The organism is Gordonia sp. w5E2 (assembly GCF_036540975.1).
GTDB classification, from domain to species: Bacteria; Actinomycetota; Actinomycetes; order Mycobacteriales; family Mycobacteriaceae; genus Gordonia; species Gordonia jacobaea.
The window spans coordinates 2417464-2532806 of record NZ_CP144213.1; the positions used below are offsets into that span (position 1 = coordinate 2417464).

The window sequence follows — 115343 nt, forward strand, 5'->3', positions numbered from 1 at the left end:
ACCAGAACGGTGTCGAACCCGGAGTTCTCCGCTTCGACGGCCTGCGCGGCGATGGTGGGGAAGAGCTGGTCGGGTGCTGTGTCGGGGTAGGTGAAGTTCGGGATCTGGTAGCCGAGTGTCGTCACCTCGTCGACGCTACGCCGAACCGCCGATCTGGCGGGCGAGCGAGGCGATCGTCTCGATGAGGTGATCGAACACGGCGTCGACGTCGGTTGCTGTTGCGATACGGGCATTCGGGGTTCCGCCCCACATGCCACGCTCGTCGGCGACGGTCATCCCACGGGTCAGGGCTCCGGTGAGCTCGACACCGACCTGGGCGGGCAGGGTGTCGGCGATCGCGGGGTCGAGTGCGACCATCGCGGCGAACGGATCATGCAGATGAGCCAGGTAGCCCTCGTCGTGAGCGTCGTGAAACTCCAGGTAGAAACGCATTGCGTCGACGAGGTGACGCACGATCGGATTGTCGGCAACCGATCGGATGCCGGCTTCGTCTGTCGGATCGGGATACTCGACAGGAGTGCTGCCCGCCGCGGCCGCGAGTCGAACCAGGTGGTCGGGGAGAAGTGCGACGGTCTCCGTGAGATCGAGCGGGCAGACGATCGGGGCAGGTGCGCCGTCGACGCCGAACGCGGCGAAGACCTCGGCTGCGGCCTCCGGGTCGACGGCGATATTCCACTCGGCGACGGGCGTGGTGTTGCCGTGGACATGGAAGGCGCCACCCATGATGACCAACCGCCGAAGTCGTCGTGGCAGGCTCGGGTCGCGTCGTATCGCGGTGGCAAGCGACGTGAGTGGCCCGGTGACCAGCCCGACCAATTCCCCGTCGTGCGCCTGCGCGGCGTCGAGCCAGGCGTCTGGTGCGTCGGTGTCGGCGACGACGAGATCAGATGTGGGCAACTCCGCGTATCCGACGCCCAGCGGTCCGTGTGTGTCCTCGGTGGTCATCAGTGGTGCGACGAGCGGACCGTCGGGTCCGCGATGTACCGGAATCTCGCCTCGCTCGCACAGCGACAGCCAGGCGAGGTTGTTGGCGGCGACGACGTCGACCGGCACGTTCCCTGCGGTACTCGCGATCCCCACGATGTCGACGTCGGTGCGGGCAAGCAGGTACAGCAGTGCGACCGAATCGTCGATACCGGTGTCGCAGTCGAAGAACAGTCGCTGGGTCACGACACAATTCTGATGGATTCGCAACGAATACGTACGGTCGGGTTCATGGCAACGTACACAACGGCTTTCGAATGGACGGAGACAAATCGGGAATGGCTGATCGAGAACCCGATCAGGATCGTCGGGTATGTGATCGTCGCGCTGGTGGCCCGGTTCGTGTGCAGCCGGCTCATCGACCGCGTCACACGACGTCGACCCGGAGAGGGTTCGATGCCGCTGCTCCTACGCCACCTGCGTGACCGCGCACCGTCTGGCGCCAGCAGGGCAGTGATCAACCAGAGGCGCTCGCAACGTGCCCGCACCATCGGATCGGTGCTGAAGTCCGTTGTGTCGATCGTGCTGCTCACCTGGGTGGTGCTGGCGATCCTGTCCGTACTCGGTGTCAATATCGCGCCGTTCATCGCCTCAGCCGGTGTGATCGGTCTGGCAATCGGATTCGGTGCTCAGAATCTCGTGCGCGACTTCGTGACGGGAATCTTCATGCTGCTCGAGGACCAGTACGGGGTCGGCGACATCGTCGATCTCGGCGAGGCAGTCGGGGAGGTCGAATCGGTCGGTCTTCGGATCACCACGGTGCGCGACGTCGACGGCACGCTCTGGTACGTCCGCAACGGCGAGATCGCGCGCGTCGGCAACATGAGCCAGGAGTACGCGGTAGCCCGCGTCGAATTGCCCGTCGCGCTCACGGCGGATGTCGACAGGGCGCAGGAAGTGGCACTCGCCGCTGCGCACGCGGCCGTGGAGTCGGATGCGCTTTCCGAGCACGTGACCGGCGAACCCGACATGCTCGGCGTGCAGGAACTCTCTGCCGATCAACTGATCCTGAGGATGACTGTCACCACAAAGCCCAACTCGCAGTGGAAGGTTCAGCGGACACTGCGCCGCGAGATCCTCCGTGCCTACGACGAACATGGCATCGAACTGCCGTATCCGCGGGGCCAACTCCTCGCCGCGTCGCCGAACTAGCGGCAGCAGGGGCGTGGCGTGCGAGGCTGGGCGACCGACCGAGCAACCACGCCTGCCCCGCCACCGGCGTGTGGTGGCGGGGTGTGGACGGGTTGCGGCACAACCGGATTCGACGGTTCGCCCAGGCTAGGGGTTGGCGCGTCGGTCAGGTGACCGTTGGTCAGGCTGCGTCGGCCAGCGGTGGGTCGGCGCCGCCGAGCCGGTTGGGGTCGCCTGGTGGAGCCGGACCGGTTGGCGCGTCCGGGTCTGTGGGCGGGTTGGGGTCTGTGGGCGGCTCGGGGTCGAGTTCGAGTGGCCTGGGGAGGTTCCATCGGATGTCGACCCGCCTGCTGAGGGGCGGGGTATCGCCGACAGGCATCCTGCCGACCAGCGCGCGCTCGATGCCGGTCAACGTCTGCTCATTCACGCTCGGCGCACCTGGCATCGACGGCGGCGACTCCATCCAGGCGCCCACTGCGTCCGCGACGATCTCGGCGTCCGCTGTACCCGGGCCCCGCGCGCCGATCTCGGTAACTGTCGCGTCGGTGCCCGTCCCGGTTGCGCGTGCCGCGGTTGCGGCTTGATTGCTGGAGTGTTCGGCGGTGAGGTAGTCGTGGAAGTCGGCTTTGACGTCGGCGATGCGGTTGATGCGTTCGGGATTCTCCGGCATACCGGGCTTGGCGTTGAGTCGCCACGAAACGCGTCCGGTGTCGGGGCCTTCGGTGATCATGCGGGTGGTGAATTGGCCGGGTTTCGAGCCGACCCGCCGGTTGTGTACATCGCAGGCGGGAACCAACTGGTCGATGTCGGTGAGTCCGCCGTCGGCCCAGTCTTTGGCTGCGTGATGCATCTGCACCCGTGAAGCGGGCTGGTTGCAGCCGGGGGCGGAACACATTTTCCCGCCGGGTGAAGCAAAGGAGGCGAGTCGTTGTCCCAGCGACGCGATTCGCTTCGACCGCCCCAGGTAGAGCGGCACGCTGGTGTGCTCACCGAACACCGCCAAATACTGGCTGGCACCGGCAGAGGCGGCCATCTCGATCACGTCTTGGATGGGCAGCAGTGTTCCAGACGTGGTTTGTGCGATCCCTGCCTGTGCTTCGAGTTCGTGCAGGCTGGTGGTGACGATCACCTGGATCGGTAACCCGCGGTGAGTGTTGCCCAACATCCCTGATTCGAGTACTTGCTGCAGGAGTGCGGAGAAGGCGTCGTGGTTGCGTTGCGCGGGTGAGCGTTCATCACGCAGGGCAGCTGCCGCGACCTGCTCGGCGTTAGCGGTGGTGATCGGACCGACAGGCGACTCCGGATCATCCGGGTTGTTCATGCCGGGTTTGGCCCACGAGTCGAGCACCGTATCGAGTCGGGCGCGGGCGATCGGATCGAGGTCGGCAGTCAACCGTGACATGAGTTGCGCGTTCTGTCGGTTCACCCACAGGCGACGTCGACGTTTGCGGTCCTTCGCGGTGGTCAGCGTGCCATCAGGATCGAGATGCGCCAACAATCGTGAACCCAAATTGGTGATTTCGGCGGGCGTGAACTGGACCGCGTAGCCGGCCATCTGTGCTTCGGCGGCAGCTTTCGTCTCGGCCGACACCTCACTAGGGATCGCCTCCAACACCTCCAACACCGCACGCACGTGCGCGCCCGCGACCCGACCCTCTACGACATAGCCGGCCAGGGTGGGACACGACGGTGGCAGTCGGTCGCCGCAGATCGTGGTGAACGACCCGGTCGCAGCGATCACCCGATGCCGCGCAGCCGGATCACCAATATGCAGACCATGCCCCATGAAATTGCGAACATCGCGGAAACCCAACGCGCGGGGCAGGTCCCGGTCGGAGGCCTCCACAATCAACCGATCGGTGACAGCGCCCGCAGTCCGCAACGCCAGGCGTTCGGCCTCCACGGTGGCTTCCACCAGCGCCGCGTCCGACACCAACGACACATCGACGGCAGCCAACTCATCCAGCACCGCGGCAAGACGTGACAGCTTCTCCGCCACCACCGCATCCGCCGACCCCACCGCAGCGGTAGCCAAAGCCGAAGGCGCACCACCGGCCCCAACGCCATTGCTGTTGCTGTTCACGTGCCGCCACCCCCGCCCCACGTCGCGTCGAATATGTGTTCTACATTACCCGACAATACCGACAGCGTCGAGGAATTCTCGAACAATTTTTCGACCTTGTGGACACGCGTCTCGCCGAGTCCCGACCACCCATTTTTCGGTCCAGCGTTGCGGCGTTGAACAACTCGAGGTGCCAAGGATGCTCGTGATCGCCGATAACGCGACGGCGGCACGGTTCTCCGTGGCGATAGTTGCCAAACATTTAGCGCCACAGCGTGGTAGTTCGTCGTCGGCGGCGGGACGTGATCGTTACAGCAAGCCGGCCCGGTCGACCTCGGCGAGATCGACCGTGTCGGCGCCCACGGGGCCCTCCGCCAGCCGGGCGCGTGCTCGTCGGAGACTGGTTACCGCCCCGCTCGAGCACTCGAGCAGGACCGAGACCTCCTTGGCAGTCCAGCCCAAGACGTCGCGCAAGATCACCGTCGCTCGCTGCATCGGCGTCAACCGTTGCAGAGCGGCCACGAACGCCAGTCGCAGCGATTTCGCGCTGCAGATGGACCGACAGTGGGTCGTTGTCATCATGCAGCACATGGCGATCGGCGATCGGCAGCACCCAATGGTCCTCAGGCAGTGCCGAGCCGATGTCGGGACCCGGCTCACGCGGCCCGCTCAGGTCCATCGAGCGGGTCCGTCGACGAAAGCCGCGCAGAGCGTCCAAACACACGTTGGTGGCGATCTTGTACAACCATGACTGGTTAGAGCCTTTGGCGGGGTCGAATCGATCGGCGTGCTGCCACGCCCGCATCATCGTCTCCTGCGCCGCGTTCTCAGCATCAAACGGAGACGCCAACATGCGATAGCAGTACCCGGTCAGCTCTCGGCGATACTGCTCGGACGCCTCACTCACCGCATCGGCCTGCACATCGCCACCCCATGGCAGTCGCCGCTCGCTGCCCCTTCCACAAAGACACCCGACATTTGGTAACTAGTCAGTTACCATTTATGAGTGTCCGTCTTCGTCGCAATCGCCGACCCGGTGCGTCGCGGGATCCTGCGGATCCTCGTCGACGGCCCGCAACGAGTCGTCGACATCCAACGGTTGCTCGCCGCCCGTCACCCGATCTCGCGGCCCGCGGTGAGTCGACACTTACGGGTGCTCGCCGAGGCCGGCCTGGTCGAGGCCGCCACGACGGGCCGGGAACGTCACTACCGACTCGACCCGACACCACTGCTCGAGGTGAGGAAGTTGTTGTCCGACCTCGGATCCGGGGACGCCGCGGACGCCTCCCGCGTGCCGATCGCGGAGTCGGCACTCGACGCCCTGAACACCGAGGTGTACCGAACCCGACGCGAAAGACGCAGGGCCGCAAGCCCAGACAGGTCCAGCCGACACACTGCCGAACCCGACGTCACATCCCACCAGATACAGGAGTCAGGATGACGAATGCACCCATACCCAGCGGCCGGCACCGCGTCCGCCGAGATGGCGACGTGGTCGAGTTCACCCGTACCTACCGCGCCGCCGTCGACGACGTGTGGGCCGCCGTGACCGAGTCCGATCGACTCGCCCGCTGGATCGGTTTCTTCGACGGCGACCCCGACGAGGGTCACGTCGCCTTCACGATGAACGCCGAGGGGGAGGAGAACATGACCCCGGTGCGCTACGACATTCGACGCTGCGAGCCGCCACATGTCCTTCAGGTGCACACGACCGACGATGCCGGTACGTGGGATCTGATCCTTGAGCTGGACGAGAACAGTGGCATCACGACGCTGAGGCTCAGTCAGATCGTCCACGACCCGGAGATCATCGAAAGCACCGGACCGGGGTGGGAGTACTACCTGGATCGTCTCTCAGCGGTAGTGACCGGAACGGACCCGGCCGACATCGACTTCGATGACTACTACCCGGCGCAACGGGAGTACTACCTCACGGTGCGGGACCGGGTGAACGCGAGCGCGAACCGGTCACCGGACTCCGGCTACTGACGTCGGCGGTGTCGACCCCCGCCGGTTGAGTAATGACCGGCGGTGCGGCGGGAAGCGGGCGCGAGTCTCTTGTCTGCGCCACAGCAATGCGCGACGGCGCCGACACGGAAAACATTCAGTCGCAGGCACTTGGACCGACCGTGCAGATCTTGTCGCCGGTCCTCCACGCTGGAGACTGGCTTGAGCATCTGTACTCGCGATCTCCCGACACGACCCAGCACGGCTCGATTGCCCCAGCCCGGCCGCCCAACGAAAAAAATCCCGGAGAGCAATGCTCTCCGGGATTCTCGCGGTGTCCGAGGGGGGACTTGAACCCCCACGCCCGTTAATAGGGCACTAGCACCTCAAGCTAGCGCGTCTGCCATTCCGCCACTCGGACTCGGTGCTTCGGTGTCTCGCGGATTTCTCCGTTCCGCACCGGGCCGGATAACACTAACCGAGGTTGCCCCCGTATCCCAAATCCCGTAGGAGTGAGGGGTGACTTCGGAGCCTGAGAACACCGCCGGGACCATCAAAGCCGTCGACGAAGTGGTCGATATCGTCAGCAAACTGATCCGCTTCGACACCTCCAATACGGGAGAGCCCGAGACGACGAAGGGCGAGGAGGACTGCGCCAAGTGGGTAGCGGGGATGCTCGAAGAGGTGGGGTACACCACTCAGTACGTCGAGTCGGGGCGACCGGGACGCGGAAACGTGTTCGCGCGGCTCGCCGGTCCGCCTGATTCCGACCGTGGTGCGCTCCTGGTGCACGCGCATCTCGACGTCGTGCCCGCAGAGCCTGCCGACTGGAGTGTCCACCCGTTTTCGGGGTCGGTGTCCGACGGCTACATCTGGGGCCGCGGCGCCGTCGACATGAAGGACATGGCGGGGATGGCGCTGGCACTGGCCCGCCAGTTCAAACGCGACGGCACCGTGCCGCCGCGTGAACTGGTCTTCGCCTTTCTTGCCGACGAAGAAGCCGGCGGGACGTGGGGTTCTCACTGGCTGGTGGAGCATCGGCCGGACCTGTTCGAGGGCATCACCGAGGCAGTCGGCGAGGTCGGCGGCTACTCACTGACCGTCGACCGCCCGGACGGCACGCAGCGTCGTCTCTATTTGGTGGAGACGGCCGAGAAGGGGCTCTCGTGGATGCGGCTCACCGCCGAAGCCACTGCGGGCCACGGCTCGTTCCTGCACTCCGACAATGCTGTCACCGAGATCGCCTCCGCGGTCGCGCGAATCGGAAACCACGAATTCCCTCTCGTGATCAGCGATTCGGTGGCCGAGTTCCTGCAGGCGGTGTCCGAGGAGACCGGTTGGGATCTCGGTCCCGACACACCCGACCTCGAGACCGCCCTGTTCAAACTGGGCAGCCTCGCCCGGATCCTCGGTGCCACACTGCGCGACACCGCCAATCCGACCATGCTCAAGGCCGGCTACAAGGCCAACGTCATCCCGCAGAAGGCCGAGGCCGTCGTCGATTGCCGCGTTCTTCCCGGGCGCCAGAAGGCATTCGAGGCTGAGATCGACGAGTTGATCGGCCCCAACGTCCGACGGGAATGGATCACCCACCTTGACTCCTACGAGACGACATTCGACGGTAACCTCGTCGACGCGATGAATGACGCGATCCTCGCCTACGACGAGGACGGTCGGACCGTCCCTTACATGATGTCGGGCGGCACCGACGCCAAGGCGTTCGCCAAGCTCGGAATCAGGTGCTTCGGCTTCGCGCCGCTGCGCCTGCCACCCGAGCTCGACTTCGCCGCGCTCTTCCACGGCGTCGACGAGCGTGTCCCGGTGGATTCGGTCCTGTTCGGCACGCAGGTGTTCGAGCACTTCCTGCATCACAGCTGAGCGGTCCCCCGACCTACGGTTCAGCTGCGACGCGTCAGCGCGATCAGTCGCCGAGCACTCGCCGCAGGTAGTCGTTGCCGAAGACGCGCGAGGGGTCGTACTTGTCCCGAACCGCGAGGAAATCGTCGAATTGCGGGTACACAGCGCGGAAGTACTCCGCGTCGCGAGTGTGTAGCTTGCCCCAGTGTGGCCTGCCGTGGTGGGCAACCATGATCTCCTCGACGTCGGCGAAGAACGCCGAGATGTCTGCGGGATCGTCACGGTGGTAGCGGTGGACCGCTATGTAGCCGGTGGTACGTCCCGACGCTGTCGAGAGCATCAGATCGTCGGCGGCGGCCGCGCGCACCTCCACCGGGAAGCTGACGCGGTATCCCTTGCGTGGGATGAGCTTCTCGATGTCGTTGAGTACCTCCGCCACAGCGGGCAGTTCGACCGCGTACTCCATCTCGCGGAAGCGCACATCGCGGATCGACGCGAAGACCTCTGCCGACGGTGCGACGTACGTGCGCTCCGAAAGCGCATGACTCGCAACCCGATTGAGCGTCGGAACAACTGCGGGAACCCGCCGTCCGAGTTCGCAGACAACCCCGTAGACCTTGTTGCTGATCAGGTCGTCGTCGATGTATCTACGCACCGAGCCCGGCCCACTTGGCGTCGCATCTGCGGGAAGCCTTGTATTGGTCTTGGCCAGCGCGCGACGAGTGTGCGGGAACCAGTAGAACTCGTGGTGGTCGAAGGATTCGACGCGGTCGAGAAAGCCGCCGACCGCATCGTCGAGGTCGAGAGGCTCGTCGTGAGCGCGGAGACTGAATGCGTCGACGCATTCGATGGTCAGCTCGACGATGACCCCAAGCGCACCCAATCCCAAAGCGACAGCGCGCAATTCGTCATCGTCGGCGGTGAGAGTGACGACGTCGCCGGTACCGGTGACGATCTTCGCGCCGACGATCTGCGTCGAGATCCCGCCGAAGTGCAGACCGGTTCCGTGTGTACCCGTCGACGTTGCCCCGGTGATCGTCTGGCGATCGATGTCGCCGAGATTGCGCATTCCGAGCCCGTAAGGGGCGAGCAGAGCAGGGATCTCGTGCAGCCGGGTGCCCGCACGCAACGTCACCCGTTTCCCGTCGACGCCGACCACCCCGCGCAGCGCGGACATGTCGAGCTGAATGCCCTCTGGCACGCCGATGGCGGTGAAGCTGTGCCCGGAGCCGATCGGCTTGATGCGTGTCCCGTCGGCCGCTGCTGTCGCGACGAGCTGCGCGACGGCGTCGACGCTGTCGGGTGTCGCGACTGCCGTTGTGGCCGACTGGTTTCCACTCCAATTGCGCCACTGCGTGCGCGTCTGTGTTGTCACAGGTAGCACTTTTCTTCCCCTCGGTAGGTCGGAACGAGATCGTCGACGCGTGCCTGTCCGTTCTGGTCACGTCCGATCAGAGCAACTGTCCTGGCGCGCTCGCACACCTCGCCGGACTTGGTGTGGCGGAACCACACTCGATCACCCGGCACCAGCGTCGACGCGGCGTCGCCGGTCAGCGGCGTCTGCACCTCGCCTGCGGCCTCGGTACCGACGTAGGACAAACCCGCGGGCCACACCGGACGCGGGAGCCTGTCGGGCGCGGGTGGGCCGGAGGCGATCCATCCGCCACCCGCGCACGTGATGATCTTCGGCGCGGGTCTGCGCGTCACGTCGAGACCGAACATCAACGCGGGAGCGGGCTGAAAGCGTCGGTATCCGTCGAACAGATGACCGCCGAAAAGTCCACTGCCCGCGGCGATGTCGGTGACTGACCCGTCGCGCGCGGTCTCTTCGAGCGAGCCGGTTCCGCCCGCGTTGACGATCTCGATGTCGGCGAGCTCGCGCAGCGAGGAGATGATCGCGCCCCGTCGTCGTCGCAATTCGAGCATCGACACGCGCTGCATCGCCCGGGTCGCCCTGTTCATCAACGGTTTGCCGTCGACGTCGTCGGCGACTCCCGCAACCTGAGCCTCGTACGACATCACGCCGACGAGCGCGAACCCCGGACGTGCGACGATCGCACGGGCCAGCGTCAGGGCGGCGTCTGCATCGTGCACAGGGGAGCGTCGGACACCGAGGTGGACGCGACCGCCGAACAGTCGCAACGAGGCGTCGAGGTCGATGGCCACGCGAACCGCCGAACGGTGTGCTGGCGAGACGACGGAGTCGATGACGTCGAGTTGCGCGACGTCGTCGACGAGAAGCGTGACGCGCGTCAGTGCGACGTCGTCGGCGAGGAGGTCGGCGAGAGCGGCACGTCGAACCGACGGATACCCGAGGAGCACGTCGTCGATGTTCGACTCGGTGGCCAACCACTGCGCCTCGGCGACATCGTAGGCAAGGAGTCCCGCAAACCCATCGCGCGCGACGACGTCGTCGATGATCGATCGGACTCGAAGCGACTTGCTGGCCAACCGAATCGGCACACCAGCCGCTCGGGCGGTCAGGTCGGCGATGTTGTGTTCGAGCGCGGCGAGATCCAGTGCGAGGGTCGGCGCGTCGAGTCCCGCATCACGCACCGCCGCGTCGATTCCCGCGTAATACCCGTCGGGGTCGGTCGACCACGGCTGTGACGACGCGACTGCGCCCGAGTGGGTTGTCGCGGCCTCGAGACGGCCCATATGTGCTGCTCCCAGAGGTGTTGTGGGGAGATCGGAGTGCCCGGCTCCCAAAGTTGACCAAGTGGTCAACTGAAAGTTACTACACAACTTCCGACGGCGGGACGTGAAAGTGCATCTCGGGCTCCGAGCGCTGCGGATTAGACTCGCGAACGAGTCCAAGCACGCTCGGCCATACCGGCCGTACTCGCGAGAGAAAGGTGTTCGATGACCTCGTACGACCCCTACGCAGACCTGCCGAACCTGCCGACGTTCACGCTGACGTCGGAGAGCGTGGCCGACGGCGCACCGCTGGCAACTCCGCAGGTCAGCGGAATCATGGGCGCGGGCGGCGCCGACGCCTCACCACAGCTCTCGTGGTCTGGATTTCCCTCGGAGACAAAGAGTTTCGCTGTGACGGTCTACGACCCCGACGCTCCGACTGCCGCAGGTTTTTGGCACTGGGCCGTCGCCGACATCCCTGCATCGGTGACGAGTCTCGCCGAGGATGCAGGCGATGAGAACGGGAGTGGTCTTCCCGCGGGAGCGGTCACCCTGGCCAACGACGCCTCGCTCAAGCGGTTCGTCGGAGCTGCGCCGCCGCCCGGACACGGCCCGCACCGGTACATGATCGTCGTGCACGCCGTCGACGTCGAGTCGCTCGAATTGCCCGAGAACGCGACGCCGGCGTACCTCGGATTCAACCTGTTCTCGCACGCGATCGGACGCGCGCGCATCATCGGGACGTACGAACAGCCCGCCGAGAACGTCTGACTCGACGATCAGCCGCGTGCCGCGCTGCCGACCGCCTCGGAGATGTTGTTCCATCCGGCGGCGCGCACGCGGGCTGCGAGTCCCTCATGGATCTCGCGTAGTCGCACCGGCCCCCCGTAGATGAAGCCGGTGTAGGTCTGCAACAGATCGGCGCCCGCGCAGATGCGCTCCCATGCCTGATCGGGCGTCTCGATACCGCCGACGCTGATCAGGGCGAGCTTGCCGCCGACGCGAGAGTACAAGCGGCGCAACACCTCCAGCGACCGATCGGCGAGCGGTGCGCCGGAAAGTCCGCCCGCACCCATCGCCTCGACCTCGTCTGCCGGAGTGGTGAGTCCGTCACGCGAGATCGTCGTATTCGTCGCGACGATGCCCGCCAGTCCGAGTTCGACGGCCAGATCGGCAACCGCGTCGATGTCGGCGTCGGCGAGGTCGGGGGCGATCTTGACGAGTACCGGTACCGACACCTCGTCGAGTACCGCGGCGAGGATCGGCCGCAGTGAGTCGACGGCCTGGAGGTCGCGAAGCCCCGGGGTGTTCGGCGAACTCACGTTGACCACCACGAAATCGGCGTGTGGGCCCAGTAGTCGAGCCGAGACCCGGTAGTTGTCCACGGCGCCGTCGAGCGGCACCACCTTGGTCTTGCCGATGTTGGCACCGATCGGACCGGGGATACCCCGCCCCTTGGCCGCCAGGAGATTGTCAGCCGCTGCCACCGCGCCGGGATTGTTGAATCCCATGCGGTTGATCAGCGCACGGTCGGCGGGGAGCCGGAACAGCCGCGGTGGCGGATTGCCCGGCTGGGCCTGGCCGGTGACGGTGCCGACCTCGGCGTACCCGAAGCCGAGAAGCCCCCACGCGTCGGCCGCTGCGGCCGACTTGTCGAAACCTGCTGCCAGTCCCAGGGGCGCCGGGAAGGTGACACCGAAGACCTCTTGGCGCAGCACCGGGTCGGGAACGGTGAATAGTCGCGCGAGGAGGGTCCGCGCGATGCCCAGCCTGCTGGTGGTGCGTATCGACGCCATGATGATCGAGTGGATGCGCTCGGGGGCGAGAAGGAACATCGCCTTGAGCGCGACCGGGTACAGGACCCGGTTGACGCGGGTCAGCATGCCTCGGCACTTCCGCCGAACTGCTCGCCACTTCGGCCCCGTGGCGGTTTTTTGCGTCGTAGCAACACTTTTCGGGTGCCATCGGTATACAGCCGAACTCGCGACAGTTCCCAGCCCCCGAACTCGGCTTCGAGTGACAGACGCATCGACGCCGTCACCCTGGTGATGTCCGGTGGAAGCTTGATCAACATCGTCTCGTAGTCCTCGGACGTCACTTCCCATCCGCGGGGATAGCGCGCACCGATACGTGCGCTGGTGCGGTGATGCTGGGGGAGCCGGTGATGACCGGGCGTCGACATCAGCGTCCCGCCTCGCCCGGCGCGGCAGTGGGGCTGCTCACAGGTGCCCCTTGGGTATACGGCGGACTGACGACCTGCACGCCGCCGTCGCGGGCCGACAGCACGTAAACGGTGCCGGACGCATCGTCGACGGTGAGGGCGTCGGGCTGGGCGACCGCGGCGAAGCGATGCTTCTCGACGGGTTCACCACCGGCAAGGTCATACGCCACCACCTCGTTGTTCGCCGTCGTCGACACCCAAAGGAGATTGCGGGTGTCGTCGTAGTCTACGGCGTACGGTCCGTTCGGCACGGGATAGCGGAATCGCATCACCAGCGGTGCTCCATAGAATCCGACGATCTCGTCGTCGCGTGTGTTTGCCACCAGGATTCGCCCGTAGTGGTCGACGGTCGCCTCGGTGGCGCCGTTGCCCGCGCGTAGCGCCGCACCGAACTCGCCGGTGGAGATGTTGACCGGGGTGACAGACGACTGCGCTTTGTCGAGCACGACGACCTGCTCGTCAGGGAGGTCGGCGCCGACGGGGGAGACGGTGATCTGATCCACACCGACGAATCCGCCGATATCGCGGCTCTGCTTGAATGCGGCGTCGAAGACCACGAGGTGACCGTTGGCCGTGCCCACCAGGATCTGTCCGGCCGTCGTGCGAGCCAGCGCGGTGGGCTCCGACACCGAGGTTCGCGCTGACGTCACGGCTCCGTCGGGAGCGATGCGCACCAGGGTTTCCGGCCCCGCACCGACGAATGCGCCGTCGCCGACCCCGATCAATCGTGTGAGCCGGGGTACCGCGACGGTGCTCGGCGGAGTGGTGATCGCCTCCGTCGACAATCGGAGCACTGAAGTCCCGTCTTTGCTCAGAACACCCAGCGAGTTGCCCGAATGAGCCAGCTGCGTGCTTCCCGGCGGCGTCGGCACAACCGTGCCCGCAGGCGTGGCGGCAGGTCCGGCGGGGGCGGCACTTGCGGTCGCGGGCGCCACCGTTTCCTTCTTGCCGCCGCCATCGTCCGACGATCCGCAGCCCGCCAGCACCATCGTCGCGACCACGATCGTTGCGATACCCCAGACCGGCGCCGAACGTCGGCGAGCAGAGTGAGCGGTATCGACAAGCCGGGGTGAGCGCATGCAACCATCTTGCGCGACGCACATCGGTCGCCCGCCGACAGGTCAGCGTGACCGTTCGCCGGATCACATCCGGTGTGCCGCTCGCGCGTCGCATACGACCGGTAGCATCGTCGCCCGTGACCGAGACCATGACCTGGGCCCAGGCGATCGTGCTGGGAATCATCCAGGGCCTCACCGAGTTTCTTCCGATCTCATCGTCGGCCCACCTGCGCATCGCCTCGGAACTGATGTTCGGTGGCGACGCCGGAGCGTCGTTCACCGCTGTGATCCAACTCGGAACCGAGGCTGCGGTTCTCGTGTTCTTCGCCCGCGACATCGGCCGCATCATCACCGCCTGGTTCCGCGGACTGTTCAACAAACACGAGCGCAACCTCGACTACCGGATCGGTTGGTACGTGATCTTCGCGACCATTCCGATCGGCATCATCGGCTTCTTGCTGAAGGACGAGATCCGCACCGCTGCGCGCAACCTGTGGATCACCGCGATCGTCCTGATCGTGTTCTCGGGAGTGTTCTGGCTCGCCGAACGCGTCGCAACACAGTCGCGGTCGATCGAGCAGCTCACCCTGCGCGACGGCCTCGTCATGGGTCTCGCGCAGTGCCTCGCCCTGGTGCCCGGCGTGTCACGCTCGGGTGCGACGGCAAGCGCAGGTCTGTTCCTCGGGCTCGAGCGCGAGGCCGCCTTCCGCTTCTCGTTTCTGCTCGCGATCCCCGCGGTACTCGCTTCCGGGCTGTTCAGTCTCCCCGACGCCTTCCACCCCTCGGGCGACGGTATGGAGGCCACGGGCGCACAACTCGCGGTGGCCACACTGATCTCCTTCGTCGTCGGCTACATCTCCATCGCCTGGCTGTTGCGCTTCGTCAGCGGACACTCGCTCAACTGGTTCGGCGTGTACCGCGTGGCCCTCGGCCTCGTCGTGATCGGTCTGCTTTCCGCCGGGGTCATCAGCGCGACCTGACCTGCGCCGTGTCGGCCGTCTGTGCCGCAGCGGGCGCGAGTGCCTATGGTTGAGGGATGACCGTGATCCTGGTTCGCCATGGCCGGTCGGTTGCCAATACCTCGGGCGTACTGGCCGGCCGCACGCCGGGCGTCGCCCTCGACGACAAGGGACGCTCGCAGGCGGCGGAACTGGTGAATCGACTCGGCTCGTGCGTCGAGCAGATCACCGCGGTGGCTCGCTCACCATTGCAACGGTGTGGTGAGACCGTTGCACCGTTGCTCGCAGCCATCACCGAGCAGACCGGTCGTCAGGTTCCCGAGGTGGTCGTCGACGATCTCGCAGAGGTCGACTACGGCAGTTGGACCAACCGACCGATCAAAGACCTCCTCGCCGAGCCCCTCTGGAAGGTGGTGCAGCAGCACCCGTCGGCTGCCGTCTTCCCTGAGGGTGAGGGCCTGTCTCAGGTTCAGGCCCGTGCCGTTGCCGCGATACGCAGGCTCGACCGCGAACTCGGGGGGCCGGACGGCTCCGGAGTCTGGGTCGCGTGCTCACACGGCGACGTGATCAAATCGGTGATCTCCGACGCGATGGGTGCCCACCTCGACACCTTCCAACGGATCGTCATCGAACCGGCGTCGATCAGCATCGTCCGCTACGGCGCGACACGCCCGTACGTGCAGACGGTCAACAACACCGCAGTGATCTCGATACCGTCGCCCCCGCCGAAGAAGAGCCACGACGCCCCCTCCCACGACGCCGGAGCCGAGGACGACGCGACCATCGGAGGCGAGACCGGCGTCGACGACAACCCCCTGCGACCGGCAACTTCTGCACAGGCTCCCGCCGGACGCGGATAATGAACACACGAGAAAAGGAGGTGTGATGTCTCGAGCGATCCATGTCTTCCGCAGCCCGGACCGGTTTGTCGCCGGTACCGTCGGACAACCGGGCGACCGGACGTTCTACCTCCAGGCTGTCCACGAGGCGCGCATCATCAGCGTGATGCTCGAAAAGCAACAGGTGCAGATCCTCGCCGATCGGATCGGCGCTCTGCTCGACGAGATCCATCGCAGGTTCGGCACCCCGATTCCACCGCCGTCCGACCGCGTCGGAGATCTCAGCCCCCTGGTGATGCCGGTCGACGCCGAGTTCCGGGTCGGAACCATGGGCCTCGGCTGGGATGCCGAGTCCGAGGCCGTCGTCGTGGAGCTGCTCGCCATCACCGAGGGTGAATTCGACGAGAGCGTCGTCCTCGACGACACCGACGAGGGTCCCGATGCCGTCCGCGTGTTCCTCACCACGCAGGCCGCGCGCGAGTTCGCCGCGCGATCGTCGCGGGTCATCTCCGCCGGGCGGCCGCCGTGCCCGCTGTGCGCCGAGCCTCTCGATCCCGCCGGTCACCTCTGTGTCCGCACAAACGGCTTCAAACGCGACGCAGAGCTGAGCAAATCGATCGAATTCGTCGACCCGGAGGTGTTCCGCGATCTGTCGCTCGGCGATGACTCGGGTCTCTACGACACAGACGACGAAGGTGACGAGTCAGGAGAAGGACCCGACGCCGACAGCCCGGGGCGGGATTGACACCGATGCAACCGGGGGAGGCCGCAGGCGAGCCCGGTACGGGCGGCATCACCTCAGATGATGCGCTCCGCGAGGGAGAACTGGTCATCGTCGGCCGAATCCCGACGGCGAGCAACGCGACCCTCGTCTGCGACGCAACACCGTCCACCGGCGGCAGCGTTCGGTGTGTCTACAAACCGATTCGTGGCGAAGTGCCGCTGTGGGACTTTCCCGACGGCACACTGGCCGGGCGCGAGGTGGCGTCGTACCTGATCTCCGAGGCACTCGGCTGGCACACGATCCCGACGACGGTGATGCGCGACGGTCCGCTCGGCCCCGGAATGGTCCAGCGCTGGATCGACACCCCCGATCCCGACTCCGGCGACCTCCCGGCGGCTCGCGTCGACCTCGTGGACCTGTGCCCGCCCGACACCGTCCCGGACAACTATCGGCCGATCCTGCGGGCGCTCGATCCACTTGGTGAGCAGGTCGTTCTCGTCCACGCCGACGATCCGCGCCTGCTGCGGATGGCGGTGCTCGACGTCATCCTCAACAACGCCGACCGCAAGGGCGGACACGTACTCGAAGGTCTCGACGGCAACGTCTACGGCGTCGACCACGGCATCTGCCTGCACACCGACGACAAACTGCGCACGGTGCTGTGGGGCTGGGCGGGTGATCAGATCCCCGGCCACCTGATCGCCGATATCGCGACGCTCGCCGAGGCCCTGGAGTCCGACGACTCGCAGCTGCGCGCGGCACTGGCCCCACACATCACCGACGACGAGATCGACGCACTCGCCCTGCGCGCCATCATCCTCGCCGAATCCGGCAGGCTTCCCATGCCGCCGCCTCACCGGCCCATTCCCTGGCCACCGTTCTGACGACCTATTCAGACAGCCCGTTCTGACAGCCCTGTTCGGACCCGTCTGAGAGCGGCCAATACAGTGGGACATATGCAATCGTGGCCCCAACCGGCTGTGCCCACCGTCGGCGGATCCGGACCCGCGCTCCGCCTGTACGACACCTCGAGCCGCACCGTCCGACCCGTCTCGCCCGGCGCGACCGCGACCATGTACGTCTGTGGCATCACGCCCTACGACGCAACGCATCTCGGTCACGCGGCCACCTACCTCACTTTCGACATCGTCAACCGGGTGCTGCGCGATCAGGGGCATGAGGTGCACTACGTGCAGAACATCACCGACGTCGACGACCCGCTGTTCGAGCGTGCGGCCCGCGACGGCGTCGACTGGCGTGCGCTGGGCTCCGAGCAGATTCAGCTCTTCCGCGACGACATGACCGCGCTGAGCGTCCTACCGCCGCGCGACTACATCGGTGCGATGGAATCCGTCGACGAGGTCATCGAGATGGTGGGCAAGCTCCTCGCCTCCGGCGCGGCGTACGTCGTCGACGATCCCGAGTTCCCCGACGTGTACTACCGCGCGGATGCCACCGAGCAGTTCGGCTACGAATCCGGGTACGACCGGGCGACGATGGAGCGGTTCTTCGCCGAACGGGGCGGCGACCCCGACCGTCAGGGCAAACGTGACCGCCTCGATCCCATCCTGTGGCGGGCGCGTCGCCCCGACGAGCCGTCGTGGGATTCGCCGTTCGGACCGGGACGTCCCGGCTGGCACGTCGAGTGTTCGGCGATCGCGCTGAACCGGCTCGGCGTCGAATTCGACATTCAGGGTGGCGGAAACGACCTGATCTTCCCTCATCACGAGTTCTCCGCAGCGCATGGCGAGGCGTATACGGGCGCTAGGCGCTTTGCGCGCCACTACGTGCACACCGGCATGGTCGGACTCGACGGCGAGAAGATGTCGAAGAGCCGTGGAAACCTCGTGTTCGTGTCGGTGCTGCGCCGTGCGGGTGAGGATCCCGCGGCGATTCGGCTGGCGCTGCTCGCCGAGCACTACCGCGCCGACCGCATGTGGAGCGATGCCGTTCTCGACGAGGGCCGCGCACGTCTTCACCGGTGGCAAACTGCCACGTCGGCACCGACCGGCCCGGACGCCGCACCCGTCATCGCCCGCGTTCGGGAGCATCTCGCCGACGACCTCGATACACCGAAGGCCCTTGCCGCCATCGACGGGTGGTGCCGAGATGTCGAGCAGGGAATCGGACAGTCGACGACCGCTCCCGGCGATGTCGCCACCGCCGTCCAAGCACTGCTCGGCGTCGAATTAGGCCACGCGACACGATGATCCGACGCGATTCGTACGCCGGCGGCGTAGCTTAGTAGAGTTCTCCGGGTGGCCCGCGTTCAGGAGATCCGACCCAACACCGAATCCGGCGTGTACACCGTGATCACACGGACCTCGACGTATCTGCTCGACTTCAACGACATGACTCTGCTGCGGGCTCCGGGAGTGGGAGGCACCGACAGCGAGGAGTGGGCGGTCAGCAGGCTGCGTCGCGACTCCGAAGACATCCCGCTCCTCGGTGTGAAGTCATGCCGAGTGGGCGAATCCGCACAGTTCTGGGTTCGCGCCGCCGACGACCCGGACGTACGCACCTGGCGTATCACGACGCCGGTCGTCTCCATCGAACGCATCGACTGACCGGCGAGCGAGCAGCCCGTCGGACAGCGACCCAGTCGCTGAAACTCAGCCTCCGAAAGGACCGGGTCGACGCCGCTTGAGGTACCGCTCGAATTCGGCGGCCAACGCGTCACCGTCGATCTTGGCCATCGCCTCGTCGGTATCGAGTTCCGCGTCACCGCGCTCCTCGAGGCCTCGGACGTAGTCGGCGATCTCCTCGTCGTCCTCGGTCATCTCGGTGACCGCCTGCTCCCACTCTTCGGCCTGCTCGGGCAGCGTGCCGAGCGGTACCTCGATGTCGAGGACCTCTTCGACCCTGTTGAGCAGCGCGACGGTCGCCTTGGGGTTCGGGGGCGTCGACACATAGTGCGGGACCGCAGCCCAGAACGACACCGCGGGCAGCCCCGCTTGCACGAACAGATCCTGCAGCACCCCGGTGATCCCCGTCGGGCCCTCGTAGCGGTTCTCGGCGAGGTTATAGCGCTCGGCCGCTTCGCTGCTGTAGGCGCTTCCGGTCACCGGGACCGGACGGGTATGGGGAGTGTCGGCGAGCAACGCACCGAGCATCACTGTCGTCTCCACACCCAGCTCGTGCGCGAGGTCGACGATCTCGGCGCAGAACGCGCGCCAGCGCATGTTGGGTTCGATTCCGCGCACCAGTACGATGTCACGGTCGGCTCCCTCGGGGCTGCAGTAGGAGATGGATGTCGTCGGCCAGTCGATTCGGCGGGTGACTCCGTCGATTTGCTTCACCGTGGGCCGATTGACCTGGAAGTCGTAATAGTCGTCGGCATCGATGTCGACGAGGGGGCGCGCGTCCCAGGTCAGCGCGAGATGCTCGACGGCACTGCTGGCCGCGTCTCCGGCGTCGTTCCAGCCCTCGAAGGCAGCCAGCAGGATCGGCCGGCGCAACCGGGGAAGGTTCGACAACTGCTCTGCGTTCACTGAACCAGCCTACGACCTGATCACAAGAGAGAGCGAACTACGCTGAGAACCATGTCCAACCCCTCCCGTACCGCCACCGACTTCGACACGACGTTCCTCACGGACATGTCGCGTCGAGTATTGATCGGCGATGGGGCGATGGGCACCATGTTGCAGGCCGCGGATTTGACGCTCGACGATTTCAACAACCTCGAGGGTTGCAACGAAATCCTCAACGACACCCGCCCCGACGTTCTCGCAGATATCCACCGCGCCTACTTCGAGGCGGGCGCCGACGCTGTCGAGACCAACACGTTCGGCTGCAACCTCTCGAATCTCGGCGACTACGACATCGCCGACCGCATCCGCGAACTCTCTTTCAAGGGCACCTCCATCGCCCGTGGCGTCGCCGACGAGATGGGGCCGTCGAGTGACGGCACCGGACGTTATGTTCTCGGATCGATCGGCCCCGGCACCAAGCTGCCGAGCCTCGGCCACACCACGTTCGAGGCCATCCGCGACGCCTACTTCGAATGTGTCGCAGGCATGCTCGACGGCGGCGCCGACGCAATCCTCGTGGAGACCTCGCAGGATCTGCTGCAGGTGAAGGCTGCCGTGCTGGCCGCCAAGCGGGCGATGGCCCAGCTTGGGCGTCGCATTCCGATCATCTCCCACGTCACGGTCGAGACCACGGGCACCATGCTGCTCGGTTCCGAGATCGGCGCGGCGCTCACCGCCATCGAGCCGCTGGGCGTCGACATGATCGGACTCAACTGCGCCACCGGGCCGGCCGAGATGAGTGAGCATCTGCGGTACCTGTCGCGGCACGCCACCATCCCGGTCTCCGTCATGCCCAACGCAGGACTCCCCGAACTCGGCCCCAACGGCGCCGTCTACCCGTTGCAGCCCGACGCGCTCGCGGAATCATTGGCGACGTTCGTCGGTGAATTCGGGCTCTCCTTCGTCGGCGGTTGCTGCGGCACCACGCCCGATCACATCCGTGAGGTCGCGGCCGCGGTCGGCGGCGTGACCAAAGCGAAGCGGACCCCGCAGCACGAGTCGGAGACGTCGTCGCTGTACACCGCGGTGCCCTTCGACCAGGACGCCAGCTTCCTGGTGATCGGCGAGCGCACCAACTCCAACGGTTCCAAGGCTTTCCGCGAGGCGATGCTCGCCGAGGACTATCAAAAGTGTCTCGACATCGCCAAGGATCAGACCCGCGACGGCGCGCACATGCTCGACCTCAACGTCGACTACGTCGGCCGCGACGGCGCAGCGGACATGACAGCGCTCGCCAGCCGTTTCGCGACGTCGTCGACGCTGCCGATCATGCTCGACTCCACCGAGCCGGAGGTGATCCGCGCAGGACTCGAGACGCTTGGCGGTCGGTGTGCGGTCAACTCCGTCAACTACGAGGACGGCGACGGACCCGATTCGCGATTCGCACGCATCATGCGGCTCGCCGTCGAACATGGTGCCGCTGTGGTGGCACTGACGATCGACGAAGAAGGTCAGGCGCGTACCGCGGACTGGAAAGTCCGTGTCGCAGAGCGGCTCATCGCCGATATCACCGACAACTGGGGCCTCGCCGAAGAGGACATCATCCTCGACACGCTGACGTTCCCGATCTCGACGGGTCAGGAGGAGGTCCGCAAGGACGGCATCGAGACCATCGAGGCCATCCGTCGGCTGCACGAGGCACATCCGGACGTGCACTTCACCCTGGGCATCTCCAACATCTCCTTCGGGCTGAATCCCGCTGCGCGCCAGGTGCTCAACTCGGTCTTCCTGCACGAATGCGTGCAGGCGGGTCTCGACACCGCGATCGTGCACGCGTCGAAGATCCTGCCGATGGCTCGCATCCCCGACGAGCAGCGCGACGTGGCGCTCGACCTGATCTACGACCGTCGACGCGACGGATACGATCCGCTGCAAAAGCTCATGGAGCTCTTCGAGGGCGTCTCGGCGGCGTCGGCCCGCGAAACCCGTGCGGCAGAACTGAACCGGCTTCCGCTGTTCGAGCGACTCGAGCGTCGCATCGTCGACGGGGAGCGCAACGGACTCGAGGCAGACCTCGACGAGGCGATGACGCAGAAGCCGCCGCTGGAGATCATCAACGAGACGCTCCTATCCGGCATGAAGACCGTCGGCGAGCTGTTCGGATCCGGCCAGATGCAGCTGCCATTCGTGTTGCAGTCTGCCGAGGTCATGAAAACCGCTGTGGCACATCTCGAGCCGCACATGGAGGCCACCGGCGAGGACGGCAAGGGACGCATCGTGCTCGCCACCGTGAAGGGCGACGTCCACGACATCGGCAAGAACCTCGTCGACATCATCCTGAGCAACAACGGCTACGAGGTCGTGAACATCGGTATCAAGCAACCGATTTCGACGATCCTCGAGGTGGCCGAGGACAAGCGTGCCGACGTGATCGGCATGTCGGGGCTGCTGGTGAAGTCGACCGTCGTCATGAAGGAGAACCTCGAGGAGATCAACGCTCGAGGGCTGGCGGACAACTATCCCGTCCTCCTCGGCGGAGCGGCGCTGACACGGTCGTACGTCGAGAACGATCTGTCGGAAGCCTACGAGGGCGACGTGCACTACGCGCGTGATGCCTTCGAGGGTCTGCGCCTGATGGACGACATCATGGCGCTCAAACGTGGTGGGGGATCGGTGCCCGAGAGCGCCGACTCGATCGCCGCAGCCCAGAAGGCCGCCGAGCGCAAGGCACGGCACGAACGATCGAAGCGCATCGCTGCCAAGCGCAAGGCCGCGGAGACTCCGATCGAGGTGCCCGCACGCTCGGATGTGGCCGCCGACAACGACGTTCCGACGCCACCGTTCTGGGGGACTCGGATCATCAAGGGCGTACCTGTCGCCGAGTACCGCCAACTGCTCGACGAGCGCGCTCTTTTCCTCGGCCAATGGGGTCTGCGCGGAGCGCGCGGCGGCGACGGGCCGTCGTACGAAGAGCTTGTCGAAACAGAAGGTCGTCCGCGGCTTCGCTACTGGATCGATCGGTTGTCGACCGAGGGCATCCTGCAGCACGCGGCCGTGGTGTACGGGTATTTCCCGGCGGTCAGCGAGGGCGACACCGTGCATGTGCTCACCGAGCCCCGCCCGGATGCCCCTGTGCGGTACAGCTTCTCGTTCCCACGCCAGCAGCGGCCGAAGTTCCTGTGCATCGCCGACTTCATCCGCTCGCGCGACGACGCCATCGCCACCGGACAAGTCGACGTGCTGCCGTTCCAACTCGTCACGATGGGCCAGCCGATCGCCGACTTCGCCAACAAGCTCTTCGCCGACGACGCGTACCGCGACTACCTCGAGGTCCACGGCATCGGAGTGCAGTTGACGGAGGCGTTGGCCGAGTACTGGCACCAGCGGGTGCGCAGCGAACTGACGGTGGGGGACAAGTCATTCGGGTCCGAGGATCCCGACGCGGCCCAGGGCTTCTTCGACCTTGAGTATCGCGGTGCGCGCTTCTCGTTCGGCTATGGCGCGTGCCCGAACCTCGAAGACCGCATCACGATGATGAAGTTGCTCGAACCGGAACGCATCGGCGTCGAACTGTCGGAGGAGTTGCAGCTTCATCCCGAGCAGTCGACGGACGCCTTTGTTCTGCACCACCCGGAGGCCAAGTACTTCAACGTCTGAGCATGCGCGTCACGTGGCGCGCAGTACCTCGGTCAGCTGCGGGACGATCTGCTTCTTCCTGGAGACGATCCCGGGCGCTTTGGCGTGGCCGTCGCGGACGGTGACGCCAAGCGCCTTCTCGACAGCCTCGACAGGCGAGCCCACGACGAGTAGGTCGGAGTCGACCTTCAGCACGTCGGTGAGCAACAGGAGGAACAGGTCGTATCCCTGTTGTCGCGCTTCGGCATCCATCGCGGCGAGGAACTCGTCGCGGCGTGCGAGCAGACTGTCGACGTCGACGGTGTTGATCTGTGCGACGCGGACTGTCGTCGACCCCATGGTGTAGCTCTTGGCGTCGCGGTCGATGAGTTCGGCCGCCGACGCGTCGCCGACGTCGGAGCCCGCGCGGAGTAGCTCGGTGCCATAGTCGTCGAGGTCGATTCCGGCGCGCTCGGCGAGTTCGGTTGCCGCAGCTCGATCGAGGTCGGTGGTCGTCGGCGAGTGCAGCAGAAGTGTGTCGGAGATGATCGCCGACACCATCAGTCCGGCGACGTCTCGTGGCGGTGTGAGGTCGTTCTCGCCGAACATCCGGTGCAGGATCGTGCACGTGCAGCCGACGGGCTCGGCGCGAAACCAGAGCGGAGCAGCGGTCTCGAAGTTGGCGATCCGGTGATGATCGACGACCTTGTGGATGGTCACGTCGGCGAGATCGGCGACACTCTGCTGACGTTCGTTGTGGTCGACGAGCATCACACCGTCTGCCTCGGGTCGTGCACGCTCGATCGCTCGCGGCGCCTCAACCCCGAAATGATCCAGCGCATAGCGGGTTTCGGGCCCCGGCGAACCGAGAGCCACCGCCTCGACGTCGAGTGTCGGATCGAGCGAGCGCTCGAGATGCGCCATCGCGATCGCCGACGCGATGGCATCGGTGTCGGGGTTGCGGTGTCCGAAGACGAAGACCTTCGACATGACTCCTCCGGGGCTGCTCGGTGATGTCGGTGCTCTCTGCCGACATTACGGTCACTCCGTCCCGAGCGAGCTCATCCGGGGTGAATCCACTGGCGTGAACCAGACAGTCTCTTTCCACCGACCTCCCAGCTTCGCCGGTCACAGTGGGGACCATGTCGTCGACTCTCACTTCCGCAAGCCCTCCCGCACGTCCACAGACACCTGTCTCCGGCGGAACCGTCGCACAGCCCGACCCGACCCCGCGCGACGCGGTGCCACGGTGGGTGCGATGGGGTGTGCTGTGGGCTGTGCTGGCGGTGGGTCTTGGTGTGCGGTGGTACTTCCTCGACCGCCAGACGATGGACTACCAGAACTTCTTGAGCCGCTGGTACGACACTCTCGACGAGCAGGGGTTCAGCGCGTTCCGTGAGCAGTTCGCCGACTACAACTATCCCTACCTCTATCTGATCTGGCTCCTCACCGTGCTGCACGTGCCGTCACTGATCGGCATCAAGGCGCTGTCGATCATCTTCGACGTCGCGCTGGCGAGCTTGGCGTACCGGATCGTCGCCCTGCGGACGGATCGATTCTGGTTGCCCGCGTTGGCGTTTGGTGTCGTGTTCCTCCTGCCGTCGGTGATCATGAACAGCGCCTGGTGGGGGCAGGCCGACGCCATCTACACCGCGTGCGTGGTGGCGGGGATCTACTTCCTGCTGCGCGCTCAAGGCAGCGATACTCGTCGGGGCGATACTTCCGGAGTCGATTCTGAGCGACAGGCGCACGTCGGGAATCGGCCTGCGTGGGATGTGCGTGCGTGGAATCCGTACGTGTCGAACTCCGTGGTCGCGTGTGTGTTCTTCGGCCTGGCGATCAGCTTCAAACTGCAGGCGATCTTCGTGTTGCCGGTGGTGTTGTGGTTGCTCGTTCGCCGTCGCATCCCCTGGTATGCCCTGCTGGCGATACCGGCCGTCTACGTGCTGCTCGACATTCCCGCGGTGGTGGCGGGCGCGTCGTGGTCGACAGCGCTCTCGGTGTACCTGAACCAGACCGACTCGTACAAGCAGCTCACGCTCGGCGCCGCGAACCTGTATCAGCTCATTCCGATCTCGGGAGACGCCACCTGGCTGGCACATCTCGGTATCGGGCTGGCCGCGCTGGTGATCGTGGTGTTCCTGGCCTGGTCGTTGTGGAAGAAGCCGGCCGTCACACCTGCCTCGATCCTCGTGATGGCAACGGCGAGTGCTGCCATCGTGCCGTTCCTCTTGCCCGCGATGCACGACCGATACTTCTACACCGTCGAGATTCTCAGCGTGATCGCCGCGTTCTACCTGCCGCTCTGGTTCATCGCGGTGCCGTTCCTGATCCAGGCGTCGGCGATCGGCGTCTACCACTCGTCACTGTCCGGCGATCAGGGCCACGGCATGACCAGGCAGTTCCACGGCAACAGCGGTGGTGCCGGACAGCCCTCCGGACAACCTGGGGGACAGCCGTCCGGACAACCCGCCGGGCAGTCACCTACCGGCCAACAAGCCGGTCCGGGCGGACCGGGCCGACCGGGCCGACCGGGTGGACGCGGCGAACAAAGCGGGCCAGGTCGACCGGATGGACATGGCGGAAGCGGTGGCTACACATCGGGCCGGGGTGATACCGCGCTGACGGTCTACGCCTCCCTGATGGCCGCGGCTGTGCTGGGACTGGTGATCAGCGTCGTCGACACCGTCAGACGCCCGGCCCCTCGCCCCGTGCACGACGACGCCGCCACGTGAGCCGAATCACCGGATTAGCTGCGCGTTGTCCGCATCGGCGATGATTCTCGGGTGACGACCTCGACAGAACCAGCCCGTCCGGCCGCGGTCCTCTGGGACATGGACGGCACGCTGCTCGACTCCGAGAAGCTGTGGGACATCGCCGTCGCCGAACTCTCCGAACGTCACGGCTACGCGATGACGCCGGAGCTACGGGAGTCGACGCTCGGCAACTCCATGACCGACGCGCTGACCAAGGTCTTCGACGCTTCCGGCGTGCCCGTCGACGAGCGTGACCATGCAGCCGACGAGCGATGGCTGCTCGATCGGGTGGCGCAACTGTTCGCAGTCGATCTGCCGTGGCGACCGGGCGCGTTCGAGGCGCTGACGACCATCGCCGCCGCCGGTATCCCCATGGCGCTGGTCACCAACACCGTGCGCGAGCTGACCGATCAGGCGCTCGACACGATCGGTCCGCACTTCTTCACGGTCACCGTGTGCGGCGATGAAGTGGAGCACGGCAAGCCGGCGCCGGATCCCTATCTGCGGGCGGCGGCACTACTCGGCGTCGAAGCCAGCCAGTGTGTCGCCGTAGAAGATTCGCCGACCGGAACGCAGTCGGCGGTCGCCGCCGGGTGCACGACGATCGTCGTGCCGTCGGCCGCCGACGTCCCGCAGGGTCCTCGACGCCGCTTTCGACGCAGCCTCGACGGTCTGACGATCCTCGATCTCGCACGGCACGACTAGTCGTTCGGCGATCCCGTGAGTCGATCCCATGTGCGCGCATGGGACAATCGACACCCGTGAAGACCTTCGATGAGTTGTTCGCGGAGCTGACCGACAAGGCGACCACGCGTCCCGCGGGCAGTGGCACCGTCGCCGCACTCGACTCCGGCGTGCACACACTGGGCAAGAAGATCATCGAAGAGGCCGGCGAGGTGTGGTTGGCCGCCGAATACGAATCCGACGAGTCGCTCGGCGAGGAGATCTCGCAGCTTCTCTACTGGTTGCAGGTGATGATGATCAAACGGGGCCTCTCACTCGAGGATGTCTACCGCCATCTGTAGGCCGTGACCGATTCGGTCCCGGCCCGCCCGACCTACAGACCACAGACGATTCATCGACATCCCCTGGAGTGACCATGCTGCGCGTTGCAGTCCCCAACAAAGGTGCCCTTTCCGAGTCCGCGGCCGCCGTGCTGGCCGAGGCCGGCTACCGAAAGCGATCCGACTCGAAGGATCTCACCGTCCTCGACATCAACAACGACGTCGAGTTCTTCTTTCTCCGACCCAAAGACGTCGCCATCTACGTCGGCGCGGGCACACTTGATCTCGGCATCACCGGGCGTGATCTCGCTCGTGACTCGGGTGCCCAGGTCGACGAAGAGCTCGCGATGGGCTTCGGGTCCTCGACCTTCCGCTATGCGGCTCCCGCAGGCCAGAAGTGGAGCGTCGACGATCTGGCAGGCAAGCGTATCGCGACGTCGTATCCGAACCTGGTGCGCGACGACCTCGCGTCGCGGGGGATGACGGCCGAGATCATCCGCCTCGACGGTGCGGTCGAGATCTCCATCCAGCTCGGGGTCGCCGACGCGATCGCCGACGTCGTCGGATCCGGACGGACTCTGCGACAGCACGGCCTCGAGGCGTTCGGCGAATCGCTCTGCGACTCCGAAGGTGTCCTGATCAGCCGTGCCGGCGTCGACCCCGACAAGCGCGCCACGCAGTTCATCAAGCGAGTGCAGGGCGTGGTGTTCGGACAGCAGTACGTGATGATCGATTACGACTGCCCTCGATCGCTGTTGGAGCAGGCGACCGCCATCACTCCCGGCCTCGAGTCGCCGACCGTCGCTCCGATGGCCGATCCGGAGTGGGCGGCCGTACGCGCAATGGTGCCGCGTCGCGATCACCAGAACCTGATGGACGAGCTCTCGGAGCTGGGTGCGCGCGCGATCCTCGCGTCGGACATCCGGTCCTGCCGCTTCTGACGTCTGGCGGAAACCCGAGAAACGCTCAGCGCGGAACGAGTAGCACCGTCTGGGCCGAGCGGCCCAAGAAGCCCCTGACGTCGTAGAGATCGGCGAATGTGGCGCCGTAGCCGTGGCTGCCCGCGGCCATGTCGGCATCGATGCCAAGCCACGGCGTCGACGGTTGGCCGACGAGGTGCACCGTGGTGTCGGTGTTCATCCAGGTCCACTCGTCGGGTCGCAGCGTCGTTCCGAGTCCGTTCGCCACGTCGATAACAGTGAAGACCGACTCCATATTCGACATGGTCTCGCCTTCCACCAGGTCGATCGAGGGCTTGATCCACACCGCGGGTGTCTGGCCGTGCAATCCCGGCGTCGCCGCGGTCTCCGTCGTCCCGATGAAGCCGACGGTGCCCCAGTCGACGCCGAGGTCGCTGTTTGCGGTGACACCACGAACCACGGGCAGTGTCTCCGGCGACGGCAGCGGTTCGCGCGGCGCGTGGGTGATCGCTGCCGAATCCGTTGTGCGCATGCGCCACCCGATACTCTGTGCCGCCAGGCGATATGTACCGTCGGGCTGCCTGACCTCCAGGTCGGCTTCGATCAGCGCAATCTGTCGTCCGGGGCGAACCGCCCTCGCGCGGACCCGATTGAGTCCCAAACCTATCGGCCCGAGGATCTCGGTCGTCACCCGGGTGAACTCTTGCGTGGGATTCGGCGCGCACCGTAGGAGACTGCGCATCAACAGACCCGCGGGAGGTCCTCCGTGCTGGATGTCGGAGGCCCACACACTCAGGGTTGCGGACGTGGGTGAGAAGTACTCGAAGTCGTCAGCGTCGTCGTCGGTGTTCGGGATGTCGTCGACGCGTTCGTAGTAGCAACTCTCCACGGCCCGACCCTAGATCACGTGAACCTCAAGCCCCCGATCAGGTCGGTGTCATCCGATCGGACGCTTTCATTCCTACGTTTAGACCAAATCGCTACAAGTCCACGTCGTCAGTGTGGTCAAACGACCACACTCGGGCATGTTCGCGACAGTTATTTTGACCATTGAGATCGCAATATTCGGTCACGAACATCCCTGCCGCCTCATCTGCAGCGGCACTGACACATGAGGTTGCCCGTGTACCGACTCCGGAAATCGGTCGGCAGTGCTGCCGTCGGTTGTGCGCTATGTGTGGGAACTGTTGTTCCCCTGGCCCTCTCGTCGACAACGGCACACGCCGGCGTACCGTCCGCGGAAGCAACTCAACACACCGTCGACGGCCTCGCCGCCTCCGGAGTCTTCCGTCCGTCCGAGCCCGACGACGGCACCGGTCCGGACTGGTTGAGTACGGCGATCGGAGCGCACAACGGCGATGTCCTGATCGTCATGACCCCTGGTACCGATGACGGCACCCTTTACCCGCGCCTCAAGGGCTTCCGAACCGGGGACAAACCGACGTACATCATCGACTACCCCGAGTCGATCGGGCCGATCATCGGCGGACGCTCCGACGCCGCGCTGCCGATCTTCGCCCCGACCTACGACCAATCACGCGATGTGGCGATCACGAAGAACCTCGCGACCATGCGAGCTTTCGCGACGCAGCAGGGTGCGAATCCCTTTGTCGTCTACACGGGCTACTCCCAAGGTGCCGAAGCCCTCGGCAACGCTGCCGAGCAGGCCGTCGCCGCCAATGAAGACGGGCCGTCGATCGATGTCGAGCGGTCCCACATCGTTCTCATCTCGGATCCGCGCAGCCCGTGGGGGCTGAAGGCCTGGGCCGCCGACCACGCGGCAGTGGCCGGGCTGATGGAGATGTTCGGTGCCGAGTCCAACGGGGCGCGTGACCCGGAGGCAACCGGCGACCTGCCCGTGACATCGGTGATCGTGGTGGGTGATCCCGTCGCCAACTTCCAATGGGCCTCGTCTCGGCCTGTGAGCTCGCTCCTGGTCAACGCAGCGGGATTCATCACGATCCACACCGGGCTAGGCGAACAGAACTACGGCAATCTCATCGATTACAGCCAGGAGCCGTCGGTCCTGCGCAGCGCCGACGGCAACACCACCTACCTCGTCTACACACCGAAACACCATCCGCTGACGGCGCTCGCTGTGCTGGTCAATAGTCGGCTCGGCATCGCCGTCGACGACGATGAGGTTGCCCGCTGGGATAGCGTCAACAACGCCTTTTATCCGCTCCAGGCTCCGGGCGTGCAGAACGCGGCCGTCGACGTCGTCGACCCGACCGCTGCTGCTCGCACGGCACCGACAGACGTGCCGAGTTCGGCGTCGCGCGCCGCCGTCGAGAACACCGAGACGCCGGTACCCGCGACGCTGTCTTCGGATACCGAGGAGTCCGTCGGCGAGCAACAGCTCGACGCGGTCCAGCCGTCGACACGCGGCCGCCACCGCGCGCCCGAGCAGGCAAAAACCCCTCCAAAGCTTCCGACCACGTCCCCTGCGGCCCCGACAGTGGGTTCCCCGCAGATCACCGACCCGACGTCGCAATCACCAGCAGGACCCCAAGCACCAGCAGGACCCCAATCACCAGCAGGACCGCAGTCACCGGCGGCTACGCCGACGCAGTCAGATGGACCTCGGCACGCGGCGCAGACACAGCCGGACGCGGCGAAAGCCGGGGCGTTCAAGGACGGTGCGGCGTCGGAAGGCGGCAGGCACGCGGTGACCGGGCAGGGTCGGCATGCAGCCGAGAACACCGAGAATGCCGCTTAGGCAACAGGATTCGGACGAGAAGGACTGACAGTCGCGCGATCAGGCGACGAATCCGGGCGGGGGACCGGGGTACTCGGGGATCTCGCCACCGAACTCGGGACACCGAGACTTGTGTTCGCACATCCGGCACAGGGCTGATCGTCGAGGCCGGAAGTCTCCGGAGGCGACCGCTTCGCGGATCGCCTGCCAGATGGCCGAGAGCGTACGACCGAACCGTTCGAGCTCGTCGTGGTCGGGTGTGTAGCTGAGCACCTGGCCGTCGGAGAGATACATCAGTTGGAGGCGGTGGGGAACCACACCCCTGATACGCAGGATCGCCAGCGCATAGAACTTCATCTGGAACAGTGCTTTGGCTTCATACCCTTCACCTGGTGCGCGGCCCGTTTTGTAGTCGACGATGCGGATCTCGCCGGTAGGCGCGACGTCGATTCTGTCTATGAAGCCACGCATCAGGACGTCGTCGCTTTCGATCTCCACGTGTTCTTCGACGGACTCGGGTGTGAACGCGGTGGGATTCTCGAGGCGGTAGTAGTTGCCGATCAGCTTGATGGCTTTTTCGACGAATTTGTCGTCGTCGCCGTCGAGTATGGCGCCCAATGAGGGGTCGGCTTCGCACATCGCCGCCCACGCGCCCTCGACGAGGAACTCGGCAGATTCGCGGGTTCGGAGCTCGGCGGGCAGATCGAACAGATTCTCCAGCGCCGCATGGACGACCGTGCCACGCGTCTGCGCCTGCGTCGGCGTCTCCGGGAACCTGTCGATTGCCCGATAGCGGTAGAGCAATGGGCATTGCTTGAAATCGGCGGCCCTCGACGGCGACAGGGCAAGCGGCCGCCCGACGAGTCCCCGCCCATGTCCCCGGCCACTCGTATCCGGACTCGGAGATGAGGATGTCTCGGGTGCCTTGGCCGGAGACGTCGCAGAATCGTCGGCCGTCCCGTCGTTCCGGACGATGGGGTCGGTGGAGGACCCAGAGTACGCAGTCATGCTCACATTTGGCAGGGTAGGTCGCGGCAGTGACATTGCTGCCGCCCGACATGCGCACCCTGACCTCGGATCTTTCCCATCGGTCACATGCGTCACAGCAGTCTCGAGAGGAAACACACATGGCGTCGAGTGGCGTGTTCGTCGTGGGCGATAGAGTCCAGCTCACCGACGCCAAGGGCCGGAAGTTCACGGTCAATCTCGAGTCCGGTAAACAGTTCCACACCCACCGTGGCGCCATCTCGCACGACGATCTGATCGGATCGCCCGAAGGCAGCATCGTCAAGGCCACCAGCGGCACCGAGTACCTCGCTCTGCGGCCGCTGCTCGTCGATTTCGTCCTGTCGATGCCGCGCGGAGCTCAGGTCATCTACCCCAAGGATTCCGCGCAGATCGTCAGCGAAGGCGACATCTTCCCGGGTGCTCGAGTTCTCGAGGCCGGCGCCGGATCCGGCGCCCTGACATGTTCGTTGCTGCGGGCCGTCGGGTCAGAAGGCGAAGTCGTGTCGTACGAGATTCGTGAGGATCATGCCGAGTACGCACGCCGCAATGTCGAGACGTTCTTCGGCGGGGCGCCCGACAATTGGTCGTTGACTGTCGCCGACCTCGTCGAGGTCGACACCAATGAGCGATTCGACCGCATCATCCTCGACATGCTTGCGCCGTGGGAAACCCTCGACGTCGTACGAACGGTATTGAAACCAGGCGGGGTTTTGACTGTGTATGTGGCAACGGTCACCCAGCTGTCGCGGGTCGTCGAAGCGCTCCGCGAACAGGAATGCTGGACCGAACCGCACGCGTGGGAATCGCTCGTCCGTGACTGGAGTGCCGTTGGCCTCGCCGTGCGACCCGAACACAAAATGCAAGGACACACGGCCTTTCTCATCACCGCACGACGCCTGGCGGACGGAGTCACAACCCTGCGTCCCCAGCGTCGACCGACAAAGGGATGAGTTCAGCTCAGAGGGTATGAACAAAGCGCGGCTTCGCCGGAGAAACACCGCGAATACGTTGCGAAGACTCACATTTAACACGCCGTCAACACCACGTATCGCGCGGTGCGCGGCGATATTTGCCGCCTCCCGGTAGCGTGGTGTTACGGCGCAACCCACTGGGGTAGTCGCCGGGGAGAGGAGTCAGCAATGACCGAATCTGATCGCCATGAAGCCTCCGGTGAGAATGTGGCAGACGAGACCGCAAGCCATGATCTCAATTCGTCCGGGGACCAATTCACTCCTGCTTACACGCCCCCGCTGCACGCAGAAGCCGGCCGCCCTTCCTTCGGGCGTCCAGCGGATGCCTCGGACCTCCAGGAGCGCGTCGACAATCTGACGACACGCAACGCCAAGCTCCTGGAAACCCTCAAGGAAGCGCGACAGCAACTCGTTGCCCTCCGCGAAGAGGTCGACCGTCTCGGGCAACCACCGAGTGGGTACGGCGTGCTCCTCGAGATCTACCCCGATCAGACCGTCGACGTCTTCACGTCGGGCCGCAAGATGCGTCTGACGTGCTCGCCCAACATCGACCTCGACTCGCTGAGCAAGGGGCAAACCCTGCGCCTCAACGAGGCACTGACCATCGTCGAGGCGTGCGAATTCGACTCGGTCGGCGAGATCAGCACGCTGCGCGAGGTTCTCGGCGACGGCCAACGCGCACTGGTCGTCGGCCATGCCGATGAGGAACGAGTCGTGTGGCTCGCCGAACCGCTGCTCGGCGATGTCGACGGTGAGGACGGCAAGCGTCGCAAGCTACGCCCCGGCGATTCGCTGCTGATCGACACCAAGGCCGGCTTCGCGTTCGAGCGGGTGCCCAAGGCCGAGGTCGAGGATCTCGTCCTCGAAGAGGTGCCGGACGTCGGTTACGAGGACATCGGTGGTCTCGGTCGGCAGATCGAGCAGATCCGCGACGCCGTCGAACTCCCGTTCCTGCACAAGGACCTCTTCCGCGACTACTCACTGCGTCCGCCGAAGGGTGTGCTGCTCTACGGCCCTCCCGGCTGCGGTAAGACGCTCATCGCGAAGGCAGTCGCCAACTCTCTTGCCAAGAAGATCGCGACCGCGCGTGGCGACGACGCCAAGGAAGCCAAGTCGTACTTCCTGAACATCAAGGGTCCGGAGCTCCTCAACAAGTTCGTCGGCGAGACCGAGCGACACATCCGCCTGATCTTCCAGCGCGCACGTGAGAAGGCATCGGAGGGCACTCCCGTCATCGTCTTCTTCGACGAGATGGACTCGATCTTCCGCACCCGCGGATCAGGTGTCTCGTCCGACGTCGAGACCACCGTCGTGCCGCAGTTGCTCAGCGAGATCGATGGTGTCGAGGGCCTCGAGAACGTCATCGTGATCGGCGCGTCCAACCGTGAAGACATGATCGACCCGGCGATCCTGCGCCCGGGACGTCTCGACGTGAAGATCAAGATCGAGCGTCCGGACGCCGAGTCGGCGATCGACATCTTCTCGAAGTACCTCGTCGAGCAGCTTCCGGTGCACGCAGACGATCTCAACGAGTTCGGCGGCGACCGCACCGCATGCGTCAACGCGATGATCGAAAAGGTCGTCGAGCGGATGTACGCCGAGAGCGACGAGAACCGGTTCTTGGAGGTCACCTACGCCAACGGCGACAAGGAGATCATGTACTTCAAGGACTTCAACTCCGGCGCGATGATCCAAAACGTCGTCGACCGTGCGAAGAAGTACGCGATCAAGTCGCAGTTGGAGACCGGCGCCCCCGGTCTGCGGGTGCAGCACCTCTTCGATTCGATCCTCGACGAGTTCGCCGAGAACGAGGATCTGCCCAACACCACCAATCCGGATGACTGGGCGCGTATCTCGGGCAAGAAGGGCGAGCGGATCGTCTACATCCGCACGTTGGTCACCGGCAAGAGTTCCGGCGCAAGCCGTGCCATCGACACCGAGACCAACACCGGTCAGTACCTGTAGATCTTCGGTTCCTGCAGGTCTTCAATACAGGCAACTGCGGCCGACCCGTTACGGGTCGGCCGCAGTTGTGTATGGCGCGATCTGTCTGGCCCAGGTGTATTCGGGTTACGAGGGCATCGCGGGCGGCTCGCCTGCCGACGCCGGGTAGCGCACCAAGCCCAGTTCGGCGTCGTCGGTGAGCAGCGGATGCCGCGGCAGCACACGCGCGGTGTAGCCGAGCACCCCCGATCGATACGGTGCGACGGCCGCTTGGTAGCGAGTCCGGCCGGATGCGTCGGTCCCGGGCACCGGTTCCATCGGCGAGTGCACCGCGTCGTAGATGTCGCCGTCGTCGGTCACCCGACCGAGCACGGCCTGCACGGTCACCTCGTCCGGCGCCAGTTCTCCGAGCGAGACGTGCGCAGTGAGGTCGAGCTCGTCGTCCGGAGTCGTCGACTCGTCGATACCGGCGATCGCCACCGACTTCCACGACGACGCCAGCGTCGAACGGTACGAAGCCAGCGAGGTGGCCAACGCGTACCCGTCCGCGCACGCCTGCTGGTACGAAATCCCCGCCGGCACATAGAGTTCGAGGGTGTAGTCGCGGACCATGCGCGATGCGAGCACCTTGGGACCGAGCACGGCGAGAGTGTGGCGGACCATCTCCACCCACCGCGTCGGCACGCCGTCCTCGCGCGAGTAGTACAGCGGGACGACGGTCTCCTCGAGCAGCGAGTACAGAGCCTCGGCCTCGAGGTCGTCGCGGCGATTCTCGTCGTTCACGCCTTCGGCCGACGGAATCGCCCAACCGTTCTCGCCGTCGGCCATCTCGTCCCACCACCCGTCGAGGATCGACAGGTTGAGCCCGCCGTTGAGCGCCGACTTCATCCCCGACGTTCCGCACGCCTCCATGGGACGTACCGGATTGTTGAGCCACACGTCGCAGCCCGCGTAGATGTGTCGCGCCATCGAGATGTCGTAATCGGGGAGGAAGACGATGCGGTCGCGCAGTTCGGGATCCTCGGTGAACTTCACGATCTGCTGGATGAGCGCCTTGCCGCCGTCGTCGGCCGGATGCGCCTTACCCGCGACGACGAGCTGCACCGGCCGTTCCGGATCGGTGAGGATCCGGCGCATCCGGTCGGGGTCACGCAGCATCAGCGTCAGCCGCTTGTAGGTGGCCGCCCGTCGCGCGAAGCCGATGGTCAACGAGTTGGGGTCGAAAAGGTCTGCGGTCCAACCGAGTTCGGCGTCGGTGAAGTCGCGGTCGCGGCCACTCGCATAGGCGCGACGACGCACCTCGTCGACGAGGCCCGCTCGCAACTCCGAGCGGATCGCCCAGAGGTCTGCGGCGGGCAACGCCTCGTAGACCGCGGGCGCCGCGTCCTCGTTGCCCCCACTGACGTCCTGCCATTTGCGCGCAACCCACGTCGGTCCGTGCACGCCATTGGTGACCGCACCGATCGGCACCTCGTCGGCGTCGAATCCGGGCCACAGGTCGGAGAACATCTCGCGGCTGACCGCGCCGTGCAGTTGCGACACCCCATTGGATCGCTGCCCGAGGCGAAAACCCATGTGCGCCATGTTGAATACACCCGGATTCGACTCGTCGCCGAGTTCGAGAACCGTGTTCGCCGACAGCCCCGGCAACAGATGCGACGTTCCGTCGGGGCCCGGATCGAGGTAGAAGCGCACGAGATCGTCGGGGAAGCGGTCGATTCCGGCGGGGACGGGTGTGTGCGTCGTGAAGATCGTCGACGCTCGGACCACGGACTCCGCGGAATCGAAGTCGAGCCCAGCGGAGTCGACGAGCTCGCGGACCCGCTCGACGCCGAGGAACCCGGCATGGCCCTCGTTCATGTGAAAGACGGTGGGCTGTGCGCGTTCTGCGAGACGGACGTACTCACGCAGGGCTCGCACCCCTCCGATGCCGAGCAGGATCTCCTGCTTGATGCGGTGATCCTGATCGCCGCCGTAGAGACGGTCGGTGATGCCGCGCAGCTCGTCGTCGTTGGCAGCGATGTCGGAATCGAGGAGCAGCAATGGGATTCGACCGACGGTGGCAACCCACACCTGTGCATGCAGCGTGCGCCCGCCGGGCATGGAGATCTCGATGATCACCGGCTTCTCCGCGGCATCGGTCAGCAGCGTCAGCGGTAACGCGCCCGGATCGTTGACCGGATACCGCTCGATCTGCCAGCCGTCGTGGGACAGACTCTGCCGGAAGTAGCCGCACCGATAGAAGAGTCCGACGCCGATCAAGGGCAGACCGAGATCCGACGCCGCCTTGAGGTGGTCGCCTGCGAGGATGCCGAGACCGCCGGAGTAGATCGGCAGCACCTCGGAGATGCCGAACTCCATGGAGAAGTAGGCGATGCCCTCGGGCATGGGGTCTCCCGAGTCCGCCCGGTCGCCGTACCACTGGGGCGACGTGCAGTATTCGTCGAGGTCAGCACGTAGCGCGGTGAGTCGGGCGAGAAAGTCGGAGTCGGTCGACAACTCTGCGAGTCGCTCCGGCGATACCTCCGCGAGCAACCGCAGTGGATCGCCCGTCGCTTCCCACCGCTCGGGGTCGACGGTGGCGAACAGGTCCTGGGTCGGTGCGTGCCAGACCCATCGGAGATTGTGGGCGAGAACGGCGAGATCGGACAGGGGAGTGGGCAACGGAACCCGAACGGTGAACCGGCGGAATGCTTTCACGTGTAGAAGGTCCCATACGAGCGTCGCCGGTGCGACCGATGCGCGGTGGTGGGTCCGACCTTTCATCCGACCGACATCTAGTCTCAATACCATGCAGCGAATCATCGGCACCGAGGTTGAATACGGGATCTCCGCGCCAGGCGACCCGACCGCGAATCCGATCATGACGTCGACACAGGCAGTGCTCGCGTACGCCGCAGCAGCAGGGGTGCCGCGCGCCAAGCGGACCCGCTGGGACTACGAGGTCGAATCGCCGCTGCGCGATGCGCGCGGTTTCGATCTCGGGCGCGGCACCGGACCAGCCCCCATCATCGACGCCGACGAGATCGGCGCCGCGAACATGATCCTCACCAACGGGGCGCGTCTCTACGTCGACCATGCCCATCCCGAGTATTCGGCACCCGAGGTCACCGACCCGCTCGATGCCGTGATCTGGGACAAGGCGGGCGAGCGTGTGATGGAAGCTGCGGCGCGCCACGTCGCGAGTGTGCCCGGCGCACCTCGCCTGCAGTTGTACAAGAACAACATCGACGGAAAGGGTGCGTCGTACGGCACCCACGAGAACTACCTGATGAACCGCGACACGCCGTTCACCGCAGTCATCGGCGGTCTCACGACCTTCTTCGCGTCGCGACAGGTCATCACCGGCGCGGGTCGTGTCGGCATCGGGCAATCCGGCGACGAAGCCGGCTACCAGCTCTCGCAGCGGTCGGACTACATCGAGGTCGAGGTCGGACTCGAGACGACGCTCAAGCGCGGGATAATCAACACCCGCGACGAGCCGCACGCCGATCCCGAGCGCTACCGCAGACTCCACGTGATCATCGGCGACGCCAACCTCGCCGAAACCGCGACGTATCTCAAGGTCGGCACGACGTCGTTGGTGCTCGACCTGATCGAGGCCGGTGTCGACTTCTCCGATATCGAACTCGCGCGCCCGGTGTCGGCGGTGCACGCGATCAGCCATGATCCGACGCTGCAGGCGACGGTGGCGTTGACCGACGGCCGCGAGCTCACCGCACTCGCACTCCAGCGCGAGTATCTCGAGCGATGCACGAAGTTCCACGAACGTGAGAATTCCGACGACGCGCGGGCGATGGACGTGTTGCGCACCTGGGCCGACGTTCTCGATCGCCTCGAGCGCGACCCGATGGAATGCGCAGACATCCTCGACTGGCCCGCGAAGCTCCGCATCCTGGAAGGGTTCCGCCAGCGTGAGGGGCTCGGTTGGTCGGCGCCGCGACTGCAATTGATCGACCTGCAGTACTCCGACGTCCGACTCGACAAGGGCCTCTACAACCGTCTGGTGGCGCGCGGCTCGATGAAGCGACTCGTCGACGAGGCCGATGTGACGCGCGCGATCACCGAACCCCCGGAGAACACCCGGGCGTACTTCCGTGGCGAATGCCTGCGCCGCTTCGGCGCCGACGTCGCCGCAGCAAGCTGGGACTCGGTGATCTTCGACCTCGGAGGCGATTCGTTGGTACGGATTCCGACACTGGAACCCCTGCGCGGAAGCAGGGCACACGTCGGCAAACTCCTCGACTCCGTGCACTCGGCATCCGAGCTGGTCGATCAACTCACCACCTGATCGGTTCTCGACGCGTCTCGGTTTCAACCGCCCTTTCGCACACGTCACAGGTAGTGTGGATTCACGAGCTGGAAGTGTCTGCGCCGCACCGCGATGCAGCAGGAAGCGACGAGCGGGTGAAGTACTCCTCGTCGCCGACGGCGAAGAGCGGTGACCACGGGTGCAGGCATCGTCGAGGCGGAGCCTCGGCAGAAACGAGGGAGTGCACATGGCGCAGGAACAGACCACTCGCGGCGGCGGTGGAGACGACGGCGAACTCGGCTCCGACGGCAGTGCCGGCCAGGAACGACGCGAGAAGCTCGCCGAGGACACCGACGACCTCCTCGACGAGATCGATGACGTGCTCGAAGAGAATGCCGAAGACTTCGTGCGCGCGTACGTGCAGAAGGGCGGCCAGTGAGCGAGAGATTCGGTTCACTGTCCCCGTCCGGTCCCACCAGAAGTTCCCACCCCACGTTCGGTGCCGACATCTCGTCGTTCACCGACTTTCTGCGGGTCAACGCACCCGACCAGTTGCCACAGGCGAGGGCTGAACGCATGGGCACCTTCACCTCGGCCACCGACACCTCGGAGATCCCGCACGGCACCACGATCGTGGCCGTGAGCTTTCCCGGCGGTGTGGTGCTCGCGGGCGACCGACGCGCGACGATGGGCAACCTCATCGCGACTCGCGATGTGCAGAAGGTGTACGTCACAGATGAGTACTCGGCTGCCGGCATCGCGGGCACGGCGGGTATCGCAATCGAGATGGTCCGGCTCTTCACTGTCGAACTCGAGCACTACGAGAAGATCGAGGGTGTCCCACTCACTCTCGACGGCAAGGTCAGCAGACTCGCCTCTATGGTGCGCGGCAACCTCGGTGCGGCGATGCAGGGCCTGGCAGCCATCCCGCTGCTCGTCGGCTACGACATCGACCACGACAGCCCAACCGAACGAGGCCGCATCTTCTCCTTCGACGTCGCGGGCGACCGGCATGAGGAGTTCGGCGGGTATCAAGCGATCGGCTCCGGTTCGGTATTCGCGAAATCGTCGTTGAAGAAGCTCTACCGTTCCGATCTCGACGCCGACTCGGCGCTCGCGATCGCCGTCGAATCGCTCTACGACGCGGCCGACGACGATTCGGCGACCGGCGGCCCCGACATCGTCCGCAAGATCTTCCCGACCGCCGTCGTCGTGAGTGCCGAAGGCGCACAAGAGGTTCCACCCGCCGACATCGAGGCGGCGGCTCGGGCGATCATCGAGCGTCGAGCCGCAGAGCATGAGGAGGCGCCGCGATGACCTTCCCGTATTACGCAAGTGCCGAGCAGATCATGCGCGATCGCTCGGATCTCGCGCGCAAGGGAATCGCCCGCGGGCGCAGCGTGGTCATCCTGACCTACGCCGACGGCGTGCTCTTCGTCGCGGAGAATCCGTCGAACACCCTGCGTAAGACGAGTGAGATCTACGATCGAATCGGCTTCGCCGCGGTCGGCAAGTACAACGAGTTCGAGAGTCTGCGCAAGGCGGGTATCCAGCTCGCCGACATGCGTGGGTACTCCTACGACCGCGCCGACGTGTCGGCACTCTCGTTGGCCAATACGTACGCGAACGCGTTGGGTTCGGTCTTCACCGAACAGCCCAAGCCGTACGAGGTCGAGTTGTGCGTCGCCGAGGTGGCGCGCTTCGGAAAGCCGAAGCCCTCGCAGTTGTTCCGTATCAGCTACGACGGCTCGATCGCCGACGAGACCAGATTCATCGTCATGGGTGGCGCCACCGACGCCATCTCGGCGGCACTCAAGGACAGCTACGAGTCGGATCTTCAACTCGCAGACGCCCTGAAGATCGCGGTGGATGCGCTCTCGACTCCGACCGAGGCGTCGAACGGAACGCCAACTGCGGCACGCGAATTGAGCCCCGGTGATCTCGAGGTAGCGATCCTCGACCGCAATCGTCCGAGGCGTGCGTTCCGACGGTTGACCGCTGCCGCGGTGGCCGACCTGTTGCCCGCAGCGGCAGCGGAGCCGACCGAATCGACAGCGTCGGACGGCAGCGGCGACCCGAGCGGCGATGCCTCAACTGATTCGGGCGCGTCCTGATCGTGCAACCGGTCGACGCAGGATTCCGCGGGTAGGGTTGAAGAGTGCAACGTCGAATCATGGGCATCGAGACGGAATTCGGTGTCACCTGCACCTTCCACGGCCATCGCCGACTGAGTCCCGACGAGGTCGCGCGGTACCTGTTCCGACGGGTCGTGTCGTGGGGGCGCTCCTCGAATGTGTTCCTCCAGAATGGCGCACGGCTCTACCTCGATGTGGGTTCTCATCCCGAGTACGCAACGGCGGAGTGCGACAGCCTCATCCAGCTCATCAACCACGATCGAGCCGGTGAATTGGTTCTCGAGGATCTCCTCGTCGACGCCGAACAGCGGCTCGCCGACGAAGGTATCGGCGGCGACATCTACCTGTTCAAGAACAACACCGACTCGGCGGGCAACTCGTACGGCTGCCACGAGAACTATCTCGTCGTTCGAGCAGGGGAGTTCTCGCGCATCTCCGATGTGCTGCTGCCGTTCCTCGTGACCCGTCAGCTGATCTGCGGTGCGGGCAAGGTGCTCGCAACGCCCAAGGCGGCAACCTTCTGCCTCTCGCAGCGTGCCGAGCACATCTGGGAGGGCGTGTCGTCGGCGACGACACGGTCGCGTCCGATCATCAACACGCGCGACGAGCCCCACGCCGACGCCGAGAAGTACCGGCGGCTCCACGTCATCGTCGGCGACTCCAACATGTCGGAGATGACCACCCTGCTCAAGGTCGGCTCCGCGGCACTCGTGCTCGAGATGATCGAGGCAGGGGTCGCCTTCCGCGACTTCGCTCTCGACAACCCGATCAGGGCGATTCGTGAGGTCAGCCACGACACAACCGGCACGCGCCCGGTCCGCCTCGCGGGCGGGCGGCAGGCCACCGCACTGGAGATCCAGCGCGAGTACCACGCACGTGCGGTTGAGCATCTGGTCAATCGCGCACCGGACCCCGAGATGGACATGGTTGTCGACCTGTGGGGTCGCATGCTCGACGCCGTCGAGGCCGACGACTTCTCCAAGGTCGACACCGAGATCGACTGGGTCATCAAGCGCAAACTGTTCCAGCGCTATCAGGACAAGTACTCGATGGAGCTGTCGGATCCGAAGATCGCGCAACTCGACCTCGCCTACCACGACATCAAGCGCGGACGAGGAGTCTTCGACCTCCTCTCCCGCAAGGGTTTGGTCACGCGCGCGACGACGGACGAGGCGATCAAGACCGCTGTCAACGAGCCGCCGCAAACGACGAGAGCCAAGTTGCGCGGTGATTTCATCTCCGCCGCGCAGAAGGCGGGACGCGACTTCACCGTCGACTGGGTTCATCTCAAGCTCAACGATCAAGCTCAGCGCACGGTGCTGTGCAAGGACCCGTTCCGCAGCGTCGACGAGCGCGTCGATCGCTTGATCGCATCCATGTAGCCGTAAGCTGCATGGCGTGGTTACGTCGAAAGTCGAGCGTCAGATCAACCTGGTGATCTGTCTGCTCTCGACCAAGCAATACGTCACCGCCGAGTACATCCGCCGCAACGTCTCCGGTTACCACGACCAGGAGCGTTCCGCCGAGGCGTTCAATCGGATGTTCGAGCGTGACAAGAACGATCTGCGCGACCTCGGCGTGCCTCTGGTCACCGGCCCTTCTCCGGAGAGCGGGATCGAGGGGTACCGGATCGACCCGGACTCGTACTCGCTGCCCGACATCACGCTCGACGAGCAGGAGGCCGCGGCGATCGCGATGGCCGCGGCGCTCTGGGACAACTCCGACGTCTCGACTATCTCGCAGACCGCCGTCCTCAAGCTCCAGGCGGCGGGAATCGATGTGCGTGCCGACGACGAGATCGGTGTCGCAGCGGTGTCACAGAGGTCCCTCGGGGGTGAGCAGTCGCTCACACCGACACTGGCAGCGATCGACGCGGGCCAGGCCATCACGTTCACCTACCGCGCGGGCGCGACGTCGTCGGGGGAGCGCCGCACGCTCGAACCATGGGGAGTGGTGACGCACCGGGGTCGCTGGTATGTCGTCGGCCACGACCGCGGTCGCGAGGCAACACGAACCTTCCGACTGAGCAGGCTTTCTGACGTCACTGCCATCGGCCCGGCCGGGGTGGTACACCGTCCGGAGCACACCGATCTGCAGCAGATCGTCGCCGACGCCGTCGATGCAGCCACCGGTTCGGATGGTCGCGCGGCTCGTGTCTGGGTGGCTACCGACCGTGCGGCAGGGCTTCGACGCCTCGCGACGTCGAGCACCCCTGCCTCGTTCGACGGCGAGGAGGGCGACGACCTGGTCATCGAGATCATGTCGCTGAGCACGCTGGCCCGGATGATTCTGGCCGTCGGCCCCGACGCCGTCGTCCGAGAACCGGCCGAACTGCGCGACCTCGTGATCACGGGACTCGATCGGATCGCCGGGGTGAACGCCTGATGTCGACAGCACAATCGCAGCGCTTGAGTCGACTGCTTGCACTTGTCCCATATTTTTCGACGCGTGGCGGTATCTCCATGGAGAAGGCCGCGCGCGATCTGGGGGTCACGCCCACTCAACTACGCAAAGATCTCGAACAGCTCTTCGTCTGCGGACTGCCGGGTTACTACCCGGACGACCTCATCGAGCTCGAGTTCTCCGAGGGGTACGTCGATGTCGGGTTCACGGCGGGAATGGACCGTCCCCTTCGACTGACCGGCGCCGAGGCGAGCGTGCTGTTGGTTGCCCTGCAGGCGCTCGTCGACATGGCGGGAGTCCTCGACCAGCAGGCCGCGCGGCGTGCGATCGCCAAGATCGAACAAGCCGTCGGCAAGTCTCTTCCCGCCGTCGCGACGGTCACCGACGACGACGATGACGAGAAGAACCCGACCTACGCGACGGTGCGGCGTGCCGTGACCGAAGGCCGCGCACTCGACCTCACCTACTACTCGGCGACGCGCGATTCGGTCAGTCAGCGGGTCGTCGACCCGATACGCCTGCAGGGGCTGAACTCCAACACCTACCTCGAGGCCTGGTGTCGCGGCAGCGAGGGCGTGCGCCTGTTCCGCTTCGATCGGATCGAGGCCGCGCAGCTGCGCGACGAGCCTTCGACGCCGCCGGCATCCGTGGCGGGCACGCAGCAGTCGGTGATTCTCGGCGATGACCCTGACCACAGGTCGGTCGACATCGAGATAGATCCGGAGCAGGCTTGGGTTCTCGACTACTACCGCATCGATCCGCTCGACGACGTCGTCGCAGACCGCGACACCCACGAACCGATCAGGGGCCGACTCGCGTACGGCTCACCGGATTGGCTGACGCGTTTTCTGTTGGGGTTCGGCGGGACGGTGCGCGTCGTCGATGATCGGGATATCGACGGCGCTGTGACCAGCGCCGCACAGCAAGCTCGGGCGCGCTATCGCTGAATGGCGCGGTACGATGACGATGAAGACAAGCGGAAGGTAAATCCTGATGGGTGCAATGTCGTGGTGGCACTGGCTGATCGTGCTGGTGGTAGTGCTACTGCTGTTCGGCTCCAAGAAGCTTCCCGACGCGGCGCGCGGTCTCGGCCAGTCGCTGCGGATCTTCAAGAGCGAGGTACAGGAGATGCAGCGCGAGGGTGATTCGACTCCTCCCAAGACCACCGCGTCTCCCGACGAAGCGACACCGCAGCGCGAGCTCCCGTCGTCGGACGCGAGCACCACTGCGCCATCCACCCCGGATCACACCAAGAAGTCGGCGTAGCCGCTCACCGGGACACCTGAGTGCGGATTCCATTCGACCCGAGGTACCGCAAGCGCAAACTCAACCCCGACGGCACCATGCCGCTGGTGGAGCATCTGTTCGAGCTGCGTACCCGACTGCTCATCTCGATGGCCGCGATCGTCGTCACGACGATCATCGGCTTCGTCTGGTACTCCTACGGAATCTTCGGTCTCCCGACGCTCGGTGACCTGCTCCGTGAGCCGTACTGCTCGCTGCCTGCATCGTCACGAGCGACGCTGACCGCAGACGATTCCTGCCGCCTGCTCGCGACGGGGCCTTTCGACCAGTTCATGCTCCGCCTCAAGGTCGCATTGACCACGGGCATAGTGCTGGCCTGCCCGGTGTGGCTGTACCAGATCTGGCAGTTCGTCACTCCCGGACTGCTCGAGAAGGAACGCAAGTACGCGATCTCGTTCGTGTCGGCGGCCGCGGTGCTCTTCATCGCAGGCGCTGTGCTGGCGTATCTCGTCGTTGCGAAGGCATTCCACTTCCTGCTGACCGTCGGCAACAACGTGCAGGTGACCGCGCTGGCGGGCGATCAGTACTTCGGATTCATGATCCATCTGCTCATCATCTTCGGCGTGAGTTTCGAGCTGCCGTTGCTGATCGTCGCACTGAACACGGTTGGCGTGCTGCGGTACGAGCGCCTCAAGGCGTGGCGTCGCGGATTGATCTTTGCCCTCTTCGTGTTCGCAGCCATCGTGACCCCGGGCCAGGATCCGTTCACCATGCTGGCCCTGGCCCTCGCTTTGACTGTCCTGCTCGAGGTAGCGATTCAGTTCTCGCGATTCAACGACCGACGGCGCGACCGGAACACACCGGACTGGGCGTCGATTCCCGACGACCAGGCGAGCCCACTGCCCGACGTCTCGCCGCGACCGCAACCGTCGACCGTCGGAGCACCCTCGCCGGTCTCAGAGCAGGGACGCACCTCCGTGCGCGACGCCGCGACCTTCGACGATGTCCTCTGACCCCGATGTGTTCTGAGCCCGATGTCTGCTGACCACACGGAGTTCGACCGCTTCGCGGCGAGCCTCTCGTTCGAGCTCGACGACTTCCAACGGCTGGCGTGCCACGCGCTCGAAGACGGTCAAGGCGTGCTGGTGTGTGCACCGACCGGAGCCGGCAAGACGATCGTCGGCGAGTTCGCGGTGCATCTCGCACTAGCCGACGGAACGAAGTGTTTCTACACGACTCCGATCAAGGCGCTGAGTAATCAGAAGTACGCCGATCTCGTCGCTGTTCACGGCAGACAGAACGTCGGGCTCCTCACCGGCGACAGCTCGATCAACTCCGACGCTCCGGTCGTGGTGATGACCACCGAGGTCGTCCGCAACATGATCTATGCGAATTCACCTGCTCTACAGGGACTCTCGCATGTGGTGATGGACGAGGTGCACTTCCTTGCCGACCGTTTTCGTGGTGCGGTCTGGGAGGAGGTCATCCTCGGGCTCGATCCGTCGGTGCGGGTGGTGAGCTTGTCGGCGACGGTCAGCAACGCCGAAGAATTCGGCGACTGGATTCAGACTGTCCGAGGCGAGGTCACCGTCATCGTCGACGAACATCGACCGGTGCCTCTCCAGCAGCACATGCTCGTCGGCTCGCGCATGTTCGACCTGTTCGACCCCCACCGCGACGGTGGCAAGCCCCAGGTCAACCCCGAACTCAAACGCTATATCCGACACCGAATGCTCCTGGCAGACGACCGCGACAGCGGTCGCGGACACGATCGACGTTCCGGTCGCGGGCGACCACGCCAGACCCGCGGTAGAGGACCCGGCGCCCTCTCACGTCCGCAGCTCGTCGCTCGCCTCGATCGCGAAGGCTTGCTCCCCGCAATCGGATTCATCTTCTCGCGCGTGGGGTGCGACGCCGCCTTGGCCCAATGCCTTCGGTCGGGACTGTCGTTGCTGACACCCGAGGAGTCGAGTGCCGTCGACGAAGTCATCGACCGGCACCTCACCGAAATCGCGCCCGGTGATGCCGACGTGCTCGGAGTCGACGAGTGGCGGGCAGGTTTGCGGCGTGGGTTCGCCGCCCATCACGCGGGCCTCCTCCCGACGTTTCGTCACACGGTGGAAGAACTCTTTGTGCGAGGACTCGTGCGCATGGTGTTCGCCACCGAAACCCTCGCGCTGGGTATCAACATGCCCGCCCGCTCAGTGGTTCTCGAGCGCCTGGTCAAGTTCAACGGAGAGTCACACGTCGATCTGACTCCTGGTGAGTTCACCCAGCTCACCGGACGCGCCGGGCGCAGGGGCATAGACGTCGAGGGTCACGCCGTTGTCGTGTGGACGCCCGAGCTCGTTCCCGAACAGGTCGCAGGCCTCGCGGGGGCCCGCACGTTCCCGCTGCGCAGCTCATTCGCGCCCGAATACAACATGGCGGTCAACCTGATCGGTCGTCGAGGACTCGCGGGGTCACGTGAGTTACTCAACAGGTCGTTTGCGCAGTTCCAGGCCGACCGTTCCGTCGTCGGGCAATCCCGCAAGGTCGACGACATGTACCGCCGACTACGCAAACTCGACGTCGAGCTCGCCGGAGCCGCCGACAAACGCGGCATCGAGCCCGGGACGATCACCGCACTCGACGACGACCCGTCCGACGGCGCGGATGATGGGTCGGACTCGTACCGAGGCTTTCTCGGCTACGTCACGCTGCGTGAGGAGATCCGCAGACGGGAGCGGGATCTCAAATTCCGCAGCCGTGTGGCAACGCAGGAGTCGACGGTCGCCGACCTCGCCGGCCTCAAACGCGGACATGTCATCGGTGTGTCATCGGGGCGCCACCGCGGACTCGCCGTCGTGCTCGAGGCCGCGAGCCAACCGGCAGATCCCAAGCCGCTGGTACTGAGCGAGGACGCCTGGTGCGGCCGCGTGGGTACACGTGATTTCGTGAATCCGCCGGAGGTGCTCGGCCATATGCGGCTGCCCAAGAATCCCGACCGCAGGACCGGACGCGGTCGGCGCGATCTGGCATCGGCACTGCGGTCGACAGGGATCGAGATGCCACGGGGACGCCAGAAGAAGCGGGCGTTGGCGGCAGACGACACCGAGTTGGCCCGAATGCGCCACCAACTGCGGGCTCATCCCGCCCATCAGCTCGACAACGGCGACGACCTGTTCCGGCTCGCCGAGCAACGCAACCGGCTTGTTCGGGACATCGTGTCGGCGGAGCGCTCGATCAGCGAGCGAACATCAACACTCGGAGTGACCTTCGACAGGATCGTCGGCGTGCTCACCGAACTCGGTTACGTCGAGAGTGATCGCGGTGAGGTGGTGGTCACGCCCACCGGTCAGCTCTTGAGCCGGATCTACAGCGAGAGCGATCTCCTCGTGACCGAGTGCATTCGCGCCGGGATCTGGGACAGACTCGGACCGCCGCAACTCGCTGCGGTCGTCGCAGCGATGGTGTTCGAATCGCGCCGCGACAGTCACGCAGGTGCCGACGCGATGCCGGGAAACGTCGACCTGCGGACTGCGATAGCCGAGACCCTCGACATCTGGGGCCAGGTCACCGACGTCGAACGGCGTCACGGGGTGTCGCCGACACGCGAACCCGACACGGGGTTCTCCGTCGCCGTGTCGTTGTGGGCGTCGGGTCGGTCGCTGACGGAGTCGTTGGCCGCCGCGGGCGAACGCGGCACGCTGCTCTCACCCGGCGACTTCGTTCGATGGAACCGGCAGGTCGTTGATTTGCTGGAACAGATCCGCCTCGGTGTAGGCGACGACGCTCCGCTCGCCCGTTCGGCACGCGCAGCGGTCGGAGCGATCAGACGCGGCGTTGTCGCTGCCGAACTCGGTTGACGTAGCAGGAGTGCGTGGGCGGTTCGACGTGATCGGGAGTCGTCGACCGCCTGACCGACGAGTCCGATTCGCTGGGGTAACCTTCACTTCGCATATCGGTCGGCGACGACGGCGGGGGAGACGCGCGTCGCGCCGCGATACCGTGACCGTTCGACACTGCACACCGGTGCACCATCGCCGGGACGATCGAGAGAGAGACGCATGAGTCATCCGTACGATCCCAACAACGCCGGTGACCAGTCGTCCCCCGGGGGCCAGTCGCACGAGGCCGATCAGCAGGGGCAAGGCTCGGCGCAACCTCCTCAGTATGGTCAGCCACCGCAGTACGGGCAGCCGGGCCAGCCCCAATATGGACAACCGGCGCCGTACGGCCAGCAGCCCCAGTACGGGCAGCCCGGCCAGCCCCAATACGGACAACCAGGGCAGTATGGCCAGCCCCAGTACGGGCAACCAGTGCCGTACGGCCAGCAGCCCCAGTACGGGCAGCCCGGCCAGCCCCAATACGGGCAACCGGCGCAGTACGGGCAGCCGCAGCCGGGTCAGCCCCAGTACGCCCAACCCCAGTACGGTCAGCCGCCGCAGCAGGGCCAGTATGGCCAGCCAGCCCAGTACGGCCAGCCGGGACAGTACGCACAGCCGCAGCAGGGTCAGCCGGACTACGGTCAGGGTCAGCCGCAGCAGCCCGGCCAGCAGGCCGATCCGTTCTCGTCCATGGCGGCGTCAACAACGTCGGGATCGTCAAACCGTAAGCGCACAGTTATTTTCGGCGGCGTCGGCGCTGCGGTCGTGATCGCCGCGATCCTGCTCATCACCGCCTTCGCATGGCCGGGCTGGGCACCGAAGACGCTCGACCAGAACGCGGTTCAGGACGGCGTGAAGCAGGTCCTGACCAAGGACTACCAGGCGAGCGACGTCTCGAACGTCTCGTGCCCGTCGGGTCAGAGCGTGAAGAAGGGCAATTCTTTCAGCTGCTCGGTCACCGTCGGAGGCCAGAAACAACAGGTGAAGGTGACGATCCTCGACGATGACGGCAAGTACGAGGTGTCGCGTCCGACGAGCTGATCAGCGCGCCGCAAGCTCCCACCCGAGCGCGTCGGCGAGCCTGCCCACCGACGCACCGATACGCAGCTCGTCGATCAGGTCGGCGAGTCGCTCGGGGTCGGCGGGCGACGACGGCAGGTGATCGTCATCGATGCTCTCCACCGTGGGCGCATCGGTGCGCACCGTCACCACTGTCCGTGCGGCACGGAGGTAGTCCGTCGAATCACGCAGTGCCGACCGCACGCGCGGAGTGAGCGTCGACGACGGGTCGTCGGCTGCGGCCTCGAGCGCGTCGAGATCGCCGTAGGCGGTTATCAGCTTCGCGGCTGTCTTGTCGCCTATCCCTGCCACGCCGGGCAGCCCATCCGACGGGTCACCGCGCAGCATCGACATCTCCGCGTAGGCCGTGCCGGCGCGGTCGACGGGCACGCCGTATCGCTCGGAAACCTCCTCAGGTCCCATCAGCTCGGCTTTCGCCAGTCCGCGTCCGACGTAGAGCACGCGCACCGGAACCGGGTCATCGGCCACCACCTGAAGCAGATCCCGGTCGCCGCTGACCACGATCACGTCGTCGTCGGCTTCGATCGCGGCGAGTGTGCCGATCACGTCGTCGGCTTCGCACCCCGGTGCTCCCGATGTCGTCAGTCCCGCGGCGGCCAGCACGTCGAGGATCATGTCGACCTGTGGCGTGAGGGTGTCGGGAACCTCTTCGATGTCGGGTTCGTCTCGACTTCCGTCACCGGAATGCGGCGCCTCCTGCGCCACCCGATGGGCCTTGTACGACGGCAGCAAGTCAGTACGAAACGCCGGACGCCAATCGAGGTCGAGGCAGACGACGAGGCGGGTCGGATGGTGTTGGGACACCAGAGAAGCGATTGTGTCGACGAATCCACGGACCGCGTTCACGGGCCGTCCGTCGGCGGCGGTGAGCTTCTCGGGCAGTGCGTGAAACGAGCGGAACCACAGGCTTGCGCCGTCGAGCAACATCACTGATCCTGGCATGTCTCAACTCTGCCATCCGCGTAGGCTTCGACTCGTGACCGCCACTGCAGAAGAGCGTTTCGACGCCGAGGTGTACCGCCGTCGCCTCGCACGGGCCGCTGTGCTGACCGGCAAAGCCGGACTCGACGCCCTCATCGTTTCTCCAGGACCCGACCTGCGCTATCTCACCGGTTCTCGCGCCGACACCTTCGAGCGTCTGACGGCGCTGGTGATCCCGGCATCTGGAACCCCTCGACTGGTGATCGCTCGACTCGAGCTCGCCTCCGTGCGCGACTCCGCGGTCAGCGAACTCGACATCGACGTCGTCGACTGGGTCGACGGCGATGACGCACACGCGCTTGCCGTCGCCGGGTTGCCGACTCCCGCTGCCGTCGCGGTCTCCGAGTCGATGCCGGCGCTCCATCTCGTGCCGATCGCAGATCGTCTGGGAGCCACCCCGACCCTTGCGACGCCGGTGCTCCGTCAGATGCGAATGATCAAGGACGGCAACGAAGTCGACGCTCTCCGACGCGCAGGCGCCGCGATCGACCGGGTGCACGCACGCATGGGCGAGTGGCTGCGTCCGGGACGAACGGAAGCCGACGTCGCCGCCGATATCGCCGAGGCGATCGTCGCGGAGGGACACACGGAACCCGAATTCATCATTGTCGGGTCGGGTCCCAACGGCGCCGATCCGCACCATGAGCAGTCCGACCGGGTGATCCAACCCGATGACATCGTCGTGATCGACATCGGCGGACCGGTCGAACCGGGCTACAACTCCGATTCCACCCGCACATACTGTTTCGCCCAGCCGACCGACGAGAGGGCACGTGCGTACGCGGCGCTCGAGCTCGCCCAGCGGACCGCGGTCGCAGCGGTGCGGCCAGGAGTGAGCGCCGAGAAGGTCGACGCGGCGGCGCGTGAAGTACTCGTCGACGCGGGGTTCGGGGAGAACTTCATTCACCGCACCGGCCACGGCATCGGGCTCTCCGTTCACGAGGAGCCCTACATCGTCAGCGGCAACGACCTCGTCCTCGAGGCCGGGATGGCGTTCTCGATCGAACCTGGCGTCTACTTCCCAGGGCAGTGGGGCGCGCGGATCGAGGACATCGTCATCGTGACCGACGACGGCTGCGAACCGGTCAATGTCCGCCCGCACGAATTGCGGGTGCTGTAGACCCGGGCCCCGAGGGAAGGGTGACGATCAATCGAGAAGCGAGTGCGAACCGAGTACACGCTGCACGTCGATCTCGATGACGACGCGCTCGGGATTGGGCTTCGGCTCCCGATATCGCTGGGCGTAGCGCCGTTCGGCCTCCGCAACGCGGTCGCGATCGCGGTGAACAGTCGCGGGGCCTTCCAGCGTCAGCCACCGCGGACCGTCGACGTTGGTCACGGCGGCATAGCCACCGCGCTCGGCATTGCGCACCTTCTGGCTGCCCTCACGAGTGATCACCCGAGCAAGTCCACTGTCGGGGTCGTACGTGAACCCGACAGCAACGACGTGCGGGGTGCCGTCGGGTCGAAGCGTCGCGAGTGACGCAAGGTGTCGCTCGCCGAGGAAGTCGAGCGCAGCGGAACCGATGTTCTCCGGAGTGCGCGGCATGTCGCCAACGATAGTCACCGCGACGGCACCGCTGTCGGCTGCCCGCACGCCGGTGGAATACTGCGTGTCATGGCGCGGAGCAATTCACACGACGATCCGGGGACGGTCGTCCTCTTCGGTGGACGCAGCGAGATCGGGATCGCCCTCGCGAAACGACTGGTGGCAGGCAAGAGTGTTGTTCTCGCCGCGCGCCGCGCCGCCGACCTCGACGACGAAATCGCCGCTATGCGCGCGGCGGGCGCCAGCGACGTCAGCGCCGTCGAATTCGACGCCGACGCGACCGACACGCACTCGTCGCTCATCGAGGCGATCACAGCCGATCACGGGCCCATCGGCGCGGCGATCGTCGCGTTCGGCATTCTCGGCGATCAGCACCGCGCCGAAACCGACGTCGCGCACGCGCTGCAGATAGCCCAGACCGACTACGTCGGCCAGATCAGTGTGCTGACTCCGCTGGCCAACGCACTGCGGCGTCAGGCATCGGGCACCATGATCGTCTTCTCGTCGATCGCCGGAGTGCGGGTACGACGCGGCAACTACGTGTACGGGTCGACAAAGGCGGGACTCGACGGCTTCGCCAGTGGGTTGTCGGACGCACTCCATGGATCGGGCGTCCGATTGTTGCTCGCCCGCCCGGGTTTCGTGGTCGGCAACATGACAGCAGAACTCATGGCCTCCGGCACCAAGCCAGCGCCGATGTCGGTCGACGCCGAGCAGGTGGCCGACGCCGTGGCACGGGCGTACCACCGCGGTCGTTGGGAGGTGTGGATTCCCGGACCACTGCGCTTCGTCGGATTCGCGATGCAGTTCGTACCGCGCGCGATCTGGCGCAGGTTGCCCCGATGACGGTCGCGACGACGGATACCCCAGAATTCGTCGTCGTCGGGATCGGCGCCGACGGCTGGGCCGGACTGACCGATCGCGTGCGCGACGAATTACGCAGCGCCACAGTCGTATACGGATCAACACGCCAACTCGAACTCCTGCCCGAGCTCGACGCGACAACGGTGGCATGGCGTTCGCCGATGTCCGAGCACCTACAGCAGGTGCTGTCCGAGACTTCTGACTCCCCGGTTTCTGACACGACCGTGCACGTACTGGCGAGTGGCGACCCGATGTTCCACGGTGTCGGGTCGACGATCGTCAATGCCGTGGGGCGCGACCGGGTTCGGGTGCTCCCCACCGTGTCGTCGGCGAGCCTCGCCTGTGCCGAACTCGGGTGGGACCTGTCCCGCACACAGGTGATCAGCACGCTGCGCGACGACGCCGACGTCGTGGTGCCCGCGTTGACCGACGGCCGTCGGATCGTCGTGCTCAGCAGGGGAGCTCAGACACCCGCCGCGATCGCCGAGGTGCTGGTGCGCACCGGGTTCGGCTGGTCGACGATGACGGTTCTCGAACAACTCGGTGGCCCATCCCAACGGATCATCGAGTCGGTTGCGCGCTCGTACCGACCTCAACCCCACGACGCGCTCAACATCGTCGCCATCGACTGTGTCGGACCTCGGACGACGCGCCTACCGGGGCTACCCGACGACGCGTACGAGCATGACGGACAACTCACCAAGTCGGCGGTACGAGCGCTGACCGTCGCGGCCCTCGCGCCAGGTGGGCGAGGGCTCCTCTGGGATGTCGGATCCGGGTCGGGGAGCGTGGCCATCGAGTGGTTGCGCGCAGACTCCGACGGGTCCGCCATCGCCTTCGAGCACGACGACGCCCGTGCCGCACGCCTCGCACGCAACGCCGCCCGTCACGGTGTGGCGGGCGCGCTCACTGTGCGGGGCGCCGCGCCCGAATCACTGCGTGACGCACCGGATCCGGATGCAATCTTCATCGGGGGAGGACTCGACGACAAGGTCCTGACCGCTGCGTGGCGGGCGTTGCTTCCCGGTGGGCGGTTGGTCGCCAACGCTGTCGCGGTCCAGAGCCAGTCACTGCTCGTCGAATGGCACAGCCGACTCGGTGGACTTCTGCGACGATTCTCCATCGAGACCGTCGAGCCGCTCGGATCCATGACGACATGGCGTCCCGCACTGCCGATCGTGCAGTGGGTTGTCACACGAACGGACGACGAGTCGTGACCGTTTTCTTCATCGGCGCAGGCCCCGGCGCAGCCGATCTCATCACCCTGCGTGGGGCACGCGTCCTGGGCGAGTGCACCACCTGTCTCTACGCCGGATCACTTGTCCCGCAGGAACTCCTCGAACTCTGTCCGGCCGGCGCCACCCTGATCGACACGGCCCGGATGCCGCTCGACGAGATCATCGGGCACATCGTCGAGGCAGACGCGTCCGGTGCCGACGTCGCACGTCTGCATTCCGGCGATATTTCGCTGTATTCGGCGTTCACCGAGCAACACCGCGAGCTCCGACGCCTGGGGATCGGCGTCGAGATCGTGCCCGGCGTACCCGCGTTCGCCGCGGCCGCAGCTGCCCTCGACACCGAACTCACCGTGCCCGGGGTCGGTCAGAGTCTTCTCATCACCCGCGTGTCGACGCTGTCGACGGACATGCCGCCGGGTGAGGAACTCGCGCACCTGGCGCAGTCGGGTGTCACCCTCGCACTGCACCTCGCCGCGCACCGCGCGCCGCAGATCGTCGAGGCGCTCGCCGACCACTACGGGCCGCAATGCCCCACGGCTACAGTCGCATTCGCATCCCGCGACGATCAGGTGGTGATCAGATGCGCGTTGTCGGACCTGCCGCAACGGCTCGACGACCACGGAATCCGCCGCACCGCGGTCATTTTCGTCGGCAAGGTACTCGATCCGGCAACCTCGACCCCCACAGACAGCTACCTCTACTCGCACGCGCGGATGACCAAACTCCGCAGTGGCGGTCACGACGACAGACCGTCGACCACATGAGCGACGCACCGGCCGTGCTGGTGCTCGGGGGCACAGGCGAAGCCCGCGAGCTGGCTGCCCGACTCGTCGCCGAGCGCATTCCCGTGATCTCTTCACTCGCGGGTCGGGTCGGCGAGCCCCGACTGCCCGTCGGTGCCGTACGCGTAGGCGGCTTCGGGGGAGTGCCCGGCTTGCGGACATGGCTGCACGACAACGCTATTCGCGTCGTCGTGGATGCGACCCATCCCTTCGCGAGTGGCATCAGCGCCAACGCCGCAGCCGCGGCCGGCGACCTCGCTCTCCCTCTCGTCCGGCTATGTCGCGCACCGTGGTCACCGGATGTCGGGGATACCTGGGTTCAGGTTCCGGATATAGCAGGTGCTGCAAGGCATCTCGACGGGCGACGAGCACGCGTATTCCTGACCACCGGCAGGCAGGACGTCGACGCATTCGCCGAGAACTCCTCGGCATGGTTCCTCATCCGGGTCGTCGACCCTCCGCAGACCGCCATGCCCAGACACCACACCGTGATCCGGTCGCGCGGTCCCTACCATCTCGCCGACGAGATCGACCTGATGCGTGAGCACCGTATCGACGTGCTCGTCACGAAGAACAGCGGCGGTGACATGACGCGCGCAAAGCTCGATGCCGCAAGGACTCTCGGCATCGAGGTCGTGATGGTCGACCGTCCGAGCGAACCCGCGATGCCCACCGTCGAGGACGCAGCAGGCGCCGTCGAACTCGTCCGTGACCTGCTCACCGGCCAGACGCTGGGATGATCAGACACTGCGATAATCAGATGCCGTGATGATCAGACGCCGTGACCATCTGGCGTGTGATGACGGGGCGTGAACACCAGGCGACCACCACTGCGCTCGGCAACCGTCGTCGCAGATGATCCGATGATCAGCATCGTGCGCATGTCGACGATCGACGGATCGAACGCGCCAACGGTCGTCACCGACAGCGTCTGCTCGGGTCCGCCGACATCGCGCCCGACGATCAGGACGCGGTCGTCGGGAACCATCTCGCGCAGCAGGTCGTGAAGGCGTGGCACCTGCCATGTCCTGCTCTGCGATCCGGGGTTGTAGACGGCGATCACCAGATCGGCCTGAACTGCGTGCCTAATCCTGGCTTCGATCAGCTCCCACGGTTTGAGCCTGTCCGAGAGCGAGATCACCGCGAAGTCGTGCCCGAGTGGGGCGCCGGTGACCGCAGCGACCGCCGTTGCCGCGGTCACCCCCGGCACAACGCGGACGGGCACGTCGGCCCAACGCGGCTGAGCCGCTACCTCGGCCACCGCCGCCGCCATGGCAAACACGCCCGGGTCACCGGACGACACGACGGCCACGCGAGCACCCCGCGAAGCGAGGTCGAGCGCGAACTCCGCGCGTTCGGCCTCCACGCGGTTGTCGCTGGCATGCATCCGCTGTCCCGGCCGGGGCGTCACCCGCGCGAGATACGTTCGATAGCCGACGAAGTCGGTGGCCGACGCCAGTTCGGCGCGCACCTGCGGCGTGGTCTGTGTCGGCGCTCCCGGTCCGAGCCCGACCACGACGACCTCACCGGTCCCGGGCTCGGGAACGGACGCCTCGAAGCGCGGATTGTTCCGTCGGCCGGGAACGACGACCATCGAGAAGTACGGGACTTCCGACGGGTCGACGTCGGTGAGCGGCAGCACGCGCTGCGCCGGCGTCGAGGCCCTTTCCACATACCAGGCTTCGTCGAGCCGTCCGACTCGTTCGAGGGCCGTGCACACAGTCGAGAACGTGCGGCCCAGTTTGAGCACCGCGATGGCATCGGCGCCGGCGAACACCGCGGTCAACTCGTCGACCGGGAGTGTTCCCGGTACAACGGTCAGTATTTCTTCGCCTTCGACGAGCGGGATCCCCAGTGCAGACGACGCCCCACTCACAGACGTCACCCCGGGAATGATCTCTGCATCGAAGTCGTCGGCAAGGCGTTTGTGCATATGCATGTACGAGCTGAAGAACAGCGGGTCACCCTCGGCCAACAGACAGACATCCCGCCCGGCCCGCAGATGCGTCGCGAGTGTTTCGGCGCTCTCGGCATAGAAGTCGTTGAGGGCGCCGCGGTAGCCGCCGGGATGATCGGTTGCCTCGACCGTGATCGGGTACATCAGACGCTCTTCGATCTGATCGCCGCGCAGGTAAGGCTCGGCGACGCCCCGGGCAATACTGTTTCCATGGCGAGCGCTGTGATAGGCGATGACGTCGGCAGCGGCAATGATCCGCGCGGCTTTGACGGTGACCAACTCGCTGTCGCCCGGGCCGAGTCCTACGCCCCAGAGCTTTCCGTAGCGCGCCTCTTTCGCCGCACTTTCCTCGTTGCGTGGTGTCGTCACAGCGTCATTCCTGTGCACTCGCCAGTGCGTTGATCGCGGCGGCAACGATCGCCGAACCGCCTCGACGTCCGGCGACGGTGATGAAGTCGAGATCATCGCGGTTCGCCAGTGCCGCACAGGATTCCGCAGCTCCGATGAAACCGACGGGTGCGCCGACGATCGCCGCCGGGCGGGGCGCGCCCGCGTCGATGACGTCGAGAAGCGCGAACAACGCGGTCGGTGCGTTACCGATCGCGACGACCGCTCCGTCGAGTCGGTCCCGCCAATACTCGACGGCCGCAGCGGTCCGCGTGGTCGACAGTTGCTCGGCGAGTGCCGGCAGGCCCGGTTCTCCGAGATAGCACAGCACCTCGTTGTCCGCGGGCAATCGCTTGCGGGTCACTCCGCTGGCGACCATCGTCGAGTCACACAGAATGGGTGCACCCGCCTCGAGAGCAGATCGTGCCGCGGAGACGACGCCGGACGTCGCGATCACGTCCTTGGTCAAATCTGTTTCGCCACACGCGTGAATCATGCGTACGACAACCCCGGAGACGTCCGGGGCGAATCCGGCCAGATCGGCTTCGGCTCGGATGGTGGCAAAGGACTGCCGGTAGATCTCGGCGGCGTCGCGTAGGTAGTCGGGCATAATGGCTCAACCCTATCGGGGCCGTCGTCACGACCAACAGATCGGTTGCCCCCTGGCTCGACAGGATAGGGTGACCGGCGTGAGTGCGCCAACACTGTACATATTCCCGCATGCCGGCGGATCGGCCAGCTTCTACGTACCATTCGCGCGGACCTTCACGTCCGGTGTGAAACGAATCGCCGTGCAATACCCCGGCAAGAACGGAACTCACGACCTCGCGTCGTTCAGAGGGATACCTGAACTCGCCAACACGGTCGTCAGCAAGCTTCCTGCTGACCCCGACGCGCGCATAGCCCTGTTCGGACACAGCATGGGCGCCTTGGTGGCATTCGAGACCGCGCGCATCCTCGAGGCCGCCGGCCGCAGAGTCGAGGCGCTCTTCGTGTCGGCTTGCGCCGCGCCCGGCCGCAGCGGATACGACTACATTCCCGAATCCGATCGCGGCTTGCTTGACGCGGTGTCGGAAATGACAGGCGTCGACCCGGCACTCCTCGAGAGTGAGGAATTTCAGGCCCGAATTCTGCCGACACTGCGCGGTTTCAAAGCCATCACGGCATATCAATGCCCCCCGGATGCCACGCTGTCGTGCCCAATACACGTCTATTACGCCGACGACGACGAGGTCGCAACTACCGAAAAGGTCAGCCCCTGGCAGGAAAGGACAACCGCAGAGTTCACGATGCGGGAGTTTGCGGGCCATCACTTCTACCTCACGGACAACCTCTCCGAGGTGGTGGCCGACATCGAGCAGAAGCTGCCTGTCACCTGAGAATCTTGATAGGTAACTCACAGGTCGCCGACTGGAACAAATGACCCAGTTTGATTGGAACAAATGACCCAGTTCTGTTCGCACAGGTCACGCGCGACTCAAAGAACTGAGCTGTCCGAAGCATCAAGGCGCTGCTGATCGTTCGCAAAATTTGGTTGCATTTGGAAACTCAATTCACGCACTCCCCGGTGGCGTACAGACACTGCGGCTGCTAGCCTTCGTTCCACGTTCGTGAATCGAAGTATTATCGTTCTGGACGCTCTGGTTTTTTGGGGAAGACTCATCGACGACGAGGGGAAGCCGTCGCCTGAGTGTCATCGCACATTCTCTGTCGGGGGGAAAGCGAATGCATCGTGGATGTAACAAGTTCGGTTGATTTCACCGGGCCGGCAAAGCCAAATTTGTCGCAGCAAACGATCCCGTCCATTCTTCGGGGTAGGGCCGCTGCGCAACCTGACGACGTCGCTTTCAGTTTTATCGATTACGACATCGACCAGGCTGGATATGAAGAATCACTGACGTTTCGTGAGCTTTATCAGCGCGTTCGTGTCGTTGCCGCGGAATTGCTCAGGCATGGCAGTCCAGGTGATCGCGCAGCGATCCTCGCTCCACAGAGCCTCGACTACATCGTCGCTTTTCTTGGCGCGATGGAAGCAGGGTTCATCGTCGTACCGTTGTCCGTGCCGATGTTCGGTGCGCACCACGACGAACGGATCAGTTCTGCGCTATCCGACTGCACCCCGTCGGTCATCTTCGCCACAACCACCGTCATCGACGACGTACTCCCGTACGCACAGGAGATGGCGGGAGCCACACCGACGGTCATCGAGATCGATGCGCTCGATGCCGACGCGCCCGTCGACGATTACCCGGATAACGTGCGACAAAGCAAAACCGCAGTGCTGCAATATACTTCGGGCTCGACCAGCGCTCCACGCGGAGTGATGGTGTCGCACCGGAATGTCGTCACGAACCTCGACCAACTGATCAGCGACATGTTCGCTCATCACGGCGGCTGGCCCGATCCCGATACCGTGCTGGTGTCGTGGTTGCCCTTCTACCACGACATGGGCCTGCTATTGGGCATCTGCGGAGGCATTCTGTCTGGCCGACGCACCGTCGACATGAGCCCGATGGCGTTCTTGCAGAAGCCATCTCGCTGGATCACCACGATGGCCTCCTACGGTAAGACGTTCACCTCCGCACCCAACTTCGCGTACGAGCTCGCGGCGCGCAGGACCACCGACGACGATCTCGCGGGACGTGATCTGTCCGGCGTGACCGCGTTCATGTGTGGTGCCGAGCGCGTACACGCCAGTACCGTGCGTCGGTTCGTCGACAGATTCGAGCGAAATGCGCTGCCCAGCAACATTGTTCGTCCGGCATACGGTTTGGCCGAGGCGACGCTGTACGTGGCGGCTCTGACGCCGGGACGCACGTCAGAGGGCATCAACTTCGACTTCGAGAAGCTCGCCTCAGGCTGGGCACGCCGAAGCGGTGAGGGCCAAGACGGCTCGGAACTGATGAGCCACGGACCCGAGCGTTCGGTGACCTTCCGGATCGTCGATCCTGAGTCCCGCCAGGAGAATCCCGCCGACAAGGTCGGGGAGATATGGGTGCATGGCGACAACGTTCCCGCAGGTTACTGGCGCAATCCCGAGCTCACCGAGAAGGTGTTCGGGGGATGGATAGAAGATCCCGCGCCCACCACACCGGCCGGACCATGGCTGCGCACCGGTGATCTCGGAGTCCTGTCGGAGGGCGACCTGTTCATCACAGGCCGCATCAAGGATCTTCTGATCATCGACGGCCGCAACCACTACCCCGATGACATCGAAGGTACGGTCACCGAACTCACCCGCGGAAGGGTCGCGGCGGTGTCGGTCGACCGTGGATCGGCGGAGCAACTCGTGGTGGTCGCCGAGGTCAAAGATCGCGGCGCGCAGGTCGATTACGCGCAGTTGCGCAACGAGGTGACTTCGGCTGTGTCGAATCGGCATGGCGTCCGGGCCGCGGACGTCGTCTTCGTTGCACCCGGCTCCATTCCGATCACCACGAGCGGCAAGACGCGTCGGTCGTCGGTCGGCGACCATTACCGGGACGGCGTGTTCGTCGGATTGGACTCCGCGCAGTGACTATGCCTCGAGACGAGGCGGATCTGAGGGCATGGCTGGTCGACCAGCTCGTGCGTATGGGTTGTGAAGCCGACGACATCGACGTCGACACTGCATTCAACGACCTCGGCGTGGGATCGCGCGATGCGGTCGTCATGTCGGGCGAACTGTCCGAACTCGCGGGTCGACAGATCTCGCCCGTCGATTTCTGGGAGCATCCGACAATCGCCACGCTGGCAGCTTTCGTCGCCAATCCCGAAGCAGCACAAGCGAACACCGTCGACCTGCCACACTCACAGCCCACCGACGACGCCATCGCCGTCATCGGCATCGGCTGTCGGTTTCCCGGCGATGTCTTCGGTCCGGAGAAATACTGGGATTTCCTGTTCGACCACGGCAACGGTGTCAGCACCGTCCCCGAGGGACGATGGACACAGTTCGACGACGGTCGCAACGAGACGGCCAACGCTCTGCGGCGCACCACGCGGTGGGGCGGCTACCTGTCCGAGGTCGACGCCTTCGACGCCGAGTACTTCGACATCTCACCCAGCGAGGCCGACAAGATGGACCCGCAGCAGCGTCTGCTGCTCGAGGTCACCCAGGAGGCGCTCGACCACGCCGGCATCCCTGCCGGCGCGTTGCGTCACTCGCAGACCGGTGTTTTCGCGGGTTCGTGTGCCGGTGAATACGGTGCGTTGGCGACGAGCGACCTGAGTCAGGTCGACGCGTGGTCGGGGACCGGTGGAGCGTCGTCGATCATCTCCAACCGCCTGTCGTACCACTACGACCTCCGCGGTCCGTCGGTCACCATCGACACCGCATGCTCGTCGTCGCTCGTGGCCATCCATCTCGCATGCCAGAGTCTGCGTTCGGGCGAATCGACACTCGCGCTGGCCGCTGGCGTCAATGTGATGCTGTCGCCCGCGATCACCCGCAGCTTCGATACCGCGGAGGCGATGTCGCAGAGCGGACAGTGCCACTCGTTCGACGCAGCCGCCGACGGTTATGTGCGCGGTGAGGGTGCGGGCGTCGTGGTGCTGAAAGGGCTGTCCGACGCGATTCGCGACGGCGACAACGTGATCGCCGTCGTGCGCGGTTCTGCAGTCAATCAGGACGGCCATTCCAACGGTCTGATGGCGCCCAACCCATCGGCGCAGATGGCCGTGTTGCGCGGTGCGTACGCAGCCGCGGGCCTCACCACCCGCGACGTCGACTATGTCGAAACCCACGGCACCGGAACACTTCTAGGCGATCCCATCGAAGCACGGGCACTGGGTACCGTTCTCGGACGCGGCCGCAGCTCCGACGATCCGCTCCTCATCGGTGCGGTCAAGTCGAACATCGGTCACCTCGAGGCCGCGGCCGGTGTTGCCGGCTTCATCAAGGCTGTCCTGGCCGTCGACCGTGGCAACATCCCGGCGAATCTCGGTTTCTCCCAACCGAACCCGCACATCAACATGGACAACCTGCGCCTACGGGTCGTTGCCGAGCACACCGTGTGGCCCGAACGCGATCGGCCTCGACGCGCCGGGGTGTCCTCGTTCGGCTTCGGCGGCACCAACGCACACGTCGTGCTCGAACAGGCCCCGCCCGCGCATGCGACTGCCGATATGAACTCTGGGGCTACGAACTCTGGGGCAAGCACCGCTGCGGTGACGACACTCACCGTGACGGCGAAGACCGCCGATCGAGTGCGCGCACAGGCTGGCGCGCTGGCCGACTGGCTCGACGGTGCCGGTGCCGACGTCTCACTGGCCGACGTCGCCCACACCCTCGATCACCACCGCACGCGACACTCCGCGTTCGCCACGGTGGCCGCGCGCGACAACCAGCAGGCTGTCGTGGGTCTGCGCGCTCTCGCGGCGGGCGACACAGCACCGGGGCTCGTCGATGTTCACGGTGGACGCTGCAGACCCGGCACGGTCTTCGTGTACTCGGGGCAGGGATCGCAGTGGGCGGGTATGGCGCGCACACTGCTCGATTCGGAACCCGAGTTCGCGGCGGCCCTCGCCGACATCGAACCGGACTTCGTCGCACAGGTCGGCTTCTCGCTGGTCGACGTCGTCCGCGCAGGTGAACCGGTTGTCGGTATCAGCCGCATCCAGCCTGTCCTCACCGGTCTGCAGTTGGCACTCACCCGACTGTGGCGCTCGTACGGCGTCATCCCCGACGCCGTCATCGGACATTCGATGGGGGAGGTCGCGGCGGCCGTCGTGTCCGGTGCGCTGTCCGTAGCCGATGGTCTCAAGGTGATCGCAACCCGTTCGCGACTGATGTCCGCGCTGTCGGGCCAGGGCGCGATGGCCCTCGTAGAACTCGACGCCGACGCCGCGACAGCACTGGTGAACACATATCCGGACGTGACCGTCGCGGTGCACGCGTCGCCGCGACAGACGGTGATCGCCGGCCCACCCGACCAGGTCAACGCCGCGGTAGCCAAGGTTGCCGCAAGCGACAAGCTCGCCCGCCGCATCGAGGTCGACGTCGCCTCCCACCATCCGATCATCGACCCGGTTCTGCCGGATCTCCGCACCGAGTTGGCCGATCTCGCCCCGCGTCGACCAACCATTCCGCTGATCACCACAACCCTTGCCGAGGGCGAACCGCGGTTCGACGCAGACTACTGGTGCTCGAATCTCCGCAATCCGGTGCGGTTTTCGCAGGCGATCAGCGACGCAGGCGACACGCACGGCGTGTTCATCGAGGTCAGCCCGCACCCGATACTCACCTACGCGATCGACGACACACTCGCCGACGTTCATCACCACTCCGTCGCGACGTTGCTGCGCAACCAGGACGATGCCCTGACCTTCCACACCAACCTGAACGCGGCGCAGACCACGACGCCTCCGACGAGTTCGCACGGCGCCGAGCCGCATGTGCAGCTGCCTGCCACTGTCTGGCAGCACACGTCGCACTGGATCGAACTGCCCGAACGTACAACGGCGGCTGCGGTGGTGCCGACGAACGGCACACTGCTCGGCGAGCGTATCGACGTCGCCGACACCGCGGGCACGCATCTCTGGCGGGCAGATCTCACCGCGCACACCAAGCCGTATCCGGGTTCACACGAACTCAACGGTCTCGAGGTGGTGCCGGTCTCGGTACTGCTCGCCACCCTGGTCGACGCCGCTCGCAGCGTCGGCATCGAGCACATCGGCGAGGTTCGATTCCACTATCCGATCGCTCTCGACCGCCCCCGACTCGTCCAGGTCGTGGCCGCCGGCGACGTCGTGTCGATCTCGTCGCGCTCGGCGTCCGACACGTCGACGTGGGTGCGACACGCGACGGCCCGCGCGGTCGTCGAACCACCCGCGACACAGACATCCGAACTCAATGGCCTCGCGCCGATCACCGCCGCGCAGGGTCGTTCTACGGCGGAGTTCCTGCGCGAGTGGGGTGTGACAGGCCAACCCTTCGAGTGGACCTTCTCGGGTCTGCACGGATCGGCGGAGCGGTTGTCGGCCGAAGTCGACCTACCCGAGCCTTCCGTGGCCGCCGTACTCGACGCGGCCGCGCACCTCGCGCGCCTCGTCGACGACTCGAATCGTGACCTCATGGTGCCGTCCGCGACCGAGTTCGTCTGGCTGGCAGACGATGTCACCGATCCGAGCGCGACGATCGACATCCGACGAAACCGCACCGTGGAGGACGGGCTGGTCGTCGACGTCACCGCGACCGGCCCAGACGGCCCGCTTCTCGACATTCGCGGACTGCGGTTCGCGGCCGTCGACGGAACCGACGCGCCGACTCCCGATCTGCCGCCAGAATCGATGACACACGTACTCGAGTGGCAACCGATGGAGTTCGACGCCGATCGCGCTGCGACACCGAGCGGCTCGGTCGCGGTCGTCGGAGAGGGCAACGCGGTCGCAGCAGCCCTGCGCACCGCGGGCGTCGACGTCGTCGACGATGCGTCGACAGCACGCCATGTCGTCTACGTCGGCGGAGCATCGACGGGTGATCACGCCGCGGACGCGGTGCGTATGGGTTCGGAGGTCACCGACTGGGTGCGACGTCTCACTCAACGTGATAGCGCCACGACACTGTGGCTCGTGACCCGCGGTGTTCGCACACCAACCGCGGCAGGGGATCTCGCCCAGAGCGCGCTCTGGGGACTCGCGACAGTGATCGCCGAGGAGCAACCCGATATCTGGGGCGGGCTGATCGACCTACCGGCGGACGCAGACCTCACCGCCAACGCGTCGTCGCTCGCCGCGGCGATGGTCACACCGTTCAAGGCGATCAGATCGCTCATCGACGAGCAATTGTCCGTTCCCACAACGGTTCTGCTCGAGTCGGTTCTGCTCGAGTCTGGGCCCGTCCGGGAAGCGCTGCGGTGTCGTGCTGACGCCTCGTACCTCATCACCGGGGGCCTGGGTGCACTTGGTCTGGTGATCGCCGACTGGCTCGCCGGGCGTGGGGCACGGCGGATCATCCTCGCCGGTCGTAACGGACTACCACCCCGGCGGACGTGGGACGACGAGAACGTCGACTCGTCCACGCGCACACGCATCGACGGTGTTCGTGCACTGGAGGCACGGGGCGTCGCAGTGGAGCCCGTGGCACTGGACGTCGCCGACGCCTCGGCGCTGCGTGCCTTCCTCGAGCGCCGCGACGACGCGGGTGCTCCGCAGGTACGCGGCGTGATCCACGCTGCGGGTGTCACGGTGAACCGACTCCTCACAGATACCGACGCCGAAACGCTCCACACCGTCATGCGGCCCAAAATCGCGGGCGCACAAGCTCTGTCGGAGGTCTTCGAGGCTTCCGAACTGGACTTCTGCCATCTCACCGGAAGTGCGGGCGCCCTGTTCGGTATTCCGGGACAAGGCGGCTATGCCGCGGCGAATGCCTATCTCGACGCCTTCGCACGCTTCGCCAACCCATCACATGGGCGCACCCTCAGCATCGACTGGGTGGCGTGGGAGGGCCTCGGCTTCGCCGCCGATGCCGACCTCGTCGTCGCCGAGCTCGAACGCGTCGGGTCGCGTCCCGTCCGGGTCGGCGAGGCACTCGCGGCGTGGGAGTACATCGACCGATTCGACGTCGCGCAAGCCGTCGTCCTTCCGCGCGCTGACGCGTCGGTGTCGTACACCGCCGACGAGATCGACACGCACGCATGGGATCGGATGGACCGCGCCGAGATGTTGAGCACCCTGGAGAACGGATTGCGCGCGATTCTCGCCCACGAGCTACGACTTCCCGAGGCCGACCTCGAATCCGATGTTCCGTTCGCCGAGTTGGGTCTCAACTCGGTGATGGCGATGTCGATCCGCCGCGACGCGGAGAAGCTCGCCGGGATCGAACTCTCGGCCACGATGCTGTGGAACCATCCGACCGTTGCGGCGCTCGCCGCCCACCTCGCCGACAAGATCGCTCCGCAGGAGTCCGACGATGTCGACGACGAGTTCGACACCGAGTCCGACGGGCTGCTCGACAGCCTGTTCGACGACGTCGAGTCCTCACCGCTCGGAGCGGAGCCGGGGCTCTGATGGCGGCACACGACTTCGACGACAACAGCCTTCGGGAGTGGATGGTCGATCACCTCGTGGCCATGACCGGTTGTGCGCGCCACGAGGTCGACCCCGAGGCATCGATGGCCGATCTCGGTGTGGGATCGCGTGATTCGGTTGTTCTCTCGGGCGAACTCTCCGAACTCCTGCGGCGTCACGTCTCGCCGGTCGAGTTCTGGGAGCACCCGACGATCAACTCGCTCGTCCACTACCTGTTGCACGACGAGCCCATCGACGTCAGCGACCACACGGTGAGCGCAGACACGCTCGACGACCCGATCGCGGTGGTCGGCATGAGCTGTCGCTTACCCGGTGGCGTGCACGGCACTGCGCAGTTCTGGGACTTTCTCTCAACGGGCGGCGATGCTGTCGGTACGGTTCCCGCCGAACGCTGGGAACGCTTCGACGACGGCACCCCCGAAGTGCGCGGGGCTTTGGAGTCGACGACGCGGCACGGCGCCTTCCTCGACGACATCGCCGGATTCGACGCCGACTTCTTCGAGATCACCGCGCGCGAAGCCGCAAAGATGGACCCTCAGCAACGCCTGCTTCTCGAAACCGCCTGGGAGGCATTGGAGAATGCCGGAATCGCTCCGGGGACGCTGAAGCGGTCGCCGACGGGCGTCTTCGTCGGTGCGTGCGTCAGTGAGTACGGTTTCCTGGCCTCCACCGATCTTCCAGGCGTCGACGCGTGGAACAACCTCGGCGGAGCGCTGAGCATCATCGCCAATCGCCTGTCCTACTTCCTCGACCTGCGCGGGCCGTCGATGACCATCGACACGGCCTGCTCGTCGTCGCTGGTGGCGATCCACCTCGCATGTCAGAGCCTGCGTCTGCAGGATTGCAACGTCGCGCTGGCCGCGGGGGTCAATCTGCTTCTGTCGCCTGCGGTCTTCCACGGCTTCGATCAATCTGCCGCACTGTCGACCTCGGGTGCCTGCCACTCGTTCGACGCGGACGCCGACGGTTTCGTCCGCGGCGAGGGCGCGGGCGTGGTGGTACTCAAGCGCCTCGGCGACGCGCTCCGCGACGGTGATCGGGTACTCGCGGTCGTGCGCGGCTCCGCGGTCAACCAGGACGGACATTCCAACGGCCTGTTCGCGCCCAATCCCGCCGCCCAGATGGAGGTGCTACGCGCTGCGTACGCGAACGCCGGTATCGCGGCCCACGACGTCGACTTCGTCGAGACACACGGCACCGGAACACTTCTCGGCGATCCGATCGAAGCGCGTGCTCTCGGTACCGTTCTCGGGCGCGGCAGGCAGGCAGACAAACCACTCCTTCTCGGAGCGGTGAAGTCGAACCTCGGGCACCTCGAGGCCGCCGCAGGTGTCGCAGGATTCATCAAAACCGTGCTCGCGGTGCAACGCGGGACGATCCCGGCCAACCTCCACTATCGAAACCCCAACCCGCACATCCCGTTCGAGCAACTACGACTGCGGGTGGTCGATTCGGCGACCGCCTGGCCGACCACTGAGGGTCCGCGCCGGGCGGGAGTGTCGTCGTTCGGTTTCGGCGGCACCAACGCTCATGTCGTCCTCGAACAGGCACCGTCGGTACGTCGAGCAGCTGCAGCCGACGACGATCCTGTACAAGCCGTTGCGACACTTGTCATCTCGGGTAAGAGCCCCGCGCGGGTCTCGGCCCAGGCCGCTGCGATCGCCGAATGGATGGATTCCGACGGCGCGGGCGTTCCGCTCCCCGATATCGCCCACACGCTCAATCACCACCGGGCAGCACTACCGGTCTTCGGGTCGGTCACCGCCCGCGATCGTGCCGGGGCCATCGCAGGCCTGGTCGCTCTCGCGGCAGGGGAGAGCGCAGAAGGCGTCCGATTGCCCGCAAACGCTTCACCAGGACCGGGCACCGTCTTCGTTTACTCCGGTCAGGGATCGCAGTGGGTCTCGATGGCCGCTGCTCTGCTCACCGACGAACCGGCGTTCGCCGCGGCAATCGACGAACTCGACGATGATTTCGTCGCGGATGTGGGATTCTCCCTGCGCGATGTCATCAGCGAGCAGAAGGATCTGCACGGCGACGCCGAGGTGCAGCCAGTCCTGCTGGGCATCCAACTGGCGCTGACGAAACTGTGGGGCAGCTACGGGGTTCATCCCGACGCAGTCATCGGTCAGTCGATGGGCGAGGTCACCGCCGCAGTCGTCGCCGGTGCGCTGACGCAAGCCGAAGGGCTACGCGTCATTGCCGTTCGCTCGACATTGATGGCACGACTCGGCGGCCAGGGCGCTGTCGCGCTGCTGCGCGTGGGCGCCGACGAAGTCGAAGAGCTATTGACCACCCACACCGGTGTCGAGATCTCCGGACGCCTCGCGCCGCGTCAGACCGTCGTCGCCGGCCCGGTCGACGCGGTGGACGCCGTCGTCGCGCAGGTCTCGGAGACCGGTCGCTTCGCGCGACGGGTAAATATGGAGGTCGCGTCACACACGGCCCTCATGGATCCGATACTCGACGAACTGCGTTGCGCGCTCGAAGGACTCACACCCCGACAGCCCCGCATCGACTTCTTCTCGACCGTGACACCCGGAACCACTCCCACCGCAGACGCCGACTACTGGGTGGCCAACGTCCGACAGCCGGTATCCCTTGCTGAAGCGGTCGGCGCTGCGGCTCTCGAGAACGCGACATTCGTCGAGATCAGCCCGCATCCGATGCTGACCCAGGCGGTCGCCGAGACACTGGAGAATACCGACGCCCTACACAACGTGATCGGCACGCTGATCCGCGATGGTGACGACACCGTGTCGTTCCACACCGCGGTGAGCGCCGCGGCCACCACGAGGCCGCCAAGTACCCCGCATCCGCCGGAGCCACATCCGGTGTTGCCCGCAACGCCGTGGCAGCACGTCGAGTACTGGATGCCGACCCCGCAGCGGCACGCCGAGCAGGTGGCAACCTCGGCCCCGACAGGACCGGTCGACACCGCGATCCCGGCACAGTGGTGGCACGAACTCACGTGGCCGGAGCGACCCCTGACCCGGCAAACCCCAGACGCCTCATCTTCCGACGCCTCTACTGAGCGCTGGGTCGTGGTCGGGCGCGACGTCGGTGCTGCCCTCGCGGCGCGTCTCGGCGCCGACTCGGTGCGCATCGTCGACGAGAACGAGGTCGCGACGCTGACCGCTGCCGACGACCTGGCCGACGTCGACCGCGTGCTCTACGCACCCGCACCGCTGACGACAGACGAAATCTTCGGCGCCGCAGCGGGTTACCGCATCTTCGGCGTCTCCCGGTCGCTCGTCTCGGCACTGCACGGACTCGACTCACCGCCGCGACTTCACTTCCTGACGCGCAACGCGCAGCCGATCTCCGAAGGCGATCGCGCCGCCGCCGCTCAGGCTGTGCTGTGGGGTCTCGGACGGTCGCTGGCACTCGAGCATCCCGAGTTCTGGGGATCGGTCGTCGACATCGACGAATCGGTACCGCCCACGCTCGCAGCGGGCTACCTCATCGCCGAGACCACCGAGGCCGCGGTCGACGACCGCGAGGATCAGGTGGTGTATCGCGCCGGAATCCGCCGCGTGCCGCGACTCACGCGCGCCGCAGCGTTGCCGCTCCCGGATGACGACCGCCTGGCGTCCGAGGGCGCTCACCTCGTTGTCGGTGCCACCGGCAATATCGGACCACACCTGATCCGACAGTTGGCATCGATGGGTGCGGGCACTGTCGTGGCGGTGTCGCGCAATCCGGGCGACCGCCTCGACGGAGTGATCACCGAACTCGCGGCGCAGGGCACCACCGTGATTCCGATAGCGGCCGACGCCACCGATCGCGACGACATGGCAGCGCTGTTCGCACGCTTCGGCGCAGAGCTTCCGCGGCTCGACGGGGTGTACCTCGCCGCATTCGGCGGTGGCCCGGTGACGCTGACCGACATGTCCGACGACGACGTCTCCGCCATGTTCCGGCCCAAGCTCGACGCGCTCGCGGTGCTGCATAACATGACGGTGAGCACCGGTGTGGATCGTTTCGTCGTCTTCTCGTCCATCTCGGGCCTCACCGGATCGCGGTGGTTGTCGCATTACGCCGCGACCACCACCTTCCTCGACGCCTTTGCGCACGCCCGTCGTGCGGCCGGTCTTGCTGCGACGACCATCAATTGGGGGCTGTGGCAGTCGCTCGACGAGGTCCAGGACGAGATCGAACGTCAGGTGACGCGCGGCTCCGGTCTGCTCCCGATGGACGATCCGACCGCGATTCGTGCGCTGGTGTCTGCGACCGCTCCCGGCGCGCCGGTGCGCTCGACGGTGGTCGCGGCCGACTGGCCGACCCTTGCCGCGGCCTACCGCACCCGTGCGGTACTGCGCATCGTCGACGATCTCGTCGACGAGCCAGAGCTGCCGAGTTCCGACGGGCCGACCGAGTTGCGCGAGGCGCTCGCGGGTGCCGAACCGTCGCAGCGAAGGGAACTGCTCAGCGACCACGTCGCAGCACTGGTCGCCAAGGTGATGGGGTTGTCGTCGCCTCAAGAACTCGACGCCACCACCGGGTTCTTCCAGTTCGGGATGGACTCGTTGATGACGGTAACACTCCAGCGCGCGCTGAGTGAATCGCTCGGCGAGCAATTGCCCACGTCTGTGGTGTTCGACTATCCGACAGTCGAAGCACTGACCGGGTACCTCGCGTCGACGCTGCCCGAGATGGTCGACGCGACCGACGAAGCACCCGACGACTCCTTCGACGAACTCTCCGAAGACGAACTGTTGAAAGCACTTTCCGAAAGGCTGGGCTGAGCACCGATGACTCCCGAGGCCACCGATCGACGGGCGATCATCACCGATGCGCTCCGCAGGATCGACGATCTGACCAAGAAACTCGCCATCGCAGAAAAGAGCGAGACCGAACCCATTGCCGTCGTCGGCATGGGCTGTCGACTTCCCGGTGAAGTGAACAACCCGGACGACTACTGGGACTTGCTCACCGAAGGCCGCAGCGGCGTGGTCCGTGTTCCCGCCAACCGTTGGGACGCAGACCAATTCGCTACCGACGATCACACCGTGCCCGGCACGATCGTCACCAACCAGGGCGGCTTCCTCACGCACTGGGATCCGGACCAGTTCGACGCCGAGTTCTTCGGACTGACGCCCCGCGAAGCCGTCGGCATGGACCCGCAACAACGACTCCTCATGGAAGTTGCGTGGGAAGCAATCGAAGACGCCGGCCTGACGCCGAAAGCATTGCGCGGCACACAAACCGGTGTCTTCGTCGGCATGACGACCAACGACTACACACTGTCATTCGCGGGCAAGCTGGCACCGGCAGATCTCGATCCCTACATCCCGTTCGGCAACGCCGCCAACTTCGCGGCCGGACGCCTGTCGTACTTCTTGGGACTGAACGGACCCGCTGTCGTCACCGACACGGCCTGCTCGTCGTCGTTGGTCGCCATCCACCTCGCGTGCCAGAGCTTGCGGCGGCGCGAGGCCGACGCCGCGCTCGCCGCGGGCGTCAATCTCAACCTCTCCCCGGAGAACAGCATCGCCTGCTCGCGCTGGGGCATGCTCGCACCAGACGGCACATGCAAGACCTTCGACGCCGATGCCAACGGATACGTGCGTAGCGAGGGCTGCGGTGTGGTCGTGCTCAAGCGACTCGAGGACGCGACCCGCGACGGCGACAGGGTGCTCGCCGTCATTCGTGGTACGGGCGTCAACCAGGATGGCGCGAGCAGCGGGCAGACCGTTCCCAACGGTCCGGCGCAGCAAGCTCTGATGCGACGAGTGCTCGCCGCATCGCGACTCGAGCCCGCCGACATCGACTACGTCGAGGCGCACGGAACCGGCACACCGCTCGGCGACCCGATCGAACTCGACGCGCTCTACAACGTCTTCGGAGACCGTAAGGACTCGTCGCCGCTGATCATCGGATCGGTGAAGACCAACCTCGGACACCTCGAATCCGCCTCGGGTGTCGCAGGTTTCATCAAGACCGTGTTGGCCGTCGGCAAAGCGCACATCCCACGACAACTTCACTTCTCGAGCCTGAACCCCCATGCGTGTGCCGGCGCGTCGACCTTCACCGTCGCGGCCGAGCCCGTCGATTGGCCCGAGACGGATCACCCGCGCCGCGCGGGTGTGTCGTCCTTCGGGGTCAGCGGGACGAACGCGCACATCGTCGTCGAGCAGGCACCGCAGGTCGCAGGCGAAACGGCACTCACCCCCGAACCACTGGTCAGCACGCTCGTGGTTGCAGGCAAGACCGCGGAGCGCGTCGCGTCGACCGCTGCCGTACTTGCCGAGTGGCTTGCCGGCGCCGGGGCTGACACCCCGCTGTCAGCGGTGGCTGACACCCTGGCCAACCACCGAGCAACCTTCCCGGTCTTCGCGACGGTCACCGCGGCCGACCACACCAACGCCGTCGCGGGCCTGCGCGCGGTCGCGGGCGGGTACAAGTCACCGGGTGTTGTCGGCGTCCGCGACGCCGTGCGCACGCCCGGCACCGTGTTCGTCTACTCCGGACAGGGTTCCCAGTGGGCGGGTATGGGCAAGCGCCTTCTCGAACACGAGCCGGCCTTCGCCGCCGCAGTCGACGAGCTGGAGCCGGATTTCGTTGCACACGCCGGCTTCTCACTCCGCGAGACGATCGCGGCGGGTGAGTCGGTCACGGGTATCGACCGCATCCAGCCGGCACTCGTCGGTATCCATTTGGCACTCACCGCGCTCTGGCGCGCCAAAGGCGTCGAGCCCGCCGCGGTGATCGGCCACTCGATGGGCGAGGTCACCGCGGCAGTCGTGTCGGGAGCGTTGAGCGTCGGTGACGGACTCAAGGTGATCTCGACACGCTCCCGGCTGATGTCGGCGCTGTCGGGTCAGGGTGCGATGGCGCTGCTCGGACTCGACGCCCGGGCTGCCGAAGACCTCATCGCCGACTTCGACGACCTGACCGTAGCGGTGTATGCGGCGCCGGGGCAGACCGTCATCGCCGGCCCACCCGAACAGGTCGACGCCGCGATCGCCCGTGTCGCAGCCACCGACCGACTCGCGCGCCGAGTCGAGGTCGACGTCGCGTCGCATCACCCGATCATCGATCCGATCCTTCCTGACCTGCGCGTGGCACTCGCCGACATCTCGCCTCGCACGCCGACGATTCCGCTGCTCTCGACGGCGGATCCCTCCGGCGCGGTATCGCCACGGATGGACGCCGACTACTGGTGTGCCAACCTGCGCAATCCGGTGCGCTTCGATCCCGTGGTCGCCGCAGCCGGTGCACAGTACGGGACCTTTGTGGAAGTCAGCCCTCATCCCGTGCTGACGTACGCGCTCGACGACATCCTCCGCGCGGGCAAGAACAACGTCCTCGGCACGCTCTACCGCGACACCGACGATCTGGTCACGTTCGCCACGAGTCTCGCAGCGGTTCGCACCACCACACCGCCGTCTGTGCCCGCGGCCGGGCCGTTCGTTCGGCTGCCGCACACTCCGTGGCATCACTCGCGCTACTGGGTTCAGGTGCCCGAGACGGACGGAGCTGTCGCTCGCGCCGCATTGTCGAGTACCGAGGCACCGTCGGGTCCTGCCGGGCGGAATAGTGGCGGTGAAACCGAAAACGTCGGTGCCGGTGAGGTTTTCGACGACTGGTTCATGACACTCGCGTGGCGTGAACGTGCGCTGGACACCCTCGCCGACACCGATCAGAACTGGGTTGTCGTCTCCGACGATTCGTCGGCAGCTGACCTCGCCGCTCTCCTCGACGCAGGCACGGTCGTGGCACCCGATGCGTTGACCCCGGCGGCGCTCTCGCCCGCGACGCACGTGCTCTTCGCACCGCGACCAGTCGTCGCGGATTCAGCTCGCGCCGCACGTCGCATCTTCGGCGAGGCACGACGTACCGCCGCCGCGCTCGCTGCCGCCAACACCCCGCTACGTATGTACATCCTCACCCGCAATGCGGCTCCGGTCGCCGAAGGTGAGGCCGCAGATCCGGCGCAGGCCGTGCTGTGGGGATTCGGTCGCACGCTGGCGCTCGAACGGCCTGAACTCTTCGGCGGACTGCTGGATATCGATGCGACGGTGCCCGCAGAACTCGTCGCCCGTCATGTGGCGACGAATGCCGCCGCGAACGACGGCGAGGATCAGGTCGTCTACCGCGCGGGGCAGCGACTGGTGCCGCGGCTCGCACGCACCGACGTTCCCACCGGTATCACGCAACTGCCTGCAGACCGCACACAGCTGGTCGTCGGCGCCACCGGCAACGTCGGCCCCGATCTGGTGCGGCAACTCGCCGCACTCGGCGCCACAACCGTTGTCGCAGTGTCGCGCCGGGGAGGCTCTGCGCTGTCCGAGCTGACCGACGAACTCGCTGAACGTGGGACGACGCTCGTCTCGCACGCCGCGGATGCCGCCGATCCCGTTGCGATGGCCGAATTGTTCGCGCGCTTCGGCACCGATCTACCGCCGCTCGACGGCGTGTACGTCGCGGCCCTCGCCGGCGGGGCAGGCGAGTTGATCGACATGTCCGACGACGACGCGGCCGCCATGTTCCGGCCCAAGATCGATGCAGTGGACGTGCTGCACCGTCTGACGGTGAGCACGCCGGTCAATCGCTTCGTACTCTTCTCCTCGATCACGGGCCTGTTCGGTTCACGCTGGCTGGGGCACTACACCGCGGCGAACGCCTATGCCGACGCACTGGCGTACGCACGACACGCGATGGGTCTGGCGGCCACGGTCATCGACTGGGGCCTGTGGAAGTCGTGGGCCGACGCACAGCCCGAGACGGCGTCCGCAGGTCTCACACCGATGCCCAACGACGTCGCCATCGGCACACTCGGTCGCCTCCTCGACCCCTCCGCCGGTGTGCGCCCGATCGTCCTCGCCGCCGACTGGGAGCGGCTCGCCGAGTCGTATCGGATGCGTACTTCTTTCAAGGTCGTCGACGAGTTGCTGGGGGCCGACGAGGCCGCCGACCTCGCGGCGCTGCCTTCCGCGCGTCCGGGCACCGTGTTGGGGGAGTCCATCGACGGGGATACCAACGGGGCCGCTGCCATCTTCCAGGCACGCCTGGATCCCGACGATCTGCCCTACCCGGGTTCGCATCTCGTTCAAGGTGTGCAGGTCGTCCCGGCGTCGGTCCTCATCGCGACCGTCGCCGCAGCGGCACGCGAGAGTGGCGCGGCAGGAGTCGGTGATGTGCGGTTCCAGTACCCGGTCGTCGCCGACCGCCCGCGGGTCGTTCGGGTGCGAATCGGCACCGACGGCACCGTGACGGTGGCATCGACGACGTCTCCGAATGCCGCGGCCGACAGGTGGGTCACCCACGTCACCGCCACCACAATCGACACCCCGGTCGACCTGACGCCCGGCGCACTCACCGATCCGGCACCGTCAGGGTTCGACGCGGCGCAGGCCGAAGGACTTCAGGAACGCTGGGGAATCGACGGGCGTCCGTACCCCTGGTCGGTCGGTGACCACTCGGCAACCCCGGGCACCCTGACCGCCGAGGTCGGGACCACGTCCCTCGACTCCGCGGGGCAATCTGCGATCGCTTTCGTCGATGCGGCAATACATCTCGCGCGACTCCTCGACAGTTCACACGACGGCTTGATGTTCCCGTCGTCGGTCGACTCGGTCGCACTCGACGTCGAGTCCGCTGCGTCGGCTGGGCACGTCGAGCTGCGCCACCGTGCCGGTGACGCCGATGGTTTCAGCACCGACGTCGTCGTCAGCGCACCCGACGGCACCGTCACCGTTGCACTGCGCGGACTGAGGTTCGCCGGGGCAGCCGCGCCTGCACCCGACACCGCCGAGGCCCTGGTGCCCGCTGTCGACGCACCGGTCTGGGCGGAGCTCACCGAGGACGAGACCCGAGCGCAACTGCGAGATCGCCTGCGCGCCATACTCGCTCGCGAAATCGGCATGCCGACGGACGCACTGCGCATCGATCAACCGTTCCCCGAACTCGGCCTGGACTCGATGATGGCGATGACCGTGCTTCGCGACGCACGACAGCTCGTCGGCATGGATCTATCGGCGACGATGCTCTGGAACCACCCAACGGTCGAGGCAATGAGCGACCTCCTCACCGACCTGCTCGAGCCCGCACGACGCTCCGCAGCAACCGAACCCGAGCCGGACGACTCAGACGTCGACAGCGTGCTCGACAGCCTGTTCGACAGCGTGGAATCGCTGTCCGACGATCCCCTTGCCGGCGCGGAATCCGTGTCGGCATCCAGCGAGAGTGGTGACGCATGAAGACGACCTACAACCGTGTCGCGGCCATGAACCCCACCCAGCGCGGCGCGCTGGTGGAGCAGTTCGACAAGGCGGCCCGCATCTCTGGCGCCGAGCCCATCGCTGTCGTCGGAATCGGCTGCCGCCTTCCCGGCGACGTCCACGGTCCTGACGATTTCTGGAAGCTGCTGACCGAGGGTCGCGACGCGATCGTCGAGGTGCCCGCCGACCGCTGGGATGCCGACGAGTACTACGACCCCGACCCGAGTGTGCCCGGCCGAATGCCTTCGAAGTGGGGCGGGTTCCTCTCCGACATAGGCGGATTCGACGCTGACTACTTCGGCATCACCCCGCGCGAGGCCGAGGCGATGGACCCGCAGCAGCGTGTGCTCCTCGAGGTCGCGTGGGAAGCTCTGCAGAACGCGGGGTACTCGCCGGAAACGGTCAACGGTGTGCGCGCCAATGTGATGATGGGCGTCTATTACAACGAGTATCAGGCCAAGTCCGCCGGTAATCAGGACGCGATCGACGCCTACTCCGCGACCGGAAACGCGCACAGCGTGACTGTCGGTCGAGTCGCCTACCTCCTGGGTCTGCGTGGCCCCGCCGTCGCCGTCGACACTGCGTGCTCGTCGTCGTTGGTCTCGCTGCACCTGGCCTGCCAGAGCCTGCGCTCGCGCGAGACCGACCTCGGACTCGCAGGCGGCGTCAATCTCATCCAACAGCCCGAAACCCAGTTGGCACTTGGCAAGTGGGGAATGCTTTCGCCACGCGGCCGGTGCAATGCATTCGATGTCGCGGCCGACGGCTTCGTCCGTGGCGAGGGCGCGGGCGTCGTGGTGCTCAAGCGTCTCACCGACGCCGTGCGTGACGGCGACCGTGTCTTCGCGGTGATCCGTGGCTCCGCGACCAACCAGGACGGCCGGTCCAACGGGCTCACCGCACCGAATGCGCCCGCGCAGAAGGAGGTCATCGCACGCGCCTTGGCATCCGGCGATGTGCAGGCGTCGTCGGTCAATTTCATCGAAACCCACGGCACCGGAACAGCACTCGGCGACCCGATCGAGTTCGATGCCCTCGCCGCCGTCTACGGCAAGGGCAGCGCGCCGCTGGCTCTCGGCGCCGTGAAGTCCAACTTCGGACATCTCGAGGCCGCCGCGGGTATCGCGGGCTTCATCAAAGCGGTGCTGTCGGTCCACCACGCTCAGATCCCGCCGAATCTGCACTTCACACAATGGAATCCGGCCATCGACACGAAGGGCACACGATTCGTCGTGCCCACCGAGGCATCGCCGTGGCCGGTCGCCGACGCTCCGCGTCGTGCGGGGGTCTCGTCGTTTGGTCTCGGTGGTACCAACGCGCACATCGTGATCGAGCAGGGCCCCGAGCCCGTACGGTCGACGAGTTCGGAATCGACGGCCACCCCGGAGGCTGTGACGTTGTTCGTCACCGGCAAGACGGCCGACCGGGCGGAGACGTGGGCGCAGATCCTCGCCGACTGGCTCGAGAGCGATCCGGCCGTGTCGTTGGTCGACGTCGCCCACACGCTCGACCGCCAGCGCGGCCGCACCGACCTCGTCGGCAGTGTCTCTGCGCGCACCAGAACCGAAGCCGTCGCGGGTCTCCGCGCGCTGGCCGAGCGGTCACCGGCAGCGGGAGTCGTCGCACCGATCAAGCGGGCACGTGGCACCGGCACCGTCTTCTGCTACTCGGGACAGGGTGCGCAGTGGGCAGGCATGGGCCGACGCCTCCTCGCAGAAGAGCCTGCTTTCGCCGCGGCGATCGACGAGATCGAGCCGGATTTCGTTGCACAGGTGGGCTTTTCGCTGCGCGACACGCTCACCTCCGGCGACGCTGTCGTCGGAATCGACCGAATCCAGCCGGTTCTCGTCGGCGTGCAGTTGGCACTCACAGCACTGTGGCGCTCACGCGGTGTCGAGCCGGATGCGGTGATCGGCCACTCCATGGGCGAGGTCGCCGCCGCGATCGTCTCCGGGGGACTCAGCCGCGCCGATGGTCTCAAGGTCATCGCGACCCGCTCGAAGCTGATGGCAGTGCACCTCTCCGGCCAGGGCGCGATGGCATTGCTCGAAGCCGACGCCACCACCACCGAGGCCCTTCTACGCAACTACGACGACGTGTCGCTCGCGGTCTACGCTTCACCACGGCAAAGCGTCGTCGCAGGCCCGCCCGAGCAGATCGAGAAGGTCATCGCCGAGGTGCAGGGCCGCAACCTCTTGGCGCGACGCGTCGAGGTCGATGTCGCCTCGCACCACCGAACCGTCGACCCGATTCTCGTCGATCTGCGGTCGGCGCTGACCGATCTCACACCGACGACGCCGCGCATCCCGCTGCTGACCACGGTGGCCCGCGAGGGCGAGTCGACCGTGCTCGACGCCGACTACTGGGCACGTAACCTGCGCAATCCCGTGCGCTTCTCACAGGCGGTGACCCGGGCCGCAGAGTCGTACTCGACGTTCATCGAGATGAGCCCGCACCCGCTGCTCACCCACGCGATAGGCGACGCACTCTCGGTCGCGCGGCCGCGTGGCGATGTCGCGGTGTTCGGCAGCATCGTCCGCAACGAGGACGAGACCCTGGTCTTCCACGCGAATCTGGCAGCGGTGCAGGCGGGGTCGGAGACGACACAGCGAGTTGACGGTTCACTGGTCGACCTTCCGCCCAACCGCTGGCATCACACCCGCTACTGGATGGCGACCGCACCGTCGACGTCGAGTGCGGGCGCACACCCGTTCCTCGGTACCCACGTCGAACTCCCCGCTGCCGCAGGCCATCTGTGGCAGAGCGAGATCGGCGTCGAGAGCACAGTGTGGCTGGCCGACCACCGTGTGCACGGGCAGGCCATCATGCCTGCTGCGGGATTCACCGAGATGGTTCTCGCCGCTGGTTCCGAAGCACTCGGAGTGCCCGCACAACAACTTCAACTCGCTCAGGTCGAGGTGGAGCAGATGCTCCCGGTCGACGAAACCATCAGGGTCACCACTCAATTGACGCCAGTCGACGGGGGAGCGGTGCGGGTCGAGGTGCATTCGCGCGACGCAGAAGGCACCTGGCGACGCCACGCCGTCGGTCGTGTCTCGCCTGCCGACGATGCCGCAGCACCCACTGTCGTGCCGGTGACCGGATCGGTGATTCCTGCCGCCGACTTCTACACCGCGCTGCGCCGCACGGGCGCTCACCACGGACAGGGTTTTGCCGCACTCACACGAATCGTTCGTGCAGAAGGGGGCGCGTCGGAATCCCAGATCGTGCTCCCGGACGAGGCGAGCGCCCACCGTGGCTTCCGTGTCCACCCGGTACTCCTCGACGCCGCGCTCCAGGGCGTCGCCGCGGCGATGCCCGCAACCGCGCTGTCAGAATCTGCCGAAGCGACATACTTGCCCGTCGCGATAGGGAGTCTGCGCGTCCTCGGCCCCGTCGGGCGAACCGCGACGTGTTCGGCGCGGGTCGTCGATGCCGAGAACGGCGTCGACAAGATCGGTGATTTCGTCCTGAGCGACGACAACGGACGCCCGTTCCTCGCCGGATCGCAGGTCTACCTACGGCGGGTGCAGAGCCACACCGTTCCACTTCCGTTGGAGCAGAAGCTGTTCGACACCCAGTGGCAACCGGCGCCGCTGCCTGCCGACGCGTCGTCTGCGATTCCCGCCGGTAGTTGGCTGGTGCTCAGCTCGTTCTCGGCCGGACAGACCGCAGACGTGCTCGCCGCTGATTTCGCGCAGACGCTCGGCGACGTCGACCACCGCCGGGTCATCGCGGCCGACATGTTCGACGACGCCGCCGTGGCTGCTGCATTCGGCGAGGCGACCGGGGATCCCACTCATCCGCCCGCAGGCGTGATCGTGATGGTCGACAAGCAGGGGTTCGACGCCAGCGCGGCGTCAGCGACGAGGGCGCGCGATCTCGTGTGGTCCGTGACGTGTGCGGTGCGCACGGTGGTCAACGGGTGGCACGGCAACGCGCCACGGCTGTGGCTGGTGTCGCGGGACGGACTCGGTGTGGACCCCCGTGAGCCCGGCGACCCGGCGGTCGGCGGCTTGAAGGGACTCGTCCGCGTGCTCGCGTACGAACATCCCGATCTGCACACCACGCTCGTCGATCTCGACGATGCGGGCGACAGCATGAACGACCTGGTACGCGAGATCGCTGCAGGAGGAGCCGAGACGGCCGGCATCGACGATATCGTCGCGTGGCGCGACGGCATTCGGTACGCCGCGCGGCTCACGCGTACGGCGCTGGGCGTCGACTCCACGTCGACGACGGTCACCTCTGACGGCGCGTACATCCTCACCGGCGGGCTCGGCGGACTCGGTCTGGTCATGGCCCAGTGGCTGGTCGCCAACGGGGCAGGCAGGGTGATACTCAACGGCCGCAGCGCCGCCGACGACGCGCAGCAGACCGCACTCGTCGAACTCCAGGCGAACAGCGAGATCGTCTACGTGCAGGGCGATATCACCGATCCCGGCGTCGCAACGGTCCTCGTCGACGCCGCGGAGGCGACCGGAAAACCACTGCGTGGTGTCATGCACTGTGCCGCTGTGATCGACGATGCGCTCCTGGGCGCACTCGCTCCGGAGAGTCTCGACCGCGTGTGGGGTCCCAAGGTGCTCGGCGCCCTCGCGCTCAACGACGCATGTGCGCATCGCGAACTCGATTGGTGGGTGGTGTTCTCGTCCGTCGCGTCGCTGCTCGGCTCGCCCGGACAGGGGGCATACGCCGCTGCGAACGCGTGGACCGACGCGCTCGTCGCGTGGCGGCGCGCTTCGGGATTGCCTGCCACGTCGATCAATTGGGGCCAGTGGGCGCAGGTCGGTGTCGCGCAGACGCTGAACATGACCGCGATCGACCCCATCACGCCCGACGAGGGCATCGAGGCACTCGAAGTCATTCTCCGTCACGATGTCGCACAGGCGGGCGTGGTGCGACTGCGCCTCGACCGCGCCTCGGCGGCCTTCCCCGAGTTGAATAAGATCGGCTACTTCGCGCCACTCGTCTCCGAACTCGACGTCGACAACTCCGACGACGGTTGGGCGGGAGTCGAAGCGCTGCGTGATCTCGACGGCGACGCGGTGCTCGACGCCGTCACCGAGCGCCTGCGTACACGCGTGGCGACGATCATGGGGTACGCCGACAACTCGGCGATCGATCCGACGAGCCCACTCACCGAGTTGGGTATGGATTCGCTCATGGCGGTGCGCATCAGAAACACGGTCCGCGGTGACTTCGGCGTCGAACCGCCGGTTGCGTTGCTCCTGCAGGGCGCGACGCCGCGAGACCTGGCCGCCGACCTCATCCGACAACTCGGACTCGCTCAGGCGGAGAAGACAGACACGACCGGTGGGCTGCGGGAACGCGCCCAACAACGCGCGGCGGCCCGTCAGCGGGCGCAGCGACGCAGGACGGGGCAGCGAGTATGACGACAGCCGCATCGAGTACGGGGACAGGCACCTTCGGGGCGCAGCCGGGAAGTGTCGGCGTCGACACAACGAACTACCCGTCGGGCGCGATTGCGATCATCGGCATGGCAGGCCGGTTTCCCGGCGCCGATTCGGTCACCGAATTCTGGCGGGCCCTCAGCGCCGATCAGGAAGGCATCGTCTCGCTCGATGAAGGTGATCTTCGCGCAGCAGGCGTCAGCGACTCCACGCTGAAGAACAGCAACTATGTGCGCAGGGCTCCCGCGATGGACGGGATCGACGAGTTCGATGCCGAGTTCTTCGGCTTCACCCCGCACGCGGCGCGCACCCTCGACCCTCAGCATCGGCTGTTCTTGCAGACCACTTGGCACGCACTCGAGGACGCCGGCTACAACCCCGCCGACATCGATGTGAACGTCGGTGTGTTCGGCACCAGCTCGGCGAGCGGTTACCTGCTTCACAACCTGATGTCGCATCTCGACCCCGCCAAGGTCATCGGCGAAGGCGCCAGCTTCGAGATGATCAATCTCTCGCTGCAGAACGACAAGGACCACCTGGCGACCCGTGTCGCGCACCAGTTCAATCTGCGCGGCCCCGCGTTCGCCGTGCAGACCGCGTGCTCGTCGTCGTTGCTCGCGGTCCATCTCGCATGCCAGTCGATTCTCAACGGCGAGTGCGAGATGGCTCTTGCCGGCGGTTCGTCGATTCGCGTACCCAATCGGGTCGGGTATTTCTACGAGCCGGGATCGATGGCATCGCCCAGCGGATACTGCCGCCCATTCGACGTCCGGGCGGACGGGACGATCTTCGGTAGCGGTGTCGGCGCGGTGCTACTCAAACCACTCGAGGACGCAGTGGCCGACGGCGACCGCATCCACGCTGTGCTCCGCGGTTCCGCGGTCAACAACGACGGCGCGACGAAGATGAACTACGCCGCACCGAACGCGGCAGGGCAGGCCGAGGTCATCGCCGAGGCCCACGCGCTCGCCGAGGTCGACGCCGCGACGATCGGTTACGTCGAAACACACGGCACCGCAACGCCACTGGGCGATCCGGTCGAAGTCGAGGGGTTGCGTCAGGCTTTCGAACTCGCCGAGGAAGATCGCACCGAACCGTGTGTCCTCGGGTCGGTGAAGTCCAATATCGGCCATCTCGAAACCGCGGCAGGCATTGCCAGCCTCATCAAAGCCGTGCTGTGTCTGGAGAACAAGGCACTGCCGGGCACGCTGCACTACACAGCACCCAATCCCGAGCTACACCTCGAGCGGGGCCCCTTCGAGGTTCGCGGCCAGCACACCAAGTGGGAATCGAGCCGCCCGCGGCGCGCGGGTGTGAGCGCCTTCGGTGTCGGCGGAACCAATGTGCACGTCGTGCTCGAGGAAGCGCCGGCATCGGCGCCCGTCCCGGCGAGCAGCGGTCCTCACGTCGTCACGCTGTCGGCGCGAACCGCGGACTCGTTGGCGCTGGGCCGGCGCGCACTCGCCGACGACCTCGAACGGCGACCCGACCTCGACATCGCCGATGTCGCCCACACCCTTGCCGGCCGTCGTACAGAACGGTTCCGCCTGGCGGCAGTGGTCAACGATACGGCCGATGCGGTTGGCATCCTGCGAGCCGACGAGCACGACAATGCGTTCATTTCCGCGGCACCGGCTGTTGAAGGCAACGGTGAGCGCATCGCATTCCTGTTTCCAGGACAGGGCTCGCAACACGTCGGGATGGCGCGTGGTCTCATCGAATCCGAGCCCGTCTTCGCCGAGCACTTCACCGCTGCCGCAACTCTTTTCGACGCCGAGCTCGGCATCGACCTCCGCGCGGACATCATCGACGGTTCTCCGCGAACACTCGAACGCACCGACCGGACCCAGCCGGCATTGTTCGCCGTCGAGTACGCACTGGCCAAGCTCGCCCAGTCACGGGGAGTCGAGCCGTCGGCGCTCGCCGGACACAGCATCGGTGAGTACGCCGCCGCGACCATCGCCGGAGTCTTCGACCTACCGACGGCGGTCAAGGCCGTCGCGATGCGCGCACGGCTGATGAACGCGGCACCGCGCGGCGTGATGGTCGCGGTCCCACGCGGGCCGGCCGAGATCGCGGCACTCCTCGATGGCGAAGTCGACATCGCCACCGTGAACGACCCGGGCAGTTGCGTGGTCGCGGGCTCTGACAGCGCGATCGCCGCCTTCTCTGCGCGGCTGTCCGAACAGGGCATCGCAGCTCGCAGAGTCCGCACCTCACACGCATTCCACTCGCGGTTGATGGACGGCGTGGTCGCCGAGTTCACGAGCTTCCTCTCGCAGTTGACACTCAACGCGCCACAGATCCCGCTGATGTCCAACGTCACCGGCACGTGGATGTCGGCAAGCGAGGCCACCAATCCGGCCACGTGGGCAAGGCAGATCCGCGCGACGGTCAGGTTCGCCGACGAGGTCGACGCACTGCTGGCCGACCCCGCCCGGGTACTGGTAGAGGTCGGGCCCGGCGGCACCCTCACAAGCGCGGCGACGCGGCACCCGAGCTGGTCCGACGGACATCGCGCGGTGCGCCTCATGCGTCACCCCGCGCAGAATCGCGACGACGAGGCGGCATTCCTGCTCGGACTCGGCCAACTGTGGGCCGCAGGCGTCGACGTCGAACTCTCCGACACAGCCACACCACGTCAGCGACTGACGCTGCCGGGTTATCCGTTTGCACGCGAACGACACTGGGTCGAGCACAACGCCGCAGCGCGGTTCGCAGGCACGCACGGAATCGACGCGGAGAACACCGCTGCGGATTCCAAGGCCCCCTCCGCCACCGGACAGACACCGATGGAAGCGACACTCGCGCGGATCTGGGCACAGTGCCTCGGCGTCGGCAGTGTCGAACGGACCGCCAACTTCTTCGAGATCGGCGGCGACTCGCTGATCGCGATCAGCATCGCGATGAGCGCAGCCAACGAGGGCCTCGAGATCACGCCACAAGATCTGTACGAGAACCAGACGGTCGCCTCACTCGCGAAGAAGCTCACCGCCCGCTACGAGTCCGGCGGCCTCGGCCGAAAGGTCGACGCCGATCCGGAACATCTGCCGGTGCCGCCGACCGTCACGCGATTCCTCGAACGTGGCCTGGCCGAGCAGAACTCGTGGCGGGTTCCGCTGATCCTTCGACTCCGTTCAGATGTGTCAGCAGAGGTGGTCGGCACAGTCCTGACCAAGATCGTCAATCACCATGACGCGCTGCGGCTTCGACTCGTCGACGACAACGGATTGGTCGAGCAGCGGATCAGCGAACCCGTGGAAGCCCTCGACGTCGTGGTCGCCGAGATCGACGCGGGTATCGAGGCGGGGGAGGAGACCCAACGTCGCCAAGTGCGTGAACTTCTCGACGACGCGGTGGGACGCACGGCAGACGCCCTCGTCCCGCTGGTCGCCGCTTACGTCGCCACACCGGACGGCCCCCGATATCTGGCCCTCAGTGTGCACGGACTCGTCGCCGACAACGAGTCCCGCGAGATTCTGCTCACGGATCTGTTCACGGCATTCGGCCAGGTCCTCGCAGGCGAGGAAATCACCCTGGCTCCGGTTGCCACACCCTGGCGCGACTGGTCGCAGCTATCGGTCGAGCTCGCAGCACATCCGGCCGTCCTCGCGACCCGCGACTACTGGCTCGGTGCAACCGATTCCGCGAACATCCAACTGGTGCGGGACGGTTCATTCGCACGTCCGAGTCGCTCACACCTGACCCGAATCGCGACCGCGCTCGACGACAAGCAGACGACCGAACTCGACGACGCGCGTCGCAGGTTGACGTTCCCGCTCGAGCACTTCCTGCTCACCGCACTCGGCCGCACGGTCGCGCAGGTGACCGGCGACGGGACGTTGCTGGTGGATCTGGCCGGCAACGGACGGGCTGTTCTGCGGCCCGAACTCGATCCGCGACGCACGGTCGGCACCTTCGCCGCGATTCATCCGATCACGCTGCAGTGCAACGCAGTCAGCGGATACACGGCCCGCGAACGCCTCGAGACGATCCGTAAGACCGTGACCGACGTCCCACACCAGGGTGTCGGATATGGCGTGCTGCGTTACCTGTACGCACCAACCGCCCGCCGACTCGAGGCTGCACCGGAGGCGGATCTGCTCGTCACCTTTGCCGGAGCAATACCCGACCTACCCGCGGACGCGGCAAACGCGCCCATCTCGCTGGATTCCGATGCAGCGCTGGCGATTCGCGAGACCGTACCGGGAGCTGGGCATGCGATCGAGGTCCGCGTGTACCGTGCGGGCGGTTCGCTGCACATCGACTGGTGGTACGACCACCGTCGTGTCGACACCGAACGCGCTGCGCTGTTGGCCGACGTGTTCGGGCACACGCTCACCGATCTCGCCCGAGAGTCGATCATCGAAGACGAAACCGACTCGGCGAGTGACGAACTCGAACTCATCGATTTGTCGTCCGACTTCGACCTGGGAGAAGCCAGTGCACGACACTAACGCGCGGATCAGACGTCGCTCGGGCCGTCACCGGCGCCGGGACGAGTCCGACTACGCGGTGGTGGTCGAAGGGCTGCGCAAGCGCTTCGGCGACTTCGAGGCGTTGCGTGGAGTGAGCTTCTCGGTTGGTCGTGGTGAGGTCCTCGGCCTGCTCGGCCCCAACGGAGCGGGAAAGACCACGACAGTCGACATCCTGTCGACGCTGAGCACACCCGACTCCGGCATCGTTCGCGTCGCCGGGCACGATGTCGCCACCGATCCTGCGGCGGTCCGACGGTCGATCATGCTGACCGGTCAGCAGGTCGCGCTCGACGAGATGCTCACGGGCCGTGAGAATCTCGTCATGTTCGGACGACTCCAGGGCTTGCGCAAGCACGCAGCCAAGAGACGGGCCGACGAGTTGCTGGACCAATTCGATCTGCAGTACGCGTCGGATCGTCAACTCGGCACATACTCCGGCGGCATGCGCAGACGTATCGACATCGCGTGCGGACTCGTGGTGCGCCCAGAAGTCGTCTTCCTCGACGAGCCGACGACCGGCCTCGATCCCCGTAGCAGGCAGTCCGTGTGGGATCTGGTGGCCAAATTCAAGGGCGAGGGCATCGCAACCGTGTTGACCACCCAGTATCTGGAAGAAGCAGACACGCTGTCGGACAAGATCGTCGTCATCAACCGGGGCACCGTCATCGCCCAGGGCACCGCCGACGAACTCAAGGCGAGGACCGGTGCGACGTTCTGCGAAATCGTTCCGCGCTATCCCTCTGACATTCCGCACATCCTGCACGCACTCGGCCCGATGATGATGCCCCGCCAGAAGCAGAACATGCTGTCCGCGGAGACCGACCGGGTCTCGATGCCTGCGCCACGCGGCCCGCAGACGCTCGTCGAGGTCGTTCATCGGCTCTCACCAACGGGAATCCAACTGGCAGACATCGGCCTCCGACGCCCCTCACTCGACGAGGTGTTCTTCGCCCTCACCGGCAACACCGAGACAGCACACCAGCAACCCACCAACGGACAGAACACCGGCGGCCGTCGCCCCGACGAACGGCTGACGAGGTGACGGGAACGGTGCGTAACGGCGCCTATGCGCGGGACGCGTCGACCACCCGCGACGTGGAACCATCACGCCTGCAACAGTGGTGGGTGCTGACGTCGCGCTCGATTCTGCCGACACTGCGCAATGGCGAACTCGTCACCCAGATCGCGGCGTCGATCATGTTCACCGTCGGCTTCTACATCCCCCTCAAGAAGATCGGGATGTACGCGACGGATATGAGCAGCTATGCCCAATACCTGATGCCGCTCATCGCACTGCAGGCAGTCAGTTTCGCGGCGATCTCGGGCGCGTTCCGTTCCGCGTCGGATGCCGTCGCGGGCATCAACAGACGTTTTCGGGCGATGCCCATCTCGCGGTTCGTTCCGTTGGCATCCCGATTGACGGCGAGTATGTACCGCTGCACGGTCGCTCTCGTGATCTCGCTCATCTGCGGTTACGTCATCGGCTTCCGCTTCTACAACGGAGTGGGCGGCACTGTCGGATTCTGCCTGCTCGCACTCGCGATCGGACTGGTTCTCTCGCTGTTGGGGGAGGTGGTCGGTACCGTTGCCCGCAACCCGGACGCGACGACACACATGATGATGTTGCCGCAGTTGATCTTCGGATTGCTCTCGGTCGGTGTGCAATCGGCAGAAGCCTTCCCGTCGTGGATTCAGGGCTTCGTACGAAACCAGCCGATCTCTCAGTTCGTCTATGCGCTGCGAGCACTCGCGGGTGACTCGACCCCCTATGCCGGTGAGACCGGCTGGGCCACAATCGGACCTGCGATCGCCTGGATCGTGGGTCTGCTGGCGGTGTTGATGATGGCGTACGCGTTCACCTCGTCGGAGAAGGTGAAGAAATGACCTCGACCATCGAATTGGATTCCGTCACCACGCTGCCCGCCCGCGGCGATGACACGGCAGAGACGTCGCTGCGATCCCTCGTCCGCGACACCGCAACACTCACCGCGAGACTGCTGCGCCGGTGGACACGCGACCCGGCGACCACTGCGGAGACGGTGCTGGTGCCCGTCGCCTTTCTGGTGACGCTCAATATCGTGCTCGGCGACGGCATCCAACGATTCAGTGGACACAGCGCGCTCTACGGCAGCGTGCCGCTCGTCGCAATGGTCGCGGCCACTCAGGGTTCGACGGTGGGCGGCCTGGGAATCATGCGCGAGCGCGACGACGGTCTACTCGCCCGTTTGTGGGTGCTGCCGATCCATCGGGCAGCCGGATTCATCTCGCGATTCGCCGCGGAGGCCGCGCGAATCGTCTTGGCAACACTTGCTCTGATGATCACCGGCCTGATTCTGGGTATGCGTTTTCACGAGGGCGTACTCGCCGCGATCTGCTGGTTGTTCGTGCCCTGCATATTCGGGCTCGCGTTCTTCATGATGGTGGCGACGGTTGCGCTGTACTCGGCCAAAGCGATCGTCGTCGAGGCCACGGCCCTCATCTCCGGCCTGTTCATGTTCTTCTCCACCGGGTTCGTGCCACTCGACGCCTACCCGGAATGGATTCAACCGGCCGTGCAACACCAACCGCTCAGCTACACCATCGACGTGATGCGCGGACTCTCGCTGGGCGGTCCGGTGCTGACACCGCTGACGGGGCTGCTGATCTGGTCGGGCGCCATCATCGCCGTGTGCCTGATTCCCGCGGCAATCGGCTACCGCAAGGCGAGCATGCGCGACTAGCCGGACGCCGCGAGCACCAGACCTGCGCCCAGAGATATTGGGCCCACAGACAACGAGACGTGACCTTGCGCCCCACCACCGAGATGGCAGGAAAGACCGAATGAGTTCAGCTTCGACGATCAGAAAACTGGCCAAGAGCGAAGAAATGTTCGCCGCGACACACAACTTCGTCGGTCTCGGTGCGCACCTGTCAGGCCCGCTGGACGTCGACGCGCTGGCCGATGCTTTCGACACCCTGCTCGACGTTCATCCCGTCCTCGGTGGACATCTCGAGCAGACCGAGGACGGTCGCTGGGAGATCGTGGTCGACGACCTGATGCATCCGGGCATCATCGTCGTCGACAATTCAGATACCGAGATCACGCCCATCCACTTCGATCAGACCGAAACGCTGGTCCATCTGCGGGTGATCGTCGGAGACGACACGGTGCAGGCGACCCTCTATGTCCACCACGCCCTCGCCGATGGCCACCATCAGTTCAGTCTCATCGAAGAACTCTTCTCGTACTACACCGATCTCGTGACAACCGGTGACATCCGTCCCGGCAAGATCGAGCCCGCGCCTGCGTCGTTGGAGACGGTGTTGTCCGAACGCGGCATCACGAAACTCGCCCGCTCCGGACTCGAACGCTTCATGCCCGCATTGTTTGCGTACGACCTGCCTCCGTCACGGCGTTCGGCGTCCGCAGAACGCCCGCCCGCACCGATCCGCGTACCGATGGCGTGGTGTCAGCTCTCGGCTGAGCACACGGCCGCCATTACCGCGTACGCGCGCAATCACAAGATCAGCCTCAACGGGGTGCTGTCGGCGGCCATCCTGATGGCAGAGTGGCGATTACGAGGCGAGCGCGCGATCCCCGTGCCCTACATCTACCCGGTCGACCTTCGCTACATCCTCAGTCCACCGGTAACCGCGACTGCTGCGACCAATCCCGTGGGCGTCGGCACCTTCCTCGCCGAGATCGACCGCAGCACAGACGTTCTGAAACTGGCTCAGGCAATCGCCGACGCTTATCGCACCGACCTCGATGAGGGGGTCATCGCGCAGTCACTACTGCACTTCACACCGCAGTACGACGGCAATCCACCCGGACTTCCCGATGTGGTGATGATGACGGACAACGGCATCATTCCACCCATGCGTACGCCGAGCGACATCGAGTTGGTCGCGGTGCACGGCGAACTGCACTTCCAGGTGGCCGGCGGTATCGAGATGTACACGAGCAAGATCTTCGCCGGTCAGCTCATGGTGGAATACCACACCCACGGACCAGAACCGGAGCGTTCCATCGCGGCAGTCGAGCAGTTGCTCATCGAACTCGCCGACGCCGCCGTCGCAAGCAGCGTCGGCTGAGGATCAGAAAGCGAATCGATGGTATTGCAACGACTTTCGAGCAGCAGGCATCGCCCGCGTCACAGCTCCGGCGGTGCGAAACGAACCGCGCACCCGATCGAAGGTGGGTGCGTCGAACAGCGTGGTGTCGTCGACACTGCGCAGGCCAGGGACCTCGTCGAGCACGTCTGCGGGATCGTTGACCGCCCAGTGCAGCGTCGAACCGGAACGCCTGTTGAGCATGTGCATCTTCTGTGTCTTGATGGCCAACCAGTTGTAGAAGTCGATCTGGATCTCGCCGGAATCGAATCGGTCGACCACGCGTCGCAGCAACGCGGTGCCCTCGTCCTGGGTGAGGTACATGCTGATGCCCTCCGCGAGAAACAGCACCGGCTTGTCTGTCGGGATCTTCTCCAACCACGACGGGTCGGTGGCAGACGTCTTGATGAGCTCGTAGTCGGGGCGCGTCGGGTAGATCTGTTCACGGAGGGCGATCACGTCGGGAAAATCGCAGTCGAACCATCGCACCTCGGGGCCCGGATCGAGTCGGAACACCCGCGCGTCGAGACCACACCCGATGTGGATGACCGTCGCCTCGGGGTGTGCGGCGAGGAATTCGCGTGCCCACATGTCGTACAGGGCGGTCCGTACTGTGACGATCGGTGCCCACTTCGCCGTGACTTTCAGGTCACTCCAATCGAAGTCGAGTCTGCCGACCGCGTCCCGTGCGAACGTATCGCCGAGAACTGGCTCGTCGAACTGTGCATCGAGGGATTTCAGGTACAGGGTGGTGAGCATGGTCTTCGCGGCACCGGTGAGGTCTACTGCGGCCTTGTCGGTCATTCGCAACACACTAACGGGAGAATGCTCTCGGCGCCATCACGGCGGATCACATCAACTGGCCGTGCGAAGCGAATGCATAGTTCCTCGAATAGTCCACTCCGATTTCCTGCACGCATACGAAAGGGTTTCCGGTGATCGATACGCCAACCACCGAAGGGCGCAAAAGCCCCCGCGTGCTGATGCTCTATTACAGCTACTCGGGACAAACTCGTCGGCTACTCGACACCGCCGCAGCAGAATTCGCGACGCGCGGGTACGACGTGACGAACGCCCAGATCGGATTCACAGACGCTCGATATGCCCGTCGATTCGCTCGATTTCCCATGCGTAACGTCTGGCCGGACATGCTCAGCGTCCTGCCGGCACAAGTAGCCGGAAAGACCGGTGATATCTCGATTCCCCGAGAAGTGAGCGAAACCCCTTATGACCTGGTGTGCATCGGTTCTCCGACGTGGTGGAGCAAAGCGTCCATGCCGATACGCTCATTTCTGAAAACTGACGAAGCACGAAACCTCCTCGCGGGCACACCCTTCGCGACGTTTGTCGTCTGCCGCGACAGTTGGAAGGGCAATCTCGACGAGGTGCGCAAGCTCGGCCAATGGCAGGGCGGCCACTACATCGGAGGAATGCACGTCGAGTATCCCGGCGATCAGGTCCGTTCGATGTTGTCTCTCACCAGCTTTCTCGGCTCGGGGGAGTATCGCGAGTCGTACCGCGGCGTCCGGCTGCCACCGACCAACGTGCAGCCCGAGCACCTTGACGAGGTTCGCGTTTTCGCAGCGGGACTGGCAGATCGGCTGATGGGGGAGAAGGTCTGATGGCGCGTGAATTCGAGGTCGAGGTCTCGTCGTCGGCAACGCCGGAGCAGATTCTCGCAGCCTTCGGGCGCACCGAGTACTGGCACGACAGATTCGCGGAGTTCGACAACCACACGGTTCTCGACGATCTCACCGTGGACGGCGGCCGAACCGAGGTCGTCACGGTGCAAGACCTGGGCCACGATGCGCTGCCATCGCTGTTGACCAAGGTGTACCGTCGCGGCCTGACGATCCGTACGACCGAGACCTGGGTGACCGTCGAGAAGGACGTCGTCCGTGGGGAACTCGTGGTCGAGGTCACCGGCGCACCTGGGTCCGGCGGAGGTACGGCCGAGATCGCCCCCGACGGCGACGGCTCTCGCATGACATTCTCCGGTGTGGTCGCAGTGCCCGTTCCGCTCCTTGGCGGAAAGATCGAAAGCCATGTCGCACAGGAGTTCACACTCCACATACCGGTCATTCAAGAGTTCACGACCGAGTGGGTACGGACCCATGACTGACGCGAAACGACCGTCGGCCAGGACGCCGGAACCGATTCCGAGCACCGACGAGGCACTCGACCGACTGGCCATGCCACTCGACGCGGCAATGATGACGCAACGAGCGATTCGACGGGTGTTGCCCGATCCGGTCGACGACGCCGTCGTCCTCCGATGTATCGAGCTCGCGCTCCAGGCGCCGACCGGAAACAACGGGCAGCAATGGGAGTTCGTCGTCGTCAAGGATCGTGAGATCAAGCGACGATTGGCGAAGCGCTATCGACAGGCATGGAATCTGTACACCCGCTTCGCGCTTCGCTACCTGGTACGACAGGACCCGGCGACCGCACGCACGGTCAAGGCCGTGCAGTGGCAGGTCGACCATTTCGAGGAGATACCGGTACTGGTGATCGCGTGCCTACGGCTTGGCGTGAGAGAGGGACGGGTCACCGGACTCCGGATGCCGCACCCTGCAGAGTCGGGCTATTGGGGATCGATCTATCCCAGTGTGCAGAATCTGCTGCTCGCCGCCCGAGCGATGGGTCTCGGAGCGTCGCTCACCACGATGCCCCTGTGGAACCTGACGTCGGCACGTCGGATCCTGCAGTTGCCCGCCAACGTCACCCCGGTATGCGTCGTCCCTATCGGGTGGCCTCGCGGCCGCTACGGGCCGTCGACGCGCCGCCCGGTGGGAGAGGTCACGCACCTTGACGGTTACGGCGTGCGCACCTGGCTTCAGCCGCTCGACGCCACAACCGAACCCGACGAGTCGACCCGGCGGCCGACAGCAGACACGTCGACGGAAGACCCGGAGACAAGTAGCAAGATCACGAATGTTTCTGTCCCACAAGCGTAACGGCGACAGCGTCGATATCGATAAGGTACTGAACCCTTCTCGGCAGACGTGCCAAGTGACGCCGTCGCGACAGAGAGCCGACCCATGAGCAGAGGAACGACACCCACGATGTCCACCACCACGTCCACCACTTCGAGAGCCGGCCGCCGCGGCGCCGTCGTTGCCGCCGTCGCGGGCGCAGGTCTTGCGGTGACTTTGGGCGCGCAGCTCGCGGGTCCCGGGGCGCAGGCGCATGCGGCTGGTTCAGTAGCCAATATTCCAGCCAACGTGTACGAGACGCTGGCGAACATGCCCGCAGTGCAATACCAAGCACTGCAGCAGACGACGAAGGCGTTCAACGACTCCGGCAACTGGTGGCTCTATATCCCGACGAATGTCGTCGGATTCGATCAGCAGGACTACGAGAAGGTGGCTGCGATCAGCCTCCTTCTCATGCCGATCCCGAAAGTGGCTGCGGCTCAATCGGATCAGTTGTGGATGACATTGGCGACGTTCGCACCGATGACACCTAATTGCACCGGAGTGCCGGGGCCGTGCAGCGATCCCCTGTATTTTCTGCAGTACGGCCAGGTCCCGATGTGGCAGTTGCTGAGTCCTGAGGGCTACACGTTCCCAGAGATCCGCAACACGATCGATCCGGACAGCGAGTACTACACCGCGGCCGATGGTCAGCAGGTAGCCATCCAGCCGTGGTGGTCGGGTCAGACTGTCCACCTCGACTTCCTCGGGCCCGCAAAGGCGGTCTGGGAGACTCTCACCGACGATCCATCGGGGAAGATCGAACAGGGTCCGACGGCGCAGCAGTGGGCGCAGGCATACCGCGAGTTCGGTACTGCAGTCTTCAACGGCCTGAACCCGTTTGTCGACGGAACCTATTGTCTGCCCTGCCAATTGTTCGGCACCGCCGGCGCTCCCGGATCGCTACCCAAGTTCGCGTTGTTCGGGAAGTACTACACGGCGTTCAACCTCGGACAGAAGCTGACCGAACAGGACTGGAGCCTCAACCCACCGTCCGACTACGACCCAACCGACCCCACCCGCGAAGACTACGTGCCTGTCACCAACATCTGGACCAAGGCCGCCTGGGATCAGATCTTCACCGATGGCGTGACATCGACCCGCGATTCACTCGCGCTGATCCCACAGTTGCCGACGATCATCCCGCAGAATCTCGCGACGTTCGGCGACCAGCTCGATGAGTTCTCGAAGTTGTTGGCTCACAACATAGTGGCCAACATCGACGGCCTCGCCACCGCGGGTGGAGCGACGTTCGGTTCCGCCGAAGAACTGGCGGAGATGATCAAGGAGTCGTTCGTCAACGCGCTGCCGTCAGCGACCACAGGCGACAACGGCCGTACGTCGAGCACGCTACGCAGCGTGGTGCCGACGACCGCGGCGAAGACAGCTGTGACCCTGACCGCCGACGAGGCTCTTCGCGGAAGCAAACCGCTCGCATCCGACAGCAAGTCGGCGGATCAGGACATACCGACGTCGGGTCCCGGCGCGGAGCCATCTGCCGCTGCGCCGGAGCCTGGTTCGCCGTCAACCCAGTCGCCGACCACTGTCTCCCCGTCACCGACACCGTCTCCAACACCACTGCCGAGCACCACTCCCGACGAGACGACTTCGGCACCAGCGCATTCCACACCGGAGCACTCGACACCATCAGAATCGGAGCCGACAGAATCGTCGCCGGACGCGGGGCAGACGTCCTCCGCGCCGAGCGTAGGCAAGCATCGTGCCGATGACGGTTCCGGGTACACCGGCAAGCATCGCGCCACAACGGGAACGTCATCCGATAGCGGCGCGTCGACGAGTTCGGCCGGCGGTTCTACCGGCGCGGCGGCGTAACGGCTTTCGCCATGTCCCGGTTCGGAATGTCCCCGCTTGCAGTGTCACCGTTTGGAACGCTGACCCTCACTGATCGCGGTCACGATCTTGTCGCTTCCCGACAAGCGTGCCAGACGGGCCGCGGTGTCCGGGGCGAACGCCCCCACAAGGGTTGCCGCGCGCAGACTGACCGGTGCCACGGTGGTCTCCGCACGGTTTCGTTCGATTGCTCGCACCGTGGCGCGAGCAACTTGCGCCGTGGTGCGAGTACCCAAGCGGGGCAACGACACTGCCGAATCGGCGATCATGCCCGCGTCCCTGACCGGACCGGGGAAGATCGACGAGACACCGACGCCGTGAGGGCGCAGATCGTCACGCAAGCCGAGCGCGAATCCCCGAACACCGAATTTGGTTCCGTTGTAGAGCGCTGTGCCTGCCGACGCCGATTTGCCCGACAACGACGACATGAAGACCAGGTGTCCTCGTCGTCGTGGAATCATCTGTTCGGCAATCAATTTCGCGAGAATGACCGGGGCGCGCAAGTTGACGTCGATGGCCCTGTCGATCTCGTCGTTCGTGTATTCGGTGATCTCTCCCGACGCCGGCACCCCTGCGTTGGCGATCAGAATGTCGATGTGCCCCGCCTCGCGCACCAGTTCGGCGGGTCCGCCGGGAGTTGCCAGGTCGACCGCAATCGCATTGCCGCCCAATCGCTTTGCGAGCTCGGAGATCACAGCGTGCCTGCGTCCGGTGAGGATCAAGCGGCCTCCTTTTGCGGCCATCGCGTTGGCGAGCGCCTCGCCGATGCCGCCACTGGCTCCTGTGATGAGAACGTTCGCCCCGGAGATATCCATACTCACGAGAATAGAGCTTGACTATGACGAGACCACCGGAATCAGACCAAGGTCCCACGACGTCGACAACGCCGTCGGGGTACCGTGCCTCCATGAACGAAGCGCAGTACGACGTCATCATCGTCGGCGCCGGTTTCGGCGGAATCGGTAGCGCTATCGCACTCAAACGGTTGGGGTTCGAGAACATCGTCATTCTCGACCGTGAAGATGACCTGGGCGGAACCTGGCATGTCAACCGCTATCCAGGACTGGCGGTCGACGTCCCGTCGCCGACATTCTCGTTCTGGTTCGAGCCAAACCCGAACTGGTCCAAGCTCTACGCACCAGGACCGGAACTCAAGCGATACGCGGTCGATGTCGCAGACAAATACGATGTTCGACGCCACATGCGGTTCAACACAACGGTAAACGGTGCGAGGTGGGACGAGGACTCGTCGACCTGGCAGGTTGCGGTCGACGGCGGCGAAACGCTCACGACGCGTTTCCTCATCTGTGCAACAGGATTTCTGTCACAACCGGCAAAACCTGATATTCCCGGCCTCGACTCATTCGCCGGACATATCGTCTACACCTCGCGCTGGGACGACGACTACGATTTCGCGAGTAAGCGCGCAGCGATGATCGGGACCGGTTCGACTGCCGTGCAGGTGATTCCGGAACTCGCCAAGGAAGTCGGCGATTTGACGGTGTACCAACGGACGCCGATGTGGGTCATGCCCAAACTCGATCTTCCGATTCCGGCTCCTGTCCGTGGACTGTTCGCCAAGGTCCCGGCGACACAGCGCGCGGTGCGCTGGGTGACCGACGTGACCCAAGAGATGCTGATGCTCATCGCGATGTGGAAGTACCGCAGGTTTCGATCGCTCAACGAGAATGCGAAGAAGCTCGCAGCACTTTTCCGCTTTCTTCAGGTCCGCGACCGCGGGGTGCGCCAGGCATTGACGCCGACATACGACTACGGCTGTAAGCGGCCAACCGTGTCGAATCAGTATTACCGGGCGTTCGGCCAAGACAACGTGCATCTCGAGACGGCGGGAATCGACCACATCGAGCCTGACGGAATCGTGACGCGCGACGGACGCAAGACGACAATCGACGTACTACTGCTCGCAACCGGCTACGACGTGTGGGAGGGGAATCTCCCAGCCATCGAGGTGATCGGTCGAGATGGGCGGAACCTCGGAAAGTGGTGGCGCGACACAGCTTTTCAGGCTTACGAAGGTGTCTCGATCCCGTACTTCCCCAACTTCCTCAACTCGGCGGGACCGTACTCGTGGGTGGGGTTGTCGTGGTTCACCACTGTCGAGTGCCAGATGCGACACATCGCACGACTCTTCGGCGAGCTACAACGTCGAGACGCAACCACTTTCGAGGTCACCGAGGCAGCCAACACCAGGTTCTTCGACGACATGACCACCAGAATCGCCGATTCGGTGTTCGCGCTCGGAAACTGCGCGACGTCGAGGTCATATTGGTTCAACAGCAAGGGCGAGACGCCGCTGTTCCGTCCCACGTCGGTGAACGAGGCGGTAACTGCCCAGGACTCGTTCCCACTCGATGACTACGTGTTCGACCGGACCTGATCCTCACTCGTGTGTGCGTCGGTATCCGGCGCCGGTGGCCTCGACCCGCAGGTGAGGTTCGCGCGGTGATCCGCATCCGCGCTCGCACCCCACCCAGTGTTCACGCTCGACGACCGGAAGCCCCGATTCGACGCGTTCGCTCACGTCGGTGCGTACCTCGGCCAGGCCACTCGAGCAGCCGGGTGCGCCGGCACAGCTGCTGACCCGTGTCCACGGCGACGCGGCGTCGAAGATCAGTCCCATCGGAGCGAGAACCCGCACCACGGTCTCGGCGACGCCCTCACCGAGGTCGCAGACGAGGATTTCGCGGTCGGGGGTGAACACCACCGGCGCTTCGACGGCTGCGACGAACTCGGCGAGTCGAGCAGGCAGGCGCCCGAGTTCGACCACCGCTCCGAGCAGCACGCGACCGTCGTCCTGATCGAACCAACCCACCCGAGGCTCGTCGGCTGTCATGGCGACGGGGGAGCGGTCGAGCGGCGGGTCGAGTCGGCTCCGAGTCGCTGCGATCAGATCGAGGCGCGCGGACGCAGGGAGATCGGCTATGCGCCACGCACCGTCCGCCGCTTCGAGGAAATCCTGCGCGACGCTCAGCATCACCTGCGCAACGGCAGATTCCTGGGCGACCGAGCCTGCGATCTCGCCGTCGACGACGATGTCGAAACCGGTCGTTTCGTCGATGCGGATGCGCGCGATGGCACACACGTCGGTGCCGCCACCCACGATGTCGGTGTGCCCGTCGTCGAGGCCGAAGAGGAACCGTCCAGATAGTGCCGTGAGGCGCCGATCCGAGCGGAGCGCGTCGTCGAGCTCGTGCGCCAGAGGGCGTAGATCAGTGAGGCCACCAAGTCGCCCGGTGAAGGGACTGACCTCGATGTTGCGTACCTTTTCGTGACTGGTGCTCGGTACCAGGTCGGCGTCGACAAGGGCGTCGGCGACAGCGTCGACCTCTGTGATGCCGCGTATCTGCACATTGGCACGCCCCGTCAGATCGAGGAAACCGTCGCCGTACTGCGAGGCCACACCGGCGAGTACAGCTAGTTGCTCCGGCGTGATCGAACCTCCGAGCAGGCGAACACGCGCCAGTGCGCCGTCGGCCGCCGGATGCGGGGTGAAGACTCCAGGGCATCGATCAGACGCTGGTCGCCCCGACGGCAACTCACCAGTGAGCTCACGGGACTGGCCGTCTGCAGAAGAAGAGTCGGGGTCACGCACGGTATCCAGCGTAGGCGTCGGCGGTACACAGCGGCCGCACGCGGGACGTGTGCGGCTGTGTCGGAACGCACTGCACTAGGCTGAGCCGCACGAGGTGCGCGGAAGCCGGTGCGATTCCGGCGCGGTCGCGCCACTGTGACGCGAGAGCCAACGGGCTGCCGCGAAGCCAGACCTGCGACCTCGGACCTGTCTCGGCCCTGTCCCACCTGTCTCCGCGCGAGTCGGAGTCCGAGGAGTTGCGATGATCCTGCTGCTGTCCACGTCGGACACCGACCTCATCACCGCTGACGCCAGCGACGCGGAGTATCGCGTCGCGAATCCGTCGCGGATCCTGCTCGACGACGTTCCCGGCATGGTCGCCGACGCCGACCTCACCGTCGTACGCATACTCGGTGGGCGTCGCGCCTGGGAGGAGGGACTCGATGCCGTCCTCGCGGTCGGGAAGCCGGTGGTCGTCCTCTCCGGAGAACAGCAACCCGATCCCGACCTGATGGCGCTGTCGACGGTGCCCGCCGGTGTGGCCGCAGACGCCCACAACTATCTCGCCTTCGGCGGCGTGCCCAACATCACCAACCTCCACAACTTTCTGTCCGACACGGTGTTGCTGTCCGGGAACGGGTTCGAACCCCCCGAACAGACTCCCGGCTGGGGAGTTCTCGAGCGGCAGCCGACCAGTGCCGTTCCCGACACCGCGCCGGCGATAGGCGTCCTCTACTACCGAGCGCAGCATCTGGCGGGGAACACGCGGTACGTCGAAGCACTGTGCGCAGCAATCGAGGAACAGGGCGCGCGGCCGATTCCGATCTTCTGCGCTTCATTGCGTACCGCACCCGACGACCTCATCGAGTTGCTCGCCACCGCAGACGCACTGGTGGTCACCGTCCTCGCTGCCGGTGGTGCGACACCCGCCACGGCGTCGGCCGGCGGAGACGACGAGGCGTGGAACATCGAGCGCCTCGCCGCACTCGACATCCCGATCCTGCAGGGGCTGTGCCTCACCGGGCCACGAGCCGACTGGGAGGCCAACGACGACGGACTCTCGCCGCTCGATGTCGCCACGCAGGTGGCCGTTCCGGAGTTCGACGGCCGCATCATCACCGTGCCGTTCTCCTTCAAAGAGTTCGACGAAAACGGGCTGCCCTGGTACCAGCCAGACAGTGAGCGATGCGCTCGGGTCGCCGGAATCGCGGTGTCACACGCCCGTTTACGGCATATCTCGCCCGCGGATCGTCGGATTGCACTGATGTTGTCGGCGTACCCGACCAAGCACGCACGTATCGGTAACGCCGTCGGCCTCGACACACCACGCAGCCTCGTACGCCTGCTGCACGCCCTGCGCGCCGTGGGCTACGACATCGGCCCGGAATCGGGTCCGGACGCGATTCCCGGTCTGGCCGAGAATGACTCGGACGCACTGATTCACGCGGTCATCGACCGGGGCGGCCAGGACTCCGACTGGCTGACCGAGGAGGCCTTGGCTGCCAACCCGATTCGCGTCAGCGCCGCCGACTACGAGCGGTGGTTCGCGACGCTGCCGGATGAACTGCGGCACGACGTCGAACAGCACTGGGGGCCTGCGCCAGGCGACCTCTTCGTCGATCGATCGCAGAGCTCCGAAGGCGAAATCGTCGTCGCAGCACTGACATTCGGCAATGTGGCCATCATGGTGCAGCCGCCGCGAGGGTTCGGCGAGAATCCTGTCGCGATCTATCACGACCCCGACCTTCCGCCATCGCATCACTACCTCGCCTCCTATCGCTGGCTCGCGGGTAGGGCCGGTGCCGCACAGGACATCCCGGGCTTCGGTGCCGATGCGATCGTGCACATCGGCAAACACGGCAACCTCGAGTGGCTGCCGGGCAAGACACTGGGAATGTCGGCACAGTGCGGCACCGATGCCGCACTCGGCGACGTCCCGCTGATCTATCCGTTCCTGGTCAACGATCCGGGCGAGGGCACCCAGGCCAAGCGTCGAGCACACGCGGTACTCGTCGACCACCTGATCCCCCCGATGGCGCGGGCCGAATCCTACGGCGACATCGCGCGACTCGAACAGCTCCTCGACGAGCACGCGAACATCTCGACTCTCGATCCCGCGAAACTCCCCGCGATTCGCCAACAGATCTGGACGCTGCTGACCGCCGCGAAGATGGACCACGATCTCGGCCTCACCGAACGGCCCGACGAAGAGGTCTTCGACGACATGCTCCTGCACGTCGACGGCTGGCTGTGCGAGATCAAGGATGTTCAGATCCGCGACGGCCTCCACGTCCTCGGTGAACCACCCGTAGACGACGCCGAGGTCGATCTCGTTCTCGCGATGCTGCGGGCACGCCAACTATGGGGCGGCACAGAGGCTTTGCCCGGTTTGCGCGAAGCCCTCGGACTCGACGAAGGCGCAGACTCCGTGCGTACCGACGTCGACACCGTCGAAGCCACCGCCCGCGATCTCGTGGCAAGGTGCGCCAAAGGGGAGTGGTCGGCGTCGGCAGTCGAGGACGCGGCGGCAGGCCACCCCGCCGCTGTCGGCGACGTATTGCGCTTTGCCGCAACAGAAGTGGTCCCGCGGTTGCGGCAGACCGCTGGAGAGATCCCGCGAATTCTGCACGCACTCGACGGTGGCTTCATTCCCGCGGGCCCGAGCGGTTCGCCGCTACGCGGACTGATCAACGTGTTGCCGACGGGCCGCAACTTCTACTCCGTCGACCCCAAGGCAGTTCCTTCTCGGCTCGCGTGGGAGACCGGACGAGCGATGGCCGACAGCCTGCTGGAACGGTACCTGACCGATCACGGTGAATACCCTGCCTCCGTGGGACTTTCGGCGTGGGGCACCAGCGCCATGCGTACCTCGGGTGACGACGTCGCCGAGATCCTGGCACTGCTCGGCGTCATGCCGATCTGGGACGAGGCGTCGCGGCGGGTCCGCGATCTCGAACTGATCGACCTCGACGAACTCGGTCGCCCACGCATCGACGTCACCGTCAGGATCTCCGGATTCTTCCGGGACGCGTTCCCACACGTCGTGACCATGCTCGACGACGCCGTCGCACTCGCGGCGTCGGCCGACGAACCCGACGACCAGAACTTCGTCGCCGCACACGCCCGTGCGGCGCTGGCCGAGCACGGCGACCAACGTCGGGCGACGACCAGGATCTTCGGCTCCAAACCCGGAACCTACGGTGCGGGGCTGTTGCAACTCATCGATTCTCGCGACTGGCGCAGCGACGAGGACCTCGCACGGGTCTACACCGAATGGGGCGGCTACGCCTACGGACGCGAACTCGACGGCATCGCCGCAGTCGACGACATGCGCTCGGCGTATCGCAGGATCAAGGTGGCCGCGAAGAACACCGACACCCGCGAGCACGACATCGCCGACTCTGACGACTACTTCCAGTACCACGGTGGAATGGTGGCAACGGTCCGAGCGCTGACCGGCAAGTCCCCGGAGGCATACATCGGCGACTCGACGCGGCCCGACGCCGTCCGAACGCGCACGCTCTCCGAGGAGACCAGTCGGGTTTTCCGTGCACGGGTCGTCAATCCCCGGTGGATCTCCGCCATGCAGCGACACGGGTACAAGGGCGCCTTCGAGATGGCGGCCACCGTCGACTATCTCTTCGGGTACGACGCCACGACCGGCGTCGTCGCCGACTGGATGTACGAGAAGCTCACCGAGTCCTACGTACTCGACGAACGCAATCAGGAGTTCATGAATCAGTCGAATCCGTGGGCACTGCACGGCATCGCTGAGCGTCTCCTCGAAGCCGTCGACCGCGACATGTGGGAGGCGCCGCCCGCCGACATGCTCGACCAGTTGCGGGCGGTGTACCTGCAGGCCGAGGGCGAGATCGAGGGCCGGTCGGAATAGCCGCCGGCCGGGACCGGTGCTAGCACCCGGATTCGTCGAGCGCCGCCTCGAGCACGTCGCCGAAGACGTCCGGGTACATCGGCAGGCTGTGGTGTGTTGCATCGGCAACGATCTCGACCTGCGTACCCGGCCACGTGGAGTGGACGTTCTCAGCGATTCGAGCGACATCGTGCACCCGACTCTGCTTCGCGAGGATCACAGTGCGGCGCCTGACCTCCGGTCGCACGGACCGCAGACGCCGAGGTATGACGAGCTTCGTCGTCGGCATCGTCGCGCCGAGTGCGGCGACATCTGACCACTGCTCGTCGAGCGGTCTACATCCGGTTTCCCATTCGAGAAACCTGCGTTCACGGTTCTCGTTGGGAGACAAGAGAATAGGCAATGCATGGGCGAGGTACTCGGGGCGCATGCCACCGAAGACCGAGTTGGGTTCAACCAGGATCAGCCCGTCCGTCGGGAACCCACCACCGGCGAATGCGAGAGCGATCATCGCCCCATACGAGTGGCCGATCAACGTCGGTTCGTCGACACCGAGTGTCGCCACCGTGACGGCAAGCCAATCCAGGAGGTCGGGGACCGACGAGATCGGCGTGCTCGAAGGTATTGATGCACCGACCTGGCCTGGAATGTCGACTGCGTAGACACGGTGTCGCCGACTGAGTTGTCCGATCACCGAGTACCACTCCGTCAGCGTTGCCCCTGAACCCGAAAGCAGGACGAGTGGTCGACCTGAGTCGGGTCCCGAGGCGACGACGTGCGTGTTGCCGTAAGGCGACGCGAGATCGAACCGCCGGGTGCCCGGCGGCCAACGATTCACCAGCGCGTCGTAGGCCTCGGAGAATCGTCGGCCTATGGGAGAGGCCAGGAAGGTAGCGGTCTCGCTCATATTTACCTCGATAATCTAGTTACTTGCTCATCAAGCTATATCAAGCCGGCGCTAAGGTCGAGAACCGTGACTTCCCGTGAGCGCGCGGATGAGAGCGGACCGCGCTATCTGCTGATCCGCCAGTTGCGCACACTCATGACCGAGCTGGACATTCGAGGAGCGCGGTTCGCGAGAACGGTGGATCTTCATCCAACCGATCTGCGCGCGCTTATCGCGCTCCTCGACGCTGAACGCGACGGAGTGCCTGCGACCCCGGGCTGGCTGGGAAGGAAGCTCGGGGGAGTGAACTCGGCAACCATCACGTCGTTGCTCGACCGACTCGAACGTGCCGGCCTCGTCGAGCGCACCGGCGACCCGGGGGATAGGCGCAGAGTTCTGCTGTCCGTTACCGAGCGCGCACGTGACACGGGTCGAGAGTTCTTCGGGACACTCATCGACGACGCGCTGACAGCACTCGCCGAGTTCGACACCCACGAACTCGACGTCATCGGACGGTTCCTCGAAGCAATGCGCAGTGCGTCTGACCGGAGCACGGACGACGAGCAGGGCACTACGTAGCCGGTCCGGGTTGGGCCCTGAACGCAAGCGGTTACGTGGCCCCGGCGCGGGAGCAAAATCGGGTGCTCGTTCGTTGGACGGAGTGAATGGCATATATCCGGGGCGGCGTCGGGTGTCGAAACCCACCTGCATCGGACCAGAAAGGCACACCCATGCGCTTCCCGTACTTCCTCGTCTACCTGGTGATCGAGATCGCCGTGTTCGTGGCCATGGTCATGACACTCGGCTTCGCCTGGGCGGTTTTGATCACACTGCTGGCTTCCTTCGTCGGATTCGTCATCCTCCGTTGGCAGGGCCGCAAGGTGTTCGGTGAACTCCGCCGCGCCTCACGAAACGAAGTCGACGCACGAGCCCCGCTCGCCGACACCGCCGTGGTCGGCGCCTCGTCGATCCTGCTGATCGCGCCTGGCCTGGTCTCCACGGTTGTCGGAACCATCGCACTCCTTCCGCCGACGCGACGTGCCCTGCGTCCGGTGCTGGCTGCAGTCGGCGCGCGCACGATGATGTCGGCAATGGACCGGGCAGGCGCCTACGGCCAAGCCGGGGTCAGGCGAGGAACGGTCATCGACGGCACCGTCGTCGACGATCCGACCTACTCAACACCGAACTCCTCGACCTCGGCCGAGCAGCCGCAGCTCCCGCGGGGCCACTGACACACCAGGGTCCCCACAGGGGCACACTGAACAATCGTGGCAACCGAACTGCTCCTTGGTGGGACCGTCTATTCCTCCGCTATTCCTGACGCGACTGCCCTTGCGGTCACCGACGGCGTAGTGACCTGGGTGGGTACCGACGACGTGGGGAAGGCCCTGCACCCCGATGCTTCCGTGACCGATCTGGAAGGGCTTTTCGTCGCACCCGCATTCGTCGACTCACATGTGCATCTGACGTCGACCGGACTCGCGCTCACCGGGCTCACTCTCAACGATGCCGTGTCGCGCACCGATTGCCTTCGCATGATCGCGGACGCGGTATCGACCGTCGGCGAGGGCGACCTGATCTGGGGCCGGGGCTGGGACAGCTCGACATGGTCGGGCGCCGAGGCCTTCGACGGCCGGTTCCCGACAACTGCCGACATCGACGCGATCGTCGGCAACCGCCCGGTCTATCTGGCTCGAGTCGACGAACACTCCGCCGTGGCCTCGACGGCGCTGCGCCGCCTGGTCGTCGGCTTGGAGGACGCACAGGGCTATCACCCCGACGAGCCGCTGATCGCCGAGGCGCACCACCTCGTGCGAGGAGCCGCACGATCGTTGGTGAGCCCCGCGTCGCGCACCCGCGCACAACTGCGCGCACTCGACGCGGTCGCATCGATGGGGATCGTGGCCATCCACGAGAACGGCGGGCCGGAGATCAGCGGTCTCGACGACTTTCTCGCCATCGGCGGACTCGATCATCCCGTCGAGGTCCGACGCTATTGGGGGCAGGCGGCCGAGAACGCCGACCACGCGCGCGAACTCGTCGCGATCGCCGGCGCCGACGCGCTCGGCGGCGATCTCTTCATCGACGGTGCGATCGGCTCACGGACCGCATGGCTCCTCGAGCCCTATCACGACGCCCCCGACGTCACCGGTATCGACTACCTCTCGCCGGACACGGTTCTCGACCACCTACGCGCATGCACCGAGGCCGGGCTGCAAGCCGGCTTTCACGTGATCGGCGACGCGGCGACGGCGACAGTGGTTGACGCGCTCGACGCACTAGCGGCCGAGTTCGGCACGCCCGCGCTCGCGTCGCGCGCTCACCGCGTCGAGCATGCGGAGATGGTCGACGCCGCCCAGGCTCAGACCTTGGCCGCGTGTGGTGTCGTCGCGAGCATGCAACCGCAGTTCGACGCAGGGTGGGGCGCACCGGGCGGCCTCTACGCGCAGCGCCTCGGCAACGAACGTGCCTCCCGCATGAACGATTTCGCCACGCTCGCCAAAGCTGGCGTGGCACTGGCATTTTCGTCGGATTCACCCGTCACCGCGATGGATCCGTGGGCGACGATACGTGCGGCCGTCCACCACAATCAGCAACGGAACGCGATCTCGGCTCGCGGTGCGTTCGCAGCCTCGACGCGAGGAGGCTGGCGCGCGGGAGGAACCAATGACGGACTCACCGGCACATTGGCGGTCGGCGCACCGGCGAGCTACGCGGTCTGGGAGGTCGACGAACTCGTCGTTGCCGGATCGCACGAGAGCGTTCAGCGCTGGTCGCTGGACCCTCGGTCCCGTGTGCCCGCACTTCCCGACGTCTCGCCGGGCAGCCCGCTGCCGCGGTGTGTGCGGACTGTGCACCGTGGTCGTGACATCTACCGCGCCGAGGGTCACTGACCAGTGAGCGACCCAGTGGCCGACAACCCAGTAGCCGACAACCCAGTGGCCGACAACCCAGTGGACGACACGGCGAGGCGCCTCCACGACTCGGCGACTCCCATGGATTCATCCGACACCCGGGCAGACGCGCCCGAGCACTCGAATCGACCATGGTCGAGGCTGGCCGGTGGCCGCTGGACCCCATTTCTCGTGCGTGCGGCCCTGGCCATCGTGGCGGGCGTGGCAATGTGGTCGGCGTTCCCGCCGCGCAACTGGTGGTTCATGGCCGTCATCTCGATGGGCCTGCTGTTCCTCGCGCTTTCCGGACCCATCCGCGCCCGCGTCGGTGCACTCGTCGGATTCATCTATGGGCTGGCGTTCTACATCCCGCTGCTGCCGTGGATCGGGGTGTACGTCGGCCCACTTCCGTGGATCGCCTTGTCCGTCGTGCTTGCGGTGTTCTCGGCACTCTTCGGTGTGTGCGCTGTGTGGACCATGAGACTCCCGTGCCCACCGTTGTGGTTTGCGCTGTCGTGGGTCAGCGTCGAAGCTCTGCGTTCGTCTGTTCCGTTTGGCGGATTTCCTTGGGGGAGAGCGGCGTTCAGTCAGGTCGACGGTCCGCTGCTCCCGCTCGCGTCGATCCTCGGGGCGCCGGGAGTGTCGGCCGCCGTCGCGTTGCTCGGCGCGTCGATCGCCTGGCTTGTCGTCGTTCTCGTCACCCGAGTCGTCAACGGCGGCGGATCGGTCGCACGAGCCGCGGCGTTGGCGGTGGTGCTTGCCCTTGTCGGACCGATCGCCGCGATTGCCCTGACACCCGACACCCTCGACCGCAACGTCGCGTCGTCGTCGGTTCAGGTTGCGGCGGTGCAGGGGAACGTGCCCCGACTCGGCCTCGACTTCAACGCTCAGCGCAGAGCTGTCCTCGACAATCACGTTCGGGAGACAATGCGGCTTGCCGACGCGGTGCGCGCCGGAACCGCCGAACAGCCCGATTTCGTCGCGTGGCCCGAGAATGCGTCTGACATCTCGCCACTCACCAACGCCGACGCGGCACAGGAGATCACCGACGCATCCATCTCCGTTGGTGCGCCGATTCTCGTCGGGACTCTCGTCATGAACTCCGACGGTCGGCCCACGAACTCCGTCCTGGTGTGGGACGGCGCAAAGGGTCCCGTCGCGCGCTACGACAAGCACATCGTTCAGCCGTTCGGTGAGTATCTGCCCTGGCGATCGTTCTTCAGCATGTTCTCGTCGTACGCGTCCATGGCGGGCAACTTCCGTCCGGGCACCGGCCCGTCGGCGATCACCGTGCCCGGGCGCTCCGGGAACGTAGAGGTCGGTGTCTCCACCTGCTGGGAGATCGCATTCGACAGGTCGGCTCGGGCCGCCGTCGACGACGGCGCGCGCATTCTCTACGTCCCGACCAACAACGCCACCTTCGGCAGGACGGACATGACCTACCAGCAACTCGCGATGTCGCAGTTCCGCGCCGTCGAACACGGCAGGGCGGTCGTCGTCGCAGCGACCAGCGGAGTGAGCGCGATCATCGAACCCGACGGATCCATCTCTCACGAGTCGGGCGTGTTCACCCCGGCGGTGCTCTCAGATCGCTTACCGTTGCACTCGGCCAAGACCGTCGCGACCGTTCTCGGGGCGTGGCCACAGTGGATCATCGTCGTGGTGACGGTGGGTGGGCTTTTGGTCGTGCTGTCGCGTCGTTATAGGTTCACTCTCGGGCCTCGCAAGGTCGGCGTCGGTGGCACACCGGCAGCACAGGGTGATGTAAGGGAGTCGGAGGAGCGTGGTGACAACGGGTAGCGAAGGTGCGACCAGCCAAGACGAGGGCGGAATCGTCGCATCCGACGGCTCACGCGCACTGGTCGTCATCCCCACGTACAACGAGCGCGAGAACCTTCCCCGAATCGTGTCGAGGGTCCAGGCAGCCATGCCTGGCGTCCACGTGCTGGTCGTCGATGATTCCAGTCCCGACGGCACCGGCGATGTCGCAGACGAACTCGCCGCCGGCGACGACAGCGGCCGTATCCATGTGATGCACCGCGTGGAGAAGGACGGCCTCGGCAAGGCTTATCTCGCAGGTTTCGCATGGGGCCTGCACCGCGATTACGCGGTCATCGTCGAGATGGATGCCGACGGCAGCCACGCACCCGAGCAGCTATATCGCTTGTTCGACGCGGTGAACGAGGGCGCCGACCTCGCGATCGGGTCGCGCTACGTACCCGGCGGCAAACTCGTGAACTGGCCCAAGTATCGCGAAGTGCTCTCACGAGGTGCCAACACGTATGCGCGCCTGGCGCTCGGCGCCAACGTGCACGACATCACCGCCGGCTATCGCGCGTACCGCCGCAAAGTGCTCGAGACCATCGACCTCGATACGGTCGAGTCGGCGGGCTACTGCTTCCAGATCGACCTGGCGTGGCGCACGATCCAGGCCGGATACGACGTTCGTGAGGTTCCGATCACCTTCACCGAGCGCGAAGTCGGTTCGTCGAAGATGAGCGGTGGTGTGATGGCCGAGGCATTCACCAGCGTCGCGCGCTGGGGGATCGAGAACCGCCTGCACAAGATCGGGCTGCACAAGCGAGGCTGATGGCCCCAACGGTGCACAGCGACAACTGAAGCACGAAACACATCAGCCGGGTGGAGTCATGTGACTCCACCCGGCTGATGTCTGGTTCAGGACGCGAACGTCAGTTGGTGACTCCGCGACGACGCTGCTTGAGAAGATCGAGCCGCTCATTGAGCAGCACTTCGAGCTCCTCTTCGCTGCGGCGCTCGAGCAGCATGTCCCAGTGCGTGCGCGGGGGCTTGACCTTCTTCTCCTCGGGCTCTGCACCCTCGAGGATCGTGCCCTCCATGCCGTTCTTGCACGGCCACTTCGACGGCACCTCGGCGTCGTCGGCGAAGGGGACGTCGAAGATCTCTCCGTTGTCGGTCCGGTACTGGACGATTCGTCGCGGAGCGAGATCGTGATCACGATCGGTCTCATAGCTCACCGCGCCGAGGCGGCTGCCCCGAAGTACTCGATCTGCCATTTGGCGGTGTCCTCTCGTTTCTCGAGCGCTGTCGAACGCTCAACACTCCTATTCTACGCGCCGACGGCGCCACATCCGCACCACCGGTGACTCCCGGCCGTGTGCCGCCACCTGAACCTCGACGACCAGACTTGGGTACGGTCATGAGCGTGGAGCACACGACGAGCGGTACCACCCGATCACGGCGTCGCCCGTACGCCTGTGCCTGGTGCGGCCAGTCGATGGTCGACTCGGAGCATGGACGTCGGCGCAAGTACTGCAAGCGGTCGTGCCGTCAACGCGCCTACGAACAAAGAGCGCTCACCGAGGGCACTTCTATTCCCTCCGACGCCGTGATTCTGACTCAGGCCGAGGTGAGCGACTTCGGTGATCGACTCTTCGCGCTGCGCTGCGCTGCGGAGGACCTCGCGACGGCGGTGGACGAGAACGCTGACACGAGTACCGTCGCCGAGTTGGCGGAAGAAGTCGTGACCCTGGCCAAGGACGCCGAGCGACTGCGTTGATAGGTCGCATCTTCGGGCTGTCGATAGTCGTCACGGTCCTCGCGCTCGTCGTCGCGTTCGTCTACGGCGGGTGGGAGGCGGTGGCGCTCGCCGCGATACTCGGTGTTCTCGAGATCTCCCTGTCCTTCGACAACGCAGTCATCAACGCGACCGTGTTGGAACGGATGAGTGCGTTCTGGCAGCGCATGTTTCTCACCGTCGGCATGATCATCGCCGTATTCGGGATGCGCCTGCTCTTCCCACTCCTGATCGTCTGGGTGACGGCGGGCCTCAACCCTGTCGAGGCGTTCCGACTCGCGATGAACCCACCACCCGATGGCGCCGAGCAGTTCGCCGACGGAAGCCCGAGTTACGAGACGATCCTCACCGATGCACATCCACAGATCGCCGCGTTCGGCGGAATGTTCCTGTTCATGCTCTTCCTCAACTTCATCCTGAGCAATCGCGATCTGACGTGGTTGACGTGGCTCGAGCGTCCGCTGTCGAAGATCGGTCGACTCAGCGCGCTCCCGGTCGTCCTCGCCAGTGTGACCCTTGTGCTGGTCGCCGAGTTCCTCGCGCCCGACGAGATCCGCTCCACCGTCCTCATCGCCGGAATCCTCGGCATGGTCACGTACCTGATGGTCGACGGGTTGAGCGCACTCTTCCAATCCGATTCCGACCTGCGCGACAGTGGTCCGTCCGGCGCGGCGAAAGCGACGGGCAAGGCGGGATTCTTCCTCTTTCTCTACCTCGAGGTCCTCGACGCATCGTTTTCGTTCGACGGTGTCATCGGCGCGTTCGCGATCACCGCGGATCCGATCATCATCGCCTTGGGACTCGGATTCATCGGCGCGCTATTCGTGCGGTCGATCACGATCTACCTGGTCCGCACCGGAACGCTGGCCTCGTATCGCTATCTCGAGCACGGCGCCCACTGGGCTATCGGCGCTCTGGCCGTCATCCTGCTGCTGAGCATCGAGTTCCACATCAATGACGTCGTGACCGGACTCATCGGCGTCGTGTTCATCGGCGCCGCATTGTTCAGCAGCGTCGTCGCGAACCGCCGCGACCAACGCCGTGCACTTGCCGCACGTCGCTGATCACTTTTTCTTCTTGCCGCCTTGTGAGACGTCGTCGCCCTTTGCCGCGCGCAGCTTCTTTCCTCGGCGTTGGTACATCACGACGAAAATGGTGAGCAGGATGGCCACGACCACGGCGATCACGACACCCCACGCACTGGCCGCGCGGAATCCCGGCGCCCGGACATTGAGGATCTGTTTGCCCACTTGCGCCGCGTTGTTGTTGCCGAGATGGATGCTCAGTGTCAGCAGATTGGGGATCGCGACCACGACGCCGATCACCACGCACAGGATCGAGAGGAGGTTCTTCATCCGGCCCCGCAACGAGACCGCAAGCACGAGCATCGATATCGGGATGAACGTGCAGACGAACCCGATCGACAGCCCGCTGCCGATTCCGCGCCCCATCGATCCGTCGACGTTGCTGCCGATCTGCTCAGCCCACCAGCGCGGCAGGAACGCCGCGAGTATGAAGTAGATGACCACCGCGATGGCTATGGCGATCGCGACGAAGAGAAACTTGCGCGCCCCCTTGGCGAGACGGTCGGAGAATGTCGGCTGAGTCTGCGCCGACGTCGAACTGACGGTCACGTCTGTGTCGCGCCCCGGTTCGGGCGTCGACGAGACAGAAGCTTTGTTTGCCGAGTGCTCAGCCATGGTTCTCAGCATAGGGCGACGACACTCGGATCCGAGGGGGTCTCGACCCTCTGGCGCGTCCGATTACAACTCGTTACCTTGCGGTGGCCCAGCGTTTTTGCGCCGGATGGCGAAATGGGTGTCCATCGCGGCGGGCCGAGTGTAGAAAGGACGTTGACAGCGGTGGGCTCGCTTTCCAGATCAGGGACAACGGTAATTCACCGAAGCCGTTCCGCATCCTTCACATCCAACGATCGTCACAGGTCACAGCACAAGAGTGAGTACTTTTATGGATCCGACGCAGCGTCAGATGCTCGACTTCGAGCAGAATTGGTACGCACTCGGTGGGGGTTCGTCGCGCGAGATCAGCTCGCAGTTCGGGCTGTCCGACCGTGACTTCTTCACGCAGGTCCAGCACCTGCTGAATGCCGAACCACCGGCTACCCTTTCGAAGGGTCAACTCGCTCGGATGCGCGAGGTCGTCCGCAGCAGAATCTGGATGGCTCGCTGAGGTCGACGGCCCCCTTACGCATTCGTGGAGTCACGTCCGACGAAAGGAGTTGTGGTGCCGCCGTTCGCCGACGACGAACTCGACGAGTTCTACCGGCGTATCGAGGCTGGCACCCAGCAGCCCAGCCGTAAGCGTTCGTCGCCCACTCGGTCTTCTCGGACATCGAGGACGCCCGCCTGTCCGACACCGGAGAAGGACGCCTACCGTGACGTCCACGAGGTCGACGCCGCGGTGAGCCGCATCCGTGCGGCCGGACGCACGGCCCCGGTGCTGCGGTCCTACGAATGCATCTGCGGCTCATGGCATCTCACAAGCAGAGCAGTGGACATTCCGGACACACGGCGTAAGCGGAAACGGTCGTGACCCTCGTCGAACTGGCGGTGGACGATCTCACCGCAACCACCGACGCATACCGGCGCCTTCTGGCTCGCAACGACAGCGCAGCCGAGTACGCCACGTCGAACGCCACGCTGCGACTCGACCGCAGACACCTCGGGCACCGCGTACTGTTCGACGTCGCAGACGTGTCGTCGTGGCAGACGCTGCTGGAGCGACGCGGTCTGGCCACCCGCAACGACGCCACCGCTGTCCAAGTCGACGGCCTTCCGGTCGGGGTGACCGAGCACCGCGCCTCCGGAGCCGAGGCCGCACCGACCGCAAGCGACATCGAGGGCATTGACCACATCGTGTTCCAGGCCGCGGGCCGCGACCACGCGGTGGCCTTGTTCGGCTCGACCCTCGGCCTCGACTTCCGCCTCGACAGACCCGTCGCCGATGGCCTTCGGCAGCTGTTCTTTCGCGCGGACGACCTGATCGTCGAAGTTCTCGTCACACCCGATGGCGTTCCGAGATCGTCCCCGCCCCTCTCACTGTGGGGGATCGCTTGGGCGACAACCGATATCGAAGCAACGCAAGCCCGACTCACCGGCGCGGGTTTCACCGTGTCGCAGGTTCGCACGGGACGCAAACCCAATACGCGGGTCGCGACGGTGCGGTCTCCGGCTCTCGCCACGCGCACCTTGATCATCGAACCCACTCGATCAGTCGCAGCTAAGGAGTCGTCGTGAGCCAGACGAGCCGACCAGACGGGCCAAACCGGTTTCAACGGGTGGCCGGCGTGGTCAACAGGACAGTCGTCCTCCCACTCCTGCAGATTCCTCTACTCAATGGTGTGCTCGGTCGTGCGTTCACCGAGGTGTCGTACACGGGCCGCAAGACGGGCAAGCACGTCACCTTTCCGGTGAACTACGTCCGATCCGGCGACTCGGTCACGATCGGCGTCGCCATGCCCGACAAAAAGACCTGGTGGCGCAACTTCACCGGCGACGGCGCACCGATCACGCTGACCCTCGACGGCGAGCACCGAACGGGGCACGCCGTCGCGTCAAAGGACAGCAACGGATCGGTGCGGGTCAAGGTCTCCCTCGACCACAACGATTCGCACTGAGTCAGCTCCGCCGCACGTCATTGTTTCTCAGCGCGCCACCGCTCCGCCGCACGCTCCCGCTCCGCCGCACGCCACCGTAAATGCCGCACCTCACGATGAGCGGCTGTAACAGCGTGTCGACCGTCCAGCGCGGAAATCGGAAGCGAATTCCGTTGGGGGAGAAGACGTCCAATCCGTTGTCGCTTGGCCCGAAGACTGATCCCCACCGGTGCTCGGCCGGGTGATATCGGCGAGTCTCGCGGCCGCCGAGATGAGCGAGAACGTTGCGCGCCACCAGACGGTCGGCGCGGTTGCGAGCCGAGCCACGCAGCGGATCCGTATCGGCGACATCCCCGACGGCGAACACTCCCCGGTACCCGGGCACTCCGAGGTCGGCGTCGACGCGGACGAATCCTCGGTCGGTCAGCATGTCCGAAGGCAGCCAGGCTGTATTCGGTGACACTCGGCCGACGGCCCACACGATCGCATCCGCCTCGACCGCCGCTTGTCCGGTGAGCCAGGTGATCGAACCGGTGCCGATCTCCCCGAGATCGGCGTCGGTTGGCAGCACCGCCCGATGTCCACCGTGTCTGTCGACACCCAGGGACTCCAGTCGTCTGGCCACCTTGTGGCGCGTGCGGTCGTGGTGCCGGGGGAGTGGCAGCTCACCGGGATGGTAGAGAGCGACCTCCTTCTTTGGCCAGCGTCGACGCAGTTGGGCGGCCGAACTGCATGCTGCCGCACCCCCACCGACTACCGCTATGGTCCGAGCGTGCGACAGGCGCTCGTGCACGCCGTGTAGACCGATGTCGACGTCGTCGCCGTCTTCGAGGACTGGCTGGCGCCAGAATCCGTTGGCGACGCCCGTCGCGATGACGAGCGCGTCGTAGGTGACTGCCTCAACTGTTCCCGACGGCGTGCGCAAGCGCAGCGTTCGACGATCGTGATCGAGGTCGACGATCTCACCATGACGGATGTCCACCGTATCGAGTCGACGCATCCGACCGAACTCGACGCGATAGTCGCGAGCCCACCGCTCCGGGTAGGCGATCCGCAGCCCGACTTCCTGTCCGCTCACCAGTGCGGGCCGCATCGAGACTCCGACGACGCTGCTGCGGCGGGCGAGGTGCATCGCGGTGAGCACACCGGAATCGCCCATGCCTGCGACGACGACGCTTCGCGTCCCCCGCTTGTGGACGAGCGGCACTGCTGCACTCACCCGGGTCGCCCAACACCGTCGGTGGTCCGGGAACTGAGCCGGGGAAGCGGCAGAAATTTTGGCACACGATCGATGACGTCGGCGTAGGACGGACGTCGTTCAAGACTGCGCTCTTCC

Annotated in this window: 89 protein-coding genes, 1 tRNA gene and 1 pseudogene (2 of these 91 only partly in view); 63 read left to right on the forward strand and 28 right to left on the reverse strand. The window is 65.6% G+C overall.

Translation table 11 applies throughout. The features are described from left to right. Together RND64_RS10945 and RND64_RS10950 are read right to left on the reverse strand one after the other, a co-directional pair. Positions 1-125, reverse strand: partial view of an LLM class F420-dependent oxidoreductase gene (locus tag RND64_RS10945; protein WP_049697349.1) — the beginning only. It extends 826 nt beyond the left edge of the window; only the first 125 of its 951 coding nucleotides appear in the window; it begins with the start codon at positions 123-125; its stop codon lies off the left edge, out of view. Positions 126-135: 10 nt separating this feature from the next. Next, the gene (locus RND64_RS10950) at positions 136-1170 is read right to left on the reverse strand and encodes a nucleoside hydrolase (protein WP_049697350.1); all 1035 of its coding nucleotides are present in this window, start codon (positions 1168-1170) and stop codon (positions 136-138) included. A gap of 45 nt (positions 1171-1215) precedes the next feature. On the opposite strand from RND64_RS10950, the gene RND64_RS10955 reads away from it, so the two are divergent. Beyond that, positions 1216-2136: a mechanosensitive ion channel family protein gene (locus tag RND64_RS10955; RefSeq protein ID WP_200903196.1), complete on the forward strand. Its 921-nt coding sequence runs from the start codon at positions 1216-1218 to the stop codon at positions 2134-2136. Between the two features lie 160 nt (positions 2137-2296). On the opposite strand, the gene RND64_RS10960 is transcribed toward RND64_RS10955, so the two are convergent. From RND64_RS10960 to RND64_RS23130, 3 genes and pseudogenes are all read right to left on the reverse strand, one after another. Next, positions 2297-4198, reverse strand: a complete 1902-nt coding sequence (locus RND64_RS10960; protein ID WP_053117316.1) for an HNH endonuclease signature motif containing protein — start codon at positions 4196-4198, stop codon at positions 2297-2299. 288 nt (positions 4199-4486) lie between these two features. Further along, on the reverse strand, positions 4487-4759 hold the full coding sequence (locus RND64_RS10965; RefSeq protein WP_053117319.1) for a sigma factor-like helix-turn-helix DNA-binding protein: 273 nt from the start codon (positions 4757-4759) through the stop codon (positions 4487-4489). Between the two features lie 106 nt (positions 4760-4865). Next, positions 4866-5099, reverse strand: a pseudogene (locus tag RND64_RS23130) (sigma-70 family RNA polymerase sigma factor); the annotation flags it as partial. An 84-nt stretch (positions 5100-5183) separates the two neighbouring features. Between RND64_RS23130 and RND64_RS10970 the strand changes: the two are divergent. Then, positions 5184-5618: an ArsR/SmtB family transcription factor gene (locus tag RND64_RS10970; protein ID WP_049697352.1), complete on the forward strand. Its 435-nt coding sequence runs from the start codon at positions 5184-5186 to the stop codon at positions 5616-5618. Next, the gene (locus RND64_RS10975; RefSeq protein ID WP_049697353.1) at positions 5615-6166 is read left to right on the forward strand and encodes an SRPBCC family protein; all 552 of its coding nucleotides are present in this window, start codon (positions 5615-5617) and stop codon (positions 6164-6166) included. Before RND64_RS10970 ends, RND64_RS10975 begins: the two co-directional genes overlap by 4 nt. Before the next feature lie 293 nt (positions 6167-6459). On the opposite strand, the gene RND64_RS10980 is transcribed toward RND64_RS10975, so the two are convergent. Beyond that, positions 6460-6545, reverse strand: a tRNA-Leu gene (locus RND64_RS10980). Between the two features lie 98 nt (positions 6546-6643). Here RND64_RS10980 and RND64_RS10985 point away from each other — a divergent pair. After that, positions 6644-8002 (forward strand): M20/M25/M40 family metallo-hydrolase, encoded by a 1359-nt coding sequence (locus tag RND64_RS10985; protein WP_049697354.1) that lies wholly within the window; start codon positions 6644-6646, stop codon positions 8000-8002. A gap of 43 nt (positions 8003-8045) precedes the next feature. On the opposite strand, the gene RND64_RS10990 is transcribed toward RND64_RS10985, so the two are convergent. Then, positions 8046-9356 (reverse strand): D-arabinono-1,4-lactone oxidase, encoded by a 1311-nt coding sequence (locus tag RND64_RS10990; RefSeq protein ID WP_049697528.1) that lies wholly within the window; start codon positions 9354-9356, stop codon positions 8046-8048. Further along, complete coding sequence (locus RND64_RS10995) at positions 9353-10639, reverse strand: alanine racemase (protein ID WP_049697355.1); 1287 nt, start codon at positions 10637-10639, stop codon at positions 9353-9355. Before RND64_RS10995 ends, RND64_RS10990 begins: the two co-directional genes overlap by 4 nt. A 204-nt stretch (positions 10640-10843) precedes the next feature. Between RND64_RS10995 and RND64_RS11000 the strand changes: the two genes are divergently transcribed. After that, positions 10844-11389, forward strand: coding sequence for a YbhB/YbcL family Raf kinase inhibitor-like protein (locus RND64_RS11000; protein WP_049697356.1), 546 nt, complete (start codon positions 10844-10846; stop codon positions 11387-11389). Positions 11390-11397: 8 nt separating this feature from the next. Here the strand turns inward: RND64_RS11000 and RND64_RS11005 are convergent, their stop codons facing one another. The 3 genes from RND64_RS11005 to RND64_RS11015 are packed head-to-tail and all read right to left on the reverse strand — an operon-like array spanning position 11398 to position 13918. Further along, a complete protein-coding gene (locus RND64_RS11005) occupies positions 11398-12501 on the reverse strand; it encodes a quinone-dependent dihydroorotate dehydrogenase (RefSeq protein ID WP_049697357.1) in 1104 nt (367 codons plus the stop codon). Beyond that, positions 12495-12800: a DUF5703 family protein gene (locus RND64_RS11010; protein ID WP_049697358.1), complete on the reverse strand. Its 306-nt coding sequence runs from the start codon at positions 12798-12800 to the stop codon at positions 12495-12497. Before RND64_RS11010 ends, RND64_RS11005 begins: the two co-directional genes overlap by 7 nt. Beyond that, positions 12800-13918: a YncE family protein gene (locus RND64_RS11015; RefSeq protein WP_152929981.1), complete on the reverse strand. Its 1119-nt coding sequence runs from the start codon at positions 13916-13918 to the stop codon at positions 12800-12802. The genes RND64_RS11010 and RND64_RS11015 overlap by 1 nt, the downstream gene beginning before the upstream one ends. A 116-nt stretch (positions 13919-14034) precedes the next feature. Here RND64_RS11015 and RND64_RS11020 point away from each other — a divergent pair, with 116 nt between their 5' ends. The 6 genes from RND64_RS11020 (at position 14035) to RND64_RS11045 (ending at position 18986) form a co-directional block, all read left to right on the forward strand. After that, positions 14035-14877, forward strand: coding sequence for an undecaprenyl-diphosphate phosphatase (locus RND64_RS11020; RefSeq protein ID WP_049697529.1), 843 nt, complete (start codon positions 14035-14037; stop codon positions 14875-14877). Between the two features lie 56 nt (positions 14878-14933). Further along, complete coding sequence (locus RND64_RS11025) at positions 14934-15716, forward strand: MSMEG_4193 family putative phosphomutase (RefSeq protein ID WP_049697360.1); 783 nt, start codon at positions 14934-14936, stop codon at positions 15714-15716. 25 nt (positions 15717-15741) lie between these two features. After that, complete coding sequence (locus tag RND64_RS11030; protein WP_049697361.1) at positions 15742-16440, forward strand: DUF3090 domain-containing protein; 699 nt, start codon at positions 15742-15744, stop codon at positions 16438-16440. 5 nt (positions 16441-16445) lie between these two features. Further along, a complete protein-coding gene (locus tag RND64_RS11035) occupies positions 16446-17303 on the forward strand; it encodes an SCO1664 family protein (protein ID WP_049697362.1) in 858 nt (285 codons plus the stop codon). Positions 17304-17375: 72 nt separating this feature from the next. Then, a complete protein-coding gene (mshC, locus tag RND64_RS11040; RefSeq protein WP_049697363.1) occupies positions 17376-18629 on the forward strand; it encodes a cysteine--1-D-myo-inosityl 2-amino-2-deoxy-alpha-D-glucopyranoside ligase in 1254 nt (417 codons plus the stop codon). A gap of 48 nt (positions 18630-18677) precedes the next feature. Continuing rightward, positions 18678-18986 carry a hypothetical protein gene (locus RND64_RS11045; RefSeq protein ID WP_005202917.1) on the forward strand — a complete coding sequence of 103 codons (309 nt, stop codon included), beginning with the start codon at positions 18678-18680 and terminating at the stop codon, positions 18984-18986. A gap of 45 nt (positions 18987-19031) precedes the next feature. Here RND64_RS11045 and RND64_RS11050 read toward each other — a convergent pair whose 3' ends face one another. Further along, positions 19032-19910, reverse strand: coding sequence for a PAC2 family protein (locus RND64_RS11050; RefSeq protein ID WP_049697364.1), 879 nt, complete (start codon positions 19908-19910; stop codon positions 19032-19034). Between the two features lie 51 nt (positions 19911-19961). On the opposite strand from RND64_RS11050, the gene metH reads away from it, so the two are divergent. Beyond that, the gene (metH, locus tag RND64_RS11055; RefSeq protein ID WP_049697365.1) at positions 19962-23546 is read left to right on the forward strand and encodes a methionine synthase; all 3585 of its coding nucleotides are present in this window, start codon (positions 19962-19964) and stop codon (positions 23544-23546) included. A gap of 9 nt (positions 23547-23555) precedes the next feature. On the opposite strand, the gene RND64_RS11060 is transcribed toward metH, so the two are convergent. Continuing rightward, a complete protein-coding gene (locus RND64_RS11060; RefSeq protein ID WP_049697366.1) occupies positions 23556-24494 on the reverse strand; it encodes a manganese-dependent inorganic pyrophosphatase in 939 nt (312 codons plus the stop codon). Between the two features lie 152 nt (positions 24495-24646). On the opposite strand from RND64_RS11060, the gene RND64_RS11065 reads away from it, so the two are divergent. The 4 genes from RND64_RS11065 to hisG all read left to right on the forward strand — a co-directional run bounded on the left by RND64_RS11065 (position 24647) and on the right by hisG (position 28205). Continuing rightward, the gene (locus RND64_RS11065) at positions 24647-26239 is read left to right on the forward strand and encodes a membrane protein (RefSeq protein ID WP_049697367.1); all 1593 of its coding nucleotides are present in this window, start codon (positions 24647-24649) and stop codon (positions 26237-26239) included. A 51-nt stretch (positions 26240-26290) separates the two neighbouring features. Continuing rightward, positions 26291-26965, forward strand: coding sequence for an HAD family hydrolase (locus RND64_RS11070; RefSeq protein WP_049697368.1), 675 nt, complete (start codon positions 26291-26293; stop codon positions 26963-26965). Between the two features lie 38 nt (positions 26966-27003). Next, a complete protein-coding gene (locus RND64_RS11075; protein ID WP_197494490.1) occupies positions 27004-27285 on the forward strand; it encodes a phosphoribosyl-ATP diphosphatase in 282 nt (93 codons plus the stop codon). Positions 27286-27359: 74 nt separating this feature from the next. Then, positions 27360-28205, forward strand: coding sequence for an ATP phosphoribosyltransferase (gene hisG / locus RND64_RS11080; RefSeq protein WP_049697531.1), 846 nt, complete (start codon positions 27360-27362; stop codon positions 28203-28205). A gap of 25 nt (positions 28206-28230) precedes the next feature. On the opposite strand, the gene RND64_RS11085 is transcribed toward hisG, so the two are convergent. After that, positions 28231-29073 carry a thioesterase family protein gene (locus RND64_RS11085; protein WP_049697369.1) on the reverse strand — a complete coding sequence of 281 codons (843 nt, stop codon included), beginning with the start codon at positions 29071-29073 and terminating at the stop codon, positions 28231-28233. 288 nt (positions 29074-29361) lie between these two features. Here RND64_RS11085 and RND64_RS11090 point away from each other — a divergent pair, with 288 nt between their 5' ends. After that, complete coding sequence (locus RND64_RS11090) at positions 29362-30903, forward strand: PE-PPE domain-containing protein (RefSeq protein WP_331436636.1); 1542 nt, start codon at positions 29362-29364, stop codon at positions 30901-30903. Positions 30904-30942: 39 nt separating this feature from the next. Here RND64_RS11090 and RND64_RS11095 read toward each other — a convergent pair whose 3' ends face one another. Further along, on the reverse strand, positions 30943-31890 hold the full coding sequence (locus tag RND64_RS11095) for a RecB family exonuclease (RefSeq protein WP_049697371.1): 948 nt from the start codon (positions 31888-31890) through the stop codon (positions 30943-30945). A gap of 119 nt (positions 31891-32009) precedes the next feature. On the opposite strand from RND64_RS11095, the gene RND64_RS11100 reads away from it, so the two are divergent. Continuing rightward, positions 32010-32840: a tRNA (adenine-N1)-methyltransferase gene (locus RND64_RS11100; RefSeq protein ID WP_049697372.1), complete on the forward strand. Its 831-nt coding sequence runs from the start codon at positions 32010-32012 to the stop codon at positions 32838-32840. Between the two features lie 189 nt (positions 32841-33029). After that, a complete protein-coding gene (gene arc / locus RND64_RS11105) occupies positions 33030-34826 on the forward strand; it encodes a proteasome ATPase (RefSeq protein ID WP_049697373.1) in 1797 nt (598 codons plus the stop codon). Positions 34827-34931: 105 nt separating this feature from the next. On the opposite strand, the gene glgP is transcribed toward arc, so the two are convergent. Continuing rightward, the gene (gene glgP / locus RND64_RS11110; protein ID WP_049697532.1) at positions 34932-37505 is read right to left on the reverse strand and encodes an alpha-glucan family phosphorylase; all 2574 of its coding nucleotides are present in this window, start codon (positions 37503-37505) and stop codon (positions 34932-34934) included. A 91-nt stretch (positions 37506-37596) separates the two neighbouring features. Here glgP and dop point away from each other — a divergent pair, with 91 nt between their 5' ends. The 11 genes from dop to RND64_RS11165 all read left to right on the forward strand — a co-directional run bounded on the left by dop (position 37597) and on the right by RND64_RS11165 (position 49750). Continuing rightward, entirely contained in the window at positions 37597-39096 is a 1500-nt protein-coding gene (dop, locus tag RND64_RS11115) for a depupylase/deamidase Dop (RefSeq protein ID WP_049697374.1), read from the forward strand. A 208-nt stretch (positions 39097-39304) separates the two neighbouring features. Further along, complete coding sequence (locus RND64_RS11120) at positions 39305-39496, forward strand: ubiquitin-like protein Pup (protein ID WP_005202935.1); 192 nt, start codon at positions 39305-39307, stop codon at positions 39494-39496. Further along, on the forward strand, positions 39493-40374 hold the full coding sequence (prcB, locus tag RND64_RS11125; RefSeq protein WP_049697375.1) for a proteasome subunit beta: 882 nt from the start codon (positions 39493-39495) through the stop codon (positions 40372-40374). The genes RND64_RS11120 and prcB overlap by 4 nt, the downstream gene beginning before the upstream one ends. Continuing rightward, positions 40371-41171 (forward strand): proteasome subunit alpha, encoded by an 801-nt coding sequence (prcA, locus tag RND64_RS11130; protein WP_049697376.1) that lies wholly within the window; start codon positions 40371-40373, stop codon positions 41169-41171. The genes prcB and prcA overlap by 4 nt, the downstream gene beginning before the upstream one ends. Positions 41172-41215: 44 nt before the next feature. Next, positions 41216-42574, forward strand: a complete 1359-nt coding sequence (gene pafA / locus RND64_RS11135; RefSeq protein WP_049697377.1) for a Pup--protein ligase — start codon at positions 41216-41218, stop codon at positions 42572-42574. Positions 42575-42590: 16 nt separating this feature from the next. Continuing rightward, on the forward strand, positions 42591-43577 hold the full coding sequence (locus RND64_RS11140; RefSeq protein ID WP_049697378.1) for a helix-turn-helix transcriptional regulator: 987 nt from the start codon (positions 42591-42593) through the stop codon (positions 43575-43577). Continuing rightward, positions 43577-44542: a helix-turn-helix transcriptional regulator gene (locus RND64_RS11145; protein ID WP_049697379.1), complete on the forward strand. Its 966-nt coding sequence runs from the start codon at positions 43577-43579 to the stop codon at positions 44540-44542. Before RND64_RS11140 ends, RND64_RS11145 begins: the two co-directional genes overlap by 1 nt. Before the next feature lie 46 nt (positions 44543-44588). After that, a complete protein-coding gene (tatA, locus tag RND64_RS11150; RefSeq protein ID WP_049697380.1) occupies positions 44589-44861 on the forward strand; it encodes a Sec-independent protein translocase subunit TatA in 273 nt (90 codons plus the stop codon). 20 nt (positions 44862-44881) lie between these two features. After that, complete coding sequence (gene tatC, locus RND64_RS11155) at positions 44882-45853, forward strand: twin-arginine translocase subunit TatC (protein ID WP_049697381.1); 972 nt, start codon at positions 44882-44884, stop codon at positions 45851-45853. A 21-nt stretch (positions 45854-45874) separates the two neighbouring features. Then, positions 45875-48688 carry a DEAD/DEAH box helicase gene (locus RND64_RS11160; RefSeq protein ID WP_049697382.1) on the forward strand — a complete coding sequence of 938 codons (2814 nt, stop codon included), beginning with the start codon at positions 45875-45877 and terminating at the stop codon, positions 48686-48688. 201 nt (positions 48689-48889) lie between these two features. Continuing rightward, positions 48890-49750 (forward strand): DUF4333 domain-containing protein, encoded by an 861-nt coding sequence (locus RND64_RS11165; protein ID WP_049697383.1) that lies wholly within the window; start codon positions 48890-48892, stop codon positions 49748-49750. Here the strand turns inward: RND64_RS11165 and RND64_RS11170 are convergent, their stop codons facing one another. Next, positions 49751-50716: a 5'-3' exonuclease gene (locus RND64_RS11170; RefSeq protein ID WP_200903205.1), complete on the reverse strand. Its 966-nt coding sequence runs from the start codon at positions 50714-50716 to the stop codon at positions 49751-49753. Positions 50717-50729: 13 nt separating this feature from the next. Here RND64_RS11170 and RND64_RS11175 point away from each other — a divergent pair, with 13 nt between their 5' ends. Continuing rightward, positions 50730-51890, forward strand: coding sequence for a M24 family metallopeptidase (locus RND64_RS11175; protein WP_049697385.1), 1161 nt, complete (start codon positions 50730-50732; stop codon positions 51888-51890). A 27-nt stretch (positions 51891-51917) separates the two neighbouring features. Here the strand turns inward: RND64_RS11175 and RND64_RS11180 are convergent, their stop codons facing one another. Then, entirely contained in the window at positions 51918-52319 is a 402-nt protein-coding gene (locus RND64_RS11180; protein WP_049697533.1) for a pyridoxamine 5'-phosphate oxidase family protein, read from the reverse strand. Positions 52320-52388: 69 nt separating this feature from the next. On the opposite strand from RND64_RS11180, the gene RND64_RS11185 reads away from it, so the two are divergent. Genes RND64_RS11185 through RND64_RS11200 form a run of 4 tightly spaced genes read left to right on the forward strand, consistent with a single transcriptional unit; the run spans position 52389 to position 55943 of the window. Next, entirely contained in the window at positions 52389-53165 is a 777-nt protein-coding gene (locus RND64_RS11185) for an SDR family NAD(P)-dependent oxidoreductase (protein ID WP_152929982.1), read from the forward strand. Beyond that, positions 53162-54400, forward strand: a complete 1239-nt coding sequence (locus RND64_RS11190) for a bifunctional cobalt-precorrin-7 (C(5))-methyltransferase/cobalt-precorrin-6B (C(15))-methyltransferase (RefSeq protein ID WP_049697386.1) — start codon at positions 53162-53164, stop codon at positions 54398-54400. The genes RND64_RS11185 and RND64_RS11190 overlap by 4 nt, the downstream gene beginning before the upstream one ends. After that, positions 54397-55185, forward strand: coding sequence for a precorrin-4 C(11)-methyltransferase (gene cobM / locus RND64_RS11195; protein ID WP_049697387.1), 789 nt, complete (start codon positions 54397-54399; stop codon positions 55183-55185). The genes RND64_RS11190 and cobM overlap by 4 nt, the downstream gene beginning before the upstream one ends. Continuing rightward, positions 55182-55943: a cobalt-precorrin-6A reductase gene (locus RND64_RS11200; RefSeq protein WP_049697388.1), complete on the forward strand. Its 762-nt coding sequence runs from the start codon at positions 55182-55184 to the stop codon at positions 55941-55943. Before cobM ends, RND64_RS11200 begins: the two co-directional genes overlap by 4 nt. A gap of 32 nt (positions 55944-55975) precedes the next feature. Here the strand turns inward: RND64_RS11200 and RND64_RS11205 are convergent, their stop codons facing one another. Both RND64_RS11205 and RND64_RS11210 read right to left on the reverse strand, forming a co-directional pair. Beyond that, the gene (locus RND64_RS11205; RefSeq protein WP_049697389.1) at positions 55976-57529 is read right to left on the reverse strand and encodes a precorrin-2 C(20)-methyltransferase; all 1554 of its coding nucleotides are present in this window, start codon (positions 57527-57529) and stop codon (positions 55976-55978) included. Between the two features lie 4 nt (positions 57530-57533). Next, on the reverse strand, positions 57534-58157 hold the full coding sequence (locus tag RND64_RS11210; protein WP_064869267.1) for a precorrin-8X methylmutase: 624 nt from the start codon (positions 58155-58157) through the stop codon (positions 57534-57536). 79 nt (positions 58158-58236) lie between these two features. Here RND64_RS11210 and RND64_RS11215 point away from each other — a divergent pair, with 79 nt between their 5' ends. The 11 genes from RND64_RS11215 to RND64_RS11265 all read left to right on the forward strand — a co-directional run bounded on the left by RND64_RS11215 (position 58237) and on the right by RND64_RS11265 (position 90748). Further along, entirely contained in the window at positions 58237-58926 is a 690-nt protein-coding gene (locus RND64_RS11215) for a thioesterase II family protein (protein WP_235434269.1), read from the forward strand. A gap of 401 nt (positions 58927-59327) precedes the next feature. Further along, on the forward strand, positions 59328-61061 hold the full coding sequence (locus tag RND64_RS11220; protein WP_049697392.1) for a fatty-acid--AMP ligase: 1734 nt from the start codon (positions 59328-59330) through the stop codon (positions 61059-61061). 2 nt (positions 61062-61063) lie between these two features. Then, a complete protein-coding gene (locus RND64_RS11225; RefSeq protein ID WP_049697393.1) occupies positions 61064-66535 on the forward strand; it encodes a type I polyketide synthase in 5472 nt (1823 codons plus the stop codon). Then, the gene (locus RND64_RS11230; RefSeq protein ID WP_049697394.1) at positions 66535-71304 is read left to right on the forward strand and encodes an SDR family NAD(P)-dependent oxidoreductase; all 4770 of its coding nucleotides are present in this window, start codon (positions 66535-66537) and stop codon (positions 71302-71304) included. Before RND64_RS11225 ends, RND64_RS11230 begins: the two co-directional genes overlap by 1 nt. Before the next feature lie 6 nt (positions 71305-71310). Further along, complete coding sequence (locus RND64_RS11235; RefSeq protein WP_049697395.1) at positions 71311-76761, forward strand: type I polyketide synthase; 5451 nt, start codon at positions 71311-71313, stop codon at positions 76759-76761. Beyond that, positions 76758-82178 carry a type I polyketide synthase gene (locus tag RND64_RS11240; protein WP_049697396.1) on the forward strand — a complete coding sequence of 1807 codons (5421 nt, stop codon included), beginning with the start codon at positions 76758-76760 and terminating at the stop codon, positions 82176-82178. The genes RND64_RS11235 and RND64_RS11240 overlap by 4 nt, the downstream gene beginning before the upstream one ends. Further along, positions 82175-86653: a type I polyketide synthase gene (locus RND64_RS11245; RefSeq protein WP_083444279.1), complete on the forward strand. Its 4479-nt coding sequence runs from the start codon at positions 82175-82177 to the stop codon at positions 86651-86653. Before RND64_RS11240 ends, RND64_RS11245 begins: the two co-directional genes overlap by 4 nt. A gap of 58 nt (positions 86654-86711) precedes the next feature. Further along, positions 86712-87716: an ATP-binding cassette domain-containing protein gene (locus RND64_RS11250; protein WP_270483021.1), complete on the forward strand. Its 1005-nt coding sequence runs from the start codon at positions 86712-86714 to the stop codon at positions 87714-87716. Positions 87717-87724: 8 nt separating this feature from the next. Then, the gene (locus RND64_RS11255) at positions 87725-88558 is read left to right on the forward strand and encodes an ABC transporter permease (protein WP_049697537.1); all 834 of its coding nucleotides are present in this window, start codon (positions 87725-87727) and stop codon (positions 88556-88558) included. Next, entirely contained in the window at positions 88555-89394 is an 840-nt protein-coding gene (locus tag RND64_RS11260) for an ABC transporter permease (protein ID WP_053117326.1), read from the forward strand. Before RND64_RS11255 ends, RND64_RS11260 begins: the two co-directional genes overlap by 4 nt. A gap of 100 nt (positions 89395-89494) precedes the next feature. Next, positions 89495-90748 (forward strand): phthiocerol/phthiodiolone dimycocerosyl transferase family protein, encoded by a 1254-nt coding sequence (locus RND64_RS11265; RefSeq protein ID WP_049697397.1) that lies wholly within the window; start codon positions 89495-89497, stop codon positions 90746-90748. A gap of 3 nt (positions 90749-90751) precedes the next feature. Here RND64_RS11265 and RND64_RS11270 read toward each other — a convergent pair whose 3' ends face one another. Further along, the gene (locus tag RND64_RS11270; RefSeq protein WP_049697398.1) at positions 90752-91570 is read right to left on the reverse strand and encodes a class I SAM-dependent methyltransferase; all 819 of its coding nucleotides are present in this window, start codon (positions 91568-91570) and stop codon (positions 90752-90754) included. A gap of 179 nt (positions 91571-91749) precedes the next feature. On the opposite strand from RND64_RS11270, the gene RND64_RS11275 reads away from it, so the two are divergent. The 4 genes from RND64_RS11275 (at position 91750) to RND64_RS11290 (ending at position 95574) form a co-directional block, all read left to right on the forward strand. Continuing rightward, entirely contained in the window at positions 91750-92388 is a 639-nt protein-coding gene (locus RND64_RS11275) for a flavodoxin family protein (protein WP_049697539.1), read from the forward strand. Beyond that, positions 92388-92888: a DUF2505 domain-containing protein gene (locus RND64_RS11280; RefSeq protein ID WP_049697399.1), complete on the forward strand. Its 501-nt coding sequence runs from the start codon at positions 92388-92390 to the stop codon at positions 92886-92888. The genes RND64_RS11275 and RND64_RS11280 overlap by 1 nt, the downstream gene beginning before the upstream one ends. Continuing rightward, positions 92881-93723 (forward strand): nitroreductase family protein, encoded by an 843-nt coding sequence (locus RND64_RS11285; RefSeq protein WP_083444281.1) that lies wholly within the window; start codon positions 92881-92883, stop codon positions 93721-93723. Before RND64_RS11280 ends, RND64_RS11285 begins: the two co-directional genes overlap by 8 nt. 108 nt (positions 93724-93831) lie before the next feature. Next, entirely contained in the window at positions 93832-95574 is a 1743-nt protein-coding gene (locus RND64_RS11290; protein WP_049697400.1) for a hypothetical protein, read from the forward strand. A 44-nt stretch (positions 95575-95618) separates the two neighbouring features. Here the strand turns inward: RND64_RS11290 and RND64_RS11295 are convergent, their stop codons facing one another. Further along, positions 95619-96407, reverse strand: a complete 789-nt coding sequence (locus tag RND64_RS11295; protein WP_049697401.1) for an SDR family NAD(P)-dependent oxidoreductase — start codon at positions 96405-96407, stop codon at positions 95619-95621. A 92-nt stretch (positions 96408-96499) separates the two neighbouring features. Between RND64_RS11295 and RND64_RS11300 the strand changes: the two genes are divergently transcribed. Further along, positions 96500-97990 carry a flavin-containing monooxygenase gene (locus RND64_RS11300; protein ID WP_049697402.1) on the forward strand — a complete coding sequence of 497 codons (1491 nt, stop codon included), beginning with the start codon at positions 96500-96502 and terminating at the stop codon, positions 97988-97990. A 3-nt stretch (positions 97991-97993) separates the two neighbouring features. On the opposite strand, the gene cobG is transcribed toward RND64_RS11300, so the two are convergent. Further along, positions 97994-99205, reverse strand: coding sequence for a precorrin-3B synthase (gene cobG / locus RND64_RS11305; RefSeq protein WP_083444282.1), 1212 nt, complete (start codon positions 99203-99205; stop codon positions 97994-97996). Between the two features lie 241 nt (positions 99206-99446). Between cobG and cobN the strand changes: the two genes are divergently transcribed. Beyond that, positions 99447-103076, forward strand: a complete 3630-nt coding sequence (gene cobN, locus RND64_RS11310) for a cobaltochelatase subunit CobN (protein WP_049697403.1) — start codon at positions 99447-99449, stop codon at positions 103074-103076. Between the two features lie 19 nt (positions 103077-103095). On the opposite strand, the gene RND64_RS11315 is transcribed toward cobN, so the two are convergent. Next, positions 103096-103962 (reverse strand): alpha/beta fold hydrolase, encoded by an 867-nt coding sequence (locus RND64_RS11315; protein ID WP_049697404.1) that lies wholly within the window; start codon positions 103960-103962, stop codon positions 103096-103098. A 66-nt stretch (positions 103963-104028) separates the two neighbouring features. Between RND64_RS11315 and RND64_RS11320 the strand changes: the two genes are divergently transcribed. From RND64_RS11320 to RND64_RS11340, 5 genes are all read left to right on the forward strand, one after another. Continuing rightward, positions 104029-104520: a MarR family winged helix-turn-helix transcriptional regulator gene (locus RND64_RS11320; protein WP_053117329.1), complete on the forward strand. Its 492-nt coding sequence runs from the start codon at positions 104029-104031 to the stop codon at positions 104518-104520. Between the two features lie 152 nt (positions 104521-104672). Continuing rightward, positions 104673-105173, forward strand: coding sequence for an FxsA family protein (locus RND64_RS11325; RefSeq protein ID WP_049697405.1), 501 nt, complete (start codon positions 104673-104675; stop codon positions 105171-105173). 36 nt (positions 105174-105209) lie between these two features. Further along, the gene (locus RND64_RS11330) at positions 105210-106835 is read left to right on the forward strand and encodes an amidohydrolase (protein ID WP_049697406.1); all 1626 of its coding nucleotides are present in this window, start codon (positions 105210-105212) and stop codon (positions 106833-106835) included. Positions 106836-106937: 102 nt separating this feature from the next. Beyond that, the gene (gene lnt, locus RND64_RS11335; RefSeq protein ID WP_049697543.1) at positions 106938-108635 is read left to right on the forward strand and encodes an apolipoprotein N-acyltransferase; all 1698 of its coding nucleotides are present in this window, start codon (positions 106938-106940) and stop codon (positions 108633-108635) included. Then, positions 108619-109425: a polyprenol monophosphomannose synthase gene (locus tag RND64_RS11340; protein WP_005202981.1), complete on the forward strand. Its 807-nt coding sequence runs from the start codon at positions 108619-108621 to the stop codon at positions 109423-109425. Before lnt ends, RND64_RS11340 begins: the two co-directional genes overlap by 17 nt. 100 nt (positions 109426-109525) lie before the next feature. Here RND64_RS11340 and RND64_RS11345 read toward each other — a convergent pair whose 3' ends face one another. Continuing rightward, positions 109526-109870 carry an RNA polymerase-binding protein RbpA gene (locus RND64_RS11345; protein WP_005173696.1) on the reverse strand — a complete coding sequence of 115 codons (345 nt, stop codon included), beginning with the start codon at positions 109868-109870 and terminating at the stop codon, positions 109526-109528. Between the two features lie 143 nt (positions 109871-110013). Between RND64_RS11345 and RND64_RS11350 the strand changes: the two genes are divergently transcribed. Both RND64_RS11350 and RND64_RS11355 read left to right on the forward strand, forming a co-directional pair. Further along, positions 110014-110373 (forward strand): hypothetical protein, encoded by a 360-nt coding sequence (locus RND64_RS11350; RefSeq protein WP_197494493.1) that lies wholly within the window; start codon positions 110014-110016, stop codon positions 110371-110373. Beyond that, a complete protein-coding gene (locus tag RND64_RS11355; protein WP_049697407.1) occupies positions 110370-111455 on the forward strand; it encodes a DUF475 domain-containing protein in 1086 nt (361 codons plus the stop codon). Before RND64_RS11350 ends, RND64_RS11355 begins: the two co-directional genes overlap by 4 nt. Here RND64_RS11355 and RND64_RS11360 read toward each other — a convergent pair whose 3' ends face one another. Then, a complete protein-coding gene (locus tag RND64_RS11360; protein ID WP_235434270.1) occupies positions 111456-112091 on the reverse strand; it encodes a hypothetical protein in 636 nt (211 codons plus the stop codon). A gap of 268 nt (positions 112092-112359) precedes the next feature. Between RND64_RS11360 and RND64_RS11365 the strand changes: the two genes are divergently transcribed. From RND64_RS11365 to RND64_RS11380, 4 genes are read left to right on the forward strand one after another with little or no spacing between them, the layout of a single operon-like run. Further along, positions 112360-112581 carry a DUF3263 domain-containing protein gene (locus RND64_RS11365; RefSeq protein WP_005202988.1) on the forward strand — a complete coding sequence of 74 codons (222 nt, stop codon included), beginning with the start codon at positions 112360-112362 and terminating at the stop codon, positions 112579-112581. A gap of 54 nt (positions 112582-112635) precedes the next feature. After that, positions 112636-112944: a hypothetical protein gene (locus RND64_RS11370; protein WP_049697544.1), complete on the forward strand. Its 309-nt coding sequence runs from the start codon at positions 112636-112638 to the stop codon at positions 112942-112944. Further along, positions 112941-113648 (forward strand): VOC family protein, encoded by a 708-nt coding sequence (locus tag RND64_RS11375; RefSeq protein ID WP_049697409.1) that lies wholly within the window; start codon positions 112941-112943, stop codon positions 113646-113648. The genes RND64_RS11370 and RND64_RS11375 overlap by 4 nt, the downstream gene beginning before the upstream one ends. Beyond that, positions 113645-114028 (forward strand): hypothetical protein, encoded by a 384-nt coding sequence (locus RND64_RS11380; RefSeq protein WP_083444283.1) that lies wholly within the window; start codon positions 113645-113647, stop codon positions 114026-114028. Before RND64_RS11375 ends, RND64_RS11380 begins: the two co-directional genes overlap by 4 nt. A gap of 1 nt (position 114029) precedes the next feature. On the opposite strand, the gene RND64_RS11385 is transcribed toward RND64_RS11380, so the two are convergent. Further along, positions 114030-115226, reverse strand: a complete 1197-nt coding sequence (locus RND64_RS11385; protein ID WP_083444284.1) for an FAD-dependent oxidoreductase — start codon at positions 115224-115226, stop codon at positions 114030-114032. Further along, positions 115223-115343: the 3' end of a DUF1295 domain-containing protein gene (locus tag RND64_RS11390; RefSeq protein WP_049697411.1), read on the reverse strand. 797 nt of this gene lie beyond the right edge of the window; the window shows 121 of its 918 coding nt (coding positions 798-918); its start codon lies off the right edge, out of view — the gene reads right to left on this strand; it ends in the stop codon at positions 115223-115225. Before RND64_RS11390 ends, RND64_RS11385 begins: the two co-directional genes overlap by 4 nt.

Excerpts from the sequence above, each read along its gene's own strand:
- RND64_RS10955 (WP_200903196.1), top strand. The coding sequence starts at position 1,216 with ATGGCAACGTACACAACGGCTTTCGAATGGACGGAGACAAATCGGGAA.
- RND64_RS10965 (WP_053117319.1), bottom strand. The coding sequence starts at position 4,759 with ATGATGACAACGACCCACTGTCGGTCCATCTGCAGCGCGAAATCGCTG.
- RND64_RS10975 (WP_049697353.1), top strand. The coding sequence starts at position 5,615 with ATGACGAATGCACCCATACCCAGCGGCCGGCACCGCGTCCGCCGAGAT.
- RND64_RS10995 (WP_049697355.1), bottom strand. The coding sequence starts at position 10,639 with ATGGGCCGTCTCGAGGCCGCGACAACCCACTCGGGCGCAGTCGCGTCG.
- RND64_RS11000 (WP_049697356.1), top strand. The coding sequence starts at position 10,844 with ATGACCTCGTACGACCCCTACGCAGACCTGCCGAACCTGCCGACGTTC.
- RND64_RS11005 (WP_049697357.1), bottom strand. The coding sequence starts at position 12,501 with ATGCTGACCCGCGTCAACCGGGTCCTGTACCCGGTCGCGCTCAAGGCG.
- RND64_RS11010 (WP_049697358.1), bottom strand. The coding sequence starts at position 12,800 with ATGTCGACGCCCGGTCATCACCGGCTCCCCCAGCATCACCGCACCAGC.
- RND64_RS11015 (WP_152929981.1), bottom strand. The coding sequence starts at position 13,918 with ATGCGCTCACCCCGGCTTGTCGATACCGCTCACTCTGCTCGCCGACGT.
- RND64_RS11025 (WP_049697360.1), top strand. The coding sequence starts at position 14,934 with ATGACCGTGATCCTGGTTCGCCATGGCCGGTCGGTTGCCAATACCTCG.
- RND64_RS11030 (WP_049697361.1), top strand. The coding sequence starts at position 15,742 with ATGTCTCGAGCGATCCATGTCTTCCGCAGCCCGGACCGGTTTGTCGCC.
- RND64_RS11035 (WP_049697362.1), top strand. The coding sequence starts at position 16,446 with ATGCAACCGGGGGAGGCCGCAGGCGAGCCCGGTACGGGCGGCATCACC.
- mshC (WP_049697363.1), top strand. The coding sequence starts at position 17,376 with ATGCAATCGTGGCCCCAACCGGCTGTGCCCACCGTCGGCGGATCCGGA.
- metH (WP_049697365.1), top strand. The coding sequence starts at position 19,962 with ATGTCCAACCCCTCCCGTACCGCCACCGACTTCGACACGACGTTCCTC.
- RND64_RS11060 (WP_049697366.1), bottom strand. The coding sequence starts at position 24,494 with ATGTCGAAGGTCTTCGTCTTCGGACACCGCAACCCCGACACCGATGCC.
- RND64_RS11065 (WP_049697367.1), top strand. The coding sequence starts at position 24,647 with ATGTCGTCGACTCTCACTTCCGCAAGCCCTCCCGCACGTCCACAGACA.
- RND64_RS11075 (WP_197494490.1), top strand. The coding sequence starts at position 27,004 with ATGGGACAATCGACACCCGTGAAGACCTTCGATGAGTTGTTCGCGGAG.
- hisG (WP_049697531.1), top strand. The coding sequence starts at position 27,360 with ATGCTGCGCGTTGCAGTCCCCAACAAAGGTGCCCTTTCCGAGTCCGCG.
- RND64_RS11095 (WP_049697371.1), bottom strand. The coding sequence starts at position 31,890 with ATGACTGCGTACTCTGGGTCCTCCACCGACCCCATCGTCCGGAACGAC.
- RND64_RS11100 (WP_049697372.1), top strand. The coding sequence starts at position 32,010 with ATGGCGTCGAGTGGCGTGTTCGTCGTGGGCGATAGAGTCCAGCTCACC.
- arc (WP_049697373.1), top strand. The coding sequence starts at position 33,030 with ATGACCGAATCTGATCGCCATGAAGCCTCCGGTGAGAATGTGGCAGAC.
- dop (WP_049697374.1), top strand. The coding sequence starts at position 37,597 with ATGCAGCGAATCATCGGCACCGAGGTTGAATACGGGATCTCCGCGCCA.
- RND64_RS11120 (WP_005202935.1), top strand. The coding sequence starts at position 39,305 with ATGGCGCAGGAACAGACCACTCGCGGCGGCGGTGGAGACGACGGCGAA.
- prcA (WP_049697376.1), top strand. The coding sequence starts at position 40,371 with ATGACCTTCCCGTATTACGCAAGTGCCGAGCAGATCATGCGCGATCGC.
- RND64_RS11145 (WP_049697379.1), top strand. The coding sequence starts at position 43,577 with ATGTCGACAGCACAATCGCAGCGCTTGAGTCGACTGCTTGCACTTGTC.
- tatA (WP_049697380.1), top strand. The coding sequence starts at position 44,589 with ATGGGTGCAATGTCGTGGTGGCACTGGCTGATCGTGCTGGTGGTAGTG.
- RND64_RS11160 (WP_049697382.1), top strand. The coding sequence starts at position 45,875 with ATGTCTGCTGACCACACGGAGTTCGACCGCTTCGCGGCGAGCCTCTCG.
- RND64_RS11165 (WP_049697383.1), top strand. The coding sequence starts at position 48,890 with ATGAGTCATCCGTACGATCCCAACAACGCCGGTGACCAGTCGTCCCCC.
- RND64_RS11170 (WP_200903205.1), bottom strand. The coding sequence starts at position 50,716 with ATGTTGCTCGACGGCGCAAGCCTGTGGTTCCGCTCGTTTCACGCACTG.
- RND64_RS11175 (WP_049697385.1), top strand. The coding sequence starts at position 50,730 with ATGTCTCAACTCTGCCATCCGCGTAGGCTTCGACTCGTGACCGCCACT.
- RND64_RS11180 (WP_049697533.1), bottom strand. The coding sequence starts at position 52,319 with ATGCCGCGCACTCCGGAGAACATCGGTTCCGCTGCGCTCGACTTCCTC.
- RND64_RS11185 (WP_152929982.1), top strand. The coding sequence starts at position 52,389 with ATGGCGCGGAGCAATTCACACGACGATCCGGGGACGGTCGTCCTCTTC.
- RND64_RS11190 (WP_049697386.1), top strand. The coding sequence starts at position 53,162 with ATGACGGTCGCGACGACGGATACCCCAGAATTCGTCGTCGTCGGGATC.
- RND64_RS11200 (WP_049697388.1), top strand. The coding sequence starts at position 55,182 with ATGAGCGACGCACCGGCCGTGCTGGTGCTCGGGGGCACAGGCGAAGCC.
- RND64_RS11210 (WP_064869267.1), bottom strand. The coding sequence starts at position 58,157 with ATGCCCGACTACCTACGCGACGCCGCCGAGATCTACCGGCAGTCCTTT.
- RND64_RS11225 (WP_049697393.1), top strand. The coding sequence starts at position 61,064 with ATGCCTCGAGACGAGGCGGATCTGAGGGCATGGCTGGTCGACCAGCTC.
- RND64_RS11230 (WP_049697394.1), top strand. The coding sequence starts at position 66,535 with ATGGCGGCACACGACTTCGACGACAACAGCCTTCGGGAGTGGATGGTC.
- RND64_RS11235 (WP_049697395.1), top strand. The coding sequence starts at position 71,311 with ATGACTCCCGAGGCCACCGATCGACGGGCGATCATCACCGATGCGCTC.
- RND64_RS11240 (WP_049697396.1), top strand. The coding sequence starts at position 76,758 with ATGAAGACGACCTACAACCGTGTCGCGGCCATGAACCCCACCCAGCGC.
- RND64_RS11245 (WP_083444279.1), top strand. The coding sequence starts at position 82,175 with ATGACGACAGCCGCATCGAGTACGGGGACAGGCACCTTCGGGGCGCAG.
- RND64_RS11260 (WP_053117326.1), top strand. The coding sequence starts at position 88,555 with ATGACCTCGACCATCGAATTGGATTCCGTCACCACGCTGCCCGCCCGC.
- RND64_RS11265 (WP_049697397.1), top strand. The coding sequence starts at position 89,495 with ATGAGTTCAGCTTCGACGATCAGAAAACTGGCCAAGAGCGAAGAAATG.
- RND64_RS11270 (WP_049697398.1), bottom strand. The coding sequence starts at position 91,570 with ATGACCGACAAGGCCGCAGTAGACCTCACCGGTGCCGCGAAGACCATG.
- RND64_RS11275 (WP_049697539.1), top strand. The coding sequence starts at position 91,750 with ATGCTCTATTACAGCTACTCGGGACAAACTCGTCGGCTACTCGACACC.
- RND64_RS11280 (WP_049697399.1), top strand. The coding sequence starts at position 92,388 with ATGGCGCGTGAATTCGAGGTCGAGGTCTCGTCGTCGGCAACGCCGGAG.
- RND64_RS11285 (WP_083444281.1), top strand. The coding sequence starts at position 92,881 with ATGACTGACGCGAAACGACCGTCGGCCAGGACGCCGGAACCGATTCCG.
- RND64_RS11290 (WP_049697400.1), top strand. The coding sequence starts at position 93,832 with ATGTCCACCACCACGTCCACCACTTCGAGAGCCGGCCGCCGCGGCGCC.
- RND64_RS11295 (WP_049697401.1), bottom strand. The coding sequence starts at position 96,407 with ATGGATATCTCCGGGGCGAACGTTCTCATCACAGGAGCCAGTGGCGGC.
- RND64_RS11300 (WP_049697402.1), top strand. The coding sequence starts at position 96,500 with ATGAACGAAGCGCAGTACGACGTCATCATCGTCGGCGCCGGTTTCGGC.
- cobN (WP_049697403.1), top strand. The coding sequence starts at position 99,447 with ATGATCCTGCTGCTGTCCACGTCGGACACCGACCTCATCACCGCTGAC.
- RND64_RS11315 (WP_049697404.1), bottom strand. The coding sequence starts at position 103,962 with ATGAGCGAGACCGCTACCTTCCTGGCCTCTCCCATAGGCCGACGATTC.
- RND64_RS11325 (WP_049697405.1), top strand. The coding sequence starts at position 104,673 with ATGCGCTTCCCGTACTTCCTCGTCTACCTGGTGATCGAGATCGCCGTG.
- lnt (WP_049697543.1), top strand. The coding sequence starts at position 106,938 with ATGGATTCATCCGACACCCGGGCAGACGCGCCCGAGCACTCGAATCGA.
- RND64_RS11345 (WP_005173696.1), bottom strand. The coding sequence starts at position 109,870 with ATGGCAGATCGAGTACTTCGGGGCAGCCGCCTCGGCGCGGTGAGCTAT.
- RND64_RS11350 (WP_197494493.1), top strand. The coding sequence starts at position 110,014 with ATGAGCGTGGAGCACACGACGAGCGGTACCACCCGATCACGGCGTCGC.
- RND64_RS11360 (WP_235434270.1), bottom strand. The coding sequence starts at position 112,091 with ATGGCTGAGCACTCGGCAAACAAAGCTTCTGTCTCGTCGACGCCCGAA.
- RND64_RS11365 (WP_005202988.1), top strand. The coding sequence starts at position 112,360 with ATGGATCCGACGCAGCGTCAGATGCTCGACTTCGAGCAGAATTGGTAC.